The organism is Hymenobacter sp. HD11105 (assembly GCF_054051685.1).
On sequence record NZ_JBSWBR010000001.1, the window covers coordinates 400,773 to 516,115 of the forward strand.

Sequence of the window (115,343 nt, forward strand, 5' to 3'; positions counted from 1 at the left end):
GCTGTTGTTGGGTCGGGCTGGCAGGTTGGTAAGCCACATTTTCAAAGCGTACGATGTAGCTTACTATCGCATCGGCCAGCGCCCGCCGCTGCCGCAGATCGTCATAGGACTGGAGAACCAACTGGTTCTGATTCTCAATAAGAACCTGCTGAATATCGGCGGCAGCGCTATCAAGTCGGGCCAACTCCGCGAAGCTGGTTTTTAGAATAGCCGCGGTCTGCTGAATAGCCGCATCGGCCGGCTGCACCGCTCGCTTCAAGGTGCCCAGAGTACGAATGGTCTGCACATGGCCTTTAACGGCGTCGGCCGCTGCAGCCGCGCCCCGCACAGCCAAGCTAACGCTGGGGCCGAGCGCCGAACTGACCACCGTCAGCGCATCGGCCACCTGCTTCATGGTTTCCTGCCCTTTAGCGTTGGCGTCGGCTACCTCCACTAGCGTAGCGGCGTAGGCATCCAAAGCGGCTAATAGGGTCTGGATAGCCCCTGCGCGCTGTCGCAGCTCCGAATGCTGAGCTTGCAGCTGGGCCTGTTGCTCGGGGGCCATTTCCTGTTTAGCTGCCAGCGCCAGTTGAGTAGTGGCTTGGTCGAGCCCAAGCGTCAGGGCAGCGGTCATCTGGGTAGTTGCTTGGGCAAACGGGTTAACGTCGGGTACTTTGCAACCTTCAAGGGGCAAGAGCAGCAATAGTACTAGCGGGAGAAACAGCCGAATACTTCTCATAGGAAAAGAAATTAGCTGAAAAGCTGCTGGCACCTGTGTATTTGCGCTTTCTCTTCAGCAAGCGAGCAATTAGTTTGTTGATAGATTCCGTTGCCAGAGAGGTGATGCTAATAATAAGACTTCAGCTTTACATTCTGGTTTTATCAGCCGGTGCGGGCTTCACGCCTACATTGCGAATATTGACGAAGCGACACAATGTATCGAACCAGAATGGGGCGCCGAGCATGAGGGCAAACGCGGTGAGCAGCCAGCCCCACACTATGAGGCTTCAGTGTCAGCCGGCGGCACTGAACCTTACGCCACGGCTACCCAGCCCTCGCGCATAGCCTGCACTACTAGTCCCACCAGTGTTTTGGCTCCAGCCTTTTGCAGCAGGGCCCGCCGGTGGCTTTCCACGGTGCGCACGCTCAGAAACAGGCGGTCGGCAATTTCCTGGTTGCAGCAGTCGGCTATGACCAGGCGCAGAACGTCCAGCTCGCGGCGGCTGAAGGGCGTGGGGGGCAAAACGCGGCGGCTGGACGGGGTAGGGTACGGGGTGCTTGCATCTGCTTGGCTAAGTAAGTTGCCAACGCAGGTAACTACCTCGGTAGGCGCGGCGTTGCGTGCAAGTAATGAGTAACCAGTTTGCGCTAAGCAGTGACGCACGGCAGCCGATTGGCGCGGCCCGGTCAGGACAAGCAGTTGCTGGCAGCTGCGGGCGCGTAACCGCAGCAACAACGGCAAGATGTTGGAATCGGCGGAGGTAGCGTCGGCAATAACGAGCGCAAAGCGTTGCTGCGCCAACAGTGGCAGCAACTGCTCAGGATCGGGAAGGACACGAATGGTCAGTGCTGGCCAGGTTTCGTGTAGCACAGCAATCAGGCCCAGGCGATGCAGCGTGGGCGGAGCGGCAACTAGTACCGTCCCGGAGGATGTGGCCATAGGAGTTGCTAAGTCAATTCATGAGTAACAATGAAGTGGTGTAGCAAAAGGTGGATAAGGCAGAGCGTGGATAACGGAGCTAGATGATAAGTAGAATATTAGCTATTTAATCACCCAAAGTCAATAATTTTTATTGGAAAAGGTAAAGTTCATATTAGAGTGATTAAACCATATTGTTGGGTTTATTAGGCCTGAATCAGAGCATTCCACTCTACTTAGTAGCCTACCAAACATTAGCATTAGCTATACCTGGGTGTTCAGACTGCGAAGTCAGTTACTTTTGTCATTGCGTTTCGCAAGCCTTATATTCCCTAGATCTTCCTTCACTGCTTTCCGTCGGGAAATATTTCCTAGATGGCTGTTATATACCCTAGCTGACAGCAATTGTCTGCCGCACCCATTATGCTTGACCCTATTTCGTTTTTTCAGGACTTAGTGGAAGATCTTCACCAAGTTTTTTTTGTGTATGATCCTGCTATTAAGGAAGTAGTGTACGTGAATGCGGCGTACGAACGCCTCTTGGGCGGCCACCGCGAACAGGTAAACCAGGAGCTGTCGGAGCTGCTGGCTCGCCTTCACCCCGACGACCGCCCGTACCTGGCGAACTGCTGGCGACGCTGGCAGCGCGGCCGGCTGGAAGAAAAAGAGGTAGAGTTTCGTCTCCTGAAAGCCGACGGTCCTGAGCAATGGCTTTGCCTATCGCCTCACTATCACCAGAATAACGGCGAGCAGGGGCTGCTGGGGGGCTTTTTGGCTGATGTAACCAACCGTAAGGAGTATGTTGCCAACGCCGACAAGTTCAACGCCAAGAAAAACGCTACGCTCGAAATCCTATCGCATGACCTGGCCGGGCCATTTGTGATGTTGCAGCAGATGGCCGAGTACGTGGGTGAGCAGATTGAAAATCTACATAATGAGCGGCTCAATGAGATGATCCGCATTATGCAAACTACTTGTCAGCAGAGCGTTGATCTGATCCGCGACTTTGTGGATCAGGAGTTCATGGACTCCGCCAACGTGGAGATGAAGATGGAGCGAGTAGACATTGTGGAGCGCTTGCGCCACATGATGGAAAGCTATGAGCGGTCGGAAGATATGGTGGCGAAGCACTTTACAGTAAATGCCCCCCAGACACCCATTTACATCAGCGTAGACGTTAATAAGATGATGCAGGTGTTCAACAACCTGCTATCCAACGCCGTCAAGTTTACCCCCGACGGCGGCCACATTACCCTGAGCGTATCCCAGGAGGCAGGCCGGGTGCGCTTCAGCGTTGCCGATGATGGCATCGGTATTCCAGAGGCGTTTCATGATGTCCTATTTGATCGTTTCACCAAAGCCCGCCGGCCGGGACTGCGGGGCGAGAAAACGACGGGCCTGGGCATGTCGATTATCAAAACCATTGTGGGGCTGCACCGGGGCCGGGTGTGGTTTGAAAGTGCCGAAGGGCAAGGAAGCACCTTCTACGTAGAGCTGCCGCTGGACCTAGACCCCGAGCAAAACGGGCAAGAAGGTTATCAAAGGTAAGAGCCGATACTGGTGGTAGTTGGCCTCAAATCTGATTAGGTTAACAAGCCTGAGTTTGAAATCCGACTCGGTTCTTATAATCTTACCTCACATTGGCCGCTTACGCTGGCTAGGCACTTCTCTATTTCACCACATGCAGACAGACACGCAAAAGCAGGCCCTATTCCAGCAAACTGAGCAGCAGCTTCAGCAGCAGGGCTTCACCATCGACAAGCAGGACCAGGAGCGCCCGTGGGGGGGCTTTTTTGTTATCAACGAGGATCAAGCTCAGCCATTCGCCGACGCTTACTTCGACGGATTGGCCGTGGAGGAGTTGCGCATATCTGGCAAGCTGAGTCCCAAAATCCTGATTGTGGCGCCCGGCAAGCGTTTGTCGTGGCAATACCACCACCGCCGCGCCGAGGTTTGGAAGGTGCTGCAGGGCCCGGTAGGCGTGGTCACCAGCCTCACCGACGAAGAAGGCGAACTGAAAACCTATGCCGTCGGTGAGTTAATTACGCTTAAGCAGGGCGAGCGTCACCGCTTGGTGGGCCTGCAGCAGTGGGGCGTATTAGCCGAAATCTGGCAGCATACCGACGCCACCCAACCCTCCGATGAGGACGACATCGTGCGCGTGCAGGACGACTTTGGCCGCTAGAAAAAGCCCCCTGTAGGCTGCTTCCTATGAGTTTTTTGTGGACTGTTGTGGGGTGCGCTGGGCCGAAAACGTCACGCTAGCAATTCATTATAAAAGCCAGGCCCCCGCTGTATGATACAGCGGGGGCCTGGCTTTTTATCGTAGCTGAGTCGTTACTTCTTCATAGAAATGGTAACCACTTTAGCGCCATTAACTTGAAACTTACACTCTTCGAAATAAGGGGCTCTTACCGTGGGCCGAATATTATTGGAAAAGGCGTAGGGCTCAGTAGGAATACCTAGGAAATTACGGTCTACGAGGTCGTTCTCGTTCAGGTCTTGGGTAAGCGCTACGGCCCACTCGCCGTTGGTTAGGTCGATGGGGAGGGTAATTTGCCGGCTGCCAGCGGGCTTCACATACTTGAGCATAGTGTAGTTGCCCCGCTTCAGGAAGTTCTCCTTTACATTATAGAAGTACAGCTTCAGCGTGGCCTTGGTGGAAGGCAGGTCGGTCACGACTACGCTTACCGACGAGGTGCCGACTGGCGCGTCAGGGCTAGCAGGCGTGGCAGGAGCAGCAATTCCAAAAGCAAGCAGAGCGACTTCGAAAAATAGCATATGGCTGGTAGTAAAATGTTGGAGGAACGCGAATTAGCGTTTCTGTACGAGCGAAAGATTTCCCGGCTTTGGGCAGACAGACCGGAAGGCTAATAAGTTTCCGACGTTGCCGATGGTTTACTCCCCGCCCTCTTCCAACAACGCAAAGCACTGACGGGCAATGGCCAGTTCTTCATTGGTCGGAACCACCAAAATCTTTACCCGCGCCGCCGCCTGATTGATTTCACGTAGCCCCTTCCCAGAAGCCTGATTACGGTCCTCGTCGAGGTGAAGACCGAAGAACTCCAGATTTTGGCAGACGCGAGCCCTAATGCGGGTGTCGTTTTCGCCCACGCCGGCCGTAAACACCACCGCATCGAGGCCATTGAGGGCGGCGGCGTAGGCCCCGATGTATTTTTGAATTCGGTAAGCGTACAGATCGTAGGCCAACTCAGCGGCCGCATCGCCGGCCAGAAGGGCTTTGGTAATGTCGCGCATGTCGCTGAAGCCGGTGAGGCCCAGCATACCACTTTCTTTGTTCAGCAGGGTTTGTACTTGGGTTAGCTCGTAGCCGCGCTCCTGTACGAGGTGAAAAATGATCGAAGGGTCCAAGTCGCCGGAACGCGTGCCCATTACCAGTCCGCTAAGTGGGCCGAAACCCATGCTGGTGTCCACGCATTTGCCCCCCAGCACAGCCGCCATGCTACAGCCATTGCCGAGGTGAATAGTGATGATTTTGGCTGCTGGGTTGCCCAGATACTCTGCCGCCTGAGTAGCTACGTACTGGTGGCTAGTGCCGTGAAACCCATAGGCCCGAATGCCTAGCTCGGTGTAAAAAGTGGCGGGCAACGCGTAGCGAAAGGCCTTGGGGGGCAAAGTTTGGTGAAAAGCCGTGTCGAATACTGCTACCTGCTGTGCTTGGGGAAATAGATTCTCCGCCACCTCAATACCTAGATAGTTGGCGGGGTTATGCAAGGGCGCCAGGGAAAATAGCCGCTTGATTTCAGCCTTTACTTCCGGCGTAATAAGCGTGGTAGCGGCAAAGGCCTCGCCCCCGTGCACCACACGGTGGCCCACAACCTCAATCTCCTGCGGGTCGCGGAGTACGCCTTGGTCTGGGTCGGTTAGCAAGCCGACAACTTCCCGCAGCCCGGCCTCATGGTTGGGCAGTGCTAGGCTGCGCTTCACTATTTGCTCTGGCCCAGCCGTGAATACTTTATGGGTGATGGTGGCATCGGCTAAGCCGATGCGCTCGACTAGGCCGCTACAAATAGGCTGCTCGGCGGGCCAGCGAAACAACTGATACTTGATGGAACTGCTACCGGAGTTGACGACGAATATGTTCATGAAATGCTCTTAGGTACTGGCTGTTATCCGAAAGGCGGCGCTGGTTTTTTACTTGAATTAATGTAAATTGAGATATAGCAATTGTATCAAAGCCACCTAAAGATTTTCGACTGTTTTTGACGACTTAAAAGCCTGATAATAGAGTTTTATAGCGGAGACCACTTAAAAACGGGGTCACGTTGAAAAGTCAGATGAGTAGGACAATTAAAAATTAAACGCCATGCCTAAGTATGTGATCGAGAGAGAAATTCCGGGAGCAGGCGACCTGACTGCCGAACAACTGAAAGGTATTTCACAAACCTCCTGTGGAGTGTTAAACAAAATGGGTCCTCAGATTCAATGGGTTCACAGCTATGTGACCTCTGACAAAATCTATTGCGTTTACAATGCGCCAGATGAGGCAACGATTCGTGAGCATGCGAAACAAGGTGGGTTTCCCGCGAATGCAGTAAATGAGGTTTCAACAATCATTGACCCGGTAACTGCTGAATAATTTATTCGATACAGTCAGGGCGCTTTGTTACGACAAACAGGGCTGTCTTATATCTTCATTTTAAACTCTCGGGACAGGACAGAAACCTGCCCACGGCATGGTATTGCCGAATGCAGAACTAACGTGATTTCGGGGCAGAGAAGTACTTAATAGTCTCTCTGCAAAACCCTAAACTGTTAACCCTGCGCCTGAATAGCGGTAATAATCACCGTATTTACCACGTCTTCCACGGTACATCCCCGGCTCAGATCATTTACCGGTTTATTGAGTCCTTGTAATACTGGCCCAATAGCCAAAGCCCCAGTTTCGCGCTGCACGGCTTTGTAGGTGTTGTTGCCGGTATTCAAATCAGGGAAGATGAGTACGCTGGCTTGGCCGGCTACCGTGGAGTCGGGGAGCTTCTGGCGGCCCACGATGGGGTCAACGGCAGCATCGTACTGAATTGGGCCTTCCACGTTGAGGTCGGGGCGGAGCTGGTGCACGAGCTGGGTGGCACGACGCACTTTTTCGACTTCCGCGCCTTCGCCCGAGGTGCCCGATGAGTAAGAAAGCATAGCAATGCGCGGCTCAATGCCGAAGCTCAGGCTGCTCTCGGCCGAGGAAATGGCAATTTCGGCTAGCTGCTCGGCGGTGGGGTTGGGGTTCACGGCGCAGTCGCCGAACACGGCCACACGGTCGGGCAGACACATGAAAAATACCGACGACACCACCGACACGCCCGGCTTGGTTTTGATAAACTGCAAGGCCGGCCGAATGGTATGCTGGGTGGTGTGCACTGCCCCCGATACCATGCCGTCGGCGTGACCCTGGTACACCATCATGGTGCCGAAGTACGAGACGTCCGTCATCATGTCGCGGGCCATGTCGAGGTTCACGTTTTTCGCTTTGCGCAGCTCATAAAGGGTTTCGGCGTACTCGGCGAAGCGGGGCGCGTGGGCAGGGTCGAGCAGCTGAATGCGGCCGAGGTCGAGGTTCAAGCCCAGGCGGTTGACGGCGGCCGCAATGGCTGTGGGGTCGCCCAGAATGGTAAGGTCAACCACGTCGAGCTGCTGGAGGCGGGCGGCGGCGCGCAGAATCCGGTCGTCGTTGCCCTCGGGCAGCACAATGTGGCGGCGCTGACTTTTGGCCCACTGCATGAGCTGATACTGAAACATGTGCGGCGTCATGCCCTCAGCCTGGAACGTGACCAGCTTTTCTTCCAAAGTAGCCACGTCCATGTATTGGTCGAAGGTGCGAATGGCCAACTCTATCTTCTTGGGATTGTCAGGCGAGATGCGCGACTGAATGGCGCCTATCTGCGTGGTCGTGAGGAAAGTGCCGGTTTGCACTGCCAGAATAGGAATCACCGTTTCCAGACCTTCCAGCAGGCGCACCACGTACTCATCGGGCTCGATGGCGCCGGTGAGCACTATGCCCGCCACCTTAGGAAAGTTGGCCGAAGCATTAGCCTGCAAAGCACCCAGAATGATATCGGCCCGGTCGCCGGGCGTCACGATGAGTACATTCTCCTTGATGCGGCGCAGGAAGTTAGGCACCTGCATAGCCCCAGTGATGAAGTTGTCAACTTGGTTGCTGAGCAGGTGCTCGCCGAGCAATAATTTGCCCCCCAGCTGCTCCTGAATTTCCTTCATGCTAGGGCTGCGTAGGCTTTGGTTTTCGGGAATGACGGCCAGGATAATACTGGCGGGCAATTGTGCCCCGAGGAGAGCGCGGGCGTTGTCGGCTTCACTGGGGGGTATTTTGTTCACGATAACGGCCAGTACGGGCACTTCGCGGGCCTCGAAGTTGCGCAGCACGGTCAGGGCTGCATTTACTACCTGATCGGTAGATTTACCTTCGCCCGAAATCACCAGAATAGCCGGCGCGCCTAGGTTTTTGGCTATGGAAATATTGGCGTCGAATTCGAAGGCGGTGCCCGCACCCAGAAAGTCGCTGCCCTCCACCACCGTGAAGTCGTACTGCTCTTCCAGGGCCTTGAACTTGTGGATAATCGTGTCAATAATCTCGCCTTGCGTATTGGCCTCCACCAAGCGCATTGAGGCCTGACGGGTATAAGCGTAACTGGCTTCGTAGGTTATAGGCAGGCCGAAATAGCTGATAATGGTCTCAATGTGGGAGTCTTTTTTCTCCGCCGGCTCGAAGTTGATGATGGGCTTGAAGTAGCCGACTTTCGGGGTTTTGCGCAGCAGCATATTCACTAAACCCAAGGACACCAAGGACTTGCCGCTATACGGTTCAGCTGAGGCGATAAAAACGGTTTTGGTCATAAGGCAGGAGCAGGAGTGGTCGTGGGTACTTCTGTACGGTTAGGAGAAGAAGAGAGGTAGAATAGAATTGTGGTTACGAGGTAAACGAGGAGACTAACTAGTTACAGGCCGTCATGCAGAGCGCAGCGAAGCATCTCGCGTGCTGATGTGAGGTTACTAACCATGGTAAACACGCGAGATACTTCGCTTTGCGCTGCATGACGGGCTCTACAAATAAACCAGCAACTCAAGACAATGGCTACAGTTGAACTTCCAGCGTATTTAAGCAAGTCTGACGCTTAGCAAGCCTCTTTTACCAAGCCCTTATCCTGATGCCGACCAAAACGCCCCCCAGCACTTACACCAATCCTATCCTTAACGAAGACTTTCCCGACCCTACCATTATTCGGGCCTCCGATGGCTTCTACTACGCCTACGGCACTCAAACCAAGTGGCGTAGTAAGCTCATTATCAATATTCAAGTGGCGCGCTCCACTAACCTGATTGACTGGGAACTGCTGGGCGACGCCCTACCGCAAAAGCCCACCTGGGCCAGCGCCAGCCAGAAGCTGTGGGCGCCCCACGTAAGTGAGCACGACGGCTGCTTTTACCTCTACTTCTCCGCCCTGCCCGATGGCGCGACCGATGGCCTGTGCCTGGCCGTAGCCGTCGCCGACGCGCCCGCCGGGCCGTTTGTGGATATCGGAGAGCCCTTGCTGTGCGGAGAAAGCTTCGTGAATATCGACCCGATGAGCTTCGACGACCCGGCCACCGGCAAACGCCTCTTGTACTGGGGCTCCGGCTTCGGACCGATAAAAGTGCGCGAGCTGGCCCCCGACCGTATCTCTTTTGCCCCCCAGAGCGTCGCCCTCGACGTGGTGCAGCCCGTACCGGATAAGGCGCCCACCAACTACCAGCGTCTGATAGAAGGAGCCTGGGTAATTCTGCGCGATGGCTGGTACTACTTGTTTTATTCTGGCAACAACTGCTGCGGCCCCGATGCGCACTATGGCGTACTGGTAGCCCGGTCGCGCAGTGCTACTGGCCCCTTCGAAACCTTGCCTCAGGCCACTGGTGACCCCAACAGCATGCTGCTGGAAGGCAACGACCACTGGCACGCGCCCGGCCACAACTCCGTGGTCACGGATGCTGCTGGGCAAGACTGGCTAGCCTACCACGCCATCGACCCCCGCCAGCCCACCTTCGACGCCATCGACGCCGAACAGGGCTACTCCCGCCGAATTATGCTCCTCGACCGCCTGGAATACCATGATGGCTGGCCGCGTTTGATGAGCGGTGGTCATCCGTCCTGGCAACCCCAGCCCGCGCCCATTACTCAGTAGCTCGATTGATTCTAAGATTTAGGACTGCAAAGAGCCCCTTAGCATCACTTTTTGACACCTAGCGACTAGCGTTGGTGGGTGTATACTATTCTTAAATCAGGTTCGATGCAGACGGCTAGCTCTTTTTTCCAATGGCTTTATAGAGGTGTGTAAACCGTGCTAAACTCAACACGAAATAAGCTACACTTCCAGCAGAACGTTGTAAGCTTGAGTATAACATAGAATAGTGTAATTTTATAATATACTACACAATCTTGTTAATTCTACATAGTGTCTGGGTATTAGATAAATAGAGGTTGTATGATCATCAAAAATTCATAAAAATCAATCAATTATTGATTCGTGAATCTTTGAATTGTGGAATAAAATTGGAATATCTATAGGTGCCCCTTTGCGGCATAAGCGAGCCTATTGATACCCTTTTTTACTCCCGTATTTGAAAAAGCTTTTTACGCTCCTTTTACTCCTTATGACATTGGGGGCTAGCGCCCAAACGGGAGTTACAGTACCTGAGCTTGCTCATTTTGATACCGCCATTCAACAGTTTCTACAGCGCTGGGGAGTGCTGGGCGCCTCCGTAGCCCTGGGCCGCGACGAAAAGCTGATTTATGCCCGCGCTTTCGGCTACGCCGACCAGGCTCGTACCACGCCCTTGCAGCCCCACCACCTGATGCGGGTGGCCAGCCTCTCGAAGCCCGTTACGTCTATGGCTATCATGAAGCTGGTGGAGGAGGGACGCCTAGACCTTGCGCATAAAGCTTTCGGGCCCGAAGGCTACCTGACAGCAGAATACTATAACAGCGTCATTATCGATAAGCGCATCTATGATATTACGGTGCAGCAACTGCTGGAGCACAGCGCTGGCTGGGACCGGGAGAAAAAGTGTGATGGCTTTGCCAACTGCGACCCTATCGATTTCCCAGAGCACGTGGCTAAGGTGATGAATGTGCCTAACCCAGTGGGCGACTCCACGCTGGTGCGCTTCATGCTGAGTAAAGGCCTGAACTTCAAGCCCGGCGCCCGCTATGCGTATTCCAATACGGGCTACCTGGTGCTAGGCAAAATAATAGAAGCCGTGACAAGGCAGCCTTACGAGGTATGGGTACGCGAGCACCTGCTGCTACCAGGTGGCGTGCGCGAGGCTCACTTGGGCCGCAACTTATTAGTTGACAAGCAAGAGCGCGAAGCGGAATACGATAGCCATTACAAGCAAACGTCCTGCTACGGTACCGGCGAAAAGGTGCCCGGCGCCTACGGCGGCTGCAACTTAGAAGCCATGAACGCCCACGGCGGCTGGATCTTCTCGGCCCGTGACCTAACGCGCCTGCTCATGGCCGTGGATGGCTCGACCACAAAGCCGGGGCTGTTGAGCAAAGCAACTATCGCCACCATGCTGGAGCCCTCCGCAAATCATCCTTGGTACGCGAAAGGCTGGCAGGTAAATGCCGTCGGCAACCGTTGGCACAGCGGCTGCCTCGATGGCACTGCCACATATTGGGTACGCACCGCCACCGGTCTGACGTGGGCCATTCTGCTAAACACGCGCCGCGACGAGCCAGCCTTTTGGGAAGACCTGGACCGCTTGGGCTGGGCCTGCGTGCGGGGCGCTACCACCTGGCCAACGCACAACCTGCTACTACCGGAGCAGAATGCGGCCCAACTCACGGGTACGCCCGTAAGCCTTAAAAGCACCCTGCTGAAGTGGGCTAATGGCACCGGCAACCGCCGTATGGTCATTATGAAAGCTGGCAGCCCTGTGGATGAGTTTCCGCTGGATGGCACGCAGTACACCCCCACGGCACGCTTTGGGCAGGGCTCGGAATTGGGCGGTGGCAACTACGTGGTAGCCGATGGCGAAGCGGATACGGTTTTGGTGAAAAACCTGGACCCCAACCACGCCTACTACGTGCGAGTGATTGAGTACTTCCGCAGTGAAATGACCAGCGACGCGCCCCTGTATGCGCTGGAAGAAAACCCAACCATGATTTTGAACGAGCAAATGGCTGAGCCCTACTTAGCCGCCGCTCGCCCGGTGCTGCAAGTCCCTACTTCAGCCTTTACCGCATTGGCTCTTCAGTTGTCGCCTACGGCTTACACCTACGAAGCTCCCATACTGCATAGTGGCCGCAGACCTGTCTCTACTGGTGCAGCGGGCTCTACTATGGGGCCGGCATCGAATAATCCCCTCCCTCGTTTGCGCGAGTCGGGTCGGGCGGTACTGCGCCGCATAACCAAAGGCTAAGCGAAATTTTGCCCCCCAGCACTGCCACCATGTTAGCGTAAGTAGGCAACGCACCCGAGGAAGTAGTGCTAGACCTACGTGTTGTTGAGGCCAGAATCAACAATTGCAAAAAGCCCCCTAAACCTATTTAGGGGGCTTTTTTTGGTTAAAGCGCTTAGGTGGATTCAGGGCTGACGTGGGAGGGAAGCCTTAGGAGCCATGCCGCCAAAAGGCAGCAACTACGAGCAAGGTCGGCGGGAATGTGACTGTACACGTACTTTCCCTGTACCCCGCACGCTAACCCTGAAACCTATGAAGAGACGGTTGCTTTTTCTGCTGCTACTGCCGCTGTTGATCAGTGCCCAGGCCCAACAGCTTTCCCCCCGGCAACTGTATCCGGGACTGTTTGAAGCGGTGCAGCTAGGCCGGGTGTATGAGGATAACAAAACCTTTGTTGATGCTCAGCCCAAAGAGCGCCCGGAGGTGATTATGCAGGCCTATGAACAGCAAAAAAATCAGCCTGGTTTTCAGCTTCAAACCTTCGTTGATACTTATTTTTTGCCCCCCACGGCCGCTACAACCCTCTACCAAAGCAACGTAGCGGCTGGCCTACGTGCCCACATCGATACGCTCTGGACGGTGCTGGCCCGCCCCGCTGATGTTGGGGGGCAATATTCGTCCCTGGTGCCGCTGCCTCACCCTTATATCGTGCCTGGGGGGCGTTTTCGGGAAGTGTACTACTGGGACTCCTACTTCACCATGCTGGGCTTGCAGGAAAGCGGCCGACTACCGCTTATCCGTCACATTCTGGACAATTTCGCTTACCTGATCGGGCAGTATGGGTTTGTGCCCAACGGAAACCGAACGTACTACCTTACCCGTACGCAGCCGCCGTTTTTCTCCTTGATGGTAAACCTGTTGGCCCAAAGCCAGGGCGATACGGTTCTCACGCGCTACCAAGCGCCGCTGCTGCGTGAGTACGCTTATTGGATGACCGGTGCCGACTCGGTGCCCGCGGGTCAGGCTTACCGCGCCGTAGTGAAGCTGCCCGGCGGCCAGGTGCTCAATCGCTACTGGGACGCCAGCGACCAGCCCCGCGAAGAATCCTATATGGAAGACGTAACGTCGGCCCGTGAAAGCAAGCAGGCGGCGCCCGTGTTTTACCGCAACGTGCGGGCCGCAGCCGCCTCGGGCTGGGATTTTAGCACCCGGTGGTTTGATGAGTCGGGCCAGCTAGCATCCATTCAAACCACCAACCTAGTACCCGTTGACCTGAACTGCTTGCTCTATAATCTGGAAATGACCTTGGCCCGATCATATCAGGTACAGGGCAATGCGGCACTGGCCCGCACGTATCAGCAGAAAGCGGAGCAGCGTAAAAAAGCTATTCTAACGTATTGCTGGGACAAAAAAACGGGCTGGTTCCTGGATTACAACTGGGTTGCGGGCCGCACTTCGCCGGTGCGTACCCTGGCCGGGGTTTTCCCCCTGAATTTTGAATTAGCCACGCCCAAGCAAGCACGCCAAGTGGCTGCCGGCCTGCGCCAGGATTTTCTGAAAGCGGGCGGCTTGCTTACCACGCTCAATACCAGCGGGCAGCAGTGGGACGCCCCCAACGCCTGGGCGCCCCTTCAATACATGGCTATTGAAGGTTTGGAGAAATACCGTCAACAGGAGCTAGCGCGCACCATTGCCAGCCGCTGGGTGAGCCTGAACAGCAATGTGTTTCGGCAGACTGGCAAGCTGCTGGAGAAGTACAATGTGGTGAATACCAGCTTAGAAGCCGGTGGCGGCGAATACCCGCTGCAAGATGGCTTCGGCTGGACGAATGGGGTGTTGCTGAAGCTTATGAACAGGTATAAACTCGGCGAACAGTCAACAAAATAAGGACCTGAACGCGGCCAGAATCGAATCCAACAGAGCTATCCGTAGCGCCTTATTTTGACGGGTGTGTAACCCATAGCGCTTTCTAACAGTCTATTTAGCTATGGTTGTTAAAGAGAAAGTATCGTGGATGCAGATGCTGCTGACGATAAGAGGCAGCAGTTTTGAGGATTCTTGGCCGCGGATTCTAGTCGCTACCTGCATTGCCACCGTCGTGACGGTGATTGAGATGAGTACCGGTCTCAACAAGACGTATACGCTTACGCCTATCCCGTTCACTATCATGGGGGTGGCTATCAGTATTTTCTTAGGTTTTCGGAATAATACGGCCTATACGCGTTTTTGGGAGGGCCGCATTTTGTGGGGTGCGCTGGTGAATAACGCCCGAACCTTTGCTCGCCAGGCCCTTACCCTCGTTACGCCCCAGCCCGGCAGCTTAGATGTAGAAATGGCGGAAGTAGAGCACCATCGGCGCGAGCTCGTGCACATGATGATTGCCTACACTCACGCCCTGCGCCACCTTTTGCGCAATACCGACCCAGTGCCTGATATAGCGCCCTACCTGTCAGCCAGCAGCTTAGCCCGGCTGGCGGGCCAGAGAAACGTGCCGATGAGCATTGTGCAGTTGATGGCCGAACGGATACAAAAATTATGGCAACAGCAATTGATTCACCCCCTGCATCTGCCTATTATCGAGCGCACCATGACCGAACTGCTGAATGTGCAGGGCGGCTGCGAGCGAATTAAGAACACGCCTTTCCCGATACCTTATGTGTATCTAAGTCACCGCATTGTGGCGTTTTTCTGCTTTCTGTTGCCCTTTGGTCTCATCGACACGGTGGGCGTGTTCACGCCCGTGGTGGTGTTTGTCGTCTCGCACGCCTTCTTCGGCCTCGATGTAATAGGAGAAGAGGTGGAGGAGCCTTTTGGGGTTGAAACGCACAACTTGCCTCTGCACTCTATTTCCCGCACCATTGAGATTAACTTACTACAGTTGCTCGGCGAGTCGGAGCTGCCGGCGCCTATTCAGCCAGTAGAAAACGTGCTTCTATAAAGCTTTGTCTGGTAGCCATTTGCATCTGTCACCAGCCTGCGCCTTTCGTCTTAGTGCGAATGCGACACAGATAGTTGCTAGCGGTGAGGTAAAGTGTGCTACCGTCGTCGCCCCAGGCTAGGTTAGCTACGGACACGGGCAGGCTGATGAGGCCTAGATGAGTGCCGTCGGGGGCCAGCACGTGTACGCCGCCGGGGCCCGTGGTGAATATATTGCCCTGCCGATCAACTTTAATACCGTCGGGCAAACCCTTTTGCTCTGCTAGAAGAGGGGTAGCGTCAAAGAAAACACGCCCAGTACCCAAGGTGCCGTTGCTACGCACAGGGTAAGCCATTACGATGGCGCGCTTAGGGTCCGATTGGGTGATGTAGAGGGTTTTCTCATCGGGCGAAAAAGCTAGGCCGTTTGGGCGGGTAAGGTCTTGCAGGAGCAGCGTAACCTGACCTGACTTGGCTACCCGATATACCCCGCTAAAAGCTAGCTCGCGCCGCTTGTCGTTTTCCTGTTCGGGCAGGCCATAGGGCGGATCGGTGAAGTAGATATCTCCATTGGATTTGATAACCAAGTCATTGGGGCTGTTCAAGCGCTTGCCTTCGTAGTTATCGGCCAGGGTACGCTTGCCACCGTCTTTGAGCAAGACGGATATTCGCCGGTCGCCGTGCTCGCAGGCTACTAACTGGCCCTGCTGGTCGAAGGTCAAGCCATTGCTGCCCGGCTCGTTGCCATAAGTGCCCAGCCCAGTGTAGCCGGCCGGCTTCAGGTATTCGCGCAGGGGCTCGCCCTCTTTCCACCGATAAATAACGTTTTGGGGAGCGTGGGAGAACAACAACGCTCCTTCGGCCTTGAACCATACGGGGCCCTCAACCCAGGTAAAGCCGGACGCCAGTACTTCCACGGTAGCATCAGCAGCTACCAGCGCATTGAGCCCTTCTTGGTCGCGAATGATACGGCCAAAGGTTGGATACGAGGCGTTCTTGCCTTGTCCTGTAGCTGGCAAGGCATGAGCCCAAGCCAGCGCAATAGTACCTAGAAAGTAAAAGAATAGGGGCTGATTCATAGACGAGAACGAAGAAGGAACACGCGAGTACAAGGCAGTACTATTGATTACGGCTGACCATGCGTCGTGTTCGGACTCCACTAAATGCCCCCGGCCTACCCGAACTGGCGGCTGGCTAAAAGTTGGCGGCTCACCTCAACTTCCATCTAAGCCGCGGCGTACTCAGCTACGTGTTACAAGCCGCAGTGCCGGCCTGCTTTCTCCCCATTTTACCTTACCCAACCTATGTGCGGCCGCTATACATTTATCTCGCCTGCTCCCGCCGTTGAGGAGCGCTTCGAAGCTCGGTTTACCGAAGAAATGCCCCCCAACTACAACGCTGCACCTTCGCAGCACTTGCCCATCATTACCAACGCGGCCCCCGGCCAAATTCAGTTGGTGCAGTGGGGCCTGGTGCCGGGTTGGGTGAAAGATATTCAATCGGCCCTCAAACCCATTAATGCCCGCGCCGAGACTCTAGCAGAGAAGCCGTCCTTTCGGCAGCTGCTGCAGCGCAAGCGCTGCCTGGTACTAGCGGATAGCTTTTATGAGTGGCAGCAGGTAGCCCCGCCGGCCGGGGCTAAAGGCAAAAAGGCCAAGGTGCCGCACCGTATTCTGCTGCGCAACGAGCAGCCTTTTGCTTTCGCGGGCCTCTGGGACGAGTGGGCTGACCGCCAGACTGGCGAAGTGCTGCCCACGTTCACCATCATCACCACCGAGCCAAACGACCTGATGGCCCGCCTGCACAACCGCATGCCCGTGATGCTGCCCAACCGCGAGGCCGAGCTAGCTTGGCTCGACGACGGCGTGTCGGCCGCCGACCACCAGGCGCTACTACGGCCTTATCCGGCAGAGCAAATGCAGGAATACACGGTTAGCACCCTGGTTAACTCTCCTGCACACAACGCGCCTGATGTATTAGAAGCCGCTTAAGCAGACTGTTCTCAATTGTCTTTAGTTTGATCTTAGCAGGTCTGAATCTAAGCGGACTTTATGACCACAGTTGCAGCGAAAAGGAATAAGGCAACTATAGAAAAGCCCCCCAGAAACTATTCTGGGGGGCTTGTTTTGGGGAGATAGGCAAAGCGCTTAGCGGCTAATAAATGGTATGGTTAAGCGGCCGATGATGGCGACACATTGGTTTTTTGCGCTTGTATTGGGCCTTGATAGGTTTGCGCTTGGCGTAAGGCCCAATGAAAGCGAAAGAAACCCTTGCGGATGTGGGCTTTACAGTAGCAGCCGCGCTGCTAACTGCATCACCCAAGGTCATGAATAGCATAGTGCCAAAAAGTAGTAGGTATTTATGTAGCATAACTTGATGAAAAAAGAGGTGTAGAGGTCAGCGACAGATATATTGAACATATAAAACATGAATGAATTATAAAAATTATTTGCTTATTTATATAAAAAGTTCCTATATAATCATATGCAAGACCCACACTCTAGCATAAAATTGGGAATTAGATTAAACGTAAAAAGCCCTCTACAGCAAGTAGAGGGCTTTTTCAAATGATAATAGCGCAGGGCGCCTTCGTTGTTATGCCTACAGTTTAAGCGTTGTGCTCGTGCTGTGACTGAGCACCTGCTTTTCCGGGCTTATTCTTTTTATTGTCTTCTATAGGCTCCGCAGACGTGTCATGGTCGTCGGCAGCTTCTACTACTTGGTTTACTACTACCACGGCCACTGCGGCAATAGCAGCGATACCCAGAATCAGTTGGGTAGTAGTAAAGCGCTGAGCAGTCTTTTTCAGCAAAGCACCTCCATGACGGAGCAAATCCTCCATCTTATCGTGGTCTCCCTGAAAAATAACATGGTAGGCGCTTTCCAGCGTCCGGGTGATGTCTTCAGGCAGAATCTTTTCTAGTTGAGCTTCTATTTGGGTTTGGTTGTCCATAGCGGAGGTTAGCGAAACGAGTGAAAAATCGGTACAGAATAGTGGCTGGGCCACTGGGAAGCATGTACGCAAAAAGTGGCTCGCAGTTATTAATGGTTTTCCATTAACCGCTAGTAATGGGCCGCAAACGAGGGTACAGCACCAAGAAAGGAAGTTTTGCTAATGAAGTATTAACTGATCAAGGCGCTAGGCTAATGCAATACCGCGATTAGTCTTGAGCTAGTGCGGCTGCCTTCCTGCACATGGCAGTAGTAAGAGCCCGTCGCTAGCTGCCCACCATCCAGACGTAGCTTTTGTGGCCCTTTGGGCAGTGGCCGGTTTACCAAGCGTAATACTTCCCGACCTACTGTATCGAATACCAGCACCTGTACGTGGCCACCGTTGGCCTCAAAGGCAACAGTGGAGTAGTCGCGTACCGGATTAGGATATATGCTGAAGCCAGCCACACTCATGTCGGCTGCCGGGGTAGTGCCGGTCACTACACCTGGGCGCAACACTGGTATGTAAGGAATGCCTGTGCTGGAAGGCAGCAGGACATTGAGCGTCGTCTGTGGCACGAAGAACCAATCTTTCAGAATACTGGCGTAAATACTGCGGAAATCAAACTGCATGGGCACATTATCGCTCACCCCAGCATCAGCGGGTAATAGCGGATTGGTGCCATGAATGATAGGATTGACGCTGGTTCCAAAAACGATAAGCGGAGCCGCCGCGCCGTGGTCAGTTCCCTTACTTGAGTTGGACTTGATGCGCCGCCCAAATTCAGAGAACGTCATGCCCACCACCCGGTCCTGTACCCGCAGGCGTTGCAAATCGTCTTGAAAAGCTTCCAGCGCCTGCGAAATTTTGCCCAGTAGCGTGGCATGCGTACCCGTGGAGGTGCTGCCCGTAGCAGAAACCTGGGAAGCATGCGTATCGAAGCCACCTAGATTACATACATATACCCGCGTTTGCAGGCCGCCAGCTATCAACTGCGCCACAATTTTGAGCTGATCGGCCAGCGTGTTCAGCCCGGCTGTGGGATATAAAGTCGACAGATTTTGGGCCTTACTTGCCGCTTGCTTGATGCTGGAAGTATATACCTGAGTCTGTTGTACCACCTGCCGGATAAAGGTCAACTCATGGCCAGCCGGAGTGTTGGGGGCTGTATCGACACCGCCGGTAAGCAGCTGATAAAAGGATGAGGTACTGGCAATGGCCATACCCATATTCACGGTCGGGCCCTGTACGCAGTTGCTTACTACTGAGCCGATGCTAATCGCCAAAGGATCAGGATTTTCAGCGCTGGGAAAGCCAGTCGGAAAGCCTGGGTACTCGCCATCGAGGTAGCGACCAGCCCAACCGGAGGTGATGGTCACGTTCGAGTCGGAGCCGGAGGTCCAGATATCGGTAGCACGGAAGTGGCTGAAGTTTGGGTTGGGGTACCCCACACTCTGTACTATACCTATCTGGCCATTAGTGTACATATTCCTGACGGCTGCCATGGCCGGATGAATACCAGTGGCCGTAGTCAGGCGCAACACTTCGTTCTCAGCAATGGCCACATCAGGCCGGGCCCTCATCAACGACGAGTATTGATCAAGGGGTATAATCATGTTTAGCCCATCATTACCGCCATTAAGCTGAATGAGCACGAGTACCCGGTCGGTTGGCGTAAGCCCACCGGTCAGTTCAACCAATTCAGGCGAGTACCCATACGCTCCGATTGGAAAGCCCCCCATCAGTGCCGGCAATACCGCCGCGGTGGCCGTAGTTTGAAGGAAGTCTCTGCGTTTCATGGGACTAACTGGTAAAATAGGGGCTTGGTGCTAGCCAAATGACTGAGCAGGTAGTAATTGTGGCAGCGTAATGATCAATCAACGACCTGACCGTAAAGCCGTCATTTAGCTAAGATGGTACTCAGCCAGCCCCATGGCAGCCCGCAACATGGCTTGTAGTTTGGTCATCACCACCGCTTTTCTGCCCGCATTAGTAGGCGCAGCTAAATAGGCGTTCCACTCTACCGTCCACTCAAAGTCGGGCAGGCCAGGCAGCAACGTTTCCTTCAAGAAAGCTAGTTGCGTGCTGGTCAAAGGGATTGGAAGCAGAAGCTTCGCGTATTCGGCTACCAGCCGAGTAGGGTCGGCCGCAACAGCGGCGGGCAAGGTCAGGGTTAGAGCAACGGGGTCGATGAGAAGCTTGAAGCTGTTGCGTGTGAAGCCTGTGCCAATGAGCACATCCGTGAGCTGGTTGCGGCGGGGCAGCGTCACGGCGTTGATCCACATCTTGTAGAATTGAGGCGTTTGATAGTAAGCTGGCCAACCGGCTACGTTAGGTGGGTCGCCCAGAAGCTGCTGCTGCACGTTGGTTTGGGTGTTGAGGTAGTCCCACATGCCGTACTGTGCCACCACGCTCGAGGCGGGAGGAAAGGCCACCTGCATCTGGCGACACACCGTCACGGAGAAGTCCAGGGGGCTTTTGATGACACAGCCCAGATTGGCAGCATCAAAAAAATGTTCGCTCGTCAGCAACGCCCGTAGCACTGGCGCCACTTCGTAATTATTCTGGATAAGGAGCGTCGCCATGGGCTGAATTACCAGCTCCTCGGTGGTATCGTCGATAGCGTAGTACACAAACCACCGATAGAGAGCCCGGCAAAGGCTGCGTGCCGTCTCGGCCTGGCTAAAAATCATGTCAATCAGGGTCCGATACTCCTGGTCGCCACCGTTGGTGATAGCGCGGCTGCCAAAGGCAGTTGAAAATTGTTTGGTGCCCGTATCATGGCGACTGGCGGTGTAATAGCCAGCTAGCGTCGTCGTATTATCGCGCCAGCCAGTGAGCACCCGGGCTGCGGCCTTCACGTCGTCCTCCGTGTAGTTGGTGTAGTTTCCAGGACCAATCAGGGGGCCTTTTCCCACCGTAAATAGCTCCAGCAGCTCGCGGCCGTAGTTTTCATTAGGAGCGGCAGCTGTACTCTGATTACCATTGAGGTAGCGCAGCATCGCCGGCGTGATTGTCACATCCTTAATGAGTTGCTTGCTGTTCCCGAGCGCGTGTTGGCGCAGCAATGCCACGTATAGATAGCCGTAACGCGCATCATTGATGTCACTCAGCTCAACAACCAGGCGGTTGTGCCAGAAGAGCGTCATTTTCTCCGTGAGAGAAAGGCGCTGCTCTACGAGCTGGCCCATCCACCACGACCGCAGCGAAGTGCGGCGTACGCCCTCCACACTCTGGTTGAAAGGTTGCGTCACCCATGTTTGGCCAATGGCCACGCTGGTGTCGGCGGCGGCTACGTTTAGGGGAGGCGCCGGCGTGGGCAGAGGTGTTAGCAAGTCATTAACTACCTGCGTCAGGCTACGGCCGGCAGCCGCCACAATTTCGGCTAGGGTAGGCCCAAATAAGGTGCGCCGCAGCAAATGGGCTGCCTGCACCTCCGTCCAAGGGCCACTGTAGGGACTAAGTCCGGTAGTGGTAGTGATATTAAGAGCAGGCAGTTTTTGATTAGCATACGGACTGATCGTCTCTTCGTCACCGGTAGGGCTATGGAGCGCAGAATATTGCGGCGCCAGCGGCTCAGCAGAAGTGGCCAGGACGCGACTGTTCTTCCGGAGAAAAGATCTTCGATTCATGAATAGAGCGAACTAGATAGGTGAAGGTCGTAACACATTTAAATGTAGAGAGTTACTACCGCTATTCCTATTGTAGATACTGGCTCACTACTCGAAAAAATCCTTTTACTTTAGCATAAATCAGTTGGCGAGCTCAGCCGTTTTGATCATGCAGTTGTGCACAAAAAAGCCCCCCAGAGCGATATCTGGGGGGCTTTTTTAAAGTAAAAATCAGGGCCTATTCGTAAACCTTCACCACGAACACAAAGTCCTGAAGCTTGCGTAGCTGCTGGGGGCGGGTGCTGCCTGTCAGCTGATTGAAGCGCGGCAAGTTGTAGGGCTGGGCAGGCTTGGCCGTAGCCAACGAATCGACAAGGCGCATCAGGTAAGTCGACTTGGTGGCGAAGGCGGCGCTTTGCACGTCGGCCTGCCGACCGCTGATGATGCCGATGAGGTTGCCACGGTCGTCGAGCAACGGACCGCCGCTGTTGCCGGGGTTTACGGGAATAGAAATCTGGTAGAAACCCGTGTCACCTTCAAAGCCTGAGCGGGCGCTCAGCGAACCATCGTTAAAGACCAGATCCTCGCGTGGATAACCCAGCGTGTACACCTTCTCGCCAAGCTCCGCTAGGCCACGCTTGAAGGCGTAAGGCAAGCGGCCAAAGCCGTTAAACTTGGGATCCGTGATGCGCAGGATAGCTAGGTCGTGGGCTACGTCGGAGAAGACAGGCTCGGCACGGAAACGCTGCCGGTCGCGGCTCTCAATCAGCACGGAGTCAGCGCCTTGAATAACGTGGTAGCTCGTTACCAGGTAGCCATCAGTGGTGAGGGCGAAGCCCGTACCGCTGAACTTGCCGGGGTTGGCTTCCTCGCTGGGCCGGGGCTCGTCTATCTTGGTGAGAGCCTTATTCATGGCACGCTGGGTGCGCTTAATGCGCTCTACTTCCCGGCGCAGCACGGTATAGCCATACTGCGAAGGCTTCTGCTGTGCGGTCCGCCACATTTCCAGACCTAGCAGGGTAGCAAACACGGCCAGCACCGCCACCGACGCCGCAACGGCAATAGTGGCGCGGTGGCCGCTCCAAAACTCCCGCAATTGCTGCTCAGTGCGCGAAATGCGCATGACGGGCATATTCGGATTGCCGGTTTCGATGATAGCTTCGGTGGCTGCTTTCTCAGCATCGAGGGCCGACTGCATAGCACGCAGCTTGCGGCGCGTAGTAAGGCGCTGCCCGTAGCCTTGCAGGGTGGCCGTCAGCTCATCAAAGTCAGAGAGCTGCTGGGCCAAGTCGGGCTCGGTGTTCAGGCGCCGCTCTAAAGCAGCTTGCTCCTCCGGCGCCAACAGGCCACTCCGGTAAGCATCGAATAAGGCGTAATAATCAGCTTCAGTTTTCATAGGGCAGGGCGAAAGCAGGCTTTCACTGGACTGGGAACCAAAGGCGACTCTAAAAAGATTCTTCCTCTTTGTAATGAGTGAAAAACAATTTTTTGAGCCGTACCAGGCATTTGTATTTCTGATTCTTGGCGTTGTCGGCATTGGTGTAGCCAAACTCCGCCGTGAGTTGCTGCATAGATTTCTCTTGCAGGTAAAAACCTTCAAGCAGCGACCGGCAAGGCTCCCCGATGTGGTTCAGAGCTTCGGCCATGGTAGCAAAGCGCTGATCGCGCTCCTCTGCCTGGGCCACATCCTCCTCAGCACCGGTTTCGAGGTAAGGCTCATGGTCATCGAGGCGGCCGCTGAAACGGTTTTTCTCGGCTAACCGCTTGAGCCACAGTCGTCGGCACACGGCGTAGAGGTAAGTCTTGATCTGGCAGCTCAGCTCCAAAGAACCTTCACGCACCTTCTCATAAAACACCATCACGCCCTCCTGATACACATCCTTGGCCTCGTCCTCGGTGCCGCTGTTTTGCAGCACCAAGTGCGAAATCATGGGCAGATGCAGGCGGTATAACTGTGCCAATGCCCGGTCGTCGCCGGCCTGAATGGCGGCTACGAACTCTTCATCGGTGTAGGAAGGTTGACCCTTACCCATTCGCTTTGGTGGTTAATACAGAGAGGGCAACATAGTAACCCTCCCAAAAAATATTTTCTGCTCGTGGGTTACCTTCTGGCTCAACAGAGATAAAGGACGTTTTAAGACAACTTTCCAAACCTAACACCAAAATGAAAAACCTTCTGAAAGTATCTGCCCTGGCTTTTGTATTCGCTGCTGCCCTGACTTCTTGCGAGTCGAAGCCCGCTACTACCGAAACCACGACTACCGAAATGAGCACTGAGACTACCACTCCTGCTATGGGTGATTCGACTTCGATGGCAGCTGACTCTTCGGCTATGGCAGCTCCTGCTGACGGCACCTCGACTTCGACTACCACATCGACAACCCAACAGTAAAAGTAAGCAGCTACCGGTTTATACCGGCAAGCTGCCAAACGGCCCGATTTCCTTTTCAGGAAAATCGGGCCGTTTTTTTGTGCTATTGTTACCTAATAAGGGCAGCTCGGCTTAAATAGCTACAGCTTTTCTTCGAGCCATAAAAAGCCTGCCCCGAGCAAAAACAGGCCAAAAAACCAAGCTGCCGGCCAGGGCTGGCGAGTAAGCTCAGGCTCTGTATCATCGGGCGTAGCAGATGAAGCTAGCCACGCTTGAGCAGCTTGTTGGCGCAAGGCGGTTTCGGGCCCCAGCCAATTTTGCCCCCCAAACACGTAAAACCAGCGCGCGGCCTTACCGGCCAATGCCACGCGGTGCCAGCCAGCGGAATCAGGCCAGAACTGGCCGGTGCTCCACTCAGGCAAGCGTGTATCCTGCCGCAAAGCCAGCCGGATAGGACTAGCAGCGGCGCCTTGCACGGTAGGTGCTACACCTGGAAAAGAGGCAGCCGTTAGCTGTACCTCCACAGGCATGTCGGGGCGAGGCCAGGGTGTAATCACGCGCCAAGCGGCGTCTACCGGTTCGGGGCGAGCAGCGGCTGTCAGCAGGCGGCTCCAGTAAGCATTATAGATAAGCGAATCATTTTGTAGCGCCCAGCGAAACGTTTCGGGCAGCACTGATACCACCATTGTGCCCAAGCCTACGCGCTGGGTGGCTACTACCGCTTGGCCTGGCCCAGTGGTCACCAGCGGCCGCAAGCGGGCGGACGGGCGCATAGTGGCAGGCACGGTGGCGGTAGTGCGGCTGGGAGCATCAGGCCACTGAATAGATTGGGGCCGCGCCGCGGCAGCAGTAGCCACTGGCACAATGCTGAAGGAGGCGCGGGCCGGCGTAAGGCGGGGCAACGGAGCCGCATCAGCCAGCAAAATCAGGCCCGGACCGCCGGCACGCAGGGCCGCCGTGAGCTGTTGGACCTCGCCGCCCGAAAGTCCGGCTACCGTACCGGCATCGGCTACTATAGCGTCGTAACGGGCCAGCAGGGCGGGGGTGAGGCGGGAAATATCGTGGGCAGGCTGGTTGAGAAACTCAGTTTGCGTCAGGCCCCGGCTGATGCCCACACGCAGGGCCACGGCATGCTGCCGGGTACCTAGCTGATTTTTGAGAAACTTGAACTCGAAGGAAGGCGTGCTGGCCAGCAGCAACACGCGCAAGGGGCGAGTGGGCGTAATTTCCACCGGCACCGGCTCGGAGGCCAGAATTTGCCCCCCACGCCGCGCCACCAGCTCGTACACCACCAAGCCCGCCGCTTTGGGCACGTAGCGCAGCTGAAAAGCCCCCCGGCCACTGGGCAGCCGCGCCGAGTCGCGCGGGGTGCCGGCGGCGCGTAGGTGCACCCACACGGGTGCTGCCTTATTGGCGCTGGGGGACAAATTGTCGAAAAAGCCTTCGATGCGCAGCGGTTGTCCTAGCTCTACGCGAGGTGTCCACTGAGCCGTACGAAATTCAGCCTGCGCCGCCGATACGTGTGATACCAGCCGCACCGAGCCAAGCATAGACAGATCGGCAGCCGGCAGCCCACGGCCTATTACGTGCAGACGCCGTAAACCAGGCTGTCGCTCTTTTATTTCCAGCAGATTAGTGGCTGTTACAGTGTCAGCGCCGGTAGTGGCAGCGGTGCGCCACAACCGGGTAGCGGGCCCTAGATGGCGTAGTAAGGCATCTACAGTGTCAGGTTGAAATCCTTCGGTGAGCAGAATGGCTTCGGCTTTGGGACCGGGAACTGTACGTTGGGGCGGGTAAGCGGTAAACCAAAGTCCGGCGGCAGCCAGGGCCCCGGCCAGCAGCCGCAATGCCAAGCGCTGGCGGTTGGCCCGCCGCAACGCCGCCCAACTTAAGCCAAGCACCAGCAGCAGACACAGCGCAAGCAAGCCGTAAAAAAGAAACGTGGGGGGCATTTTCACCAAAGCTTACCGACTTAATTCTTGAAAATATCGCTGCGCAAGTGGGCTCGCAGTAGGCGGCCGAACGGGCGTAGCGGCGGGAGGGGGCAGCAAACCCGTAAGGGCGCGCTCCACCGACGGCACTAGCTCGGTGCGTAGGGGCCGGCCGGCTCGCACATCTGCTACCAAGCCACGCAGGTCACGCAGGGCTGTGAGGTAGGCTCCGGGCCGTTGTAGAGCGGCTTGGGCCAATGCCTGCCCCGCCCGCTCTAGTACCAGTGCATCGGAGGGCTTTACCGCCTGACCTCGACGGGCAGTTCCCAGCCAGCGCAGGGCCTCGCGCACAGCCGGCTGATTGTCTTGAGAGGCAATTTTCTGCTCCTTGCGCGGGGCGGCAGCGTTGCCCATCTCGCCGGTCAGGCGCAGGGTAGCCTCCGGTAAAATGGGTGGAGTAAAGCCTGATTTCTTAACGTAGGCGCGGGTTTGCTGCTGCACTTGCTTGAGCAGGCGCAGGGCGCGGTACTCGTAGGGCAGCGCCTCCTTCAACCGACTGGTGCGCAGGCGCAGCTCGGCCTCCCACATTTGGGCCAGCACGCCGCGCAGCTTGGCTTTCACTTCGGGCTCCAAGAAATCGGCCGTTTCGCTGTCGTCGTGCAGGTGCATGTAGGGCTCCATGAGGGCGGCCGTGGCGGCCTCGCCAGGCACATCTCGGGCAGAAGGAGGTAGATTATCGTGGCTGTGGTCGTGGCCGTCGTCGGCCGTATGCTGCTCCTCCTTACTTTCCTCTTGCTCGGCGGTGGCAGGGTTATCTTGTTCGGCTACGGGCGGGCGGGTGGCCGTTTCGCCAATGCCCTGTTCAAACTCTTCGCCCAAAAACTTGCCATAGCGCATGCGCAGAATCTTCTGGTCGTGGCCTAGATTGTTGCCGCGCTCCCCCACAGTAGTGGCCGACAAGCGGGGCTGCTCGGCTATCAGCTTTTCGGTGTCAATAATAATTTGGCGCTGACTGCGGAAGTAAGCCGGCACCACGTTTACGCCCATCGATAAGTCGGAGGTGCCATCGACTACGGCCGTGTCTTCCCACTGTACCAAATAGGTGTCGGAGCGGGTGCTGCCGCGGGCGTTGTCCCAGGCCTGCACGTAGAGGTACACTTCGTCGCCGTAGGTGAGCCCGAGCTTGGGCAGGTTGAGCGTGTGGGTAGCCGTAGCTTGGGTGGGCTGTCCACGCAGAGGGCCGCTGAGGTCAGTAACCGTCTCCGTAAACTTCACGGCCTCACCCTGGCCCTGAGCCACGGTGGCTACCAAGCGGGCCCGACTCAAGCCATAATCATCGCGCAGAGCTATACGCACCGCGATTTGCGGCTTATCGCCAAACTCAACGAGCGTGTAAGGCTTGGGGCTCTGAATCTGAATGACAGGCGCTTGGTCGGGCTGCACGTCGATGGCATAGTCATCAGAAGCTTTGCCTGCGAAGCGCACGCGGTACAATACTGATGCGGTCAGTGTTTGCTCGACTACATAGGTATTTGCTTGTCCGGGCACTGCCCGAAAAGTTACCCGCCGCGCGCCAAGCTCTAGTTGCGGTGGCGCATCAGCGGGCCGGTTTACACGCACCGTCCAACGCACTTTTGAGCCACTAGGGCAACGGAAAGAAGCCATAGCAGCCGACGTAGCGGGCTGGTGCGTATAGGCGGGCGGAGTCACGTTGATGCGGGTATCGGTAACGCGCGGCGCGGCCTGAGCCGCAGGGTTGATTTTTTCTTCAGGAAAATTGAGCGCTACGGCTGGGGCTGCTGTAGCTACTGCGGCTTGAGAAGTTGGCCTCAGCCACCACGCCAAGCCAGCCAGCACCAGCAACAAACCCGCCCAACCCAGCGCCGGCCGAAAATCGACGGGCAGCAAGGGTTTTTTAGTGCTTTGCAGTTCTCCCAGGCGGCAACTTACTCGCTGCTGCTGAAGGCTTTCCAACAGGTTGAGGGACGACGATTCACGCAGCAGCAAACCCGTACTGTCTTCCAGCTCCGCAAACCGCCGGTCGAGGCGACGGGCGATGGGTGTCAGATCGGAGTGCCAATAACGCCGCAGTTGGACGATTACGAAGGCTACTAGAAGCAGAGCGGCTCCGCCTACCACCCAGCTAGGCAGAGGCCAAAAGCGGGCTAGCACCACCAGCAAAATGCCCCCCGCCACCACCGGCAGCAGCAAGGCTCCCGTGCGGCGCAAAGCATAGTAACGCCACTCCGTCCGTAGAGCGGAGAAGGTAGCCACGGCAGGCGCTACAGCAGTTTGGATGGAAGGTGTCATGCGGGAGAAACAGGGGTTGGAATCGGACGGCGTTGCGCCAACAGGCGCTCCAAGCCAAAGAGCAGTCCCGCCATCAGCACAGCCCAAGGCCGCAGATCGGTGAACGTATCCGCTGCCGGCTTGGCTGCTTTCTGGGGGGCATTTTGGTCAGTGGGCGACTTTGGTTGAATAGCTGCCTGCACCTGAGTGAGCGCTACAGCCCGGTAGTCTTTACGAGACATTGCCAATGCGGGCGTGGCGGGCTCTAGCAACTCCAGTAGCAAAGTGGGCAGTTCGGGGCTGTCCGCCAATCCACTCCAGGTCGGGTTAAGGCGCGTGTGCATCCGGTAGATCTGGCCAAGGCCCTCTACTCGTCGTGACAATACGGCCTGGCCTGCTCCGTCGGCCCAAGTTACCGTGCTGGGGGGCAAAATAGCAGCCGTGTCGCGGCGCAAAATTGGGATAAGCGCGTCGGTCCCGGCGGTGCCAAACGAGGCCGCTGTCGGCACGCCTGGCCCAGGCGCTTGTTGCCACCACGCCAAGCCCTTGGACACGCGCGACTTCCACGCGGCCGGCATGGGCGCCTCGCTCAGCCAAAACACCCAATCCAGGGAGTCGGTGGGGGTGGGTGCCGCAGCCGAAACAGTTACAACCGGGGGCACGAGCAGGCCGCTGCCCGCCGCCCGCAATGCTGCACTCAAGTAGCGCGCATCTTCGGCTTGGTTGGCGCTATAGTACACCCATAGCCGAGGCGCCCGCAGCACGGGCGTGGCGGCCGTGTCAGTCGCTAGCCGCACCTCCGGCTGACCGGCGCGACGATTTTCATAGCGAAGCGGGGGCAAGCCAGGCACCGTAATGAGTGCGTCGGCGGCTGACTGCGCTACAGTGGTGGCTTTAAACGTGGTCTTTTCTTCATCACTGCGCCCGATAAGTAGCCGCAGCTTGTCGGTGCCGCTCAGGGCGGCCGCCTGTATCCAGGCGCTGGAATCTGGGGTGGGAATGAGCTGCCAGGTAAGGTTGGGGGGCAAATTGGGGCGGGTTCCCTGCAGATCAGCTAGCCGAGCGGGAGTCAGCAAATGAACTGGCCGCTCGGGAAAGCGCTGTGCCGCCTGTGCCGCCCGGGCCCACAAAAAGCCTGATTCGGTGGCCGCCGCAGAATCAGCAGCAGCCGGATTAGCTAGCAGGGCAGTCCATTCTTCTTCGTTAATCTCTGGAAACCCCGACGTCAAACGGCCTAGTATGTAGCCTTTACGCCGCAATGAATCGATTAGCGGACGTACCGAAGGGAGGTTAGCTGAAGTCAGTAGCTCGGGGCTCACTAGCACCTGCCCGCGCGTAGGCGGAGCGGGTCGCTGCCAAACGGGGCCTGCCAGCGCTACTGCCAGTACTGCCACCACGGCCGCCCGCAACAACAGCAACAGCAACTGCTCCAGCTTCAGGCTGCGCAGGCGCCGATTGGCCGAAGCCGCTAGCCACCGCACGCTGCCCACCTGCACCGTTCGGCCCGGCCGCCGGTTCCAGAGGTGGATGGCTAGGGGCACCAGCAGCCCCAGTAAAGCCAGCAACGCAGATGGAGTGAGAAGAGTGAACAAGTGACTAGTTTAAATTAAGATCATAAAACTCACATCTGCGCCTCGCGGCGGCGCAAAAACTCACGCAACGCCTGATCCAGCGGATCGGCGGTGCTGAGTTGATGATAATCGAAGCCGTGGCGCCGGGCCGACTGAGCCGTGGAGCGCAGCCATTCCTGGTGATTATGCTGGTAGGCCGCCCGCTGCTGGTCGGCGTTAAGCTGGAGAATTTGGCCCGTTTCGAGGTCTTCGAAGGTGATAGAGCCACGGTAAGAAAATGTTAGCTCATTGTTGGCCACCAAGTGCAGCACCAGCACCTCTCCGCCTACAGCCTGCAAGCGGGTAAGTAGGCTCTCCATCTCGGTCCCTTCCTCATACAAATCACTCACAAACACCGTAAGCGCGCGCTGGCGTCGGGCCGTAAGTGGAGCTAGCGTAGCGGTAGATGGAAAAAGCCCCCCAGCCTCCGTTTTCTCTAGCAAATTATACAGCCGTGGCAGCTGCCGCGATTCGGCTCTGGGGGGCAAATGCTGCACTCCCTCGGGCCGCAGCACGCTCAGCGCCACTGCATCACCTTGGTTTGTAGCCAAATACGCCATGCTGGCCAGCACCAGCCGCGCATAGTCCAGCTTAGTGAGGCCGTTGTCGTCGCGGTGGTTCATGCTGGCGCTGGCATCAAGCAGCAGATGAATCATCAGGCTCGTTTCCACCTCCGACTCGCGAATGTAGTAGCGGTCGGAGCGGGCGGCTAGGCGCCAGTCGAGGCGGCGCAAGTCGTCGCCGGGCTGATAGGGTCGATACTGGCTGAACTCCATGCCCACGCCCCGCCGCCGGCTCCGGTGATGACCGGCCAGGAAGCCTTCCGCCGCCTGTTTGGCCGCTAGCGGTAAGTTGCGCAAAGCGTGTAAAGTTTCAGGAGCGAGCATACAGATCTGCGCTAAACGGCTACGGCTTTCAGTAATTCAGCCACCGCATCATCAGCCGTGATATTCTCGGCTTCTGCATTAAAATTTAACAGCACCCGATGCCGGAGAACTGGCGGTGCCAGCGTCCGCAAATCGTCCAGCGTCACGGCGAAGCGGCCTTGTAGCAGAGCCCGAGCTTTGGCACACAGAATGAGCGCTTGCCCGGCCCGCGGACCAGCGCCCCAACGACCATAGTCTTGAATAAACTTTACCTGTGTAGTGGCCGGCCGCGTGGCGCGCACAAGGCGGTTCACAAAATCGAGCAACTCCAGGCTTAGGCTCACTTGGCGCACGAGCTGCTGCAACTGCCGAATATCGGCGCTGCCCAGCACCGGTTTTACCTCCGGGCGGGCTGTGCCAGTGGTGCCTCTAAGTACGGCTAGCTCCTCTTGCTCAGAAGGATAGCCAATGCGCACATACAGCAGAAAGCGGTCGAGCTGGGCTTCGGGCAAAGGGTAGGTACCTGCCTGCTCAATTGGGTTCTGAGTCGCCAGCAGAAAAAAGGGCTTCGGCAAAGCGTGCTCTTGGCCGGCGTAGGTTACGTGGCCTTCCTGCATAGCCTCCAGCAGTGCCGCCTGCGTTTTGGGGGGCGTCCGGTTGATTTCGTCAGCCAATACTAAACTGGCGAAAATCGGCCCTTCATTGAACTTGAATGAGCGGTGCCCCGTGCCGTGGTCTTCCTCCAGCACCTCGGTGCCCAGAATATCAGTGGGCATCAAGTCAGGGGTGAACTGAATGCGCCGAAACGACATATCGGTGGCGGCGGCTAAGGTGCGTACCAGCAGGGTTTTGGCTAGCCCCGGCACGCCTTCCAGCAGGGCGTGACCCCCAGCCAGTAGTGCTACGAGCACCTCATCGAGCACTTCGCTTTGACCGACAATGACTTTGGCAATTTCTTCTTTAAGCGGCGGAAGTTTAGCTAACAGACGATGTACTTCTTGTTCGGTCACAGATACAGGCTTGGAGAGGCAGAAAGTGAAAAAGTCAGGCGAGGTGTAAAGTCAGATATAATCTGGTAAGGATGCGTCAGAAGTGAGTTTTAGCGTCTTTTTCTTCAAAAAATAAAAGTCTGATTAACTGATAGTGTGGTTTGCTAACCCTTGATAAAAGTCTCTGTTTTGATTCATGATACACAACTACTTTTATACTATCCGACTCAGCTACTTAGCTGGAGCTACTCTATTCTTAAGTCTGCTCGCCGTACTGGCTCAGGCTCAAACTACTCCGCAGGAGCCCCAGACTCAGAACAGCGCTAACGTTAGCCGTAATACGATCCGGCTGGACCAAGCCGTGATTCTATTCAGAAACTTAGACTATAATCTACTTAGTAGAAAGTGGCACTTCGTGCTGCCCATTTTGGTGGGATACGAGCGGCAGCTAAGTTCAAAAACAAGTATCAATGCAGAAGCATTAGTAAATGGTGGCACTCCTATGGAGGGAATATTTGGCTTGGGCTTGCAAGGGCGCTACTATTTTTGGCAGGGTAGAAAAACGGGACTGTTAGGTTGCTACGTCGCACCTACGCTAGGTTACCGCGCCGTTCGACAGGAATATTACGTTGCCGGGGGAGAGCGACGTAAGTTAGGTGGCGGTGGTGTATCGATGGGTGCCCAAGTGCCAGTGGCTCTGCGAAAACAGTTAGTGCTCGATATGGCAATGGGCTTTATGAGTTGGAACCACTTGGGAAAGAGCGACATAATCAACATGCCAGGCTATGGAACGTACGATAATAGTATAAAGACCTCATACGAACGGAACAGTGTTATACTCGATGGACGCTTGGGTATCGGCTATCAATTTTAAGATTTAGTGTTTGCACAATCAGGCCGTAAGCGCATACATCAGGATGTTGACGCCAAACTTGGTGTTGTCTTCAGCTAGCCAGCGCTTGTTGCGGTAATCGTAATCCCACTCGCAGCCATAGTCCTTATTGGAGTAGAGCACGCCTATGCGACCATTTATTTCGACCGCCTTCAGGTAATCGTGGACCAAGTCGTCGCCCCAGCCGTTCAGTTCAAAGGACGTAGGCGGCGGGCCGTCTTTGAAGGTAAAGAACGATTTGTAGATGGGGTGCGTTTTAGGAATCTTCTTCAGAGCTCCAGCGCCGAAGCACTGCCGCATCTGCTCCTCAAAGGAGCGAGCAAACAGGCCGTCGATGTCATGGTTGCAGTCGTCCACGAATACGAAGCCGCCGTTGCGTACGTACTGCGTGAAGTTCTGCTTTTCGGCCGCCGAAAACTGCACTAGCCGGTGGCCCGACAAGTAGCAGAAAGGGTAACTAAACAACTCAGGGCTGTCGAGGGCCACTACTTTCTCTTTCTGATTCACGGGCACCGTAGTGTACTGAATCAGAGAGTGAAGCAGATTGGTGGGCATTCGCTCATCCACAGAATCCCAGTCGCCGGAACGGTATTGAAGTCGTACGAAGGTGAAGGGAGCGGGCATACAAGCGAATAGGCGACGAAAAAGAGACGGCGCAAGGTCAACAAAGTTGCCTGGGGGGCAAATTCCGGCTGGAAAATACGGGCTTCTTCCGACCCAAACTGCTACCGCAAACTAAACGTTATGAATGTCCGTTTTCCATTTTGGCCCAATTAATGCAAACTAATCATCTATAAATAATACAGCCTTATTGACAATACACTACTACCCGCTTACGTATTACTCATTTACTTTAACCTGCAACTACCTATGAAACGCACTGTCCTATTGCTGTTTAGCTTCTTTTGCTTAGCGCTCAGCGCGCAAGCCCAGTTTGGTGTAAAAGGCGGAATCAACCGCGCTGTGCTCAGCGGCAACGTCGGCGACGATGCGGAGTACCAAACCTCCTACCATGCCGGTATTTTTTATCAAGCCAAGATTCTTGGCCCCATCTCCTTGCAGCCCGAACTGCTCTATTCTATGCAGGGCGCGCAGGCCCGCAGCCTCATTCGCGACCAGTCATTGGAGGAGTTTGATACCAAGCTGCATTACCTGACGTTGCCCGTGTTGGTGAAAGCCACCATCGGACCGGTTTTCGTGGAGGGCGGCCCGCAGTTTAGCTATCTCGTGTCCTCACAGGATGAAGGTCGCACGCAGGTAGATCTGACTAGCTCCGGCCCCCGAGAATACCTCGATTTCAACCGCAATAATAGCGGCGACTACAAAAAAGGCGACCTAGGCGTAGCCCTCGGCGCCGGCATCAATCTGCCGCTGGGCCTGGCTGTGGGAGCGCGCTTCACCACCAGCCTCAACAACATTGGCGACTACCGTAACATCAGCGGCGTGAACGACCCGGAGCTGAAAAACCGCGTGTTTCAGGCGTATGTGAGCTTTCAGCTGGGTAGAAATAATTAGATATGAATATAAGGATAAGGATTTGGGAGTAGGCAAGTAATTATGTTGCTTGCAAGCTACTTTCCATCTTCTTATCCTTTTATGAAAAAATCTATACTGCTTGTTAGTGCACTACTGGGCTGGTCACTGGCAACTCAGGCCCAATCCACCGTTCAAGTGGGCGTGAAAACTGGTTTGTCACTGGCTGTTCTCGACGGCACCATTAACACAGGGGCCGAATATAAACCCAGCTTTCATGTGGGCGGAGTGTTACGGTGGCGGCCTTCGGCGCGGGTAGCTATCCAGCCCGAATTGATATTTTCCCAACAGGGCTATCAGAATCCGAGCGGACCGTTTACACTGGAAAACAAGACAAATCTTTCGTATCTAAATCTGCCCGTGCTTGTGAAAGTTTATTTGGGTAATGTGTTTAACGTGCATTTAGGACCTCAGTTTGGCTTACTACTCGCCGCTCAGAAGAAAGGGGACCTTTCTATTACATCCAACGGTGGGGTGGTTTCCGGCGAGGAAGAGGTGAAGAAATTCTATAAAAGCGACTTCGGCGTATGCGCGGGCCTGGGTGCCGACCTCAAAAATGGTCTGTTGCTGGCCGCTCGCTTCAACTACGGCCTGTCGGACATCGACAATAATGCTCTTACCCAGCAGGTTCGCGAGCAAGCAGGCTTCGGTGGCCTGCATAACCGAGTGCTTGAAGTTTCAGTAGGCTATGTTTTTGGCTCCAGGTAGTAGCGTTATTTAAGTCCATAAAAAAGCCCCCCAGATCATCTCTAGGGGGCTTTTTTATATAAATTGAGTCCAAGCTATTCCGACGCCTTAGCTGCTAGCAGCAGATTATACTGCGCAATGATGGCGCGCATGTCGCGGTACTGATAGTTGGGCAGATCTTGCTGAATCTTCTGAGCCAGCTCGGGGCAGTCTTTGAAATATTCGGTCATCTGTTGGCGGAATATGCTGCGCTTTACTTCCACCAATTCACCTTCTCGACGCACGTACCAATGGTTGTTGATGTACGGAATGGCGGCCATGACCATCACGGCGCCGGCCAGCGGAGCCACGGGAATAGGAATAGCTTCGGCTTCCGCGTAATTGAACAGCTCCACCGGACCTTCTAATAATCTGGCAGCCAAGACCTTCTTGTTTTTGCCATCGACAATCATAATCTCGGAATAGATGCCCTCCACAAGCATCGACTGTACTTTATCGACGCCAATCATCTTCATTTTCGGTTTGGGTCGAATATCGGGCGACTTGTCGTAAAAGCTTAGCGCCTTACCAAAACCCTCGGTGCTGACGGGCAAATACAAGCGAATCTTGCGGCCCTCCGGCGTGGTAACTTCGCCTAAGGCAAAGCCTCGATATTCTCTGCTTGGCTTAGCGGAGTCTACTTCAAGGGCGTCTTGCTGGGCCAAACTCGCCCTTGATAAGCCCAAGAGAAGACCTATAACGAGTAAAATTTGCCTCATAAGGAGTTCGACGTAGTTGTTTAGATACGAAGCCGCATTACGCAAAAAGTCCGCCTGAAAGCTTTCAGGCGAACTTTTTACAGCGAAGAAGTATGATTTTTTTGCGCCTGCTCTATACGGCGTCGGAGAGGCTAGTGAAGGTAAAGTCGCGAATCTTCAGCGGTGGCACCAAATTGCCCCCCAGACGTTGCGGCTTGCCAATCGCCTCGATATTATTCAGCATAATGATCGGGCTTTCGTTGAAGCGGAAGTTTTTCACCGGGTGCTTGATCTTGCCGTTCTCAATGTAGAAGGTACCGTCCCGTGTCAGGCCCGTGTAAAGCAGCGTTTGCGGATCCACGTCGCGGATGTACCACAGACGCGTGACCAGAATGCCTTTTTCGGTGCTTTTGATCATGTCTTGCACAGTTTGGGTACCGCCTTCCATGATAAAGCCGCTAGGAAAAGCTGTGGGAGCCACGTTGTTTTTCTGAGCCCAGAAACGCGAGTAGTACATGTTCTTCATCACGCCCTTCTCAATCCAGGTCATCCGTTTTACTGGCAAACCGTTACCATCAAATACGCTGCCCGGCGCTTCCGCATTGAGCGGGTCGGAATAGATGGTTACGCGCTCATCAAACAGCTTCTGGCCTAGCTTATTGCCTCCGCCTTTTTTGCTCAAAAAGCTGCGACCTTCGTCGGCCGAACGGGCATCAAGCGAGTACATAAGGTTGTTGAGCAGGCCTTCATCGGATACTAGCGCGGCAGGCTCCAGAATTACGGTGTACTTACCTGGCTCAATGGCTTTCGCATTCACTGAACCCGCCGCTTTGTCGGCCGCGATTTTGGTCAGGGCTTTAGCGTCGAGCTTGTTAGCATCGGTGAAGTCGGCCACAGCGTAGCCCGAGCCGGTGCCGTCGGGCGTGCGCACCGTGATGGAGAAGTCGAGGTTGGTGTCTTGCTGATAAGCTTCCAAGCCCTTGCTATTGCGCATGGCCAGAAAGCTGGCGCCATCCTCTAAGTAGCCAGCCGCCGTAAGCTTGCGCTCCTGGCACAAAGCAATGCTGTCGGCGGCGGCTTTGGCTCGAAAATCAGGCGTGATGCCGGCGGTGCTCTGCGCAAACGCCACGGGCGTGAGATACTGCTGAGGCCCCAGCAGCGGCACATAGTCGGGGTCTTCGGGGGCGAGGCGGGCAATTTCCTCGGCCCGCTGCACGCAGCGGCGCAGGGTCGCCTCGTCGAACTCGTTGCAGGTGGCCACGCCCGAGCGTTTGCCAAACCCGGACTCCACCACCAGTGACACGTTGTCGGTTGCGCCAGCGGTACTTACGTTATTGCGGGCGTAGCGAATATTGCCGCTGCTACGTCCTCGCAGGGTTACGGTGCACTCGTCGGCCTTGCTATAGCTCAGTACTTTTTTGAGAATAGTCTGAGCTTCGTCTTTGGAAAGAATGGGCATTGCGAATTGCTGATGTTGATGTTAAAACTTATCTCCAGCGTTAGTCTGCTTTAACCTGGCACGGGACGAAGCCCCGCGCCAAAGCTTAGCCAATCTTCCGGGCCGTGTTGATGACGTTCACGCCATTGAAGCGCGTCGTTGAGCTGCCGTGGCTTACGGCGCTGCTCTGTGAGGGCTGGCCTTTGCCGTCGTTGAAGAAGCCGGAGAAGCGGTAGTCCGACTCGTCGCAGATGGCGGCGCAGCTGTTCCAGAATTCCAGCGTGTTGGTCTGGTAGGCTACGTCTTCCAGCATACCCGTGATTTTGCCTTTGTCAATCTCATAGAACACTTGGCCTCCGAACTGGGAATTGTAGCGCTGCTGGTCGATGGAGAAGGAGCCGTGGCCAGCAATGTAAATGCCTTTGTCTACGCCTTTTACCATGTCGTCTACGCTCAGCTTGGTTTTACCGGGCTGCAAGCTCACGTTGGGCATGCGCTGAAATTGCACATCGGCCCACGATTGTGCATAGCAGCAACCGTCCGATTCGTTCTGACCCACCATGGCAGCTTGGTCGCGAATCTTCTGGTAATCGATGAGCATGCCTTCTTTAATAAGGTCCCACTTCTTGGTCTTCACGCCCTCGTCGTCGAAACCCACGGCGCCGAGTGAGTTAACTTGCTGCTTGTCAGCCACAATATTCACCAGCTTGGAGCCGTAAGGCTGCTTCTTGGCGCGCCACTCGAGCGTAGCGAACGAGGTGCCCGCATAGTTGGCCTCGTAGCCCAGCACGCGGTCCAGCTCCGTAGGGTGACCCACGCTTTCGTGGATGGTCAAACCCAAGTGGTGAGGGTCTAGCACCAAATCGTATTTGCCGGGTGTTACCGATTTGGCGGTCAGCTTTTGCTTTACCTGCTTGGTAGCGGCGGTGGCATCTTCGAGGATGTCGTAGCTGTTTTTGTAGCCTACCAAATCAGAGCCAGCGGGGCCTGCTACTTTATCGGCTGCTTTTGGCGTCAGGTACTCGTAGCCCATGCCCATTGGGGCGCTCAGGGCTTGGCGGCTGCGGAATTTGCCAGAAGCGCGGTCGATGGCCGTCACGCTGAACGTTGGCCAGATGCGGTGAATATCTTGGTCGATGTAGGAGCCGTCGGTTGAGGCGAAATACTTCTGCTCATTCACCTGGAACAAGGCCGAGTTAACAAAGCTAGCGCCGTTATCCATCGCCTTGGCGTTGGCCGCGAGCAGCAAGTCAACTTTTTGAGCAATAGGAACTTCAAAAGCGTTCTGCTGAATCGGCGTTTTCCACGCTACTTCGCCGTGGCCTTTTACCGGAGCCAATTTCACTTGCTCCTTCTGTACTTTCGAGTTGGCTTTGGCAATCTGCACGGCTAATTGAGCAGCCTTTGCCAAGCCTTCCTCACTCACGGTGTTGGTAGCGGCAAAGCCCCAAGTGCCGTTGGCCAGCACCCGCACGCCCGCGCCATAGCTTTCGGTGCTCTGAATATTCTGCACCTGCTTTTCGCGGGTGAAAATTCCTTGATTTAGGGAGCGACCAATGCGCACGTCGGCGTAGGACGCGCCGGCCGATTTGGCCGCGTTGAGGGCAGAATCAGCTAAGCGCTTTTTCAGGGCCACGTCGGCGGCGGGCACCAGCAATTGCTCGGGCGTTACCAAATTGCCCCCCAGGCCTGGGAAGCTAGGCAAGAACAGGGCGCCGGCCGCTAAGCCCGACAGCCCGACAAAATCGCGTCGTTTCAAGAAAGTAGAAGTTTTGAGTGAGGAGTAGTTTTTAAGTACAAAACCCGCCGGCCGGAGCCGACGGGTTTCATAGCAATCAGCAAAACGCTAAACAGCGTCCGACAAACTAGTGAAGGTAAAGTCCCGAATCTTCAGCGGTGGCACCATATTGCCCCCCACGCGCTGAGGCTTACCGATAGCCTCCAGGTTGTTGAGCATGATAATAGGCGACTCGTTAAAGCGGAAGTTTTTCACCGGATGCTTGATCTTACCGTTCTCAATGTAGAAGGTACCGTCGCGGGTCAGGCCCGTGTACAAGAGCGTTTGGGGGTCAACAGGGCGGATATACCACAGGCGCGTGACCAGGATACCCTTGGCAGTGCTCTTAATCATGTCCTGCACCGACTGCGTGCCACCTTCCATAATCCAGCCGCCGGGGCGGGGAATATCCGGTACACCTGATTTTTGAGCCCAAAAGCGCGTGGTGTAGAGGTTCTTCACTACGCCCTTCTCAATCCAGGTCATTTTCTGCTGGGGGCGGCCATCACCCGAGAAGGTGAGGGTCGGGTTGTCAGCGTTCAGCGGGTCTGAGTAGATGGTCACGCGCTCATCGAACAGCTTCTCACCTTTCTTATTTCCACCACCTTTTTTGCTCAAAAAGCTGCGGCCTTCGTCAGCGTTGCGGGCGTCTAGGGCGTTCATCAAGGCCGCCAGTAACGAGGCGTCGGTGTTGGCTACCAGGGCGGCGGGCTCTAGGATAACGGTGTACTTGCCGGGCTCGATGGCTTTGGCGCCTACCGAGGCAGAGGCCTTATCGGCGGCAATCTGGGTGAGGCGGGCGGCGTCGAACTTGCTGGCGTCGTTGTAGTCGGCGGTGGCGTAGCCCGAGCCTGTACCGTCGGGCGTGCGCACCGTCACAGAGTACTCCAGGTTGGTGATCTGCTGATACGCTTCGAGACCTTTGCTGTTGCGCTTGGCAATGAAGCCAGCCTCGTCATTCAGGAAGCCGGCCGAGCTGAGCTTCTTTTGCTCACACAGCTTCATGCTGGCGGCCGTTTGCTGGGCGCGGTAGTCAGGCGTGATGTTGGCCGTGGCTGCCGCAAACGTGGCGGGTGAAGGAGTTAGGTATTTCTGCGCACCCAGGAAGGGCACGTACTCAGGGCTTTCGGGGGCAAGGCGGGCAATTTCTTCCGCCCGCTGCACGCAGCGACGAAGCGTAGCATCGTCGAACTCATTGCAGGTAGCAACGCCCGAGCGCTTGCCGAAGCGCGACTCGACGGCCAGCGACACATTATCAACGGCACCGGCAGTGGAAATAGCATTGCGCGCCGAGCGCACGTTACCGCCCGTAGTACCGTTGAGCGTGACTTCACACTCGTCGGCTTTGCTGTAGCCCAGCACCTTGGTCAGGATAGCTTGAGCTTCGTCTTTAGAAAGTATGGCCATTAGTTGGTATGGATGTACTGATTTTGATGTGTGAATTTGCCCCCCAGTAGGTGAGGCAAGCGTTACCCAATCTTGCGGGCCGTGTTGATGACGTTCACGCCGTCGAAGCGGGTGGTCGAGCTGCCGTGGCTCACGGCCGACACCTGCGAAGGCTGGCCTTTGCCATCGAAGAAAGAGCCGAACAAGCGGTAATCCGACTCATCGCAGATGGCCGAGCAGCTGTTCCAGAACTCCAAGGTGTTAGTCTGGTAAGCCACGTCTTCGAGCATGCCGTCAATTTTGCCCTTGTTGATGGCATAGAACACGGTGCCCCCAAACTGGGAATTGTAACGCTGCTGGTCGATGGAGAACGAGCCCCGGCCGGCGATATAAATGCCCTTGTCCACATTCTTGATCATCTCATCGACTGAGAGCTTGGTTTTGCCGGGCTGCAGGCTGATGTTGGGCATGCGCTGGAACTGCACTGTGCTCCAAGAGTCGGCGTAACTGCAACCGTCCGATTCGTTCTGACCCACCATCGCGGCTTGGTCGCGGGTTTTCTGATAATCCACCAGCACCCCGTCCTTAATTATATCCCAACGCTTGGTTTTCACGCCTTCGTCGTCGTAGCCGACGGCACCCAGCGAGCCGGGCTGCAACTTATCAGCCACAATATTGACCAGCTTGGAGCCGTAAGGCTGCTTCTTGGCGCGCCACTCCAGGGTAGCGAACGAGGTGCCGGCGTAGTTGGCCTCGTAGCCCAGCACGCGGTCCAGTTCCGTAGGGTGACCCACGCTTTCGTGAATGGTCAAACCCAAGTGGTTCGGGTCGAGCACCAAATCGTATTTGCCCGGCACTACCGACTTCGCGTTGATTTTTTCTTTGGCTTGCTTGGCCGCCAGGGTAGCGTCCTCCAAAATATCGTAGCTGTCTTTGTAGCCAATGAGGCCAGTGCCAGCCGGCCCAGCAATTTTGCCAGCAGCCTTTGGAGTCATATACTCATAGCCCATGCCCATTGGAGCGCTTAGGGCCTGCCGCGTCCGGAACTTGCCGGAGGCGCGGTCAATGGCCGTTACGTCAAATGTGGGCCAAATGCGGTGCACATCCTGATCGATGTAAGAGCCGTCGGTTGAGGCAAAGTACTTCTGCTCATTGATTTGGAAGAGCGCCGAGTTTACAAAGTTGGCGCCGTTGTCGAGGGCTTTTGCGTTGGCCGCGAGCAGCAGATCCACTTTTTGGGCGATAGGCACCTCAAAGGCATTCTGCTGAATAGGGGTCTTCCAGGTGACTTCGCCAACACCTTTTACGGGGGCTAGTTTCACTTGCTCTTTCTGCACTTTTGAGTTGGCTTTAGCAATCTGCACCGCTAGCTGAGCAGCTTTCGCTAAACCAGCTTCGGTCACGGTGTTGGTAGCGGCAAAGCCCCAGGTGCCATTGGCCAATACCCGCACGCCCGCGCCGAAACTCTCGCCGCTTTGAATGTTCTGCACCTGCTTTTCGCGGGTGAAAATGCTTTGGTTTAAGTACCGACCAATGCGCACATCGGCGTACGATGCGCCAGCAGACTTGGCGGTGTTCAATGCCGCATCAGCCAAGCGCTTATTCACAGCGGCATCCATAACTGATTCAAGCAAACGCTCTGGATTGACCAGAGTGCCACCGAAACCGGGGAAATTGGGCAGGAACACAGCCCCCGCCGCCAGGGCTGAGAGTCCTACAAAATCACGTCGTTTCAAGAGTGTAAGGTTTTGGGAGGATGAGAGGAGAGTGAAGTTTAGGGAGAATTCGGGAGAAACTCAATTTTAAGGACAAAGAATGCCCCCCAGGGATGCACGGGTCATGTTGGATTTGTTATGCGGGTATTTTTTGCGTCTAAAGCAGCGATGAAGCAGCTAGCTCGTTGCTGTACCAACAGGCGGTCATGCAGAGCGCAGTGAAGCATCGCGCATGTTGATGAGATTAGTAATCTTGCCAAACACGCGAGATGCTTCGCTGTGCTCTGCATGACGGTCTAGTAGGCGAATTGATTTTCTACTCAATCAACTTCAGCAAATCAGCGGCAATGCCTGGCCAGGGCTGGTTCAAATCCAGGGTTACTACGCGCACTGGATGGCCGCCCAAGGTGTAGCGCAAATCTACTTCGCGGGTGGCGGCGGGGTAGAGCAGAACGCCTTCAAGCTGCTGGCTAGGGGGCGAATTTTGGTTCTGCAAATACGCGTACAACTGATACAGGTGCGGCGAAATGAGGCGCTGCCGGTCGTAGCGCGGGCGCAGGGCGGCGCGGTAGTACTTGGTGTCGAGGATAATTTTGCGGTCGGGTGCCTCCAGGGTGGTGTCGGTAATCATGGCGGGCAGCAGGCTCAGGTCATCGGGCTCCTCGGCCGCGGCTTGCCAGCTAATCGTCTCTGATAGCACCCGAAACCGGCGCTGCTCCAGGCGGTAGAAGTTGCGCACGAAGGCCTCAAATAGCTGAGCCATCAGGCGTTCATCGCGTCGGAAATCCACGAAGCGGGTGCGGCCATCGGCGGCCGGCTCGGGCAGGGCACTGCGGTGTATCAGCTCGCACACATTGAGCAGCAGAGCTTCGTGGCCCGTTGGACGGGTGCGACGCACGGCGCGCAGGGCGTGGCTGTTAAGCGGCGTGGGGGGCAAATCGGTGGGGAAATGACGACGCACGGCGCGCAGCTCTTGGCGCAAAGCCGCCGGTACTTGCTGCGCTTTACTGAGTTGTTCCAATGTTCCGAGTAGAACCCGCAAAAAAGGCGTATCCGGCCCCAACTCATCATAAGCGCACACGGCTCGGCCCCGCCGCAGCAAGTCGCGCGATAGGGAAGCATCCAGCAACACCCGGCCCCGCAGCTCGCCCAACTCCTTCTCGCGCTCAGCATACGCCTGCCGCAGCCCTTGCCGCAACAGCCGTCGCGTGCCCGAAAGCAGCACCTGCCCTAGTAACTCCAGCGGCCGATGAAACGTCGTAGCCTCCGCCGCCAGCCACGGCTCCTGCTCGGGCAAGCGGTTCCAGGCATAGCAAAGCAGGTAGTATAGGTTCTGAATGGGAATCATAGCATGAAGCTACCGCAGTAACCGCTTCTTATGAGCCGCCGCTTTAGCAGGTTGATCCAGCCAATACTCATCTAGCAGAGGCGCTATTTCCTGTTCCAGAATAAGCGTCAGCCAGCTTTCGGCGGTAGCAGGGTCGGCTGGCGGCTGGCAGAAGTAGCTGTGTCCCAACTGAAAATCTTCGCCTAAATCGGTATCGTCGCTGATGGCTTGGTTTAGCTCCGTGAGCCGCGCGACCAGCCGCGTGATAACGGCGGCGGGCACGCCTTTTTGCGTTAGAAAACTTTGCAAGGGCGCGCCAAACTCGGGCTGCATTTTTACGAAGGCAAAACGGCGGCGCAGCGCGTAGTCCAGGGGAGCTAGAGAACGGTCGGCGGTGTTCATGGTGCCGATTACATAGAGGTTGTCGGGCACGAAAAACCGCGACGCCTCTGGGGGCGAGTAAGGGAGACGCACGGCATGTGCTGGGCCGCGCTTATCAGCTTCGAGCAACAGCAATAGCTCGCCAAAAATCCGGCTCAGATTACCCCGGTTGATTTCGTCGATCAGTAAAAAATAGGGCTTGCTAGGATCGGTGGCAGCCCGCTGACACACCTCCAGCAGCACGCCTGCCGTTAGGCGAAAAGTGCCCTGGGCATCGGGCCGAAAGCCTTGTACAAAATCCTCGTAGCTGTAGCTGGGGTGAAACTGCACCAACTCCACACGGGCTGCGTCGGTGGCACCTAGTTCCAGCCAAGCCAAGCGGCGGGCCAGAAAGGTTTTGCCCGTGCCGGGCGGACCATGCAAAATCAAGTTGCGCCGTCGCCGCAACGCCGCCAGCGTATCATCCAGCTTTTGCTCCGATATAAACAACTCCTGCAAAGCCGCGGGGTGGTCGTAGGGAGCTGTGGGGGGCAATTTATAGCTGGCAGTCGGCTCGTGTACTTCGGATTGCTGTGCTTTAGTAGCCTTCTCTGGGTGTTGCACCGCACCGGCTTCGCTCGGGCGGCCAGTGTATAAATCCTGCATGGCCTGTTGGGCGGCTACGTCGCCGTCGAGCGGGGAATTGGCTAAGCTGGGGCGCTTGGTAGCCACCGTGAAATCGAGGTGCTCTAGCAGGCCGTTGGTGGGGCCACCAGCGGGCAGCGGCCACTTAGCATCAGTCTGACCGGTAGCAAGGCGGTAAGCCAACTGGGCCACCGGCCGGGGCGGGTAGCGCCGTCCCCGATACACTAGGTCGTAGACGGTGCTGGGGGGCAAATTTAGCCCTTGCCGGTCGATGTGCCGGAGGGCGCGCAGCACATGGTCGCGGGTGAGTTGGGAAGGGTCGAAAGAAGGGGCAGGCATCCGGTTTTAAAGGTAGGAGCAAAACGGATGCGACACTAGAAAGGGTTCGAGAAGCAAGTAAAACCTACGCTGTGACGGCTGTAAAGAGGAAATACAAACAATGACAAACAACTTTTAGGTAACTAGAGCCTTCTTAATAATTGAAAGCAACGCTATACGCTTTATGTAGTAGACCGTCATGCAGAGCGGAGCAAAGCATCTCGCTCGCTTCGTTGAAGTTACTTTTGCAACATCAGCCCGCGAGATGCTTTGCTCGGCTCTGCATGACGGTCTACTACTTAACTAGCCCCTCACGTATACTGTTCTTTCAGCTCCGACTCTCCTCTTTCCTCATTTCATGAAAAAACGCTACACCACTGCAGCGGCCCTATTATTTGCCGCCGTTGCCCTGGCCCAAACGCCGGCGCCCGCGCCACGCGCAACTGCTCCAATCGAATACCAGGAAACAGACCGCAAGATCAACGCTCTGGTTCATACCAAACTCGACCTGCAATTCGACTACAAAAAGCGCTACGCCTACGGCAAAGCCTGGCTAACCCTGAAACCTTACGCCTACGCCACCGACTCCCTGCGACTTGATGCCAAAGGCATGGATATCAAGACGGTGACTTTGATGAATGGCAGCAATCAGCAGCCGCTCAAATACACCTACGCCGACGGGCAAAATCTGCGCATTAACCTGGGAAAAGCGTATCAGCCCGGCGCCGAGTACACCATATATATCGAGTATACCGCCAAGCCTGATGAGCTAAAAACCAAAGGCAGCGCCGCCATCACCGACGCCAAGGGCCTGTACTTCATCAACCCCGACAGCGCCGTGGCCGGCAAGCCCGTGCAGATTTGGACCCAGGGCGAGACCGAAGCTTCCTCGGTGTGGTTCCCCACCATTGACCGGCCGAATCAAAAAACGACCTCGGAAATCAGTCTGACAGTGCCCAGCAAGTACGTGACGTTGAGCAACGGCGCCCTCACCAGCCAGAAGCCGGCCAGCGCGGGCTTGCGCACCGATACCTGGAAGATGGAGCAGCCCCACGCGCCCTACCTCTTCATGCTGGCCGTTGGCGACTTCAAAATCTATAAGGATAAGTGGCAGGGCAAAGACGTAGATTACTACCTCGAGCCAGCCTACGCGCCCTATGCCAAGCAAATTTTTGGTGACACACCTGAGATGATGGAGTTCTTCTCCCAAAAGCTTGGCGTGGCTTACCCCTGGAATAAGTACGCCCAAATAGTGGTGCGCGACTACGTGAGCGGGGCCATGGAAAACACTACCGCCACCCTCCACGGCGACTTTGTACAGCAGACGCCGCGCCAGATGATTGACCGTGACTACGCTGGGGGGCTTTCTGTCATTGCCCACGAGTTGTTTCACCAGTGGTTTGGCGACTACGTAACGGCCGAAAGTTGGAGCAACCTGACCGTAAATGAGTCGTTTGCCGACTTCAGCGAAGGTCTCTGGGCTGAACACAAATACGGCCAGGATGCCGCCGACGCCCACAACTACCGCTACCTGCGCCGCTACCTCGGCAGCCCCCGCGACGCCGTAAAACCGCTGGTGCGCTTCTATTATGAGGACAAAGAGGAGATGTTCGACCTCGTCTCGTACCAGAAAGGCGGTGCCATTCTGCAAATGCTGCGCACCCACCTCGGCGACCCGGTTTTCTTTGCCGGCCTGAACCAGTATCTAACCCAAAATGCCCTCGGTACCGGCGAAGCCCACCAGCTGCGCCTAGCATTGGAAGCCGCCTCTGGCCAAGATTTGAACTGGTTTTTCAACCAATGGTACTTCCAGCCCGGCCACCCCGTCGTAACCATCGATTATGCTTGGGACCCCGGCCGCAAAGTACAGTCGGTGACGGTGAAGCAAACCCAGCCGGGCGAGCCTTTTACCCTGCCGTTGGCCATCGATTTCTATGTGGGGGGCAAAACCCAGCGCCGCAACGTGGTACTGCGCCAGGCCACCGAAACCCTGGAGTTTCCCCTCGCCGCCCAGCCCGACTTGGTGAACGTAGACGCCACCAAAACCATGGTTTGGCAGAAAACGGATAACAAACAGCTGGCCGCTTACGCCTACCAGTACAAAAATGCCCCCCAATTCGTGGATCGGCATGAAGCTATTGTAGCGGCCCAGGCCAAACCCACCGAAGCCGCCGCCCGCAGCATCCTGCTGGCTGGGCTGAACGATAAGTTTTACGGCCTTCGCGGCTTGGCTATTCAGTCACTGAACCTCGAAAACGCTGCCCTACGCAAAGCCGCCGCGCCCACGCTGCGAAAGCTAGCCAGCTCCGACAAGGAAACTGTAGTGCAGGCCGAAGCACTAATGGCGCTGGGCAAGCTCAAGGAAAAGCGCGATGAGAAGCTGTTCGCTCAAAAGCTCAAAAGTGAATCCTACGCCGTGCAGGGCGCTTCGCTTCGGGCCCTAGCGGAAGTGAGCCCGGAGAAGGCTTTAACGCTAGCCAAGGAGTTTGAAGCCGATAAAGAAGGTGGTCTTACCCAAGCCATTACGGAAGTGTATGCCGAGCACGGCACTGCGGCCCAGTGGCCCTACATCCGCGACAAGTTTGATGCAGGAAGCGCCCGCACCAAAGCCATGCTGTTAGAGCCTATGCTCGGCATGATGACCCGCATCGACGACCCGACGGCCTTTTCCGAGAGCCTCGACCGTATTAAGGCGGTAGCCATTCAATACAAGAGCCAGGGCGCCGATAAAATGATTGTTCCCATTCTGCAAGCTGTAAGAGAGAAGAAAACGGGTGCTAACGCCGCCCAGGCCCAGCAAGCCGTAGACAAAGCCGTGCAAGACATCGAGCAAGCGAAGTAAAGGCTAAGTAGCGCCGGCAGGAATTTTCAACATCCAGTCCGTCATGCTTCGCGCCGCTCTGTTCTTTGCTCAATATCTTTACGGCTTAATCGCCACCCATGTCTTCTTCATTAAAGCTGTTTTTACTAATTCTAATTCTTGGGTTCCTTGCCCAGCTGTTCCTGCCTTGGTGGAGCATTACGCCAGTGGCTTTTGTGTTGGCTCTTTGGCTAGGTCATCGAGGCTGGGGGGCTTTTTTAGCGGGCTTTGCTGGTATTGGGTTGGGCTGGCTGGTAATGGCCGCTTGGCTGGATACCCAAAACGGCGGCCACCTCAGTCACCGCGTCGCGGAGCTGATACCGCTAGGGGGCAATAGCTGGCTGCTGATATTAGTAACGGCCATATTGGGCGGACTGGTTGGAGGAGTAGCTGCCTTAGCTGGGGTGTGGCTGCGGCAGGCGCTGGAAAGTAGCAAAGCGTCGGCGGCGCAGTAGAATTCTGCTTTTATAGAAGCGCACAAAGCATAAAGTCCCCGTGGTTTTTCTCAAATGAGCAAAAAGCCACGGGGACTTTGCTTGCTTAGCTGCAGGGCTTCTACCAGGCTGCTAGCCAAACTCAGCGTGGGGGCATTTTGCGCAATTAATGAATGGAAGTTTGAAAAGTTACGCCGTTAGTTAGCTTTACCTCATGCTGCCAACCGCCATTCGCTCCATCGAAATCTTCAAGCTCTTTCTGCCCCTGCACGAGCCATTTGTTATTTCGCTGGGGCCCATCAATGAGGTGCAGAATGTCGTCGTCCGCATACGGACAGCCGACGGCTGCACGGGCTACGGGGAGTGCAGCCCCTACCTCACCATCAACGGCGAAAGCATCGATACGTGCTTTGCCGTGGCGCAGTATTTGGCGCGCGGCCTGCACAGGCACGACGCCCTGGATATTGCTGGTGGCCTGGCTATCATGAACCGTATCATCTACGCCAACAGCAGCATCAAAAGTGCGTTTGACATAGCCCTGCACGACATTGCGGCCCAGCAGGCTGGCCTGCCTCTGTATGCTTTTCTGGGGGGCAAATCCGACAAAGTTCTTACCACTGACATGACAGTGAGCCTTGGCCCACCGGAAAAGATGCAAGCCGATGCCGTCCGGTTTCAGCAGCTAGGTTTTCCCGCCATTAAAGTAAAGCTGGGCGAAACCTTGGCAGCCGACGTGGCGCGCATTCAAGCCATTAGGGAAGGCATCGGCCCCGATCACCCGCTCAGCATTGACGCCAACCAGGGCTGGCACACGGCTGATGCGGCTAATGCCGTGTTGCAGGCCCTGGCGCCTTACCATATTGCCCACTGCGAAGAACCCATTGCTCGTCATCTATTTATGGACTTGAGCCGGGTATCGGCGGCGTCGCCAATTCCTATTATGGCTGACGAAAGCTGCGGTGACGAGCACGACGCGGCCCGCCTTATTCAACTGGGCGCCTGTCCTCAATTCAACATCAAGCTGGGTAAATCCTCAGGCCTGCATCGGGCCCAAAAAATAGTAAATCTGGGCGCCGCTGCCGGCCTGACGTTGCAAGTAGGCGGCTTCATGGAATCGCGCCTGGGCATGACCGCCGCCGCCCACCTCGCCCTCACCAGCGACGCCATCCGCCACTGCGATTTCGATACGCCCCTCATGTACACTGAGGACCCCGTGACTGGTGGCATCCGCTACTTACCTAAGGGCGTAATTGAAGTGCCCGAAACACCGGGTCTGGGGGCCATTATTGACGAAGCTTATTTGCGAAACGCTGAAAAGCAGGTTGTGGAGTAGAGACTCAAATTAGCTTAGCCAGGGAACTCACCCATAACAACACAACGCCCCGTGGCCGCTCGCATCTGAGCAAGGCTACGGGGCGTTGTATTAATGCTTGTTATCGAAAACCGACTATTTCACTTCCTGATACTCACCAAAAAAGGCTAACGCCTCCAGCGTGTACTGCGGCACGGAGGTAAAGTGGTTGCCACCCTTAATGGGGTGCAGCTCCACCTGCGTAGCACCACGGGCACGCATGGCTTTGTAAGCGTTTTCGGAGTTGAAGAACGGCACATAGTCGTCGGCGGTGCCGTGAAAGAGGGCTAGCGGAGCGCGAGGGCGCCAATCGTAGATGTCGTTGTCGCGGAAGGCCGTAGTCATCGGCTGGTCGGTCTTGTTGAGGATACCCGCCCGAAACGGCTCAGTAAATAGCTGCTTGGCCTGCTCCGGCATTTTGGCAAATGGGTTGGCTTGCAGCTGTGTGGCCCAAGGCTCCTGGAAGTAAGTAGCAAGCGGCCGGTTAATGTTGTACACCCGGTTGTAGGTGTCGAGCACCCACACGTAGGAGCTTAGGAAGTTCAAGGGCTGATCCGACTTCAGAATGTAGTCAGCAAAAGCTGACTTGTTGTACGCCCCTGCGCCGGGTGCGCTGGCCGTGACGGTAAACTCCGTCGCGTGCTTCTCCTCAATTAGCTTGTGCAGAGCCAATGTAGCGAATCCGCCTTCGGAGTAACCCAGCAGGAAGTTCTTGTTGTTCAGCTTAATGTCTTCCTTTTTGCTGAACTCCCGGGCCGCGCGCAGCATATCGAGCGAGGCTGACGCCAGTGAGGCCGCGTGCTCATAGGGATGAGGCAGATTTTTGGAAGCGCCGTAGCCGATGTAGTCAGGCGCCACCACCATATAGCCCGACGAAGCCAGCACTGATATAGCCGTGTACAACTCGCCGCCGGAGCGGTAGTAGGAGGGAGCGCGCCCTTCATCTTTGGGCGAGATAGTGCCATGCTGATAGCTCAGTAGCGGCAGCGGCTCCGTCGTAACTGGTACCAGCACCGCGCCTGAGGCCGTCACTAGCTGTCCATCGGTATTGGGCGTAGTGTACGTCAGCTTATACACCCGGATGGGGTAGCGGGTAAGGGCGCTAACGATGGGCAGATCGGGTACACGCTTGGCTAGCTCGGCGGGTGTGTACTCACCAATGAGGGTACTGTTAAGCAGGCGGTTACTTTCAACCGGAACGACTGGCGCGGCCGGTGCAGTAGGTATCTCGGCAGCTGGTAAAGCCGGCTCTTTGGTGCAGCTCCAGCCGGGCGCTAGTAGCAAGCTCAGCCAGAGTAGGGAAGCAAAATATGGCAAACGACGAGTGTTAATTTTCAAGGGAAGTAGAATAATAATGGGCTAGTCTTTCTTCTTAACACCTTTTAGCTCAAAAGATTTCGTGTTAATGAAGAGAATAGAGTGAAGTCGTCTACAACACGCTAGGAGTTGAAGGGCCGTCATTCTTTATCGTGATAACGCTGTTCGGCGGGGCATAAAAAATAATTAACTAAGTAAATAGTTGTTTAACTAAAATATTAGTTATAACTTCATTTCGATGAAAAGCCCCCCACACATGCAAACCTTTCCTGAACTCACCCGTGCCGAAGAGCAGGTGATGCAAGTGCTCTGGCAGCGCGGTCCGTCCTTCGTAAAAGAAGTGTTGGCGGAAATGCCCACTCCGACGCCCGCCTACAATACTGTTTCGACTATTATCCGCATTCTGGAGCAGAAAGGCTTTGTGGGTCACGAAGCTTTCGGCCGAACCCACCGTTACCAGGCGTTAGTAGCCCAAGACGAGTACCGTCGGTTCTCGCTGCGCAAGCTGCTGGGGGGCTATTTTGGTAATTCCTTCCCCCAGTTGGTTTCGTTTTTTGCCAAGGAAGAAAATCTCGATGCTGCTCAGCTCGACGAGCTTCTTCGCCACGCTTCCCAACCTCCAACCGCCGACTCCGATGAACCCAATCAGCCTGCTTGAGTGGATGAGGCTTAGCACGGTGCTGCTAGGCGTATGGTGGCTCTGCTATCGGCTAGCCTTGCGCGGCGAGCGGAGCTTCGCTTATAATCGCGCCTTTTTAGTGCTTGGGCCTGTACTAGCCGCGAGCCTGCCGTTGCTGCCTGTTGGCTGGCCTACCGTCTGGGGCGCTACTCCGGCCGCTTTAACCGGAATTGCCACGGTGTTGCTGCCAACCGCCCATATTGGAGCCTTGGGTAATAGTTCTACGGAAATCAGCTGGGCGCAATGGCTCCTGATGGGCTACATGGGCGGAGTGCTCATCATGTTAGGGCATCTCGGCTTTGGGCTAGGGAAGCTGTGGCTCAACACGCGCACGCTGCCCCGCGAGAAACACGAGGGCTACACCCTGGTACGAACCCACGGACAGCTGCCAACTAGCTCCTTTGGCCAGCTGGTATTCTGGGATGAAACCTTGCCCCTAACTGTCGCCGAAGCCAAGCAAGTGCTGCGCCACGAGCTAGCCCACGTGCGCCAAGGCCACACCTACGACCGCCTGCTGCTGGAAGTGCTGCGCGCCGTGCTGTGGTTCAACCCTTTTGTGCATCTGTGTGCCCAGGCCCTAACGCTTACCCACGAGTTTTTGGCCGATGCTGCCGCGTTGGGCTCCGAAGCAGAAATTTCGCCCGCTCCTGAGTCTTACACGCGCCTACTTGCCCGCCAAGTAGCTACGCACCTCGGGTTTTCAGTTCCGCTCACGCACTCGTTTTCTCATTCCCAAACCTTACGTCGCATTGCCATGATTCACCGGACTTCCCCCGTACACCGCTGGAAACAGTGGCTCGCCTTGCCACTAGTGGCCTTATTGACTTTCACTGTCGCTTGTGAGCGAAACACGGAGTCAATCGTCCCACCCAAGCGCACTTCATCGCAAAGTGCCGAGATGCCACCGCCTCCGCCTCCAAAGCGCGTTACTGTATCATCCTCGTCCGGTAAGCAAACCCTCGCATCTTCTTCATCTGATGGAGTTTATACCTATGTAGATGAGATGCCGCTTTTTCCCACTGGGAAGAATGAGGATATGGTATTGTTCCTACAAAGCAAGATTAAGTACCCTGCCGAGGCTGTGCGCAACAAGGTGGAAGGCAAAGTTTTCGTTGCTTTCACAGTAGGAAGTGACGGGCAAGTAAGTGATGCGGTTATTACAAAAGGTATTGGCTCAGGTTGCGACGAAGCAGCACTGAATGCCGTCCGCCAACTGCCGCGGTTTAATCCAGGAAAGCAAGACGGTAAGCCTGTATCAGTACGCTTTACGGTGCCAATTCAATTTGCGCCTTACTCTGCCCCAATCAGTAATATATTCGGCGGCTTAACCGGTTTAAAAGGTTGCTAAAGTATAATTCGGAGGCTCCATAGAGCCTACTAAGAGGACAAACCGCTTGAAAAGCTCCGAATTTTGTCGGGGCTTTTCTGCGTTTAGGTCAACGCTAACTGTCCGAAATGGGCTAACTTGCGGGTAGTTTTGGCCTTCTAATCAAGCTTTATTCAGTGTTGTTACCGTTTTCGCCGCGTCACGCCATAGTGGCCGCCACCTTAAGCCTCTTTTCTCTGTCTGCTTTGCCCAGCTGTGGCACCCGCTCCGACGGAGAAACTCCCGCCGCCAAAGCTTCGGTTGAAGCAGCCAAGCCTGCTCCCCTCGATTCGGCAGCGCTGAAAGTAGCGGCCATGCGCCGCGACTCGCTCAAAGCCGACTCTATTGTGAAGGCCAATGGACAGCTGCCAGGAGCCATTTTGCCAGGCAAGCGCATCGTGGCATTCTACGGCAACATTCGGGCGAAAGGCATGGGTATTCTGGGCCGTGAGCCCAAGGAACAGATGTTCCGCAAGTTTGATAAGGTTATCAAGGAGTGGGAAGCGGCTGACCCCAGCATTCCAGTGCAGCGAGCCATTCACAATGTGACCATCACAGCCCAGGCCGCGCCTGGCAAAGACGGCAAATACCGCCTGATGAACTCAAAAGCCACCATTGAGGAAGTTATTCAGTGGGGCAAAGAGCACAATTGCATCGTATTCTTGGACGTGCAGGTGGGCCTAAGCAACCTGGAAAACGAGTTGCACAAGCTGGAGCCATATCTGAAAGACCCGATTGTACACATGGGCATCGACCCAGAGTTTGCTATGGAAACCAAGGGCGTGAAGCCCGGCCGCAAAATCGGCACCTTCGACGCCAAGGATGTGAACTACGCCGTGAAGTTTCTGGCCCGCATCGTGAGCGAGAACAATTTGCCCCCCAAGGTGCTCACCGTGCATCGCTTCACTCAGGGCATGATTACCAACTACAAAAACATTAAGACTGACCCCCGCGTGCAGATTGTGATGCACATGGATGGTTGGGGCGACCCAACCCTGAAGAAGGATTCTTACAAAGCCTACATTCAGAGGGAGCCCGTACAGTACACCGGTTTCAAGCTGTTCTACGAGTACGACAACCGCCCCGCTCCCCATCACATCATGACGCCAACAGAAGTACTGGCCCTCACGCCTAAGCCACTGTACATTCAGTATCAATAGGAGAGGTAGTGAAATTGTGAGGATTTGAAAGGTGTAGATTCATAAGTTCACTTGCATAAAAAGCCTCCCAGACTAGTTTGGGAGGCTTTTTTGTGTCTTACCTATAACTTCCATCACTCACCACTTCACCTCTAATGAGCTGCGTTCAGGTCGACGGCTTCGCCGGATCGGTTGCGCTTGATAATGATGCGCTTGATAATGAATAGTAGGGACACGCAGAGCAGAAAGAAAACAACAATCAGCAGGAAGGCCCTCACAGCGCAAGGGCGGGTGAGCAGGCCCAATGGCGCGGCCGTTTTATGGATATGAACTCCAAAACCCCGGAAGCTCAGATGAAAAAGCTGGGCATCCGGCGAATGGTAGGCGTGGAGGAGGGGCCAGGCTAAAGCGTCCGGGTTTTCATCTTGCGCAGCTCGTCCTTGAGGTTAGTCGTCGGCTGGCCTTGTTTTTTGGCGAGATCAACGGCCTTTTGCTGAGTTGCCTCCGCCTCAGCGTTCAGCCGAAGCGCGTACAGCAAGTGGGCTAGGGTATCATAATAGGCAGGCCGCGGGTCTAGCTCGATCGTGCGCTGGCTCCACCGCATGGCTTGCACTAGGTAGTTGCTGCGCCGCGTGCCGGTCGTGTACACGGCCCAAGCCCCATTATTCAAATCCATAGCGTAGGTGTCTGGCATCTTGGTATTGGAATCTACCCAAACCATTTTTACCGTGGAGTCGGGTTTAGCCAGGTTGGGGTACGGCGGCGGATTTTGAAAAGGTCCCCTCCGCGCACGCTGCGCCGCCTGCTGGCGTCGTACTGTATCCGCCGGCTTAGCCATATAGTGCTGCTCGTAGTAACGAACTAGCAAGGGTAAGTACTGCGTGGTATCGCGAACGGCCTGATAGTAGCGCATCATGTTTTGGTCGTAGACGCGGGCTCCCGTCTGGTAATCACGACTCGCGGCCCAGGAGCCGCGCGCGAAATTAGCGCCGAGCACAGCTAGTCGGGGGTCGCGGCGCGCAATGGCTTCCCGTATAGTATGATCAATGATCGAGGTATTAATAGCCGACCGCTGAGCGAGCGGCAGCGTGGTATACAAACTATCGACCAGGCGCTTGTTAAGACGCGCAAGCTTATGGGCCCGGCTATCTACCACCGGGCCGCATTCATGCACAAACACTACTTCCGAAAAACGGTCGAAGGCCTTTACCGGCAGATCTTGCACGTAGGCGTCCAGCAGGTCAGTGCTGATAGGGGCGCCGATGCTGCGCTGGGCGGTGATATACTGGCGCAGAAACGGTGCGCTGCGCTCGCCTTGGGCATAGCGCTTCTCCAACTGGCTTAGGTTGTCGGGGCTGGCCAGCTTCTGGCGAAACGTTTCGATGTCGCGCAGGTAGCGCTGCGGATCGCGCGTACTGCCGAAGCTGCGGTGCAGCACAGTGCCATCGGGGTGCAGATACAGATAAGTTGGAAACGTATTTACGTGATAGCGCTGCGCCACCCGGCGGCCCTGAGGCGTACCGAAGGAGGCTTGCACCAGCAAAAAATCGCGCTGTAATACACTAGCTACGGCCGCATCATCTAGGCTCGAGCCGTAATGCTTTTCGACGTTTTCCTTCGACGTGCCAGGAGGAATTACGGGCGCGTTCAACAATAAGAAAACAGGCTTTTGCAGCCGCTGAGCTCGCTCAAGCACGTTGTTGAGTGAGTCCTTTTCAAAGCGCAGCTTTTGCGCCGAAGCAGTAATGGCTGTCAGAAGTAAAAGCACGGCCAATACTTGGCGAATACATCTAATTTTCATTGAGTCACGCAGGATAAATGCATAGAAAAGTAAGCTGCCCGAATGTACTGGAAAACGGCTTGCTGTAGGCCAGTTTTGTAGGCTACTTCAGCGGCCTGGTTGTGCTATGCCTTTCTTTCCTGAGTTGGGGGCATTTTCAGAATGTAATGGAGTTGGTTAACTGAAATAGGAGAACCGTAAACAGACGCGTTGAATCTTACAGGTTGGCCCCATAAAAAATGCCCCCCAGGTTCGGCAAGTACCGCCGAAAGCCGAACTTAGGCTGCTCAATATGCTCTATGAAACTTCTTGCACTGTTGCCGCTGCTATGCCTGCTGACCGCCTGCGCCGTTAAGCCATCTACTACTGCTCTGCCCGGGTTGCCTGATTTTGCCAGCTACCCGGTGTATCACGGGCCTGATCTGGGCCTTACGTTCCAGGAGGGGCGCGCCACGTTGCGGGTGTGGGCGCCTACGGCCGAGGCCCTGCACCTCAAGCTCTACACGGCTGGCACGGGCGGCGCGTCCGTAGCCGATTTCGCTATGCAGAAAGCCGAAGCTGGCACCTGGACCTACACGCTGCCTGCTCAGCCCGCCGGCCGCTTTTATGTAGTGCAAGCCACTATTGGGGGGCAAAAAATGGCCGAAGTGCCCGACCCGTACGTGCACGCCGTGGGTCTAAACGGGGAGCGCGGCGCCCTGCTTGATCCGGCCACCGTGAATCCTATGGGCTGGCTGGATGACCGGCGCCCCACATTAGCCAAGCCCACCGACGTAATTATTGGGGAGCTGCACCTGCGCGACCTTTCCATGCACCCGGAGTCGGGCATTGAGCACAAGGGCAAATACCTGGGCTTATCTGAAGGCAGCACCCGCGGCCCCAACGGCGTGAGCACTGGGCTGGACCATCTCACCGAGCTAGGCATCAGTCATGTACACGTACTGCCGACCAATGATTTTGCTTCCATCGACGAAAGCAAGCTCAGCGAAAACCGCTACAACTGGGGCTACGAGCCCCTGCACTTCACCGTGCCCGAAGGCTCTTTCGCCACTGACCCCACCGACCCCGCGGCCCGGATTCGGGAGCTAAAGCAAGTGGTGCAAGCCCTACACCGTCGTGGCCTGCGGCTAGTGTTCGACGTAGTGTATAATCACACCACCGATGCCGGCCGCACCAGTTTCGAGCAGCTCGTGCCCGGCTATTATTATCGTCACAACGCCGATGGTAGCTACTCCAACGCTACGGCCTGCGGCAACGAAATTGCCTCGGAGCGGCCGATGGTGCGCAAGCTCATTGTGGAGTCGGTAGCGTACTGGGCCCGCGAGTACCACGCCGATGGGTTTCGGTTTGACTTGATGGGCGTGCTGGACCTGGAGACTATGCGCGCCGTGCGCGTGGCTTTGGATCAGCAAGATCATAGCATTCTGGTGTATGGCGAAGGCTGGGCAGCGGGCCCCAGCCCCTTGCCCGAAGCGGCGCGGGCTGTGAAGGCCAACGTGCAGCGCCTCGACCGCATTGCTGCCTTCAGCGACGAGCTGCGAGATGGCGTGCGGGGACATGTATCGCGGCGCGAAGAACCGGGCTTTGCCAGTGGGCAGCCGGGGCTGGAGGAAAGCGTCAAGTTCGGTATTGTGGCGGCCACCGAGCACCCCCAGATAGACTATACAAAGGTCAACTACAGCAAAGCACCCTGGGCCAGCACGCCCGCCCAAACTATCAACTATGTAGCCTGCCACGATGATCAGCTGCTCTGGGACAAGCTTAAGTCTTCAAATCCCGGCGCCACAGAAGCGGAGCTGATTCAGCGAGATTTGCTTAGCAATACCATCGTGTTTACCTCCCAAGGCATTCCCTTCCTGCCCATCGGCGACGAGTTTTTGCGGACCAAAGGCGGCTCGCATAATTCCTTCAACCAACCCGACAGCATCAACCAAATTGACTGGAGCCGCAAAGCCCGCTACGCGCCGGTGTACGAGTTTTACCGCCAGCTGCTGGCCTTGCGCCGCGCCCACCCGGCCTTCCGTTTGCCCACCCGCGAGCTGGTCCAGCAACACCTAGAGTTTTTCCCGAATTTGCCCCCCGGCACCATCGCCTACCGCCTGCGCGACCACGCCGGCGGCGACGAGTGGCGCAATATTGTGGTGGCCTTCAACGGCAACCGCACTCCCGCAACGGTAACCGTGCCTGAAGGCAACTACACGCTGGTGCTGCGCGGCGACCAACTTAAGCTCGAAGGAATTGAAAAAATGCCCCCCAGAACCGCCCCGTTTGCCCTGAAAATGTCCCCCAGCACTGCTATGATTCTGGTGGAAAAGTAAACACCACTTAGCAAGCAAGGCCAATTAAGTGACGATTATATCGTACTTGCTTAGCAGGCCAGGCAGGCCTTCTAGGCTGAAGCGAGCTTTTTTCACTGAGTTGCTATCGGGGTCGATGAGGAAGCCCGTGGCGGTGGTGAAATCAGCTGCAGTGAGCTGGGTTTGCTCGAATATTGCCCCCGTCAGGGTACACTCCTGAAAGACGGCTTCCGTGAGGTCGGTGTAGGAGAAATCAACGTCGTTCAGCACACAGTGAGTGAAGCGGGTGCCGCGCATGCGCTTGCCATGAAAAGAAGCGTACGGGAGCTGGCAGTGGGCAAGCTCTACCTCAAAGAGCAAATCCCGACAGGCCGAAAACTGCACGCCTGAGAGCTTACATTCCCGAAACGCCACGTGCTGAAATGCCGCGCCTGCCAGTGTAGCCAGCGACAGATTGCAGCGCTCAAACAGACAGTCGCTAAAGCGCTTATTCGTTAGGTCAGCACCCGAAAAGTCACTGCCTACGAACCGGCACTGCTCAAACTCCTGCTGGGGGGCAATTTCGGCCGCGGTCCAGCGCTCAAACACATTTTCAGGTGGATAAACGGTCGGCTTGCGAGCAGCCGGAGTGGTACGCCGTGCTTTCATAATGCAGGTAAAAATGCGGTGCTGGCCCTGGACTTATTCCAACGAGCGGCCATGAAAAAGCAAGAAGCCAATGTGGCCAAATACGCCAAAGCGCTTCGCTGCGTCGTCGTAATAAATGCCGTGCAAAGCCAGCGGGCCAATCGGCGTTTGATACACGAAACCGGTACTGGCCGTCAGGCGTGGCCGATCGAAGCCGGAAACCAGATCGGCGCGCTGGCCTTCGGTATCGCGCAGCGGACGATACACAAGGTGTGCAAAAGCCTCGGAACGCCATTCCAACTTGCTGGCCAGCAGACTCTGTGAGAAGCGCAATCCGGCCGCAGCATAGCGCGGTGAGCGGTAATTGTCCAGAAATAACGTGCGCGAATCGACCAGCGGCGAGAACACCGGCGAGGTGGTTACGGAGGAGCGATAATTGGCAAACCGAGCCTGCCCACTGATAACTACCTCACCAAAATAGCCCCACACTTGCTTCTTGCTCGGGAGCATGAAGTACTGCTCGGTGGTGGCCGAGAGTTGCAGCCACTGGTGCGGGTCGCGGTACTCGCCGGCGAATACAGACGTGGAACCGGGACTGTATATCTCGGTGCCGCGGACGCCACGTATGCTGGCCAGCGCTCGCCGCCCCGCCGTAGGGTACTGCTTGCGATTCAGGGAGTTGCGGCTGTAGCGAATTGCCGCCGTCAGGCCCCGGAAGCTAGTGCGGTCCAGCACGTCGCTCGACGATATTTCGCGTGTATTAGCGTAGTTATCTTGATTGCCGAAGTAGCCTGCTTCCAACGAAACACGGCTTCGGTACCGCGGGCTAATTCCCACTTGCACGCCTAAAGCCAGGTCACTCTGCTCGATGAGGGTGTTCTGAATATCGCGCCCCAGCAGGCCGCCGGTTTGTTGATAGCTCCAGTTGTTATACGTCACGCTGGGCTCCACGAAGAAGGGAAGCTTTTCCGGGATGCTGACCCGGAAACGGCCCTGCACAGCATTATAAAACCGCCCTAGGTTGGCATTCACGGCGGCCGAATACAGGTATTTAGTCAGCAGGCGATACTCTAGGCCCACGTAAATATTGTCGACGGCCCGCGTAGCCAGCACAAAGCCGGCCTCCGCCGAAAGGTTGTTGTTTTGGCGGGCATCAATGCTGAAAACGTAGCCTTTTTGCTCTTTATCGTAGCGAATGCGGGGGTAGATATTGCGGAAAAAATCGTCGGCGGCCAGGCGGTAGTAGCCTTCCTCAATCTCGTCAACGGAATAGTTGCGGCCTTCGCGGCGGAAAAACCGACTCACGTAGGTGTTCTGTCTTTCGGCTAGGCCCTGCACCGTGACTTGCTTAAATACTGGAGTCGGCGCTGATCTTTGGAAGTCGCCGCGGCGACTGGCCAACGCCAGCGTATCTACGCGGCGCGGAATGCGCCTCAGCAACTGTGGCAGCTTTTCCTGGGTTGCCTTTTCGCCGAGCTCAATCAGCTCCCGTACCTTATCGAAATCGGTGCCGCCGTAGCCCTCCAGCGACGGCTGGATAAACACACCATTTGGCCCCACGGCCAGCGTGTCAGCCACATCAGCCCCCAAAAACACGATGGAACCTAGCAACAGCTGGTCGTCTTTCTCGAAGGGATACTTCTTGTAGGCCACATCGCCTACATTCACCCCAATGATAACATCAGGCTTAAACTCTGCCCGCATTACGTCGGTGGGAAAGTTGTTGTAAATGCCGCCATCGAAGAGGTAGCGGCCGTCGGTGTTGCGAATAGGACGAAATACCAGTGGCACGGCCATGGAGTTGCGCACGGCATCGGCCAGGGAGCCTTTGGCCTGAATAACCTGCTGACGAGTAAATACTTCGGCCGCCAGGCAGCGGAAAGGAATAAACAGGTTATTGAAATCGTAGTTGGCCGCCGCGGCCGCCGGCGCCAGAAACTTGGCCAGCGCAAAGTTCAGGTTGACGTCGTTGATCAGATTAGGTGAAATACGGGTATTCAGCGACGAATCGACGGCCACGCCTACGCGTAGGGCAGCCGGCGCGGCGTCGGCGTTCAGGTAGTTGAAGCTCTTGTCTTGGAGCTGCTCACCGGATACCCAATACTGGAAGTCGGGTCGAGTTACAATCTCTTCAATCTCTTCGGGCGAGTAGCCGGCCGCGTACATGGCGCCCACCACCGAGCCCATACTCGTGCCGATGATGTAATCGATAGGAATCTTGTTCTTCTCCAGCACCTTCAGCACGCCTACGTGCGCCAACCCTTTGGCGCCGCCCCCACTTAGTACCAACCCTACTTTCTGGGCTTGGGCCGTTGAGGCAGGCCAGCCAACTACCCCAACCAGCAGGCCAAGGAAAAGAAACCAAGTAAACTTCATAGAAACAAACACCACAAAAAGCCCCCCAGAAACGGTGGGTTAAACTGGACAGTAGGGCTGGGGGGCAAATTAGCGCTTTCCGACCGCGCCAATCACCACTTCCGGAAAATGACATACACCGCCGCCACCAGCAAGCCGAAGCCCACCGCATGATTCCAGGCTAGTTTATCGGTCTTGAAAACATACACGGCACACAGCGCAAAAACGCTCAGAGAAATAACCTCCTGAATGACTTTGAGCTGAAATAAATTAAACGGCCCGCCATTCCCCGTAAACCCAATTCGGTTGGCTGGAACCTGAAATACGTACTCAAAAAAGGCTAGCCCCCAGCTAATTAGAATAACGCCTACCAGCCCGAGGCCGTGCAACCAGCTTATCTTCTTGAACTGCAAGTGCCCGTACCAGGCAAAGGTCATAAATAGGTTAGAAACGGTGAGCAGCAGAATGGTGTAGATGGCTTTCATAGGTGCAAGGTTGAGGGCCGTATTACTCCTCATGCCCCGGAATACTGCGCAGGGGGGCATTTTTCAGGTCGGCGCTTTCCTTATCCAAGCGGCGCTGCTCGGCGGCCGATATGCTGGGGGGCAAATTGCGCAGGTCGGGCTGCCCAGCATTCACCCAGCAAGTATACCAGAAGGCGCCTACCAGCTGCACCGCCCGGCGCATCTGCCGCTCCACTTGCCCATGCAGGCGCTCGTGGTAGGCCCGGCTAAAGTCGCGCGAGTACACGCGGACGGCTCCCTGAGCGCCGCGCTCCTCAAAGCCGTATTTGCGGTCATCGGGAAAGCGTGCGGTTAGCTCGCGCTCAAAGCGGAGGACCGAGTCCACGGCTGCATTGGACCGCTGTACGGCTTCCCAAATGCTAAATGCTGGCTTGTCGAGGTAGGGCGCTGGGCCGGTAAAAAAGTCGTAGTTGGCGCTCAGCAGCTCGGGCAAGCGGCTTTCCCACAGCCCATGAATACCGCGCTGCCCGGTTAGCTGCCCATTGTAGTTGCGCGTGGTGTGCAAAGGCACGCAGGCATCAGCCACATAGTGACCCAGATCGGCCGAAAGATGCAGAATCCGGTCGGCGTCGCGGGTTCGGAAAGCTTCCGTAAGCTGTAGCTGCATGCGGGCCACGTGCCAGGGCACAATTCCGTGGCGTTGGAGCGTGTCTTCGCCGTAGTGAGCCACTGCGTCGGCCCAGCTGCGGGGCAGGCGCACCAAGGCGCTGTCGCCGTAGGCCTCCACGTCCAGAAAGTGGCGCGCCGCCTCTCCCGGCACCACGGCCCGGCGCTGATCGGGCCGGGTGGCGTGATCGGTGAGGTAATCGATGTGCTTTTTATAAAAGCCCAGCATCTCGGCAGGCAGCGTAAACACGGCCAGCCGATTGATGAGCCGATGCCCGAAGAAGCCCCACGCCTGCGGCTGCAAAGGCAGCAGCAAGAGCAACAGGAGCAGCGGGAGCTTCTTCATAATTAATAAGGGTTGATAACTAATTATTTAACCAGTCTACTACTTGAAAATCAGTTAGCAAACGGCAGGGCTTTCCAGCTTTATCAAAGCCGATGTATGTTGCATAACTACCATCTCCAAATCCAGTAGAAAACGCAGCAATGACATGGTCATTGACTGTATATAATAAACCGGGTAGTGGCTTCGGGTCGTCTAGTTTAAATCCTCGTATAAAAATCTTGTCCCAAGCTGCCCTTTCAGAGCTTAGAAACTGGTTAAAGGGCTTATAAGTATTCTGGTCTAAAAACATGCCGACGCCGGCATCTACACTATATCCGTAAATCTTTTCGCTTTTAACAGGAAGCGTCTGCTGGCCCTTTATAAGAGCTAGTTCCCATCTCGCAACAGCTTCATTCGAGAATAGTACTCGTGCGAATGCTACTCGCTCGTCATGTTCAAAATCCGCCAAGGCTAATTCAACTGGAAAATGCCCCTTTTCAAAAACCTGTGTGAAAGGTTCATCGCGCAGAGCTACAGGATCTGAAGCAATTAAATAGCCCGAAGTTACTGGTAGATTTCCCAAGAAAACTCGTTGAAAATGAATACTCAACGAATCTTGAGATACTTGTGTGTCCGGAAAAAAAGCTGATTCAAAGAGTATAGGTTCAGCTGTTACGGTGTAAAGTGGACATTGTACCGTGGGAATCTCGGGAGCTAGAACGCCATTGCTAGAGGAAACAGGAGCGCAGGAGATAGCTAATACGCTACCCAGCAGAATGAGAAGTTTTTTCATTGAGCCTCTACTCTCCAATTCAGCTTTCTACCGCCGCCCTTGCCCCGCAAAGCGAAGCCGGTAATCGGCTTTCACGTCGCCCTTGCTGATGCGCGTGAGCTTACCCTTCAGCAGCTGTTTCTTGAAGCCCGACAAGTGGTCAGTGAACAGGATGCCTTCTAGGTGGTCGTACTCGTGCTGAATCACGCGGGCCGTCATGCCGGAAAAGGCTTCCTCGCGCACCACACGGTTTTCGTCCTCATAGCGCAGCACAATATTAGCCGGCCGATATACCATTTCGCGCACGCCAGGAATGCTCAGGCAGCCTTCTTCAAAGCCCCATTCCTCACCAGTTTCACTAACCATCACGGGGTTTATAAAAGCCCGCTTCACCGCCTGATCTTGCGGAATGTGCTCCGTGGCCGGTACCGCTTCTACATTTTCTTCCTCGTCCTCATCATCGTCATCATCCAACATAGGAGCTGAGTCAATAACGAACAGGCGCACGCCACGGCCTATTTGGGGCGCGGCCAAGCCTACCCCGCGGGCATGATACATGGTGTCAAACATATCAGCAATAAGCTGGCTGAGCTCCTGGGGGGCAAAATCGGCGGGAATGTCTTTGGCGAGCGTTTTTAGCACTGGGTCGCCAAAGGCAACGATGGGGTAAATCATCGGGAATTGAGGAAAGATTGCAAAATAAGTGTCGCGCTTACGCGGTCGACAGTGGCTTTGTCGCGGCGGTCCTTCTTGGAAAGGCCCCCCGCCAGCATGGCTGCCTGCGCCATACGTGAGGTGTAGCGCTCGTCTAGCTCGTGCACGGGCACGTCGGGCAGCTCACGGCGCAAACGGCGCACCAAACCTACTACGGCGCTGGTAACATCTGTTGGCTCATTGAGCAGCGTACGTGGCATCCCGACCACAATACCGGCCAACGGTTCGCGCTGATGGTAGGCTTGCACATAAGCCAACAGGTCCTGACTATGGATGGTTTCGAGGGGCGTGGCGATGAGCTGCAATGGGTCGGTTACGGCCAGGCCCACACGCTTGTTGCCGTAGTCAATGGCAAGAATTCGGCTCATCGTTGAGATTGTAGATAAACGGGCACCTCGGCACAATACGTAGCACTGCCACCCGCCGCAAAGATACGCTTCACACTTCGATTGCCAGAGGTCGAAGTTGGATTCAGCTGCTAAAAGCCAGTGAGCTGAATAGCGGTATCGGCTGTTACTTTTTATTGAAATTATTATATAATATGTATTCGGTATTTTTATACCGTGTAAGGGCTTTTTAAGTGTTATTTACCTAATTACATTATAAATATGTCTTACAAAATATAAAATTGCATTGTTATTTGAAAATAACTAAAGCCTAATGTCAGGCATGATTTTCCCGTAATAGTTTTAATAGATTTGAAATGTTGCCCTTTCGCTAACTGCTCTCTATCGTTTAAAACTCTACTCTCCCAGGCCTGTATGAACGCTCAGTCGAACACCGCTTCGACGCCTGCCCCGGAGCATACTCCGTCGTCGGCGCCCCGTGCTACCCGCTTCCAGGTGCGGCAGCCGTGGCTATTGGCATTGGTGCTGGCGGGTGGAATGCTGGTAGGAGCCAACCCCTTTAAGCCGTCAGGCCAAAACCCGGACGGCACATCGCGGGGCTACCTCAAGTTCAAGGAGATTCTGAGCTACGTCGACCGTGACTACGTCGATTCCGTTGATGCCGAGGCCTTATCCGACTACGCCATCGGTCGTATGCTGGAGCGCCTGGACCCGCATTCGGTATTTATTCCCGCCAAAGAGCAAACCAAAGCTTCCGCCTTCCTACAAAGCGATTTTGACGGCGTAGGCGTTGAATTTAATATTTTTCGGGATACTGTTACAGTAGTTGCTCCCGTGAGTGGTGGCCCTGCTGCCCAAGCCGGCCTGCGCCCCGGCGACCAGCTTCTGGCGGTTAATGGCGAGGTTGTATCTGGGGTGCATATCACCACAGAGATAATGAACAGCAAGCTGCGCGGGCCGCGAGCCAGCCGTGTGCAGCTACGGCTACAGCGCCGGGGGGCACCAAAGCCTCTGACTGTGATGGTCACCCGCGAGCGGGTGCCTAATCATTCAGTCGACGTAGCTTATATGGTTGATAATCAGACGGGCTATATTAAAGTAAGCCGGTTTGCCAACAACACCTACGATGAGTTTAAGCAGTCGCTAGGTGACTTGCGGCGCCAAGGTATGTCGCGGCTTGTGCTCGACTTGCGGGGCAACCCCGGCGGCTACCTCGACCGCGCCACCAAGATGGCCGATGAGTTCATTGCGGGCACCCGCAAAATCGTTTATACTGACGGTAAAGGTGACCAGTACGATACCCAAGTGTATTCTCGGACGCTCGGTGAGTTTGAAGAAGGCCCGCTGGTGGTACTCGTAGATGAAGGTAGCGCCTCAGCAGCCGAAGTGGTAGCTGGTGCTTTGCAAGATCATGATCGGGCCTTGGTAGTTGGCCGGCGCACGTTCGGTAAAGGCTTGGTGCAGCAGCCCATTGCTTTAAACGACGGCTCGGAGCTGCGCCTAACCATTGCTCGCTACTACACCCCCTCGGGCCGGTCAATTCAAAAGTCTTACAGCGCCGGTCACGCCGCTTATGAGCAGGAGCTGGCTAAGCGCCAGCGCCACGGCGAATACTTTCATGCCGATAGCATTCACTTTGCCGACTCGCTGCGCTACCGTACAATGCACGGGCGCACTGTATATGGCGGTGGCGGCATCATGCCCGACTTATTTGTGCCCCGCGATACAACTGCTTACTCCGGCTATTTCCGCCGTCTCCAAAGCCGCAACCTAATCCGCGAGTTTGCCCTGAAGTTTTACCAGAATCATCAGTCCGAGCTAGAAGGGCTACGGTTCGAGCAATTTAATACCTCTTTTCATGTCACCGATTCCCAGCTACAGGCACTAAGCGCGTTGGCGGCCCGTAGTGGTTTGCCCACCGATGCTGCTGGCTTGCGCCGGGCTGCACCACTATTGCGCACCCAACTCAAGGCGCACATTGCCCGGAGTGCTTACGGCAAAAACGCCTACTACATAGTGCTGGCCGAGCAGGACACCGAGTTTCAACAGGCCCTGCGCGCCATTGATACTAGTACTGCTCAGCTGTCGGCCAATTAAGCACAGTTCTTGTCTATCGCACCTCTTACCCGCGGCGTTGTTGCGTGGCAGTACTGGGGAATGGACAAGATATTATCTACTCAATCATTTGACAAACAAGTAACTGAGTAGCTAAAAGAGAACACACTTAGCCAAGTTTTTGGTGGTTGGCTCCACCAGTACAGTAGACGCAAGCAACTTTATTATTTCGGATAATCGAATGAGCGACGCACACAAGGACTTACAGCAGGCACTGGAGCAATTTTGGAGCTACATGGCGCGGCGGCAGGGCGGAACAGTGGCGGTAGAGGAACTGAAGCTTAACTTCTGGGACGACGACCACGACACCCTGGAGCGGCGGCGCTGCCGTAGCGACTTGCATCGGGCCACCGTAGCCGAGATTGAAAAACAGAATGGCGGCTGGGGCGACGTGAGCGGCATCGACTTGCTGATAGAGGCTATCACGGCCGATTATCTGCACGAGGATGTTCTGTATGAGTGCCTGGAAACGCTGAAGCCCGCCCGCCGCACGCTATTGCTTGAGCGTGGCTTGCTTTCCCCCTTATACCATACGCGCTACTTGGCGGCGGAGCATGTAGCGCACTACATTATTCCGCATCGCACGGAGATGATGGAGTTCTTAATCTGCCACGACGAGCATAAGCTGGTATGCCGGTACGCGCTCAACACCCTGTCGGATCTGCATCCAGCCTTGGCCGTGGAGTACGCCTTACCCCGCCTCACCGATGATGACGATTATATGCGCCTAGCTAGCGTGCTGGCTCTGCAAGCAGCAGGTCATAGCCTGCCAGCCGAACTGGTAGCCACGCTGCGCATGGACCCGAATGAGTATGTGCGGGAAGCCGCTACCGAGCTGGTCGTGGCCAAACAGTAACGGATTACATTAACTACTTTATCAGGTTTATTTGCTAGAAATCTACTTATTCAATTAACAGCAAACCCCGGTTGCCACCTGCATAATGCAGAGCAACCGGGGTTTGGTTTTTATGCTAGGCCGGACCAATAACTGCTCTTCGGCAAGGAGCAAAGGATGGATGTTACTTATGCAAAGCGCTTTTACCGGCGCTGGGGGGCATTTTTGCATCCTGATAGCGAAAGCGCTGCTCTACGCTTGTATAGGGCTGCCCATCCACTTCGGCATAAGGGTATACAAAGTAGTTGAGCGGTGCGCCCTGCTGGCGTGGAACTAGAGTAAGGTCGCGGCCACGGCTGAACTCCACGCGATTCTCGTCGTGGGCACCGAAGAAGTAGGTGCGGCGCTTCGGGTCCTTGGCGGCCTCCGAGGCATCGACGGGCACCCAGCCTGTTTCGGGGGTGTAGAACTCAGCCCAGCAATGGTAGCCTTTCACCTCGCCCGCACCTCGCTCGGCGGGCAGCGGAAAGCCAATGCTGAAACGAGCCGGAATACCCAGCGCCCGGCAATAGCCAATAAACACGGCGTGAAAGTCGCTGCAGTTGCCCCGGCGGGCATCACAGGCGTAGTAAATGTCGCCACGACCCCAGCCCTGCCCCGATTTATCGTACTTCACCGTGGATACGACATGATTATAAATGGCCTCCGCTTTCTCCAGATCGGTTTGTGCATTTGCTTGCGTTACGACTTCCTGAGCCCAGCGCTTAATCTGGTCGTCGAGTGGTACCAGTCGGTCGGGTTGCAGCCAGCGCGGCGTGTTGGGGTCACGGGCTTCAGTCGTACTGAGCTTGCTGGCGTTGGGCTTAGCACTAGGCGTTACTATTGGGTTTAGATGCTCACGCCGAGTAGCTTTGAAGCGCATGGTCACGGCAAAAGGCTGCGTCGGCGGCTTGACCACTTTCAGGTGCAGCATCTTGTTGCCGTATTGCCCTTCTAACACTTCATAAGAATGCGGCGAATCGATTTTTAAGTTGCTAATAGTTTGCGACTTATCTGAGCGCGGTACTGGTAGCCACAGCTCTACAGCCCGGGCGCTGGGGGGCAAATCGCGAACCGTAGTCGTGTACTCAAAGCTAAAGGTGCGCGCCTTTAGCGGCCGGGGGGCATTTTTAGACGCCGGTTCCGTTCGGCGCTCAGGGCTGGGGCTAAACGCGGTGATGAGCAGCAGCAAAGCAAGGTGCCCAATCCGGCGGGCTGGAGGAGCAAGAAAGGTAAAGGTCACAGTGGGGGGCATTTTAGCTGCTAACTCCTGTTTAGTTAGGAATGTTCGGCTCCAGTAGACTATCCGTGAAGAACATACGGGAGGCGGCAGAGGGGCGCAAAGGTAATCCTCTAGCACGTGACAAGCTCGGAGCGTAGTGTTTTTAGGGGAATTTGCCGACCTTCCAGCTTGTAATTGTTAAGCAATCCCACCCTTGCTTCCTCTATCTTATGGCTTATTACCACCGTCTCGGTCAGATTCCGCGCAAGCGCCACACCCAATTCCGTCAACCCGACGGGTCGCTCTACGCGGAGCAGCTCGTAGGTACCCTCGGCTTTCACGGCGTATCCTCTCTGTTGTATCATATTCATCCGCCCACCCAGATAAAAGAAGTGGGTGAGCCCGTGCCGTACAGTGAAAAGCTTTTGAAAGACAGAGCCTTGCAGCCAAGTCACTTGCGTACCTTGGCCCAAACCACCACCGGCGGTGACTACCTGCAAGCCCGCCAGACGCTCATGGGCAACGCCGACGTGATGCTCAGCATTTGCAACCCTTCGGAGCGTCGCATGGAGTATTACTACAAAAACGCCCTGGCCGACGAGGTGATTTTTGTGCACGAAGGCCGCGGGGAACTGTGGAGCCAGCTGGGCAGAGTCAGCTTCGAGCCCGGCGACTACGTGGTGGTGCCGCGCACCATTATCCATCAGTTTCATTTCGAGGAAGGCCCAGTGCGGCTGCTCATTATCGAGTCGTTCAGCCCCATCGAGACGTGCCGACGCTACCGCAACCACTTCGGGCAGCTACTAGAGCACTCGCCGTACTGCGAGCGGGATATGCGCCCGCCCACGGAGCTGATTATGGAAACCGAGCCCGGCGAGTACCGGGTGCAGGTCAAGAAAGAAGGCTATTTGCACCAGCTTACTTACGCCCACTCACCCTTCGACGTGGTCGGCTGGGATGGCTATTTCTTTCCTTACGCCTTTTCTATCCACGATTTCGAGCCCATTACGGGCCGTATTCACCAGCCCCCGCCCGTGCATCAGACCTTCGAGGCGCACAACTTCGTCATCTGCTCCTTCGTGCCGCGCTTATTTGACTATCACCCCCTGAGCATTCCGGCGCCCTACAACCATTCCAACGTGGATTCCGACGAGGTGCTCTACTATGTAGCGGGTAATTTTATGTCGCGCAAAGGCATTGATTTGGCGTCGTTTACGGTGCACCCCAGCGGCCTGCCCCACGGCCCGCACCCCGGTACCGTGGAAGCCAGCATCGGCAAGAAAGAAACCCACGAGCTGGCTGTGATGGTCGATACCTTCCGCCCCATGTATCTCACCGAAACCGCTCTGCAATATGTCGACGACAAGTATCCGATGAGCTGGAATCCGGACTTTAAACACGAAACGCCGCGCTCAGCCGATATGATGGATTAGGGCGCAGGAAGTAACGTAATCGAATCCGATTGGCTGAATTGTTGCGTATTTGCGGCAAAAGCCAATCAAATGAAAAAAATACTGTTTCTCTTCCCCCTCTTTGTCTTGCTGCTGGCCGTTGGCTGCAAGAAAATCGATCAACTTTTAACCTTCTACATCGAAGACACACAGAATATTAAGGTTGCTGGCAATGCTGTTGTGGGGCTAGTTCCGGTTGCGCCAGTAGCCGTGACCACTCGTTCGGAAGAACGCTTCAAGAATGAGGACACGCGCGCCGATTTGGTGAAAGACGTAAGCCTGAACAAGCTTACTCTTACCATCACTGACCCTAACAATGAAAACTTCGATTTTCTGGAAAGCGTCACGCTCTACATCAGCACTGACCAGAACGACCGGGTAGCGCTGGCTACGCTCAGCCCCGTGCCAGCCGGCCAGAAGGTAATCGACCTGAAGCCCAGCGGCGCCAAGCTAGATAAGTACCTGAAGGCCTCCAGCTACACGCTCACGACCGAGGCTCGCGTGAAGCGCGCCGTGGCCCGAGATATCACCATGCGCGCCGATTCGCGCTTCAAGGTGACGGCCGATCCGCTGTAAGCAGCAGCTCACTTCTTGACTATTGAAAAAGCCCCACAGATTAGATCTGGGGGCTTTTTTATGAATTGCAATGTTCGAATTTATATAATTTGTCTTATCGATTGCGGCCGTACTGCTCGTGGCTGCTCACCCAGTCGCTGCTCGAAATGGCAGCGCCCAGACTTAGCTCGCCAGCCAGCACCACGCCCGCCACTATTTCGGCAAACTTATTCACCGTGCCCCGGCCTACGCAGCCCAGCATGCGCAGGCATTCATTCTGGGTAGCCAGGCCCGTGCCGCCGCCGTGCGTGGCCACGATGAGGGACGGAATGGTGATGTTCATGTACAGGTCGCCCTCCTTGGTTACCTCGGTGTAAAGCACCCCCGCCGACGATTCCGACACGTTGGCTACGTCCTGACCGGTGGCAATGAATAGGGCCGTGATGCCGTTGGCCGAGTGAGCACCGTTGTTGTTGGCGCCCGAAATAAAGGCTCCCACGTTGCTTACTTGCCCATGGTAGGCTAACTGCTCGGGCGTTACACGCATGCGCTGCTGGAGAATGTCGCGCTTCACGACAGCCTCGGCTACCACGCGCTTGCCGCGGGTGCGCATCACGTTGATCTGGGAGGCTTTTTTATCGGTCGCGAAGTTAGATTCGAGGTAGAAATGGCGGATTGCGGGGCCTTTATAATGATCCAGAATCCAGGAGCAGGCGGCAAAAGTTGCGCGGCCTACCATATTCTGCCCGGCTGCGTCGCCGGTGCTGTAGTTGAAGCGTAAGTAAGCAAACTTGGTAGCCAAATACGTATCGATATACTGAAGCTTGGCTACGCGCGAGGTGCTTTCTGCCTCCTGACGTATGGAGTCAATTTCGGCCTCTACCCACTTGGAGAAATCGCGGGCGCCGCGGGCGTCGTCGAACACGAACACAGGGGCCCGCTGCATGGCATCGCCGATGACGGTACACTTTACGCCCCCGCAGAGGTTGAGCACTTGAATACCACGGTTGTAGCTGGCTACCAAGGTGCCTTCGGTGGTCGCCATTGGGATGAGGAAGTCGCCCTGGGCGTGCTCGCCATGCACGGTGAGCGGACCGGCCAGGCCCACCGGAATCTGAGCCACGCCCACAAAATGCTCGCAGTTGCCTTGGAGCATATGGGGGTCGAAGGAGTAATTTTTTATATGCTCAAATTCCTGCCCTGTGTATTGTTCAGCAAAACGCTGCCGCTCTTTGATGGCGGCCTCGGCGTAGTCGTCGGAGTCCTGGCGCGGGATGCGCGTGCGGTTCGCTGCCTGATTAACGATGCCATCTTCTACCTCCACGTGCAAGTCGCCGAAGGGCTCGGCCGCGAACTGCACCTGTACCCTGTGAATACCTTCGGATAGAGCAGCTGTAGTTAGGTAAAACGTGATGCTGTGGCCCACCAGAAACTCCAAGCCGCCGGGCGTACGGCTCAGCACATCGGGCGCGGGGCGAATGTCGCCGTCGCCCAGGTCCAGGGCAATATGCTCGGGGGTGATACGCTGCTCATCAATCTGCACATAGTCGAGGCGGGTGAAGCGGACGGTGTCGAGACGGTTCTTGATGCTGAAAGCCACGCCATTAGGCGTGTTGCGCAGGCTGCCACGGGTGTAGAGCAGCTTGAGCAGCATAGGACTGGGCGTAAAGATCATAAGCCGGGAGAGGTGGGGTTAGTACTATCGGCTTATAAGGTGCGAATTTTTTGGGAAAGGTTAGACTACATCACCGGGTAGCTTATTCAATTCTGAAACTAACCGGCACAGTGAATGAAACAGATGCAGGCTTTCCGCCGCATAATGCTGGCTCAAATTGTCGATCAAGTAACTGAATCACGCGCAACGCTTCCGCATCAAACAGAGGGTGTAAGCCTTTTGTAATTTTCGCATTACGTACTCGACCTTCTTCATCCACAAGAAAGTAAACAAACACTCGACCATCCATACAAATACGCTCCGCGCCTGCTGGCCATTGCGTATTGCGCGCTATAAATTTCGTCACATCATCTTTCTTATTCACTCCCTTATAAAGAGGTAATTTCTCACACCTAAAAGGAGAATATGGATCACCTTCTTCCTTCGGGGGAATAGTTATATATGGGGGGTACGCGGTTCCTGGTAATCTGTTTATTTGTGCCCATACCTCACTGTACGTAATCCCCAGCCCACATACCAGCACCAGCGCCACTAGAAACCGCCGCAGCTTAGGCCGCAACCGCACCGCAGGCACCAATTGCTCGGAAGTGAATCGGCCGCACACTCGACCATCTGGGGAGGCGGCCCGCGCCTGCTCCAATTTAGCTTGGGAGCTATGGGTAAAGTCCTGCACGAGCTGGTTGCAGAGGGCGCAGTGGTGACCCTGTGCCTGGGGCGTCAGGTGCTGCTCGCCTACCGAGCAGGGCTGAATTCGGACGTTCAGGATAGGCAGGTTGAGCATAACGAAAAGAGCCTTATTGCTTTGAAGGCTTGCTCAGTAAGATAGCAGGAAATGATAAAAGCCTTACATCTGAGCAATTCGCGAAACTTGCGTTACTCCTCGAAAAACTCCCGCCCCCGCGTATCAATATACCCCGCCTGCCCGCCCTCGGTGAGCACGCGCGCTGTGCCGGCCACGAAGGGCTGGGCCTCGCGATACTGAGGCTTCACCAGCAGCTTGCCAGCGCCATCGAGGTAGCCGAAGCGGCCGGCAAGCTCGATGATGGGAAAGGCGTAGCCGTTGGCGGGCGTGGCCCGGATGGCGTCATACTCCAGAGGCAAGACCAGCTGGCCTTTTTGGTTGATGACGCCCCATTTTGCCCCCCGGCGCACGAACAGCAGGCCGTTGTAGCTGTCAAATATTTCATCGTACTCGGCGGGCACTACGGCGTGGCCCACGCTGAAGCGAAACCCGACTTTGCCGTTGCGGCGCACCAAGTCGCCTTGCTCCATAAAGTCGGTTTCGGCAATGGAATCGGGCGGGGTGGTGAGGCGGGTGCCGGTACGGTCTAGCTGGAAGGTTTCGCCGCCTAGCTCCACGGTGGCGCGGCCTTGGTGGAAGTTATTGGCGCGGGTGAAGTGCAGGGGCGTTAGGGCAGTGCCATCGGGGCCGATGTAGCCAAAATTTGCCCCCCGGCGCACCCAAGCAATGTCGTTCACGAAGGGGCCGGCATCGTCGTAGCGCAGGGGCAGCACGAGGTGGCGGCGCTGGTCGGCGTAGCCCCAGAGGCTGCCGCGGCGGAAGGGCACGAGGCGGCTGGGGGGCATTTGGGCCAGGGCCGGCGCCAGCAGCAATAGGTGTAAGGCTAGTAGCAACAAAGCTCGGCTCACTGCTGGGAAGTGGGTGATATGTAGAAGCCGAGAAAGAAGGAAAGCAGGCATCGGGGTGGCAAAGATACAAGCGTACCGGGTTGGGCGGGCTGCCGGGTGTTGCGTTCGGTTTGTACCTTGTGTATCCATTCTTTCGCCAACACCTACTCTTATGAAATTTGTTTACTCCGCGCTGACGGCAGCAGCTCTGCTAACCAGCGCTGGAATCGTGCCGGTTTCAGCCCAGAACGCCGCTCTCAACGCCCGCATCGCCAAACTAGCTCAGCAACAAGAAGCTCAGGTAATAGCCTGGCGCCGCGACTTCCACGAACACCCCGAGCTGGGCAACCAGGAAACGCGCACGGCCGAAATTGTGGCCGCTCATCTGAAAAAGCTGGGCCTGGAAGTACAAACCGGCGTGGCCCGCACCGGCGTAGTTGGGATTCTGAAAGGCGGAAAGCCCGGCCCCGTGGTAGCCCTGCGCGCCGACATGGACGCGCTGCCCGTTACCGAAAACAACGAGCTTACTTTCCGCTCAAAAGCCACCACCACCTACAACGGCCAGCAAGTAGGCGTAATGCACGCCTGCGGCCACGACTCGCACGTGGCCATGCTACTAGGCGCGGCTGAGGTGCTCACGCAAGTAAAAAAGGACTTGCCCGGCACCGTGAAATTTATCTTCCAGCCCGCTGAGGAAGGCTCCTTGCCCGGTGAGGAAGGCGGCGCGAAGCTGATGGTAGAAGAAGGCGTGCTCGACAACCCGAAAGTAGACGCCATTTTTGGGGTCCACGTGAACGCCCAGACGGAAGTAGGCACGCTTAAATACCGCCCGGCCGGCACTATGGCCAGCTCCGATGTTTTCACCATCAAAGTGAAAGGCAAATCGGCCCACGGCGCCTACCCCTGGCTGAGCGTGGACCCGGTAGTGACCAGCGCCCAGATTATTACGGGCCTGCAAACCATCGTCAGTCGCCAAACGGAGTTGACGGAAGATGCGGCCGTCATTACGGTGGGTATGGTACACGGCGGGGTGCGCAACAACATCATCCCAGAACAAGTGGAGCTGACAGGCACCATCCGGACGCTGAATAAGGAAATGCAGCAGAAAATCTGGGCTGACATTCGCCGCACGGCTACCAACATTGCCGAAAGCGCAGGCGCCACGGCCGAAGTCGACATCGTAAACTACGCCCCCGTAACCTACAACGACCCGCGCCTCACGGAGCGCATGTTGCCAACCTTGCGCACGGCAGCCGGGACTAATAATGTCGTGCTGCAAAAGGCGGTAACCGGCGCCGAAGACTTTGCTTATTTCCAGGAGAAAGTACCCGGCGTGTTCGTCTTCGTAGGCGGTATGACCAAAGGCACCGACCCAGCCACCACCGCGCCCCACCACACGCCCGGCTTCCGCCTAGATGAAAGCGGCTTCACGCTGGGGGTGAAAGCCTTAGCAATGCTAGCCTCCGATTATCTGACCATGAAAAAGTAGATTTTGAACGGGTAAAAAACTTAATTTTCTAGAAGAGTGAATATTGCTTTAGTGACCTACCAACCTGTAGGTAAATATGCTGGGGCGGGCGTTGAACAAGAAGACGCCTTACTCACGGGACATTTAAAAAGCTGCGGCCACCGCGTTACGAGCGAAATCTGGAGCGACCCGGCCGTGGACTGGGGCAGCTACGAGGTAGTGGTGATGAAGTCGCCCTGGGATTATTTCGACCGCATAAATGAGTTCTATGCCTGGCTCGATACTTTGGAGCGCCTGCAAGTGCGAGTGCTGAATCCGGTAGCCACTGTTCGCTGGAATTCGGATAAGAAATACTTACTGGATATGCAGGCGGCGGGCGTGCGCATCGTGCCCACGCACTGGCTGCCCCGCGGCTCGCACTTTCTACCCGACGCACTGTTTGCGGAGCTACAAACCGAGCAGCTTATTTTAAAGCCCGCCATTAGTGGTGGGGCTAAGAATACCTTCTCCTTGCGCCCCGCCGAAGCCGCTACCCGCGTGTCGGAGCTAGATACGCTGCTGGCGGAGGGGGATTTTTTGGCTCAGCCCTTCTTGCCTCAGATCCAAACCGAGGGCGAATGGTCATTGATTTATCTGGGGGGCAAATTCAGCCACTGCGTGCTCAAAACTCCTAAGTCCGGCGACTTCCGGGTGCAGCACCACCTTGGGGGCGGCATTGAGCCTCGCCAAGCACCCGACCGGCTCCGCCGCGCAGCCGACGATATTGTGGCCCGCTTCGCCGAAGGCTGCCTCTATGCCCGTGTGGACGGCGTAGAGGTAGAAGGCGACTTTCTGCTCATGGAACTAGAGCTAATCGAGCCATTCCTCTACCTAACCTCCGACGAAAAAGCCCCCCAGCGCTACGAAGAAGGCCTGAGGGCATTGTTATAACCTGCTATTTCTAAAACCATAAAGCGCCGGTTGGGTAGTCGACTTGCGACTACCCAACCGGCGCTTTATGGTTTTGAACAAGACTGTTTAAAAGCTAAACCCATTTACGGCAAAGCCGCCATCTACACTAATGCACTGCCCGGTAATGTAGCTAGCGGCGGGCAGGCACAGAAATGCTATGGCCGCCCCGGTTTCTTCGGGCTCTCCGATGCGTTTCATCGGCGTGCGGGCCAGTACCTGGTGCAAAAACTCATCGTCGCTGAGTACTCCCGCAACCAGGGGCGTGCGGATATACCAGGGCGCAATGGCATTGACGCGGATGCCCTCGGCGGCCCACTCCACTGCCAGATTGCGCGTGAGCTGAACGATGGCCGCCTTAGTCATGCCATAAATGGAACCGGTGCGCACGTGGGTGAGGCCGGCCACCGACGAAACGTTCACAATGCTGCCCCCGCCGGCAGCTTGCAGCAGCGGAAATGCCCCCTGGCACATCCCAAACACCGATTCAAGGTTGGTGGCCATGATGTGCTGATACTCCTCGGCGGTGTATTCGGCGGTGCGCTTGCGGATATTGGTGCCCACATTATTCACTAGTATGTGCAGCTGCGGCCACTGCTTGCCTACCTCCGCTAACAAGGCAGCTCTTCCAGTGGCGGTGCTTACGTCGGCGGCAATGCCGTGTGCATCGAGCCCACGGGCACGCCACTCTTCTACCTGAGCAGTAAGGTCGGCGGCATTACGAGCCACAGCTACTACGGTAGCTCCAAAACCGAGCAATTCTTCTGCGGCGGCGGCTCCTATGCCTTTCGAGGCGCCCGTAACGAGCGCCACCTGACCCGTGAGATTCCAGCGGCTGCCTAGAGTAGAATGATTTGAAGCCATTGTTTTACTTATAGAAAGAATATGAGAGAAAAGGAAGAATTAGTAGAAGTCACAAATAGCCGATTATTTAGGCTTTAAAGGAGGAAAAAATGCTCCCCAATGCCCCCAAAAACGTACTGGCAAGGCTATTTTTATACAGCGAGTCTGCTATATAGAGTCGGAATTTTTGGTGGGTTTACTAGGTAGTAATCAAGGGTAGGAATTCCTAATTTGAGGCATGAGCCGGTTGCAGCCGGTCCATTTCTGTCCCTTTTCTACCACCAAATCCCTCTTTCATGGTTCACAAGTACTCTATGGCCGCTTTGCTATTGCTGGGCGGCTTCTCTTCAGCTTACGCACAAGGTCAGGATCTGACTCGGGTGCAAAACAAGGTAATAGGCGAAAAAGGTACGCCTACCTTGGTTCAGTTTCGCCTGCAAGGCAAATCGTACCAGTTGAGTGAGGCGCGGACGGCCCTTGCCGAACAGCTCGGCCTTACCACCGACGACCACCTACAGAGCGCCAAAATCGAGGCCGATCAGCTGGGCTTCGTGCACGAAAAATTCACGCAGTATTACAAAGGCATCAAAGTAGAGCACGCCGAATACACGGTACACGCCCGCCAAGGCGTGGTGGAAAGCATGAGCGGCAACTTCGAGCGGGTGCAAAACGTGAAAACGGCGCCTACCTTGAATGAGCAGGCGGCTTTGCAGCGGGCCTTGCGCTTCGTGGGGGGCAAAAAGTACATGTGGGAAGATGTTGGCGAAGAGGCTACACTGAAAGAGCAGGAGAATAACCCGCGCGCCAGCTATAAGCCGACGGGTGAGCTAGTTATTGTGGCCAACACTCAGGTAGACCCTAGCAGCCCCGAGTTTGAGCAGCCGACGCTGGCCTGGAAATTCAACATCTACTCGCAGCAGCCAGTAAGCCGGGCTTATATCTACGTGGACGCCCAAACTGGCGACATCGTGGCCAAGGACGCTATTATCAAACATGCCGCTGCTACCGGCACTTTTGCTACGCGCTACAGTGGCACCCAAACCAGCGCTACGGAAAGCATCAACGGCAGCTTCCGCCTGCGTGAGCTGACTCGCGGCTCGGGCATCGAAACGTATAACTGCCGGAAAGGCAACAGCTACACCAATGCGGTTGACTTCACCGATGCTGACAACAACTGGACCGAGTACGCCAACGCCAACCTCGACAATGCAGCTCTCGACGCCCACTACGGCGCCCAGAGCACCTACGACTACTTCAAGAACGTGCTCGGCCGCAATAGCTACAACAACGCGGGGGCCAAAATCAGAAGCTACGTCCACTTTGACGATACGCCCGGCGACGGCAAAGGCTACGAGAATGCCTACTGGAACGGCTCCGTAATGACCTACGGCGACGGCTACACCCGCTTCGACCCATTGACATCACTCGACGTGGCAGCCCACGAAATCGGCCACGCCGTGTGCTCCAGCACCGCCAACCTCACGTACTCGTATGAGTCGGGCGCGCTGAATGAAGGCTTCTCCGACATTTGGGGCGCGGCTGTGGAGTATTACAAAGACCCTAACAAAGCTACTTGGCTGATCGGCGAGGACATCGACAAGGTGCGGCCCTCCCTGCGCTCCATGAGCAATCCGAATGCAGAAGGTCAGCCTGATACTTACAAAGGCACCAACTGGTACGCCGGTAGCGGCGACAATGGCGGCGTGCACACTAACAGCGGCGTGCTCAATCACTGGTTTTATCGCTTAGCCGTAGGTGGCAGCGGCACCAATGACATTGGCAACAACTTCAGTGTAACGGGTATCGGCATCGACGCGGCGGCCAAGATTGCCTACCGTACGGAGAGTGTATATCTGACAGCGTCAAGCAACTATGCGGCGGCTCGTACTTACTCTATTCAGTCGGCTACTGATCTGTACGGAGCGGGTTCGGCGCAGGTAATTGCTACGACCAATGCCTGGTACGCCGTGGGCGTGGGCGCGGCCTACAGCGGCGGCACCACCCCGCCTCCTACCACGGGCGTTACCTACTGCGCTTCCAAGGGCAATAACAACGCCTACGAGTGGATTGACTTAGTAAATCTTGGCACCATCAACCGGACTTCGACCAAAGAAACGGGCGGCTACTTCAACGGCACCGCCCTCAGCACCAGCTTAGCTGCTGGTTCCTCGCAGACTATTCGCTTCAGCGCAGCCTTCGCTTCTACGGCCTACACGGAGTATTGGAGAGTATTTATCGACTGGAACCAGGATGGCGACTTCGTGGATGCAGGTGAGACGGTAGTAAGTGGTAGCTCATCCAGCTCAGCTACGCTTAGCGCTACGTTTACAGTGCCTACGACTGCCAGAACGGGTAACACCCGCATGCGGGTTTCGTTGAGCGACGCGGCCCAAACCAGCTGCAGCACCTTCAACTATGGCGAGGTAGAAGACTACACCGTCAGCGTAACAGGCGGCGCAGCCCTCACCAGCAACGCCGTAGCTACCAGCAACTCTAGCAGCAGCGCCACTCTCGGCAGCGACGCTTTGGAAGGCAGTCAGGTAGGCGTATTCCCAAACCCAGCCTCCGATGTGCTGCGCGTAACCCTGCCAAACAACGCCTCCGCCGTATCGGTGCAGGTAGCTGATATGCAGGGCCGCACGGTGAATGGCGCGCAGTTTGATGGCAAAGGCGCGCTGAATGTGGCGCGACTGGCCAGCGGTATGTACATGCTGAGTGTAAGCGACGGGCAGAAAACCTTCCGCCAACGCTTTGTGAAGCAGTAAGTATCGAGAAAGGCACGAAAAAGCCCCCCAGAAGGAAAAAGGCCCGTCGTGCGACGGGCCTTTTTCCTTCTGGGGGGCTTTTTGATACTAATTAGCTACTAACGAATAGCATACTCAATTTTCAGCTCCACAATACCGAAGCCATCCCGCTTGCTGGAATTACCTCGTTCACTTACATCGTCGAGCAGGTCAGTAGAGGTGAGGTAGTAGGCTGCTTCTGCGGAAGCGCTAAAGTTGCGCGTGAGGCGAAAGGTGAGGCCAGCGCCCAGAGGAGCTACAATAGCTACGTCGGGATAAGCATTGCTTTCAGGTGCCAAGTATACTTGGTTGACAGCTGGCCGTCCGGTACCTATGTAAGCTTGCGGATCAAACAATAAAAAGCCTACGCCAGCTTTCAGATACGGCTTGATAACGGCCGCCGGCCCACGCGGAGCAGCAAACTGTGATTCGTCGCGCAGCAGCTCATAGCGCAAGAAAGTAGTAGCCATCGCATTGCGCCCGCGGAAAGCGATGCTGCGCTCGGGCAACTGGTCGGTAGCGCCCAATTGAAAGACTGTACCCTCACCGCCAATCAATAGGTGCGGACGCAACAAGTACAGCAGCCCCAAGCTCAGGCTCGGCCCCGGCAAGTTCTGCGACAAGCCACCCAAGTCGCCTTTGTATAAGCCCACGCCGCCACCTAGGGTCACGCTTACGGGGCCACGATAATATGGTCGGGCTTGGCTAAAGTAGCGGCGTTGCTGCCCCGGCCCCTGCGCGGCGGCCGTGTAAGAGAGGGCTAAAGAGCAGAACAGCAGAAAGCTGAGAGAAAGCAAACGAAGTTTCACGGGCAAAGACAAGTTGAAGTAGCCCCGGCATACGCGGGTCGTTGTCAAGTCGTTGCCTAACGCTATCAGCTGTAGGTTTATTTGAACTTGCCCGTAGGGTCGGGCTGCTTGGCCAGCAGCTCACCAATAAAGCTAAAGTCGGTGCTGGCCATGTTCAGGCCCTGACCTTTGTGCACGGCTTCCCAAGCTTTGGTGTAGTCTTCCTGGAAATAATAACCCCGCGCCATTTGCTGCCAGGCCACGGCATTGTTTGGGTCGGCCGTGATGGCTTTTTGCATATGCTCCATGCCGGTAGCCAAGTCCTTTTTCTTTTTAGACTGCTCGTAGCGAATAAGATACAAGGCTCCCAAGTCGCTAAGGATGAGCGCGTCGGTGGGCGCAAGCGCCGCGGCTTGGCTCAATAGCTGAATAGACTCATCGGGGGTAGGGTTGCTGCTCTTTACCACGCCTAGGCCGCGGTAGGCATCCGCATTTTTCTGGTCGAGAAGCCAGGCCAGGTTGAAGCGGTATATGGCCGTATCTGGCTGATTCTCGGTTAGATACTCAAATCCTTTAGTGGAAAAAAACTTGCTGGCCTCGGCACGGGAAGCAAAGTTGCGGTCGATGTCAGCCAAAAAGTTGGGTCCTACCACCTGCTCTGCCTGGGCCGGCCCGATACCACCAAACAGGGGCAGCAGCCGGTTGGCCTTACTAACTGAGGCCGTAGCGGCGTTCTTATCTTTCTTGTTCTTGCGTTGGGCCAAGGTGGGAGTGGCGCCAAAAGCCAGCAGCAAAGCCGCCAGCACCAAAACATTTTTCATGCAGTAGATGGAGGTGAAAAGCCAATAATTGCCCCCCAGCCAGCAAAGGCTGAGTGAGCTACCGACAAATATAACGCCCACAACCCAAGGATAGTCTACCTACGATTATTGGTTTTACCCTGATTACGGCCTGAAGAAGCTAGGCTATGGCACCAGTCTGGGGGGCAATTTCGGGCTGACTAGGGCGTGCGCACAAACCGGTGCGAGCCGGAGAGAGTATATGCGGGCTAATCAGGCCACATTGGCTTCAGCTGTTCGTTCTCATCGTTTTGCTATGCTTTTCTCCCGTTTGCTGGTTTTGCCGGCGGTGCTCATCTTGCTCTTATTAATTGTAGTGGCCAACGAATATGCCGTAGCCCGGCCTAGTCGGCGCACTCAGGATATTGCCTACGTACCTGCCACCGATTCCAGTTTTTCCACCGAGCGACACCGCCTCGACGTGTATGCACCACGCCGCGCCGGAGCTCCGCGGCCCGTAGTGGTTTTTATTCACGGCGGAAATTGGGATAGTGGTAGCAAAAATATCTACACTTTCATTGGGCGACGGCTGGCCAAGCAGGGCGTAGTGGCCGTTATTATCAATTATAGACTTTCGCCGCAGGTGCAGGTGGCTGCTATGGCCGAAGACTGTGCCCGCGCCGTGCGCTGGACCGAGCAGCACATAGCCGAGTACGGCGGCGACCCCCAGCATCTGTTTCTGATGGGCCACTCGGCGGGTGGCGGTCTGGCGGCCCTGTTAGCCACCGACAACCGCTACTTCGCTCGTCTGGGTCAACCGCACAATCCAGTTCGAGGAGTTATCCTTAATGATGCAGCCGGCCTGGATATGTATGATTATCTGCTCAAAAAGCAGTATGCCGGCGACGAGCAGTACCTCACCGCCTTCGGCCGCGACCCCGAAGGTTGGAAGGCAGTATCAGCGCTGTATTACTTAACCCCGGCTAGCCCGCCGTTTCTGACTTTCGTGGGCGGCGAAACGTATCCTTCCATCGCTAACAGCAGCGAAAAGTTTCGGCAGCAGCTGAAGCAACTCGGCTTTGAGCCTCAGTTCTCAGTTTTGCCGGGCAAAAAGCACGTTCCGATGGTATTGCAGCTGTATTGGCAGCACAACGTAATTTATCGGCAGCTACTAACGTTTATAAGTGCTACTGACCGATTAAATAAGCCCAAAGCAGTGGGAAAAGTACCGCCGACCTCGGTACGTGAATAATTTTTTAGGCAGAAAGTAATTAAAAAGTGAAAGAGTAACGTAAAGGGGTATTCTGAGAATTTTTAAACTCCAATTTCACCCTTTATAGTTATAAATCAGGTAGATGAAAGATAAGGAACAGGTGCTCACCTCATCTGGCGAGTTGAATCGGATGCGGATCTTAGGCCGCTACGAACTACTGCGCACCTTACCCGAAAACCTGTTCGATGACTTATTGTGCTTAACGGCTGCCCTGATGGATGTACCCGTTGCGTTGATTTCTCTGATGACAGCCGAGACCAACGCAATGATGAGCGCTTCCGAAGGCTTAGGCGCCGCCTGGACCACTACTGAGGGGGAATTCGGCACGGCCGCTATCCGGCACGATGAAGCTGCGTTGCTCGAAGAAATGGCCCCCAAGCCGCTCGAGCTGGCAAATCCTTTCGTGACGCGGGCCCTCAACTTCCGATTTTATGCCGCCACTTCTCTCAAAGGAAGCAATGGCGAGAACATCGGCAGCCTATGCGTGGTAGGGCGACGGCCGCGTACTTTCTCACCCACCGAGCGCGAGGTGCTGAGCAACCTAGCCGGAGTAGCCATTCGCTTGCTAGACCTACGCCAGGCGCTGGGCCCCGACGCGGCGGCTTCATCAGCTATGTGGAATGCTGTATACAATGCCTGCAACGACGCGCTGCACCGCAGTCTGGCCCTGGCCGAGCGGCTGCATCAGCAGCAAGACCTCGAAACCATTACGGCTATCATTCAGCGCAAGCTTATCTGCAAGGATGCTAATCACATTGCTGCCTGCATCAATCAGCAGATCAACGCAGTGATGCAGAATAAATAGGTGGTCATTAGAGAAGTGTAGAAGTCTTCTGTGCGGATACCAGCGCAACAGCTCTCGTCGCTGCCAGCACTGCTGCAATCTGCCCTTGGGCCTTTAGCAACTCGTCAGCATAAGGCTTATAAAGAATGCGCTGGGGTGGCCCGTCGGGCATTAGCTTAGCATCCCAAAGGCCGGCGTGGTGCCAGTTATCCTGAAAATCCCAGTCGGGCCTATCGATGATGGGATAGAGACACACGCCCCACAGGGGTATGCCCTTACGCAAAGCCTTGGTGCACTCCTTAACAAGGTGCTGTATCCACAGGGGCCGTTCGAGGCCTGGATGGCTGGTCTCCGTAAGCACCACGGGGCGATGGTAACGCTCGTAGGCCATTTGTAACAGCGCACTTAGCGGTTTCCAGCGCGGATGAGGAGGGGTGTCATTCCAGCCTAAGGTTTGGTGCGGATCTATATGCCACTGGTTATCATAATAGAAGTTGAAGCCCAGAATATCCAGAAAATCCGGTGAGCCGCCTAACTCAGGACACATACGGCCAGCCAGCATATCTACCGACTGAAACTGATGGCTAGTATGTGCTGCTGCGCGCTCGCGCTCGGCGCGGCTAGCTCCGCGCCGCGCCGCGACGTTGATAAGTGGTTCTGTGGTGAGAATACGGATGCTGGGGTCGGCCTCGCGCAGAGCGGCGGTGCCTTCTATATAGGCGCGCATCAGCCCGTACTTCACTTCCCAGCCCTGCCCTACGCAGTACGGCGAGGTGCCGCGCACATCGCCCCCCAGCCACGACATAAAACTAACCTCATTGATGGGCGTCACGATGAGCACATCGTCGGGACGCTGGCTGCGGTAAAACTCCACAAAGGCCCGACAGAGCGCGGCGAAGCGCCGCGCGAACATGGGGTGCAGGGGCGTCAGGTCGTCGGGGTAGCCGAAGTGACAGAGGTCCCACACTTGCTGCACGCCGTAGCGCTGCCCGGTAGCGAGCATTGAAGCTACGGTGCTCCAGTCATAGTGGTAAGGCGTGCGCTCTACCTGGCTCCAGCGGATACCTTCCCGCACCGTGCGAATATTGAACGGGCTCAGGGCCTGATAATCTTCATCCAGCTTTTGAAAATGGCCGGTTAGGTGCAGGAAATCAACGCGGTTGCCGAAAGCATTCAGCTGATCAGTACATTCATAGCCACCCATCCAGAACGATTGAAAAGGGTTCTGGGGGGCATTTTTTAGGAATTGGTGCATAGGGGCGTAATAACTAGGACGAAGTATGCAAAGGCTGAGCTTGTTGCTGGCCGCTGCTGTGCGCTAAGCCAAGGCCTTATAAGTGACGCTGGAGCTAGCAATGACTATGTTGGCGCCAAGAGCACCGTAAATGGCATTTTTCGATTCGACGTTGTTGCCCATAGGAAAGTAAAGGACAAAGAAGTTGACAGCTACGCAGACTAAGGGGTTGAGGTTGGTAAGATGAGAAGAGTGGGTGCACCTACATCTGAAGAGTGGTCTGCAAATAAATCATTCGACTATTTAAAAATGCCCCCCAGACGCCCAAAATCGTAGCAAGCTCGGCTACTGGCCGAACATTCCACTTTTCTCCGACTTTTACAGCGTCGGCCAGCACATCTTCCGACCTCGCCTTCTCGCCCTCCTATGCCTCAACTCGACTCCGTAAAGACCCCTACTCTTCGTCGCGACTTAGGGCTGGTGCAAGCCACTGCCCTGAATATGATCGACATGGTGGGCATCGGGCCATTTGTGGTGCTGCCGCTGGTCATGCACCTGATGGGGCCGTACTTTCTGCTAGCCTGGATGGTTGGCGCGGCCCTAGCCGTGGTAGATGGTATGGTGTGGGCCGAGTTGGGCGCTGCTTATCCCGAGGCCGGTGGTAGCTACCGCTTCCTGAAGCTGGCCTACGGCGAGGCCAAGTGGGGCCGACTAATGTCGTTTCTGTACGTGTGGCAAACATTGGTGCAGGCGCCGCTGGTGGTAGCGTCGGGGGCTATTGGCTTCGCTCAATATTTTGGCTACTTGGTGCCGCTTACCGAGTGGTGGCAGCCCAAACTGGTAAGCGGGACGGTGGTTCTGGTGCTTATTGTGCTGCTCTACCGCCGCATCGATGACATTGGGCGGCTGGGAGTGCTGCTGTGGGTAGGCGTGCTAGGCCTCATGGCCTGGCTCATCTTTGGCGGACTCACTCACTCAAATCATACTGTTGCCTGGCTGCCGACGGGGGGCATTTCGGAGCTGCCGGGTCTGCTGTTTTCGGTGGCGCTGGGGCAAGCTGCGGTAAAAACCATCTATAGCTACCTGGGCTACTACAATGTGTGCCACCTGGGGGGCGAAATTCGCAATCCTGAGCGCGTAATTCCGCGCAGCATCTTCCTGAGCATCGTGGGTATTGCGGCGTTGTATCTGCTCATGAATTGGAGCGTGGGTACCGTTATTCCTTGGCAGGAGGCACAGCACTCGGAGTTCATCGTGAGCACCTTTGTCGAGACGATTTATGGCAGCACGGCCGCTAAGCTGGCTACAGCCCTAGTGCTGTGGGTGGCGTTTGCCTCGCTCTTTGCCGTGCTGCTGGGCTACTCCCGGATTCCCTACGCCGCCGCCGCCGATGGAGAGTTTCTGCCAGTATTTGCTAAAGTGCACCCCACCAAACAGTTCCCGCACGTGTCGCTGCTGATGCTGGGCGGCGTGGGTTTCGTCTTTAGTCTGTTGTTCCGGCTGGGTGAGGTCATTACTGCTATTCTGGCCATGCGTATCCTGGTGCAGTTTGTAGGGCAAGGAGTAGGCCTGATGCTACTTCGGCGCCGTCTGGGCACAGCCCACCTGCCTTTCCGAATGCCCCTATATCCGCTGCCTGTTCTTATTGCTATAGCCGTGTGGCTCCTAATCTTTTGGAGCACCGGGCCGGCGTTTATGCTATCAGGCTTGGTGGTAATTGGAGCAGGTGTGGTCGTGTTTTTACTTTGGAGTCGGCGCTTGGGAAGATGGCCATTTGAGCAATAGATGTCTGAGGCCTGTTAGCTAAGATCTAATTACTCGCGTTTGTTTAAGGCCAAACAAGTTAACAAAAAAGCCCCCCAGAATAATTCTGGGGGGCTTTTTACAAGAAAAGATCGTGGTTCTAACCGCGACGCAGTACCTGCGCTGCTTCCTTAGCAAAGTAGGTCAGGATGGCGTCCGCGCCGGCGCGCTTGATGCTAAGTAGCACTTCCATCATGGTACGCTCCCCATCAACCCAGCCATTTTGGGCGGCGGCTTTTACCATGGCGTACTCCCCCGATACGTTGTAGGCCGTAACGGGCAAAGTGGTATGGTTGCGCACTTCTCGAATGATATCGAGGTAACTAAGAGCTGGCTTAATCATCACCATATCAGCGCCTTCTTGTTCGTCGAGGGCCAGCTCGCGCAAGGCTTCGCGCCGGTTAGCGGGATTCATCTGGTACGTTTTCTTGTCGCCTTTCTTCGGGGCCGAACCTAGGGCGTCGCGGAAGGGACCGTAGAATGCCGAGGCATACTTGGCGGTGTAGCTCATAATGCTCACGTGCTGAAACGCGTTGCGGTCGAGCACATCGCGAATGAAAGCCACGCGGCCATCCATCATATCAGAAGGGCCGATGATGTCGGCGCCAGCGCGGGCCTGAGCCAGAGCCATTTGGCCGAGCACTTCCAGGGATGCATCATTCAGAATCTCGCCACTTTCGGCGTCTACTACACCATCGTGACCGTCGGAACTGTAAGGGTCCATGGCCACATCGGTCATGAGCACCACTTCGGGGAAGTGCCGTTTGATATCGGCTACGGTGCGCAGGTAAAGGCCGTCGGGGTTGGCGCTTTCGCGGGCCAGGCGGTCTTTCAGCTCCTCATTGATCTGTGGGAATGGGGCAAATGCTTTGATGCCGAGCTCCACACAAGCGCCAATTTCATCGATGATGCGGTCAGCGGAGTAGCGGAAAATGCCCGGCATGGACTTCACCTCGACCAGCTGGTTCTGACCTTCGGTGAGGAAAAGAGGATAAATAAAATCGTGGGTGGTGAGGTTAGTTTCCTGCACCATATTGCGAATGACTTCAGACTTGCGGTTGCGCCGGGGGCGGTGCGTGGGAATAAGCGCCATAGGTTGTTTTCAGTAATAAGACGGGACAGAACAACTGCCGCAAAGGTAAGGTTGCCGATAAGGTAAAGTGAATTTGTCCCCAGCCACCGCGCGGGAAAGTAAAACCACGCAATCTGACGGCTTCAGCTAAATGATTCGCGCCTGGGTTAGAGGTTAAAAAACTCCTGAAAGATTTCTGTCCACGCGTGCTCGCCTCCTATGCCTAAGCCTAAGAAATAGTATCCCAGCAATACAATCAGTGCCCCGACGCCGAAGCCCAACCAGCCGCCCAGCAGCAAGCCCGCCACAACTCCACCAACTATCAAGCTCAAGCCCAACAGAAAGTGGAATGTTTCCCGGTTTGCTACTTCGTGATACGCCAACGCCGCCGAAGGCTTCTTCTTGAACTGTACAATCAGCAGCGCCGTTTGCGCCAGGCTCTTGGGCTTGACGGGTTTGGGCGTCAAGTGTTTGGTCTGGCGGGATGCAGATGCTACGACTTCCCGCGCATATACCGCTTTGGTTTTGCTGGCTGCCGTTGTCATGATAGCGGAAGCACTGTCTGATAGTACACTGACGTAGGCCGTGGGCGCTGTTTGCGTGGTGGGCGGTTGAAAGGTAAATGCTGCCTTCCCGCTCCGGCAGCCGACAAACGGTAACAACAGAAAAGCCCCCCAGAAGCGCCAAAGTCTCAAACTCATAAATCGAAGATTAAAAAATAAGCGGACTTCTCAGCTTGGAGAAGTCCGCTTACAAAGGGCGAGGAGAAATACCTAGAACGCCAGTAGCACCGACTCGATCAAGTCGCAGGCTTCGTGCAGCTGCTCTTCGGTGATAACCAGCGGGGGGGCAAATCGGATGATGTCGCCGTGGGTGGGCTTAGCTAACAGGCCGCGCTCCATCAGCGTCACGCATACATCCAGGGCGGTACGGCCATCATCGGTGGGCTTGATAATCACGGCGTTGAGCAGGCCTTTGCCGCGCACTAGCTCCACTACATCGGGGCGCTGCTGCTGCACTTTGCGCATCCGCTCGCGGAATACTTCGCCCAGCACGCGGGCGTTTTCAACCAGGTTTTCGTCGCGAATTACGTCCAAAGCGGCCCGCATAACGGCGCAGGCCAGCGGGTTGCCGCCAAAGGTGGAGCCGTGCTGTCCTGGCTGAATAGTAAGCATCACCGCATCTTGGGCTAGCACCGCCGACACCGGCATAGCGCCGCCTGATAAGGCTTTGCCCAAAATTAGAATATCGGCGTGCACACCTTCGTAGTAGCTCGCCAGCCACTCGCCGGTCCGACCCAGACCCGTCTGAATTTCGTCGGTAATGAACAGTACTTTATGCGCCCGGCACAGAGCCTGGGCTTTGGCCAGATAGCCTTCGGACGGCACCACTACGCCAGCCTCACCCTGAATAGGCTCCACCATAAAAGCGCATACTTGGTGATCTTTTAGGGCTTCTTCTAGTGCCTCTAAATCATCGTAGGGGACTACCTCGTAACCAGGGTTATAAGGACCAAATCCGCCGGTGCTGTCGGGGTCGGTGCTGAAGGAGATAATGCCGGTGGTGCGACCGTGAAAGTTGTGCTCGGCCACAATAATCCGCGCCTGATTGGGCGCAATGCCCTTTTCTTGATAGCCCCACTTGCGTGCCAGCTTTAGCGCGGTTTCCACGGCCTCAGCCCCGGAGTTCATTAGCAGGGCTTTGTCATAATTGAACAGCTCACACAACTGCTTTTCAGCGGGCCCAAGCTGGTCGTTGAAGAAAGCCCGTGAGGTGAGCGTAAGGCGCTGGGCCTGCTCCATCATGGCCCCCACAATGCGCGGATGGCAGTGGCCTTGGTTTACAGCCGAGTAAGCCGACAGGAAATCAATGTACTGCTTGCCTTCTACGTCCCAGAGATGCACGCCCTCGCCCCGGCTCAACACCACCGGCAAGGGATGGTAGTTGTGGGCGCCATAGCGGTCTTCGAGGGTCATGAACTCCTGGCTGCGGTGGGCGGTAGCGGGCGTGGTTTCCATATGTGGGGCAGTGGTGGGATAAAATGCCGGAATAATTTCCAGGCTTAAAATTACGCAAAAACGCTGGGAAGGGTGCTGGGGGGCTTTTTGATCAAGCTCCACCGTAACAACAGGTACGCATCCTGCCGTACTGATAGAAGCAGGCCCATAATCAAATGGCTACTGTTGAGCTCGAGCTCGACGCTATTCTACTCTTACTTATCCTACGTGTAATGGCTAACCAATCTTTTTTTCGCCGCCATCCGGTGCTCTCTATTCTGCTCGGGTTACTGTTGCTGGTCGTTTTGGGACTAGGCATTACTTACGTGGCTACCGATGGGGGCAAAAAACTGATGCCTACGCTAGCCAACGCTTCCATGCAAATTGGCAACATCACGCCCGATTCGGTGAAGGCAACTATGGCCGTGGAGCTGCGCAATAATGTGCCCCTCACCATGCGCGTGGATAGCTTCAGCTACGTGACTCGCCTAGACGGAGAACTGCTGGCCCGCGGCGACAAAAGTGAGCCTACGGTAGTAAAATCCAACGGTATGAGTAAGCTGGAAGTGCCCGTAAATGTGGACCTCAGCAAAGTAGCCGACAAGGTAAAAGAAGTGCAACAAGACTGCGTGGACGTGCAAATGACCATGATTCTCTATACGCATCTACCCATCGTCGGTCAAGAGCGTATTCCCGTCACAGTCAGCAAGAAAGTGTACGTGCCCAAGCTGCCCAAAGTGGAAGTAGCCGGCGTCGACATCACGGATATGGGCCTGAATGAAGGCGAAGCCGTTGTGCGCCTGCGCATCATCAACTACAACCCATTTCCGCTGACCGTCAAGCGGATAAGCTATCGCTTCCGCGTCGGCGGCGATGACCTGGACGTGCGCGGCGTGGATGACAAGAGCGTCACCTTTCGCAAGAAAGGCACCGAGATACTACCGATACGGGTGAAGTTTCAGCCCAAAAAAATGCCCAAAGTAGCTTTCAAAACCCTGTTCCGCGCCAAGCAAACGGAGTATAAGCTGGATGGCAAAGCAGTGGTGTCTGCTGGCGAAGAAAATCCTAAGGACCTAGACCTAAACTTCAGTAGTACGGGTACGCTCAAGGAACTGAAGAATATTCCGAAGTAGGACGACGTCGGTACTCGATAAGTAAAAAAGCCTTTTAGCTCTTCCTAATACTGAAATTCAGGATCAGCCAACGGTACCAGCTCCTTGTCTACGACAATGGTTTTGACGTCGAAGTATAAAGCCGTTTCGTAGTTGACGTAGTGATAAATGTCGGTGGTCATTTCTAGGGAAGAGATCAATACGCCGTAGGGCTTTACGCCGATAAGAGGCTTCACAACCACGTGCTCAATGCCCTGCGACCATGCCGACCGTAGCTGCTGCTCGCGGGCCAGCAGTTGCTGGTCGTAGGCGGGCGCGCTGAGTAGTAACTCCTGCCAGGCCCGGCGAGGCTTGCCGACGCAGCAAAAAATGGAAACGTAGGCCACTGCAACCCAAGGAGTCAGCCAAGCGGGTGGCTGCCAATTTATTGGTTGGGCGCGATAAGCCAAATCCGTCCAGATAAGCAGCAAACCCACCGGAAACAAGAACAGTAGCAAGCCGTTTACCACGCGGTCGGGCGGCATTTGGCGCATGACGCCCAAGAATAGCAACATGCTCAAAGCGTAGCTTCCGACTATGAAAAAAGCCCCCCAGTGCCAATGCAAACGTACGTGGCTGCTCAGCCAGCCGCGTCGTTGCCAGTACAGAACGGCGGGCAGCCAGAGCAGCGTTGGTAGCACCAGCTTGACCGCAGTTGCCCGCCACAACAGTAAGTGAATCATGCCCTTAGGCACGCGGGGAATAGCGGCCAGCACCTGCCGCACCACGTTGCCAGGGTTGGGGTCTTTAGCGTACGCTTCATACTGCATCCGCACCATATTGCCGGGCGCTATCACGGTAATTACGGCCACCACCAGAGTCAGGACCAACAAAGCGCTCCACCAGCGTACCTGCGGCCACTGCCGACGGTACCAATTCACACCCAGTAACATAGCCAAACCCAGCAGCAGATGCAGCAAAGTCATCTCATTGGCCGCAGCCGCCACGAAGGCGCTGAAAGCCGCTACGAACTGCCAACCGCGCCGGACCCTGACTCTTGCCGCTTGCCGGGCCCGTGCCGAGGCAATAAATACCAACAGAAGGGTAAGGCCAGCCACATGGTACACCACCGAGCCCGTAAACCAGTAAACGGCCGAGTACGTGTCGGGAATCATGTGCAGGTAAAACAGCAGAAAGAGAACGGCTCCCAGCGCCGCTTGACTCCGAGGTAGCCGCCGCTCGCTGAGTGTACGTAGGCCCAAATAAACGGTGCCTAACGTGGCCGCTAGCGTAAGAGCCGGCGTCAGTCGAAACCCATCGTACCACCCATAAATCATGGGGTTGGCGGCCGTTACTAGAAAGGAGGTAGTAAAACGTCCCGTCCATTTCATGTACAGTTCTACCTGTTGTCCCCACAGCCCGGTAGTGCGCACGTTGGCAGCGTTGAAATAATCATCCATAAACGGATGATTATAGTAGCTCAGCAAGAAGAAAGGAAGCACAGCGGCCATGGCTATCAGCGCCAGCACTACGTAAGGCAGGCGAGAAGAGCGCCGGGAACTGGTAATCATGCGGACGGGTACTTAAATCAATAAGAATACGAACACGGCCGCCAGCCTTCGCCAGCTACCTATGAAGCGGCCAAGATACAACAAGCGAAGCGTCGTACTTTTGCCCACCAGCTTGTTAACAGTTCATGTCCGCAGCTCCGCTACCCCTCCAACCCGGCGACTTCTACTACACCCCCGAAGGCTATATGGTCTTCACCGAGCAGTATCACCGGCGGCGGGGATACTGCTGCAAAAGTGGCTGCCGACACTGTCCGTGGAGCTATGGCCGCGAGAAAAAAATGCCCCCCAGCGACTCCTTGGGCAGCTAACTTGCTATTTTTCAGTAACCCAGTTTGACGTTGTCGGACTTTTACCGATATTTGCGTCCCTTTTTCCAGTACTGAAACCTCTAAGTTCCTGATATCATGGCCCGAGTTTGTGATCTAACCGGCAAGCGTACCCGCGTAGGCAACAACGTGTCGCACGCCAACAACAAGACGAAGCGCAAGTTTTACCCCAACCTACAGAAGAAGCGCTTCTATATTCCCGAGGAAGATGCTTGGGTTACCCTGAAAGTAGCGACCAGCACGATCCGCACCATCAACAAGAATGGCATCATGGCCACCTTGAAGAAGGCGAAGGAAAAAGGCTTCATCGTTTACTAAGGTTTTTTCGGCAGTTTTAGGAGCCGAAAGACGCGCCGGGCGAACTGCCCGGCCCCGACGCAACGTTGGGGCGCTATTCGCAGTCTTTCCGTTACTATGCTCCTAGCTTTGCTGAAAAATGCCCCCCGGCTGGTCTGTGTCGCTTGCGTAGCGACGCTGCTGGCGAGTTTAGCACCAGAGGTGAGCGCCCAGCGCGCCGCTGGCCCCGACCGCCCCGCCGATTTCATGGACCCCGCCTTTCACCGGCAACGGAGAGAGCTGCTGCGACAAAAGCTGCCAGCTCGCTCCGTTGCCGTTTTGTTTGCGGCCCCCGTCCGCAACCGGGCCAACGACGTGGACTTCCAGTATCACCAGAACCCCGACCTTTTCTACCTCACCGGCTACGACGAGCCCGATGCTGTGTTGGTTCTGTTTAAGGAGCCACAGACCATCGGGGGGCAAAGTGGCGTGACCGAAGCCTTCTACGTGCAGCCGCGCGACCCCAAGGCCGAACAATGGACGGGTCGCCGCCTTGGCACCGAGGGTACCAAGCAGCAACTCAAGTTACAGTACGTGGCTAACAACAAGGAATTTGCCAACGCCAAGCTGCCCTGGAGCAGCTTCGAGCAAGTGCTGTTTCTGGATCAGCCCCAGGATGCCCGCGACGATGCCGCTAACCCCGGCGACGTGTATAGCCTTATCCAAACCTTCCGCCAGGGGGCAAATTTTCCCGCCGACTACAGCGCCAGCCGCAACGAAGCCTACACGCTGATTCGGAAGTATGCTGGCACACCCGCCGCGGCTAACCTGGGCCCTTACCTGACTAATTTAGCCCAGGAGCAGCCCCAGCTAGCCTCCGACCGTTACCTGCAAGCTTACCTGAAAGCCACCACCGACGACACGCGCAAACAGGCCGTGGCCGCCCTGCCCGCCTCCCGCCTCGATGGCTCGGCTTTGTCGGCTCTGCTGGATGATATGCGGGAAGTGAAAACGCCAGAAGAGCTAAAGCACTTGCGCCGCGCTATTCAGATTTCGGCTGTAGGACAGCAGGAAGTGATGAAGGCCATGAAGCCGGATATGTCGGAGATGGAAATGCAGGGCCTGCATGAGTACGTGTACAAGAAGTACGGGGCTGAGTTTGAGGGCTACCCCAGCATTGTAGGTGCTGGCAATAATGCCTGCGTGCTGCATTACACCGTCAACGACAAGCCCCGCCTCGGCAACGACCTAGTGCTCATGGACTGCGGCGCCGAGTATCACGGCTACACCGCCGACGTGACCCGCACCATTCCCGCCACCGGTAAGTTCACCACCGAACAGCGCCAGATTTATGAGCTGGTATTAGCTGCTCAGCAGGCCGGTTTCGAGCAGTGCAAGCCCGGCAACGCCTTCGCCGCGCCGGATGAAGCCGCCCGGAAAGTCATCAACGAGGGGCTAATCAAGTTGGGAATTGTCAAGGATGCTAGTGAGGCTCGTCGGTATTTTCCCCACGGCACTTCGCATTATTTAGGCCTTGATGTGCACGACCGGGGGACTTATGGGCCTTTGCGCGCCGGGAATGTCATCACCGTTGAGCCCGGAATTTACATTCCGGCGGATAGTCCTTGCGATAAAAAGTGGTGGAATATTGGCGTCCGCATCGAGGATGATGTGCTGGTGACGGACAAAGGCTGGGAAAATTTATCAAAAGATGCGCCCCGCACAGTAGCCGATATTGAGGCGCTTATGGCCAAACCAAGCGCTTTAGACGACTTCAAACTTCCGGTGCTGAAGTAAAAAGTAAGCAACACATTGCCTTGACCGTTTGGTAATTCCGCAAAGGCTTGTACCTTTGCAGTCCTTAATCCAAAAACCCCCAGTCGAGATGGCTAAGAAAGGAAACCGGGTGCAGGTAATCCTGGAGTGCACCGAGCACAAGAACTCGGGCCAGCCAGGCACCTCGCGCTATATCACTACGAAGAATCGTAAGAACACTCCCGAGCGCATTGAGCTGAAGAAATTCAACTCTGTCCTGCGGAAGATGACCGTTCACAAGGAAATCAAGTAAGCTGAGCAATGGCTAAGAAAGTAGTAGCAACCCTGAAAGTAGCGGGCGGAAAAGACTGGGCTAAAGTCATTCGTGCCGTGAAGTCGCCAAAAACTGGCGCTTACACCTTCCGTGAGGAAATGGTGCTCGTAGACAAAGTACAGGAGTACCTGGCCTCCGGGACCAAGTAGTTCTGCCGCCTTCTGTGGCGTTATTAAAGCAGTGAAGAAGTCCCGCCAGCAGTGGGACTTTTTTGCGTTGTAGCGCGAAGCTCCAGCTTCGCGTGTCGTTGTTTGACTACATTTACCCAGTTCGTCGCAACGATTGGCGTGCAACGATACGCGAAGCTGGAGCTTCGCGCTACTTCCTCATCCATGGGACTTTTCGACTTTTTCAAAAAGGATAAAGAAAGCAAGGAGCAACAGGAGTCGCTGGATAAAGGGCTGGAAAAGTCTAAAACCAGCTTCTTTGATCAGCTCAGCAAAGCGGTTGTCGGTAAAAGCAAGGTAGACGAGGAAGTACTCGACGACTTGGAGGGCGTGTTGGTGCACGCCGACGTGGGCATTGATACCACCGTCAAGGTTATTAAGCGCATTGAGGATCGGGTAGCCCGCGACAAATTTGTGAGCACCGGCGAGCTTGACCGCATTCTGCGCGAAGAAATTGCCGAGCTGCTATCGGAAAATAACTCCGGTAGCGCCATCCTCGACCGGCCCGATACGAGTGCGTACGCCGGGCCCTTCGTGATTATGGTAGTGGGCGTAAACGGCGTGGGCAAAACCACGACTATTGGCAAATTGGCCCACCGCTTCCACTCGGCTGGCAAAAAAGTAGTGCTGGGTGCCGCCGATACATTTCGGGCCGCCGCCGTTGACCAGCTCATCGTGTGGGGGCAGCGCGTAGGCGTCCCCGTTATTTCGCACGGCATGAATACCGATCCGGCTTCCGTAGCCTATGATGCCGTACAAAAAGGCGTGGAAATGCAGGCCGACGTAGTCATTATCGATACGGCCGGGCGCTTGCACAACAAGGTGAACCTGATGAACGAGCTGAGCAAGATTAAGCGGGTGATGCAGAAGGTGATTCCCGACGCTCCCCACGAAGTGCTGCTGGTGCTCGATGGCAGTACGGGTCAGAATGCTTTCCTGCAGGCTAAAGAATTTACTCGCGCCACGGAAGTATCAGCGCTGGCCATTACCAAGCTCGACGGCACGGCCAAGGGCGGCGTAGTTATCGGTATCTCCGATCAGTTTAACATTCCAGTGCGCTATATCGGCGTGGGTGAGAAGATGACAGATTTGCAGCTATTTGACCGACACACGTTCGTCAACTCATTGTTTAAGAAAAAGTAAGCTGAAGTATAAAAAAGCCCCTCGGTCTGCGTAATCAGTGCTGGGGGGCTTTTTTATGCTATAGAAAGAAGGCTAGAGCTGCCTGGCACCTAGCTTAGGAGTCATCTTCTGGCTAAAGCAACAAATGAAGGAAGATAGCTCCGGGACCGAATGAACGTTCAGCCTAGGAAAAGGCGTTGGCTCATGCGTACCTTTGCGCTCCCAATTTCGCGACGCGTGACTTAGGGCCAATTTATTCAGCAGTAGGCGCTTTAGCTTGCTGCTAGCTTACCCCATTGACATGAAAGTAAAAGGCACTCGGGCCAATAAAGTAAACGTAATCACGCTGGGTTGCTCCAAGAATGTAGTAGACTCGGAGGTGCTCATGGGGCAGCTGCGGGCCAACCAGTTTGATGTAACGCACGAGGCGGAAAACAACGACGCCAACATCGTGATTATCAACACGTGTGGCTTCATTGATAACGCCAAGCAGGAAAGCATCGACACCATTCTGCGCTACGCCGACGAAAAGGAAGCGGGCCGCTTGGAAAAGCTGTACGTGACGGGTTGCCTATCCCAGCGCTATAAGTCCGACTTAGAGGTAGAAATTCCGCAAGTGGATGCTTACTTCGGAACGCTGGAGCTGCCGCAGCTGATGAAGACGCTGGAAGCCAACTACATGCACGAGCTAGTAGGCGAGCGGCTTATTACCACGCCTTCGCACTACGCTTACTTTAAGATTGCCGAGGGTTGTAACCGGCCCTGTTCGTTCTGCGCCATTCCGTTGATGCGCGGCAAGCACGTAGACCGGCCTATAGAAGAACTGGTGCGCGAGGCTAAGCGTTTGGCGTCGATGGGGACTAAAGAGTTGATTCTCATTGCCCAAGATCTGACTTACTATGGTTTGCAGGCTTATGGGGAACGTAAGCTGGCTGATTTGCTGCGTAATCTTTCCGACGTGAATGGTATTGACTGGATTCGGTTGCAGTATGCGTATCCGTCGCAGTTTCCGTTGGATGCGTTGGATGTGATGGCCGAGCGCTCCAACATCTGCAAGTACTTGGATATGCCCTTGCAGCATATTTCGGATAATATGCTCAAGACCATGCGCCGGGGTATTAGTAAGCGCCGCACCATTGAGCTGGTAGATACCATGCGCCAGCGGGTGCCGGATATTGCTCTGCGCACGACGCTCATTGCTGGCCACCCCGGCGAAACGGAGCAGGATTTTGAGGAACTCTACGACTTCGTGGAGCGCACCCGCTTCGACCGCTTGGGCATCTTCACGTACTCTCACGAAGAAAATACTCACTCATATTCGCTCCCCGACGATGTGCCGGCCGAGCTGAAACACGAGCGCGCCGACCAGATTATGGAGCTGCAGCAGGGTATTTCGATGGAGCTGAACGAGGAGAAGGTTGGCAAGACATACAAGGTGCTCTTCGACCGTAAGGAAAGCGGCTACTTCGTAGGTCGCACCGAGTTCGACTCGCCGGAAGTAGACAACGAAGTACTGGTAGCCGCCACTCCTGATACGCACGTGCGCCTGGGTGACTTCGCGCCTGTACTTATTCACGACGCATCCGACTTCGATCTTTATGGCACATTGGCTTAATTGAACAAGCTATAAGCCATGTGAAAAAGCCCCTAGAACTATGTCTGGGGGCTTTTTTATTGTCAATTGAAAAGTAGCGGCAGCCTTGCATTACAGCCAAGTACTCTTAGCAACATATAAATCTCTTGACTACTTTTCACTTGCCACTGAAGCTGGTGCCAGAATAGGCTCGGCGGCGGATGGGATGGGCGTGGCGGTGCGGGAGCGGCCTTTCAGGCGCAGGAAAGGCGTTTCGAAGAAACGGTAGCTTACCCAAGCCATAGCGGCACTAACCAGCAAGGCTATCGTGGAATAGATAAGTACAAAGCTTAAATCCTCGGGGCCGGGCCAGAAGCGGCGCACCCCTATTAGCGCTATTTGCAGGCCGATAGGGTGGAGGCAATAGAAGCCGTACGTAAAGGTGCCCCAATACGTGAGGAAACGGTTGTGGCTCATCTTATAAAAAGACTCTGTGGCATAATTCTGCTCCAAAATCACGAACACGAAGAATAAGCCCAACACTACCCGGCGACCGGTCAGGAGTACGGGACCAACAAGCACATGCTCCTGGGCCAGAATCAAGCTAATGCCTACTACGTAGCCTGCCACGATAGCCAGCCGCGACCAGTTGCTCACCCAGGCTCGGAAATTGGGGCGATAGAAAGCCAGCCACGCGGCGCCTCCACCCATCACTAGGTCGGAGAGCACGGAAAACGTGTGTTGATAGAGCCGGTCGCCATCGAAGCGGTAGAGGTAGCGGAAGGCTAGGCTAAAGACGATGAGCAAAATAAATAGCACGGGCCGGGCGCGCCGAAATAACAGGAGCAGAAGCGGCCAAAACAAATAGAACTGCTCCTCAATGGCAACCGACCACAGCACGTTCAGATTAAATGCTGCCGCTTCAGAGCCATCAAAAAACACCGCTACATTGGCCAGAAAAGTAACATACCACCAAGGATTTGCTAGCTCATTCCATTCCTGCCCCATCTTCGCCTTCAGCACCGGCATTACCAAAAATCCAAAGGCTACGCAGGCGTAATACAAGGGCCAGATGCGCACAATACGGCGACGGTAAAACGCGGGGATATTGTAGCGTCCCCAGTTTTTCTCCTCATCCAGAAGCAGATACGTGATGAGAAAGCCGGACAGGACAAAGAAGAAGTTGACCCCCACATGACCCACACTGAACGCATTCAGACCGTAGCGGTATGCCGCCGTCGATTGCACCTCCGGGCTGGGCAGGTTGATAAAGCTATGAATAAGAAAAACGGCGAGGCACGCCACCGTCCGTAAGCCGTCGAGGTTGGGAAAGTAAGGACGTGGGGCCATACCGAGATAATAGGGAAAAACTGAATGAGGCTAATTTACGGAAGGCTGCATATAGCGTTGATATACTTTTGGGAATAAAACGGTCACGATTTAAGGAGTTTCGCAGCCCACTTCGAGCGCTCCGCGCAGACAACTCCGGAAATAGCCCGTTACTTTGTCGGGCTTTGCTGGTTAACACAGCTTATCCGTATTTCTATCATGCACGTGACCACCCTTCCGTACGCCGCCACCGGTGCCTTCTCAGCCTTAGTTACTGATTATCTGGCCCGGCACGCGGCGCTGGAACCCTTTTACCACCGCTTTCCGACGCTTGACGCCTTTGGGGGGCAAATAGAGGAAAAGCAAGGCGCTTATTCGACCGAGAGCAGGGCCCAACTGGTAGCCAGCCTACAGGAGCAGTACCGCGGAGCAAAATTGCCCCCCAGCGTGGCCGCTAATCTTGAATTGCTGGCCCAGCCCACCACATTCACCGTCACCACGGGCCATCAACTGAACTTGTTTACGGGGCCGCTGTATTTCGTTTACAAGGTTATAACCACCATCAAGCTGAGCCAGCAGCTAAAGGAAGCGTACCCGCAGCACGACTTTGTGCCCGTGTACTGGATGGCTACCGAAGACCACGACTTTGCCGAAATCAACCACTTCAACCTGTTTGGGAAGCGCTACGAATGGCAGGCTGAAAAACTAGGTGGCCCCGTAGGTCGCATGCCGCTGACTGGCTTGGACGAGCAGGTGCTCAGTCAGTTATCGACTGATGTGCCGGCGGCTTTTGCCGATGCCTACCGCACGGCACCCACGCTGGCCGCTGCTACGCGCCAGCTCGTAACGGCTCTGTTTGGCGACTTCGGCTTGGTGTGTCTGGATGCCGATACGGCTGCGCTAAAGCATGCTTTAGTGCCAGTGATTAAGCAGGAAATCAGCGCCCAGGCTTCTTATAAGGCTGTGCAAAAGACCGACGAGCAGCTCACGGCCGCCGGCTACAAGCCCCAGGTGTACGCGCGCCCGCTCAACCTGTTTTTCCTGACCGACGAAGGTCAGCGCGAACGGATAGAGCCCGACGGCGACGCGTTTGTGGTGCGCAACACCGACCGGCGCTACACGGCGGATGAGCTGCTGAACCTGGGCCGCCAGCAGCCCGAGTGCTTTAGCCCCAACGTGGTGCTGCGCCCGCTGTATCAGGAGTTGCTGCTGCCCAACCTGGCCTATATTGGTGGCGGGGCCGAGGTGGCGTACTGGTTTCAGCTCAAGCAGATATTCGCCGATAATAAAGTGCCGTTTCCGGTGCTCTTGCTGCGCAATTCGGGCCTGTATGTGAGCAAGGCTAACGCCGGCAAGCTGCGCAAGCTCGGCCTCACGGTCACCGATTTGTTCCAGCCCCTGCCCGAGCTAAAAAAGCAAGTGGGGGGAAAATTGGGGCAAGAAGAAGTAAGCCTGAAAGCCCAGCAAGAAGCGCTGGGGGGCATTTTTAAAGAAATAACCGACCTTGCCCAACGCCTCGACCCCACGCTGGTAAAAACCGTAGCCGCCGAAGCCCAAAAAGCTGCCGCTGGCCTCGGTAATCTGGAAAAGCGCCTCAGCAAAGCCGCCGAGAACAAGCACGAAATCGTGTACACTCAGCTTACGGCCCTCAAAGACAAGCTCTTCCCCGACGGTGACTTGCAGGAGCGCGTCGACAATGTGCTGAGCATCTACATCAACAACCCCGAGTTTCTTCAACAACTTCTAGATGCCTTTGAGCCGCTGGCGCTGGAGTTTACGGTGCTGGAGGAAGAGTAAGGCAAGTCACCTCTGGTTTATGGGGGCTTATGTTGAAAAAAATATGCTGAAAGCAGACATCCGTCGCGCATTTCTAGCTCGCCGCCGCGCCCTGTCGGAAGCGGAGGTGCAGCGCCGGAGCGCTTTGCTTACGCAGCAGTTTTTGAGCAGCTTCCCCGTGGCGGAGTGGCGCTGGCTGCACGTGTTTCTGCCCATTCCGCAGCAGCATGAGCCAGATACCTGGCGCCTTATTCACCATATCTGGGCTGAAGTACCGGGCTTACAGGTAGCTGTGCCCGTCGTGCGGGCCGATGGCCAGACGTTGCGCCACTACCATCTTACACCCCAAACGAAGCTCGTGGCCAATAAATGGGGCATACCCGAACCTCTTGGTGCTACCGAAATGTCCCCCACAGCCTTCGATGCCGTGTTAGTGCCCCTATTAGCCTGCGACCAAAACGGTCACCGAGTAGGCTACGGCAAAGGTTTCTACGACCGTTTTCTGGCTCAATGTAGGCCTGATGCTCAGCGCATTGGCTTCTCTTTCGAGGCCCCGATAACTACCATCACGGATGTAGCGCCCACCGATCAGGCGCTGACTGCCTGCGTTACGCCAGAGCAATTGTGGCGGTTTAGCTAACGCTGGGGGGCGTTTATACTATCCTCTTGCACTATTTCTACCCCCGTAATACGGGCCTGACCCCAGGGGGCAATACTGATGTCGACGAGCAGTGGCTTGCGGGCGCCGCGGCGCTCTAGCTCCCGGCCGGTGCCTTCGGGCACGTAATAGCGCTCGAGGTTGTAGCGAATGCGCAGGTTGCGGCGCCAACGGTCGGCTACCCAGCCGCGCAGCACTACTTGGTCGGCGGGCACGTCGGGTTTTTTGGCGTATACTCGCACAGCCTCGTAAGTCTGACCAGCGGGGCGGAGCACTACATATACAGGCTCGCCACGGCGCGGATAAGAACCGGGCTCGCGCCAGAGGCTAGTGGGGAGCTGGCTGATTGTATAATTCAGAATAACATAGTCACCGTAGAGTAGGTCGCGCGGGTCGATGGGAGTGGTGCGCAGCCGAATGGTGCGCCCGTAGGCTGTGGTAGCGTAGCCCGCCGCCGCTACGGCCACAATAAATAGCACCTGCGCCAGGATAGTCAGCAGCAACAGCCTCCGCCGACGGGGTAGGGGCACTTGATCAGATAGAAGCGAGAACATAGGTGGGGTTTAGTAAAACCAACTAATGGCTGCTGGCCCGGGCGTTGCGCCGCCGCAGGTACCAGCTTAGCCCCAATAAAAGCACGCCCCCACAGAGGAAGAATACTGACTTATCCATGAACTCCCAGGTTAGCTTGAAATAGGCCACCATGGTCGTGAGGATAAATAAAATGGTCCCCAGGGTTACACGTTCGGTGTTTCGCTCGGCGTGAGCCCGCCACAATACAGAGCCAGAGTAAGCATACAGTACCACCAATGAAGCCACAGCCAATGGCAGGCCGCCTGGCAAGTAAAAGCCGGGCAGGAGCAGCAGCCAATCGGTGGCGCTGCCCAGGCGGTTGCGCGTACGCTTACCTGCTAATGAAATAGCCAGCACCACGAGCAAAGCCGCCAGATAAGCCAGCAGGGGCGGCCGCAGCATGCCGGCGTAGGTGCCCACCTCCCCGTACAGCGCCAAACCTAGCATAAACAGATAAGCCGTAATCAGGGGAGGGCCTTGCAGGGCGCGGCCAGCGGGGCGGTCGGTTTGCCAGTCACCGGCGGCGTAGATGAGCATGGCCGGCACAAAAAACCAGGTGATTTTGGCGTGTAGGTGCCCGATGAGCAAGCCCGTTTGCCAGAGCAGTCCGGTAGCTAAAACGCCCCCCAGCAGCACATCGGGGCGGCGCCACCAGTAGTAGCCCAAGCCACCCGCCGTAAGCACTGCCGCCGCGTAGCTGAAGGCACCTAGCTGCCCAGTGGTGTAGCCTTGCACCACGCCTCCAATCACGACCGTGAGCACAAACAGAAACCGGCTGCGGTACAAGTACGTGAGCAAAGTACCTGCTACGGCCCAGGCAACCAGCCCCGTCACGTCGTAGCCAATGAGCTGGTACATCTGCCCGGTCAGGATGATGGCCGCCCCGAAGAGAATTAGCCCAAGGCCCACCAGTCCAATACCCACCGAGCCATTGCCTCGGCGCAGGAAAAATTCACCGCTGGCGTAAGCGCCTAAAAAGGCCCCCAGCAGCAGCCCGATGCGCAGCCACTCCGGCAGGCCCTGCCAGTTAGCGGCTACCAAGCTCAAGGCGCTCAGCCCAACCAGCAAGCTTCCCAGCAGCGGCAGCAATCCAACTGCCTGGGCCTCATCCGGGTACAGCTCCAGCAACTGCCGATGCTGCTCGGGACTAATGATACCGCGCTCTACCCACTGTTGGCCGTCGGTTTCAATAAGTTTTCGACTCATGTGGGCAAGTTATAAAATGCCGGAATAGACAAGTATAGGGGCCGCAAACGAAAGTGGAGTTAGTGGGAACGATGTAGAGGCGCGTAATCGCGTCTAATCTCTAAATGATTAGAGCCCCGCAATTTGGTCAGATAAGCTTAACAACTAACACTATCAGCAACGATTGAAGCACGTATTCGCGTCTCCACATTGTTCAAACTAACTTCCTCGCTCGCGTCATCTCGCGCTTGCCGGGCGGGCCCGGAACTTTTTCCACTACCCAACCGGCCGCTTTCAAGCTGCGGCGGAAACTGCCTTTGGCACAGTAACTCGTCAAAATGCCCCCCGGCGCGGTGGCCGCGTATAACTGGCTGAATACCGCGTCGGTCCACATATCGGGTTGCTTCTCGGGGGCGAAGGCGTCGAAGTAGATAACGTTGTAGTGGATGGCGGGAAGCTGAAAATCCTGCAAGGCCGCGTGGAGTTTGCGCAAAGTAAATTGGGGCGTGATGCGGACTGCCTCGTCCCAGGGTGCGGCGTGCAGTTGGTAGTGAAACTCCTGTAACTCAGGGTTCAGAATGTAGCGCTCCACGCCCAGACTGGTAATAACCTCGGCCGGCAGCGGATATTTCTCCAGCGTATCATAGTGAATCGGCTGGGGGGTAAGTAAGCTGCGTTGAAGGGTAAGCAAGGCATTCAGGCCGGTCCCAAAGCCAATTTCCAGCACCCGAATTTGCCCCCCAGACGCCGCCAAAGCTGGCTCTAGGCCCGCGCCCAGGTACACGTGCTGCGCCTCCTGCACGGCGCCGTGGGTAGAATGGTAATGCTCATCCAGCGCCGGCACGTACAGCGTGCTGGAGCCATCTTGCGTTACTCGAACTTCTACCTTTGGCTCTGCGTGCAATTCTTCATTATTCATTCCTACTTCCTTATTCTAACATGGCCCGTGTAAAAGTAGCTCTACCCGACGCATTCCCGCTTACTATTCAAATTCCGGTGCGCATCACCGACTTGAACTACGGTGCCCATCTCGGCAACGATGCGCTACTCAGTATCATGCATGAGGCCCGGGTGCAATTCTTACAACATTGCCAGCTACCCGAATTCGACCCGACTACCAAAATCGGCCTCATCATGGCCGATGTGGCCATAGAGTACAAAGGCGAAGGCTTCCACGGCGACGTGCTGCACATTCAACTAGCCGCCACCGACCTGCACCGCTACGGCTTTGACGTAGTGTATTGGGTTAAAAACCAAGATGGTAAGGAAGTAGCGCGAGCGAAAACGGGCATGCTGTGCTTTGATTACAACACCCGCAAACTTAAGCACTTGGTCGATGAAGTTGCGGCGCGACTGGGGGGCAATTTTGCTTTATAAAGTTTATTGCAACTGATATTTGGAATCTCAGAAGAGTCTAGATTTTATTGTAATTCTTTAACAAACTATATGATAACAAACAAAACCGAGAGAGTTGATATAAGGCAGTTTTTAATGTTATTTATATCAGTCGTGATGTTGATTGTTTTTTGGTTGTTTGCCCTCTTCAGTAGAGGATTAAATCTATGGATTGTTTTTTGGATCGCAGTTATATTTTTCGGAGTAATTAATTATTTTAGCTCAAAACTATATATGATAGAGTTTAAAGAAAGCCATATAAATATAACCAATTTGTATAAAAAGATATCTATTGATAAATCTCAATACCTAAAGATTGACACTGTAGTTCAAGATTTAAATTTTTTTCTACCTATACCGTTTTTAGCTCCGCCATGTTTTGCTTTAATAACTAAAGAGAAAGCGAAATACATGTTCCTGTATTCGCCATTCAGATCTATGATAAATAGTTTATTATTTTCTCCTGGGAAACAGGCTAAAGAATTAGATAAGTTTATAAGATCAAATTACTTGTAAAATTTGTGCCAAAACCCTCTATAAAATTGCATAAATCATCCATTGGCTATGAAGTAAAATATAAATGTTGATTTATTTTGAGATGCTTTAATTTTACAATCCCCTGCTTTGTCAGTAATCACTAGCTGACACTTGAGAAGATCGTGGCCGCCCAATAACAGGCACAGAACTCCATATTCTGGAACCCAAGCGCCTGCTACATTGTATCTTTGCCCTATGATATCCTTGCCCGTACTTACCAAGCGCGACATCCGCAAACTCACCCCCGACGAGCTCAAAGCCTTTATGGTGGAGCACGGCGAGAAGCCTTTCCGTGCCAAGCAGGTGCTGGAGTGGCTCTGGAAAAATACGGCCTCCTCGTTTGAGGAAATGAACAATATCAGCCTGGCCACGCGTGAGTTGCTGGCACAGCACTTTGTTATCAACGGAGTGACGGTGCAAAACCACCAGCTCAGTAACGACGGCACCATCAAGTCGGCTTTCCGTCTGCACGATGGCAATATTGTGGAGGGTGTGCTCATCCCGCACGATACGCGCATGACGGCTTGCATCAGCTCGCAGGTGGGCTGCTCGCTTACTTGTAAGTTCTGCGCCACCGGCTACATGGAGCGCAAGCGCAACCTAGATGCGGCCGAAATCTACGACCAGGTGGTGCGGATTCGGGAGCAGTGTGAAAGCCAGTACGGCACGCCGCTCACCAACATCGTGTATATGGGCATGGGCGAGCCGCTGCTCAACTACGCCAACGTGGTAAAAAGCGTGGAGCGCATCACCGCTCCCGATGGCCTGAACATGGCCCCCCGCCGCATCACCATCAGCACGGCCGGCATTGCTAAGATGATCAAGAAGTTGGCCGACGATGACGTGAAAGCCAATCTGGCCCTGAGTCTGCACGCGCCTAACGATACCAAGCGCAACGAGATTATGCCCATCAATGAGGCCAACTCTTTGGCGGCATTGAAGGAGGCCTTGCAGTATTATCACCAGAAAACCGGCCGCAAAGTCACCTACGAGTACATCGTATTCGAGAACTTCAACGACACATTGGAAGATGCCGCCGAGCTGTACGCCATCAGCAAGTGGTTGCCCTGCAAGGTGAATCTGATTGAGTATAACCCCATCGACAACGCCAGCTACCAGAACGCCGAGGCCGACAAAATCACTGCCTTTCACAAGTTCCTGGCCGACCGCGGCGTACAAACCAACATTCGTCGCTCCCGCGGTAAAGACATCGACGCAGCCTGCGGACAGCTAGCCGTGAAAGAGAAGCCGGTAGCAGCGTAAGATTTATTAAACAGATCAAAAAAGCCCCCCAGATATCTGGGGGGCTTTTTTGCTTTACTGGACACATCCTATTACTTCACTTTCCCAAATCGGTACGTGACTTCCAGGTAGGCAGGTACAAATATTCTCTTTTCGCCGTTAGTACCGTACAAAATGCCGAGGCTGCCACTCAGTCGTGCCGCAGCCATTCGTAAGCCTACTAGCCCACCGAAGCCGCCATCAACAATGTAAGTCTCATTTAGGACCGATAGGCGCCGCGAAACGCGCGAAGCACCACCGATTACTACTACTGGGCTACTTTCTACTTCACCGTCGGCAAATAGATAGCCTAGACCGAGCGTAACATTATTATCAGCAGTGCCATAGGTGCCGAGGCCGTAGCCAATACCACCTACATCGCCAAATACACTGGCAAGCAAGACGCCCGCCCCCACGCTAAACTTCTCCGTCACGGCAACGCCGACTTTGGGCGTCACGGATAGGATGTTCAGACCCGCGCCTGGAAGTAACCCCACAAGCCCACCAATGGCTATATTATTGGTAACGCCATAGTTGGCCCCCACAAAGAAAATATTAATGTCCTGCACATAGCCCTCGCCTTGCCGAAGTGCGCGGGCAGTAGGTGCGAAAAAGATGCGAGTGCCATTGCCCACAGGGTCCCAACCTCTGCCAGCTTGGTTGGACGTCAGAAGCTGCATGTTTTTGATGTTGGCCTGCTGCACTGTGATGCGCCCTACGTCCGTGGTCTGAAACTCATACTCTCCGGCTCGTCTGGCTACAAGTCGGCCTATAAAGGAAGTGCCTGTGCGTAGTTCCACGGAGTACATCTGACCCAGCGAATCAGGTGTGCCGATTCCCGCCGTGGTAAAGCCAGGATTAGCACTTAGCACCTTCTGTCGTTCTTCGATGCTGGCGCGTACTGCCCGGAATTCTTCAACAGTGAAGGGCCGCTGCTTGGTGCTGCCATCAAGGAAAGAGGCTTGGAGGGTAATGGCGCTATCAGGGCTGAGGCTCTGTACAAAGCGAGCATCCCGGAAGTTGCTGGCGGGGTAGTACGGAAAGAGGCCGTAGGTGGCTTTCTCCTGCTGATCAATGACCTCGCCCACGATGGGGCTAACGTCCAGCACCCGTGTGTCTTGAGATGCAACAGGCTGCTGAGCTACAGCACTTAAAGCTATGAAAATGCCCCCCAGACTTGGCAGGAGCGCAAGAAGTCGGTACAGCTGTTTCATACAAACGAGTAGGGCTAGGCGATGCCGTAAACCTACTCGTTTATTTAACTTTTCCTATGCTTTCACCACTGGCTGTAGGCCTTATTTTAATTTCGAAAGCGGCCCTCAGCTCGTGGTCGCCCAGTGCTAATTTCCTCTGCGGTTTCGCCGGGCGGTATCTCCCGCACTTCAATGCGCACGGCATGCGATTTGGGCTGCACCCTTTGGCCAAAAGCGTCGGCGAACTCTTGGGTGAACTCAGCCCCGAAGAAGAGAATAAGAGAAGAGTAGTTAACCCACAAAAGCAGAATAATGGCCGAGCCGGCTGCCCCAAATGCTGATCCCGGATCGGCATAGCTGATATAAGCGGCAATTAGGTATTTGCCCAGCAAGAACAGCAGCGCTGTAATAAAGGCCCCAATACCAACGTCGCGCCAACGAATGATGGCGTCGGGTAGAAAGCGGTAAATGAGCGCAAACAGTAGCGTGGTAATAAATAGCGACAAGCCAAAATCGATGAAGCGGATTACTACTACCGTAATTTCGGGTAGTAGCTGGCGCAGATAATCGGTGAAAAAGCTTAGCAACGCACTGATTACCGATGAAATAAGCAGCAACAGGGCTACGCTCAGAATGAGGCCAAAGGAGAGCAACCGGTCGCGTATAAACTGCCATATGCCGCTACGGGGGATTACCTTCAGATTCCAGATATCATTGATGCTGGCCTGAAGCGTAACGAAGAAAGTGGTGGCCGCGAAGATTAGGGTGCCGGCACCGATGATAGCGGCCAGCCCACCTTTTTGCTGCTTATTAAATTCGGCAATAGAATCTTGCAGGAACTTAGCCGAATCGGCTCCCAGAATGCCGCGCAGCTGCCCATATACCTGGCCTGTCACGGCCTCGGTGCCATAGATGGCGCTGGCCGTAGTGATAACGATCAGCAGCAGTGGCGGCAAGGAGAAGATTGTGTAGTAGGAAAGAGCCGCTGCGTGCCGGAAAGAGTTATTTTCAACGAACTCGAGAGCCGAGGACTTGAAGATCTTTAAAACGTCGGAAAAGCTATAGTGCGCCATAGATAAAAAGAAAACGAAGGACAGGCCCGCATAAAGCCAGTGAGTAGTACGGGCTAGCGTAAGCATGTGTTCGGTTGAGGTGGGATTATGAACACCCGAGCGGGCGTCGCGTATAGAAGCGCCCGCTACCCAATCGGAAAGCAGTACTTTCGTTTGGGCTCGAGCTCAATCCTTTTTCCTACCTCCTCAAAATGAAGGCGTTCTACCTTTTCTTACGCACCGGCGGCTACGCTCTCGTAGTTGGTTTGTTGTTTTACTCCATGGGTTGTCAGCGCATTCGCGAGGTGGCTACCATTAGTGCCACGCCGGCGTACCCGGCCGGGCAAGGCTTCGATCTGCTGGGCTCCGACCCGCGCGCTATTGCCATTGCCGACACCGTAATGGCTCGCATGGGGGGCTATCAGAACTGGCAGAATACGCGCTATCTGGCTTGGAGCTTTTTTCGGGGCCAATACCAGATCTGGGACAAATACACCGGCGATTTTCACTGGGAGCAGGACAGCTTGGTGGCTAATTATAACCTATTAACCCGCACCGGCAAGGCATATAAAGGCGGAAAGGAAATAACCGATACGCCTGGTGGTCAAGAGCTAATGGAGAAAATGTATCCGCTTTGGGTGAATAACTCGTGGTGGCTCATCATGCCCTTCAAGCTCAAAGACTCAGGCGTGACGCTCACTTACCGTGGTCTCGGCACTACGTTTGAAAACGAGCCTGCTGATATCCTGCAAATGACGTTTAAAGACGTAGGTGTGACGCCCGAAAACCGCTACGAGATTCGAGTGCTACGCAGCAGCGGCCTCGTGCAGGAGTGGTCTTATTTTGCTAAGGCTGATGACCCTCAGCCCGCTTTCCGGCGCCGTTGGGCCGATTACAGTCAGCACGGCAACATCCTACTGGCCGCAGACCGCAGCGACCTCACCAAGCCCGCCCGCATCACGGATATAGCAGCTCGCCAAACCGTGCCGGAGGGCCTAATGGAAAGCCCCGTCCCGGTCACGAAGCTGAAGAGTCAACCCTGACATTTATTACTTAGCAATCGACAATGAGCCAATTCGGTTATGCTGGCGCTTACTGTTAATTGCTAATTGTCTTCGCTAGCTCCCAACGTAGCGTTTCAATAGGTGCTTGTTTAAGGTGAGCAGCCAGCTCGGCATCGTCTTTAAATTGTAATTGGGCCAAGATACTAGCTTCTACGCCCACCGTGAAGCGGTCCGCTACGAAGGGCCAAGGCGTTATGACTACTGGGCCATCGGAGTTGGGGCGGGTTACATCGTAGCGCTGCCCGTCGGGGCCTTGACTGATTTCGAGGGCGCGGCCCATTTCGGGAAGTTCGTGACGACACAGAATCAGGGAGAGCCGGTCGCACCACTGCATCAGGTCGTACGCTTGTTGGGTTTCGGCTTTGCTAATATTCAAGGCTTTGCGCCAACGCTGCTGATTCGCTTTCTGCTCATCCAGAAATGCATCCAGCTCCTTTTTTTGCCCCCTAAGCGACTCATACAGAAAGCTAAGGTGCATGCTAGTAAGCAGGCTGCGCCACTGACCCTGAAACCGGGCCGCCCGCAGTACGCCGGTGGCTTGTTCCAAGGAGAAGTCCTTCATCGTAAAATCGGCGGGCGCACCGGTAGGCGTGAGGCCGTAGTGCCCATCCCAGGGGCGCTGTTCATCGTCGTGCTGGGTTATGGCGGCCAGCAGGCCCACCCAGCGATCAGTGGGGCCAAACGGCGGCCAGTGCCAAGCCAGCTGCGCCGCCAGTAACGCGTGCGATTGTTGATAGATAATCTGCCAGCCGGCGGTAGTGTAATTGACAATCATAGCTTTAAATAGTGTTTTCGCCGACTTGCGCGGCGGCTAGCAGAAAACGCCCATTGCGCAAAACAGTTTTCAGCCTATTAAAAAAGCCCCCCAGAAAGCCTCTGGGGGGCTTTTTGATGGGTTGAAAATGAACCGCTTAACGACTCATGGTCACTTGGGCTTCCGCCTCGTGCAGATGCAGAAGCATATCGGCCGTCATCTTATCCAAGTCAAACTCGGGCTGCCAGCCCCAGTCCTGGCGGGCGCGAGAGTCGTCGATACTAGCAGGCCAGGAGTCGGCAATCTGCTGGCGCGAATCGGGCTTGTAGGTTACTTCGAAATCCGGCTCGTGGCGCTGAATTGACGCTGTAATCTCGGCGGGCGAAAAGCTCATCGCACCCAGATTATAGGAAGAGCGAATTTTGATTTTCTCGGCCGGCGCGTGCATCAAATCCAGAGTGGCTTTGAGGGCGTCGGGCATGTACATCATGGGTAGGTAGGTGTCCTCTTGCAGGAAACATTCGTAAGCCTGGCCGGCTACGGCTTTGTGGTAGATGTCCACGGCGTAGTCGGTGGTGCCGCCGCCGGGTAGCGTTTTGTAGCTGATCAGGCCGGGGTAGCGCAGGGAGCGCACGTCGAGGCCGTGGTTTTTGTGATACCACTCGCACCATTGCTCCCCAGCCAGCTTGCTGATTCCGTACACCGTGCTGGGGTTCATAATGGTCAGCTGGGGGGTGTTTTGGCGGGGCGTGTCCGGCCCAAATACGGCAATAGAGCTCGGCCAATACACCTGCGCTACTTTGTACTTCACTGATAGGTCCAGCACGTTTAGCAAGCCATCCATGTTCAGGCGCCAGCCAAACTCCGGATTTTTCTCAGCGGTAGCCGACAGCAAAGCCGCTAGGTGATAAATCTGCCGGGGGCGGTACTGCTCAATGATGGCTTCGAGGCGGGGACGGTCAAGCACGTCGAGCAGCTCGAAGGGGCCTGCTTCCTGCAACTCCGTTTGTTGGGGCAGGCGCACATCGGCGGCAATTACGTGTTCGGCGGCGTAGCGTTGGCGCAGGGCGTGGGTGAGCTCAAAACCGAGCTGCCCGCAGGCACCAATAACGAGTATGGTATCACTGGGGGTGTTTTCCATGCTAATAAAAGGGAAAATGGGTGGGTGGGGCTACAAAGATACCGGGTCGAGCGGTTATGCCAGTCAAAGGCTTGCAGGGAAGCTCGGCTGCACTCGCTCCGCAACTCCCGTGCCCAGCAGTTGCCCTGCTAATAGAAGCAGTCGGTTTTGCCTACTTTTGGGTAATCTCAACTGTCACTGTATGCGGCGATTTGTCCTGCTATTGGCTTTTTACTGTAGTAGTACGTATGTGGCCCATTGCCAGGCTACAGCGCCGGTTATCTATCGCAATTTGGTGATGGAAGGCGGCGGCATCCGGGGCATTGCCTACGGTGGGGCCTTGGCGGAACTGGAAAAGCAAGGCGTGCTGGCCGGTATTCAGCGGGTAGGCGGCACGTCGGCGGGCGCTATTCAGGCGGCGTTGCTGGCCGTGGGGTACTCGCCCCAGGAAATTATTGAGGTAGTGAACAACACGCCCGTGCAACGGCTCAACGATGGCCGGCTTATCTTTTTCGGCGGCAGCACGCGCCTGATCAAGCAATACGGCTGGTACCGCGGCGACCAGTTCACTAAGTATCTCAGCGACTTAGTGGCCCACAAAACCCAAAAGCCCGCCCTCACCCTGGGCCAGCTTCACGAACTCGCCCAGCAAGGAAAAGGCCGCGACCTGTACGTAACGGGCACTAACCTCACTACCCAGCGCACTGAGGTGTTCAGCTACGAAACTCACCCCAATCTGCGCGTGGCCGATGCCGTGCGCATCAGCATGAGCATACCGCTGTACTTCCGGGCCGTGTTGCTTGATGAGCAGGGACAGGTAGTGCGCAAACCCGCGAAAGATCAGAAAGTGAACGTGTTGGTAGATGGCGGTCTGCTGGCCAACTATCCGCTCGACTTATTCGACCACGCCCGATATTTGCCCTCCAGCACTTCGGCGCCAGCTTCCGGGGGGCAATTTGTCAACCCCGAAACCCTGGGCTTGCGCCTCGACCGCGCCGAGCAGATTGCCTACGACACGCTGCCCGACGGCCGCCGCCAACTCGCGCCCTACGACATCCACGACTTCGGCAGTTACATGGGCGCCTTCTACACGCTAGCCATCGAAAACTTGAATGCTACCACTGCCACCGACTGGCCACGCACTATTAGCATCAATACCTTAGGGTTTAATCCCAAAATCAAGCAGGTATCGGCGGCGCAAAAGCAGTCGCTGATGGACAGCGGCCGGCAGGGCGTGCAGGATTTCTTCATTCGCACCCAAGCCAAAAAATAACGAAAATTGCCCCCCGCAGTTCTCGTTACGTATTCGACACTCATTCTTCCCAACCCATATGTATACCACCCTTCAACCCGACCTCGAAACCCAGCTGGCCGATATTAAAGCCAACGGTCTGTTCAAAAAAGAACGCGTGATTACCTCGCCCCAGGGCGCCACCATTGAAACCAACGAGGCCGGCGAAGTGCTGAACTTCTGCGCCAATAACTACCTGGGCTTGTCGTCGCACCCCGAGGTGATTGAGGCGGCCAAGGCGGCCATTGATACTCACGGCTACGGCATGTCGTCGGTGCGCTTTATCTGTGGCACTCAAGATATTCACAAAGAACTGGAGCGTAAGCTCGCCGAGTTTCTGGGCACCGAGGACACGATTCTGTACGCGGCGGCCTTCGACGCCAATGGCGGCGTATTCGAGCCTCTATTCAATGAGCAGGACGCTATTATTTCGGATGCCCTGAACCACGCCTCTATCATTGATGGCGTGCGGTTGTGCAAAGCCCAGCGCTACCGCTACACCCACAATGACATGCAGGACCTGGAAAAGCAGCTCCAGGACGCCACCGCCAAAGGCAGTCGCCACCGCATCATCGTTACCGACGGCTCCTTCAGCATGGACGGCACCATCGCCCGCCTCGACCAGATCTGTGACCTCGCCGACAAGTACCAGGCCCTGGTAATGGTAGATGAATGTCACTCCACGGGCTTTTTGGGCAAAACTGGCCGCGGCACCCACGAACTGCGCGGCGTGATGGGCCGCGTGGATATCATCACTGGCACGCTGGGCAAAGCCCTAGGCGGCGCTATGGGTGGCTTCACCACGGGCCGTAAGGAAATCATTGAAATGTTGCGGCAGCGCAGCCGGCCTTATCTGTTTTCTAACACGTTGGCCCCGGCTATTGTAGGAGCTTCCCTGCGCGTGCTGGAGTTGCTGAACGAAAGCACCCAACTGCGCGACCAGTTGGAAGAAAACACCAAGTATTTCCGCGCCAAAATGACCGAGGCGGGCTTTGATATTAAGCCCGGTGAGCACCCCATTGTGCCGGTTATGCTTTACGACGCTAAGCTGGCTCAGGAATTTGCAGGCAAAATGCTCGACAAAGGCATTTATGTAATCGGCTTCTATTACCCCGTAGTTCCCCAGGGCCAGGCCCGTATTCGGGTGCAGCTTTCCGCCGCCCACACGCGTGAACACCTCGACAAAGCTATTCAGGCCTTTATAGAAGTAGGGCAGGAGCTAGGCACACTCAAGGACCGCAGCGCCGCCCAGCCCGAGGCCGGCCAGGTAGTGACAAACACGCCATAATCGGTAGTTGCTACACGGAAAAAGCCCCCCAGATAATGTCTGGGGGGCTTTTTTATTAATTCGATACGCGAAAACTGGGCAAAAAAGGGAAGTAGTACGAAAATCCGTGTTGCGCTACTCTCCCTTTTGCTTTTACCATTTCATATCGAAAGCATTAGCCTTTCAGAGCAAAAGAACGTAGTAGCTTTTGTGCTGAAGTAAGGGGGCAATTCTTGGCGTAGCGATTTACGTAGGCCGCCTCCCCACTTTCTTATCTATCTCTATGTCATTCTATAACATCAGCCTCGTTCTGGTTGGCATTGCCATTCTGGGTGTGGCATGGCTACCTTCCTTGCTGGAGAAGTATCCGCTCTCGTATCCGATTCTGTACATCGCGCTGGGTATGGGTGTATATGCGCTGCCTCTCGATTTGCCCTCCGCCGACCCGATGGAGCACAAAAAGCTGGTAACTCACTTGTCGGAGCTGTGCGTAATCGTGGCTTTGACCGGCACTGGTCTCAAAATAGATCGGTCATTCTCGTTTGCTACCTGGCGCGTGCCCATCAAACTGGTGCTGATACTGATGGTTCTGACTATCGCTGGCGTGGCGCTGGCCGGTATGACCCTGGCTGGGCTGGCCCTGCCCTCGGCTATGCTCCTCGCCGCCGCGCTGGCTCCCACCGACCCCGTACTGGCCGGCGATGTGCAGGTAGGCGACCCCGGTGAGGGCCGCGAGGACAACGTGCGCTTTTCCCTAACGGGTGAGGCTGGCCTCAATGATGGCCTGGCTTTTCCCTTCGTGTATCTGTCTATAGCCCTGTTGCCAGCCGCCCTGCCGCTCATGGACCGCCTGATTCATTGGACCTGGCTGGACTTGCTTTACCGCGTAGGGGCCGGCGCACTTTTTGGGTGGCTGTCGGGGCTATTGTTGGCTTATCTGATCTTTAATTTGCCGAAGAAGCTAAGCATAAGGCCCAGTGCCTATGGCTTTGTGGCTCTGGCCGTAACGCTTACCAGCTACGGCGTGACGGAGCTGTTGCACGGCTACGGCTTCCTGGCCGTGTTCGTGGCGGCTATCACCTTGCGCGGTCGGGAGCGGAAGCATGAGTTTCATAAGGAGATGCACGCCTTCACTGATCAGATGGAGCGCCTGCTGATCGTGATTATTCTTATCCTCTTCGGAGGAGCTATTATGACTGGCTTGCTGGCTCCGCTTACGTGGTCAGGGGCGCTGGTAGGGTTGCTGCTGGTGTTTGTTTTGCGCCCTTTGGGAGGGCTTTTGACGCTTATAGGTTCGAAAAAGGTGAATGTAGCTGAACGGAGCGTGATTTCCTTTTTTGGTATTCGCGGCATCGGATCCATTTTTTACCTGGCCTTTGCCCTGGAGAAAGCCGAATTCCCGCAGGCTCGCTTGCTTTGGGCAATATTGGGCTTTACGATACTGGTGTCTATCGTTATGCACGGTGTACTGGCCACCCCCGTCATGAACTGGCTAGATCGCCGACACGG

The 115,343-nt window shown here is 55.6% G+C and carries 99 protein-coding genes (2 of these 99 cut by a window edge); 45 read left to right on the plus strand and 54 right to left on the minus strand.

Going from position 1 to position 115,343, the window contains the following annotated elements:
* Together ACW9KT_RS01835 and ACW9KT_RS01840 are read right to left on the minus strand one after the other, a co-directional pair.
* Positions 1–718: the 5' portion of a hypothetical protein gene (locus ACW9KT_RS01835; protein ID WP_457077677.1), read on the minus strand. The gene continues 389 nt to the left of window position 1, outside the view; 718 of the gene's 1,107 nt are visible here — the first part of the coding sequence; it begins with the start codon at positions 716–718; the stop codon falls past the left edge of the window.
* Positions 719–1,012: 294 nt separating this feature from the next.
* Positions 1,013–1,639 (minus strand): response regulator transcription factor, encoded by a 627-nt coding sequence (locus tag ACW9KT_RS01840; RefSeq protein WP_457077679.1) that lies wholly within the window; start codon positions 1,637–1,639, stop codon positions 1,013–1,015.
* 402 nt (positions 1,640–2,041) lie between these two features.
* On the opposite strand from ACW9KT_RS01840, the gene ACW9KT_RS01845 reads away from it, so the two are divergent.
* On the plus strand, positions 2,042–3,166 hold the full coding sequence (locus ACW9KT_RS01845; protein ID WP_457077681.1) for an ATP-binding protein: 1,125 nt from the start codon (positions 2,042–2,044) through the stop codon (positions 3,164–3,166).
* A gap of 133 nt (positions 3,167–3,299) precedes the next feature.
* Positions 3,300–3,803: a phosphoheptose isomerase gene (locus ACW9KT_RS01850; RefSeq protein ID WP_457077682.1), complete on the plus strand. Its 504-nt coding sequence runs from the start codon at positions 3,300–3,302 to the stop codon at positions 3,801–3,803.
* Positions 3,804–3,955: 152 nt separating this feature from the next.
* On the opposite strand, the gene ACW9KT_RS01855 is transcribed toward ACW9KT_RS01850, so the two are convergent.
* Positions 3,956–4,399 (minus strand): DUF2141 domain-containing protein, encoded by a 444-nt coding sequence (locus tag ACW9KT_RS01855; RefSeq protein ID WP_457077683.1) that lies wholly within the window; start codon positions 4,397–4,399, stop codon positions 3,956–3,958.
* Positions 4,400–4,516: 117 nt separating this feature from the next.
* Entirely contained in the window at positions 4,517–5,725 is a 1,209-nt protein-coding gene (locus ACW9KT_RS01860; protein ID WP_457077684.1) for an acetate/propionate family kinase, read from the minus strand.
* Positions 5,726–5,945: 220 nt separating this feature from the next.
* Between ACW9KT_RS01860 and ACW9KT_RS01865 the strand changes: the two genes are divergently transcribed.
* Entirely contained in the window at positions 5,946–6,218 is a 273-nt protein-coding gene (locus tag ACW9KT_RS01865; RefSeq protein WP_457077685.1) for a DUF4242 domain-containing protein, read from the plus strand.
* Positions 6,219–6,394: 176 nt separating this feature from the next.
* On the opposite strand, the gene pta is transcribed toward ACW9KT_RS01865, so the two are convergent.
* A complete protein-coding gene (gene pta / locus ACW9KT_RS01870) occupies positions 6,395–8,485 on the minus strand; it encodes a phosphate acetyltransferase (protein WP_457077687.1) in 2,091 nt (696 codons plus the stop codon).
* 311 nt (positions 8,486–8,796) lie between these two features.
* Between pta and ACW9KT_RS01875 the strand changes: the two genes are divergently transcribed.
* From ACW9KT_RS01875 to ACW9KT_RS01890, 4 genes are all read left to right on the plus strand, one after another.
* Positions 8,797–9,807 carry a glycoside hydrolase family 43 protein gene (locus ACW9KT_RS01875; protein WP_457077688.1) on the plus strand — a complete coding sequence of 337 codons (1,011 nt, stop codon included), beginning with the start codon at positions 8,797–8,799 and terminating at the stop codon, positions 9,805–9,807.
* Positions 9,808–10,243: 436 nt separating this feature from the next.
* Positions 10,244–12,049 (plus strand): serine hydrolase domain-containing protein, encoded by a 1,806-nt coding sequence (locus ACW9KT_RS01880; RefSeq protein ID WP_457077689.1) that lies wholly within the window; start codon positions 10,244–10,246, stop codon positions 12,047–12,049.
* Positions 12,050–12,340: 291 nt separating this feature from the next.
* Complete coding sequence (gene treF, locus ACW9KT_RS01885; protein WP_457077691.1) at positions 12,341–13,915, plus strand: alpha,alpha-trehalase TreF; 1,575 nt, start codon at positions 12,341–12,343, stop codon at positions 13,913–13,915.
* 100 nt (positions 13,916–14,015) lie between these two features.
* The gene (locus ACW9KT_RS01890) at positions 14,016–14,966 is read left to right on the plus strand and encodes a bestrophin family protein (RefSeq protein ID WP_457077692.1); all 951 of its coding nucleotides are present in this window, start codon (positions 14,016–14,018) and stop codon (positions 14,964–14,966) included.
* 28 nt (positions 14,967–14,994) lie between these two features.
* On the opposite strand, the gene ACW9KT_RS01895 is transcribed toward ACW9KT_RS01890, so the two are convergent.
* Positions 14,995–16,023 (minus strand): SMP-30/gluconolactonase/LRE family protein, encoded by a 1,029-nt coding sequence (locus ACW9KT_RS01895; protein ID WP_457077694.1) that lies wholly within the window; start codon positions 16,021–16,023, stop codon positions 14,995–14,997.
* 225 nt (positions 16,024–16,248) lie between these two features.
* Here ACW9KT_RS01895 and ACW9KT_RS01900 point away from each other — a divergent pair, with 225 nt between their 5' ends.
* On the plus strand, positions 16,249–16,935 hold the full coding sequence (locus tag ACW9KT_RS01900) for an SOS response-associated peptidase (RefSeq protein WP_457077695.1): 687 nt from the start codon (positions 16,249–16,251) through the stop codon (positions 16,933–16,935).
* A 617-nt stretch (positions 16,936–17,552) separates the two neighbouring features.
* Here ACW9KT_RS01900 and ACW9KT_RS01905 read toward each other — a convergent pair.
* The 5 genes from ACW9KT_RS01905 to ACW9KT_RS01925 form a co-directional block, all read right to left on the minus strand.
* The gene (locus ACW9KT_RS01905; protein WP_457077696.1) at positions 17,553–17,897 is read right to left on the minus strand and encodes a hypothetical protein; all 345 of its coding nucleotides are present in this window, start codon (positions 17,895–17,897) and stop codon (positions 17,553–17,555) included.
* Between the two features lie 191 nt (positions 17,898–18,088).
* Positions 18,089–19,675, minus strand: coding sequence for a DUF1501 domain-containing protein (locus ACW9KT_RS01910; RefSeq protein WP_457077697.1), 1,587 nt, complete (start codon positions 19,673–19,675; stop codon positions 18,089–18,091).
* A 105-nt stretch (positions 19,676–19,780) separates the two neighbouring features.
* Positions 19,781–21,508, minus strand: coding sequence for a DUF1800 domain-containing protein (locus ACW9KT_RS01915; protein ID WP_457077698.1), 1,728 nt, complete (start codon positions 21,506–21,508; stop codon positions 19,781–19,783).
* A gap of 217 nt (positions 21,509–21,725) precedes the next feature.
* The gene (locus tag ACW9KT_RS01920) at positions 21,726–22,883 is read right to left on the minus strand and encodes a S1C family serine protease (RefSeq protein WP_457077699.1); all 1,158 of its coding nucleotides are present in this window, start codon (positions 22,881–22,883) and stop codon (positions 21,726–21,728) included.
* 49 nt (positions 22,884–22,932) lie between these two features.
* Positions 22,933–23,520, minus strand: a complete 588-nt coding sequence (locus ACW9KT_RS01925; RefSeq protein WP_457077700.1) for an RNA polymerase sigma factor — start codon at positions 23,518–23,520, stop codon at positions 22,933–22,935.
* 131 nt (positions 23,521–23,651) lie between these two features.
* On the opposite strand from ACW9KT_RS01925, the gene ACW9KT_RS01930 reads away from it, so the two are divergent.
* Positions 23,652–23,879, plus strand: a complete 228-nt coding sequence (locus ACW9KT_RS01930) for a hypothetical protein (protein ID WP_457077701.1) — start codon at positions 23,652–23,654, stop codon at positions 23,877–23,879.
* 119 nt (positions 23,880–23,998) lie between these two features.
* On the opposite strand, the gene ACW9KT_RS01935 is transcribed toward ACW9KT_RS01930, so the two are convergent.
* Genes ACW9KT_RS01935 through ACW9KT_RS01955 form a run of 5 tightly spaced genes read right to left on the minus strand, consistent with a single transcriptional unit; the run spans position 23,999 to position 31,564 of the window.
* Positions 23,999–25,810 (minus strand): hypothetical protein, encoded by a 1,812-nt coding sequence (locus ACW9KT_RS01935; protein ID WP_457077702.1) that lies wholly within the window; start codon positions 25,808–25,810, stop codon positions 23,999–24,001.
* Positions 25,811–25,822: 12 nt separating this feature from the next.
* Positions 25,823–28,099 (minus strand): DUF4175 family protein, encoded by a 2,277-nt coding sequence (locus ACW9KT_RS01940; protein WP_457077703.1) that lies wholly within the window; start codon positions 28,097–28,099, stop codon positions 25,823–25,825.
* The gene (locus ACW9KT_RS01945) at positions 28,096–29,670 is read right to left on the minus strand and encodes a BatA domain-containing protein (RefSeq protein WP_457077704.1); all 1,575 of its coding nucleotides are present in this window, start codon (positions 29,668–29,670) and stop codon (positions 28,096–28,098) included. Before ACW9KT_RS01945 ends, ACW9KT_RS01940 begins: the two co-directional genes overlap by 4 nt.
* A 29-nt stretch (positions 29,671–29,699) precedes the next feature.
* Positions 29,700–30,575 (minus strand): DUF58 domain-containing protein, encoded by an 876-nt coding sequence (locus tag ACW9KT_RS01950; RefSeq protein WP_457077705.1) that lies wholly within the window; start codon positions 30,573–30,575, stop codon positions 29,700–29,702.
* 11 nt (positions 30,576–30,586) lie between these two features.
* Complete coding sequence (locus ACW9KT_RS01955; RefSeq protein ID WP_457077706.1) at positions 30,587–31,564, minus strand: AAA family ATPase; 978 nt, start codon at positions 31,562–31,564, stop codon at positions 30,587–30,589.
* Positions 31,565–31,739: 175 nt separating this feature from the next.
* Between ACW9KT_RS01955 and ACW9KT_RS01960 the strand changes: the two genes are divergently transcribed.
* The gene (locus ACW9KT_RS01960) at positions 31,740–32,417 is read left to right on the plus strand and encodes a hypothetical protein (protein ID WP_457077707.1); all 678 of its coding nucleotides are present in this window, start codon (positions 31,740–31,742) and stop codon (positions 32,415–32,417) included.
* A gap of 18 nt (positions 32,418–32,435) precedes the next feature.
* Here ACW9KT_RS01960 and ACW9KT_RS01965 read toward each other — a convergent pair whose 3' ends face one another.
* Entirely contained in the window at positions 32,436–33,059 is a 624-nt protein-coding gene (locus ACW9KT_RS01965) for a DUF4159 domain-containing protein (RefSeq protein ID WP_457077708.1), read from the minus strand.
* 246 nt (positions 33,060–33,305) lie between these two features.
* Here ACW9KT_RS01965 and ACW9KT_RS01970 point away from each other — a divergent pair, with 246 nt between their 5' ends.
* Both ACW9KT_RS01970 and ACW9KT_RS01975 read left to right on the plus strand, forming a co-directional pair.
* On the plus strand, positions 33,306–33,950 hold the full coding sequence (locus ACW9KT_RS01970) for a porin family protein (RefSeq protein ID WP_457077709.1): 645 nt from the start codon (positions 33,306–33,308) through the stop codon (positions 33,948–33,950).
* Between the two features lie 81 nt (positions 33,951–34,031).
* The gene (locus ACW9KT_RS01975) at positions 34,032–34,676 is read left to right on the plus strand and encodes a porin family protein (protein ID WP_457077710.1); all 645 of its coding nucleotides are present in this window, start codon (positions 34,032–34,034) and stop codon (positions 34,674–34,676) included.
* Between the two features lie 74 nt (positions 34,677–34,750).
* On the opposite strand, the gene ACW9KT_RS01980 is transcribed toward ACW9KT_RS01975, so the two are convergent.
* From ACW9KT_RS01980 to ACW9KT_RS02010, 7 genes are all read right to left on the minus strand, one after another.
* Complete coding sequence (locus tag ACW9KT_RS01980; protein ID WP_457077711.1) at positions 34,751–35,359, minus strand: hypothetical protein; 609 nt, start codon at positions 35,357–35,359, stop codon at positions 34,751–34,753.
* Positions 35,360–35,525: 166 nt separating this feature from the next.
* On the minus strand, positions 35,526–36,851 hold the full coding sequence (locus tag ACW9KT_RS01985; RefSeq protein ID WP_457077712.1) for a TldD/PmbA family protein: 1,326 nt from the start codon (positions 36,849–36,851) through the stop codon (positions 35,526–35,528).
* 85 nt (positions 36,852–36,936) lie between these two features.
* The gene (locus tag ACW9KT_RS01990) at positions 36,937–38,589 is read right to left on the minus strand and encodes a TldD/PmbA family protein (RefSeq protein WP_457077713.1); all 1,653 of its coding nucleotides are present in this window, start codon (positions 38,587–38,589) and stop codon (positions 36,937–36,939) included.
* 87 nt (positions 38,590–38,676) lie between these two features.
* Entirely contained in the window at positions 38,677–40,014 is a 1,338-nt protein-coding gene (locus ACW9KT_RS01995) for a TldD/PmbA family protein (RefSeq protein WP_457077714.1), read from the minus strand.
* 62 nt (positions 40,015–40,076) lie between these two features.
* Positions 40,077–41,729 (minus strand): TldD/PmbA family protein, encoded by a 1,653-nt coding sequence (locus ACW9KT_RS02000; protein ID WP_457077715.1) that lies wholly within the window; start codon positions 41,727–41,729, stop codon positions 40,077–40,079.
* A 295-nt stretch (positions 41,730–42,024) separates the two neighbouring features.
* Positions 42,025–43,056, minus strand: a complete 1,032-nt coding sequence (locus tag ACW9KT_RS02005; protein WP_457077716.1) for a 5-methylcytosine restriction system specificity protein McrC — start codon at positions 43,054–43,056, stop codon at positions 42,025–42,027.
* A 9-nt stretch (positions 43,057–43,065) separates the two neighbouring features.
* Positions 43,066–44,379 carry an AAA family ATPase gene (locus ACW9KT_RS02010; protein ID WP_457077717.1) on the minus strand — a complete coding sequence of 438 codons (1,314 nt, stop codon included), beginning with the start codon at positions 44,377–44,379 and terminating at the stop codon, positions 43,066–43,068.
* A 337-nt stretch (positions 44,380–44,716) separates the two neighbouring features.
* Between ACW9KT_RS02010 and ACW9KT_RS02015 the strand changes: the two genes are divergently transcribed.
* From ACW9KT_RS02015 to ACW9KT_RS02025, 3 genes are all read left to right on the plus strand, one after another.
* Complete coding sequence (locus ACW9KT_RS02015; RefSeq protein WP_457077718.1) at positions 44,717–47,200, plus strand: M1 family aminopeptidase; 2,484 nt, start codon at positions 44,717–44,719, stop codon at positions 47,198–47,200.
* A gap of 98 nt (positions 47,201–47,298) precedes the next feature.
* Positions 47,299–47,673: a hypothetical protein gene (locus ACW9KT_RS02020; protein WP_457077719.1), complete on the plus strand. Its 375-nt coding sequence runs from the start codon at positions 47,299–47,301 to the stop codon at positions 47,671–47,673.
* A 193-nt stretch (positions 47,674–47,866) separates the two neighbouring features.
* Positions 47,867–48,985, plus strand: coding sequence for a mandelate racemase/muconate lactonizing enzyme family protein (locus ACW9KT_RS02025; RefSeq protein WP_457077720.1), 1,119 nt, complete (start codon positions 47,867–47,869; stop codon positions 48,983–48,985).
* 114 nt (positions 48,986–49,099) lie between these two features.
* Here the strand turns inward: ACW9KT_RS02025 and ACW9KT_RS02030 are convergent, their stop codons facing one another.
* A complete protein-coding gene (locus ACW9KT_RS02030) occupies positions 49,100–50,341 on the minus strand; it encodes an alpha/beta hydrolase family protein (RefSeq protein ID WP_457077721.1) in 1,242 nt (413 codons plus the stop codon).
* A gap of 235 nt (positions 50,342–50,576) precedes the next feature.
* On the opposite strand from ACW9KT_RS02030, the gene ACW9KT_RS02035 reads away from it, so the two are divergent.
* From ACW9KT_RS02035 to ACW9KT_RS02045, 3 genes are all read left to right on the plus strand, one after another.
* Positions 50,577–50,978 carry a BlaI/MecI/CopY family transcriptional regulator gene (locus ACW9KT_RS02035; RefSeq protein ID WP_457077722.1) on the plus strand — a complete coding sequence of 134 codons (402 nt, stop codon included), beginning with the start codon at positions 50,577–50,579 and terminating at the stop codon, positions 50,976–50,978.
* Positions 50,956–52,347, plus strand: coding sequence for a TonB family protein (locus tag ACW9KT_RS02040; RefSeq protein ID WP_457077723.1), 1,392 nt, complete (start codon positions 50,956–50,958; stop codon positions 52,345–52,347). The genes ACW9KT_RS02035 and ACW9KT_RS02040 overlap by 23 nt, the downstream gene beginning before the upstream one ends.
* Before the next feature lie 155 nt (positions 52,348–52,502).
* Positions 52,503–53,525, plus strand: a complete 1,023-nt coding sequence (locus tag ACW9KT_RS02045) for a hypothetical protein (RefSeq protein WP_457077724.1) — start codon at positions 52,503–52,505, stop codon at positions 53,523–53,525.
* A gap of 131 nt (positions 53,526–53,656) precedes the next feature.
* Here ACW9KT_RS02045 and ACW9KT_RS02050 read toward each other — a convergent pair whose 3' ends face one another.
* Positions 53,657–53,782 (minus strand): hypothetical protein, encoded by a 126-nt coding sequence (locus ACW9KT_RS02050; RefSeq protein WP_457077725.1) that lies wholly within the window; start codon positions 53,780–53,782, stop codon positions 53,657–53,659.
* A gap of 125 nt (positions 53,783–53,907) precedes the next feature.
* Complete coding sequence (locus ACW9KT_RS02055; protein WP_457077726.1) at positions 53,908–55,305, minus strand: hypothetical protein; 1,398 nt, start codon at positions 55,303–55,305, stop codon at positions 53,908–53,910.
* 278 nt (positions 55,306–55,583) lie between these two features.
* Here ACW9KT_RS02055 and pulA point away from each other — a divergent pair, with 278 nt between their 5' ends.
* On the plus strand, positions 55,584–57,602 hold the full coding sequence (pulA, locus tag ACW9KT_RS02060) for a type I pullulanase (RefSeq protein WP_457077727.1): 2,019 nt from the start codon (positions 55,584–55,586) through the stop codon (positions 57,600–57,602).
* Between the two features lie 24 nt (positions 57,603–57,626).
* Here the strand turns inward: pulA and ACW9KT_RS02065 are convergent, their stop codons facing one another.
* The 7 genes from ACW9KT_RS02065 to ruvX all read right to left on the minus strand — a co-directional run bounded on the left by ACW9KT_RS02065 (position 57,627) and on the right by ruvX (position 63,872).
* Positions 57,627–58,229: a pentapeptide repeat-containing protein gene (locus ACW9KT_RS02065; RefSeq protein ID WP_457077728.1), complete on the minus strand. Its 603-nt coding sequence runs from the start codon at positions 58,227–58,229 to the stop codon at positions 57,627–57,629.
* Between the two features lie 33 nt (positions 58,230–58,262).
* Positions 58,263–60,584: a patatin-like phospholipase family protein gene (locus ACW9KT_RS02070; protein WP_457077729.1), complete on the minus strand. Its 2,322-nt coding sequence runs from the start codon at positions 60,582–60,584 to the stop codon at positions 58,263–58,265.
* Positions 60,585–60,676: 92 nt separating this feature from the next.
* Positions 60,677–61,048, minus strand: a complete 372-nt coding sequence (locus ACW9KT_RS02075) for a DMT family protein (protein WP_457077730.1) — start codon at positions 61,046–61,048, stop codon at positions 60,677–60,679.
* A gap of 22 nt (positions 61,049–61,070) precedes the next feature.
* Entirely contained in the window at positions 61,071–62,039 is a 969-nt protein-coding gene (locus ACW9KT_RS02080; RefSeq protein ID WP_457077731.1) for a zinc dependent phospholipase C family protein, read from the minus strand.
* Between the two features lie 19 nt (positions 62,040–62,058).
* Complete coding sequence (locus ACW9KT_RS02085) at positions 62,059–62,811, minus strand: DUF4241 domain-containing protein (RefSeq protein WP_457077732.1); 753 nt, start codon at positions 62,809–62,811, stop codon at positions 62,059–62,061.
* Between the two features lie 27 nt (positions 62,812–62,838).
* Positions 62,839–63,465, minus strand: a complete 627-nt coding sequence (locus ACW9KT_RS02090; protein WP_457077733.1) for a peptide deformylase — start codon at positions 63,463–63,465, stop codon at positions 62,839–62,841.
* Positions 63,462–63,872 carry a Holliday junction resolvase RuvX gene (gene ruvX / locus ACW9KT_RS02095; protein WP_457077734.1) on the minus strand — a complete coding sequence of 137 codons (411 nt, stop codon included), beginning with the start codon at positions 63,870–63,872 and terminating at the stop codon, positions 63,462–63,464. The genes ACW9KT_RS02090 and ruvX overlap by 4 nt, the downstream gene beginning before the upstream one ends.
* A 393-nt stretch (positions 63,873–64,265) precedes the next feature.
* Here ruvX and ACW9KT_RS02100 point away from each other — a divergent pair, with 393 nt between their 5' ends.
* Complete coding sequence (locus ACW9KT_RS02100) at positions 64,266–65,948, plus strand: S41 family peptidase (RefSeq protein WP_457077735.1); 1,683 nt, start codon at positions 64,266–64,268, stop codon at positions 65,946–65,948.
* 199 nt (positions 65,949–66,147) lie between these two features.
* Positions 66,148–66,822 (plus strand): HEAT repeat domain-containing protein, encoded by a 675-nt coding sequence (locus tag ACW9KT_RS02105; protein ID WP_457077736.1) that lies wholly within the window; start codon positions 66,148–66,150, stop codon positions 66,820–66,822.
* A gap of 163 nt (positions 66,823–66,985) precedes the next feature.
* Here ACW9KT_RS02105 and ACW9KT_RS02110 read toward each other — a convergent pair whose 3' ends face one another.
* Positions 66,986–68,095 carry a transglutaminase-like domain-containing protein gene (locus tag ACW9KT_RS02110; RefSeq protein WP_457077737.1) on the minus strand — a complete coding sequence of 370 codons (1,110 nt, stop codon included), beginning with the start codon at positions 68,093–68,095 and terminating at the stop codon, positions 66,986–66,988.
* 197 nt (positions 68,096–68,292) lie between these two features.
* Between ACW9KT_RS02110 and ACW9KT_RS02115 the strand changes: the two genes are divergently transcribed.
* Both ACW9KT_RS02115 and ACW9KT_RS02120 read left to right on the plus strand, forming a co-directional pair.
* The gene (locus tag ACW9KT_RS02115) at positions 68,293–69,495 is read left to right on the plus strand and encodes a homogentisate 1,2-dioxygenase (protein ID WP_457077738.1); all 1,203 of its coding nucleotides are present in this window, start codon (positions 68,293–68,295) and stop codon (positions 69,493–69,495) included.
* Between the two features lie 69 nt (positions 69,496–69,564).
* A complete protein-coding gene (locus tag ACW9KT_RS02120) occupies positions 69,565–70,089 on the plus strand; it encodes a hypothetical protein (RefSeq protein ID WP_457077739.1) in 525 nt (174 codons plus the stop codon).
* 94 nt (positions 70,090–70,183) lie between these two features.
* On the opposite strand, the gene ACW9KT_RS02125 is transcribed toward ACW9KT_RS02120, so the two are convergent.
* From ACW9KT_RS02125 to ACW9KT_RS02135, 3 genes are all read right to left on the minus strand, one after another.
* Positions 70,184–71,743 (minus strand): hydroxymethylglutaryl-CoA reductase, encoded by a 1,560-nt coding sequence (locus ACW9KT_RS02125; RefSeq protein ID WP_457077740.1) that lies wholly within the window; start codon positions 71,741–71,743, stop codon positions 70,184–70,186.
* An 82-nt stretch (positions 71,744–71,825) separates the two neighbouring features.
* On the minus strand, positions 71,826–72,524 hold the full coding sequence (locus ACW9KT_RS02130; RefSeq protein ID WP_457077741.1) for an energy transducer TonB: 699 nt from the start codon (positions 72,522–72,524) through the stop codon (positions 71,826–71,828).
* A gap of 92 nt (positions 72,525–72,616) precedes the next feature.
* On the minus strand, positions 72,617–73,444 hold the full coding sequence (locus ACW9KT_RS02135) for a WG repeat-containing protein (RefSeq protein ID WP_457077742.1): 828 nt from the start codon (positions 73,442–73,444) through the stop codon (positions 72,617–72,619).
* 100 nt (positions 73,445–73,544) lie between these two features.
* On the opposite strand from ACW9KT_RS02135, the gene ACW9KT_RS02140 reads away from it, so the two are divergent.
* A complete protein-coding gene (locus ACW9KT_RS02140) occupies positions 73,545–74,861 on the plus strand; it encodes an amidohydrolase (RefSeq protein ID WP_457077743.1) in 1,317 nt (438 codons plus the stop codon).
* A 36-nt stretch (positions 74,862–74,897) separates the two neighbouring features.
* Positions 74,898–75,770, plus strand: coding sequence for an ATP-grasp domain-containing protein (locus ACW9KT_RS02145; protein WP_457077744.1), 873 nt, complete (start codon positions 74,898–74,900; stop codon positions 75,768–75,770).
* An 87-nt stretch (positions 75,771–75,857) separates the two neighbouring features.
* Here ACW9KT_RS02145 and ACW9KT_RS02150 read toward each other — a convergent pair whose 3' ends face one another.
* Positions 75,858–76,652 carry an SDR family oxidoreductase gene (locus ACW9KT_RS02150; protein ID WP_457077745.1) on the minus strand — a complete coding sequence of 265 codons (795 nt, stop codon included), beginning with the start codon at positions 76,650–76,652 and terminating at the stop codon, positions 75,858–75,860.
* Between the two features lie 275 nt (positions 76,653–76,927).
* Here ACW9KT_RS02150 and ACW9KT_RS02155 point away from each other — a divergent pair, with 275 nt between their 5' ends.
* Positions 76,928–79,396 (plus strand): M4 family metallopeptidase, encoded by a 2,469-nt coding sequence (locus ACW9KT_RS02155; protein ID WP_457077746.1) that lies wholly within the window; start codon positions 76,928–76,930, stop codon positions 79,394–79,396.
* Positions 79,397–79,494: 98 nt separating this feature from the next.
* On the opposite strand, the gene ACW9KT_RS02160 is transcribed toward ACW9KT_RS02155, so the two are convergent.
* Together ACW9KT_RS02160 and ACW9KT_RS02165 are read right to left on the minus strand one after the other, a co-directional pair.
* Positions 79,495–80,223 (minus strand): hypothetical protein, encoded by a 729-nt coding sequence (locus ACW9KT_RS02160; protein WP_457077747.1) that lies wholly within the window; start codon positions 80,221–80,223, stop codon positions 79,495–79,497.
* 77 nt (positions 80,224–80,300) lie between these two features.
* Positions 80,301–81,023 carry a tetratricopeptide repeat protein gene (locus ACW9KT_RS02165; protein ID WP_457077748.1) on the minus strand — a complete coding sequence of 241 codons (723 nt, stop codon included), beginning with the start codon at positions 81,021–81,023 and terminating at the stop codon, positions 80,301–80,303.
* A gap of 274 nt (positions 81,024–81,297) precedes the next feature.
* Here ACW9KT_RS02165 and ACW9KT_RS02170 point away from each other — a divergent pair, with 274 nt between their 5' ends.
* Together ACW9KT_RS02170 and ACW9KT_RS02175 are read left to right on the plus strand one after the other, a co-directional pair.
* Positions 81,298–82,233: an alpha/beta hydrolase gene (locus tag ACW9KT_RS02170; RefSeq protein ID WP_457077749.1), complete on the plus strand. Its 936-nt coding sequence runs from the start codon at positions 81,298–81,300 to the stop codon at positions 82,231–82,233.
* A 103-nt stretch (positions 82,234–82,336) separates the two neighbouring features.
* Positions 82,337–83,059, plus strand: coding sequence for a GAF domain-containing protein (locus ACW9KT_RS02175; RefSeq protein WP_457077750.1), 723 nt, complete (start codon positions 82,337–82,339; stop codon positions 83,057–83,059).
* A gap of 7 nt (positions 83,060–83,066) precedes the next feature.
* Here the strand turns inward: ACW9KT_RS02175 and ACW9KT_RS02180 are convergent, their stop codons facing one another.
* Positions 83,067–84,293, minus strand: coding sequence for an amine oxidase (locus ACW9KT_RS02180; RefSeq protein WP_457077751.1), 1,227 nt, complete (start codon positions 84,291–84,293; stop codon positions 83,067–83,069).
* Between the two features lie 405 nt (positions 84,294–84,698).
* Between ACW9KT_RS02180 and ACW9KT_RS02185 the strand changes: the two genes are divergently transcribed.
* Positions 84,699–86,057: an APC family permease gene (locus ACW9KT_RS02185; protein WP_457077752.1), complete on the plus strand. Its 1,359-nt coding sequence runs from the start codon at positions 84,699–84,701 to the stop codon at positions 86,055–86,057.
* A 118-nt stretch (positions 86,058–86,175) separates the two neighbouring features.
* On the opposite strand, the gene hemB is transcribed toward ACW9KT_RS02185, so the two are convergent.
* From hemB to rocD, 3 genes are all read right to left on the minus strand, one after another.
* Positions 86,176–87,168 carry a porphobilinogen synthase gene (gene hemB / locus ACW9KT_RS02190; protein ID WP_457077753.1) on the minus strand — a complete coding sequence of 331 codons (993 nt, stop codon included), beginning with the start codon at positions 87,166–87,168 and terminating at the stop codon, positions 86,176–86,178.
* A gap of 146 nt (positions 87,169–87,314) precedes the next feature.
* The gene (locus ACW9KT_RS02195; RefSeq protein WP_457077754.1) at positions 87,315–87,848 is read right to left on the minus strand and encodes a hypothetical protein; all 534 of its coding nucleotides are present in this window, start codon (positions 87,846–87,848) and stop codon (positions 87,315–87,317) included.
* A 72-nt stretch (positions 87,849–87,920) separates the two neighbouring features.
* Positions 87,921–89,165 (minus strand): ornithine--oxo-acid transaminase, encoded by a 1,245-nt coding sequence (rocD, locus tag ACW9KT_RS02200; RefSeq protein WP_457077755.1) that lies wholly within the window; start codon positions 89,163–89,165, stop codon positions 87,921–87,923.
* Between the two features lie 212 nt (positions 89,166–89,377).
* On the opposite strand from rocD, the gene ACW9KT_RS02205 reads away from it, so the two are divergent.
* Positions 89,378–90,277: an LEA type 2 family protein gene (locus tag ACW9KT_RS02205; protein ID WP_457077756.1), complete on the plus strand. Its 900-nt coding sequence runs from the start codon at positions 89,378–89,380 to the stop codon at positions 90,275–90,277.
* Positions 90,278–90,321: 44 nt separating this feature from the next.
* On the opposite strand, the gene ACW9KT_RS02210 is transcribed toward ACW9KT_RS02205, so the two are convergent.
* Positions 90,322–91,806 carry a DUF6056 family protein gene (locus ACW9KT_RS02210; RefSeq protein ID WP_457077757.1) on the minus strand — a complete coding sequence of 495 codons (1,485 nt, stop codon included), beginning with the start codon at positions 91,804–91,806 and terminating at the stop codon, positions 90,322–90,324.
* A gap of 125 nt (positions 91,807–91,931) precedes the next feature.
* On the opposite strand from ACW9KT_RS02210, the gene ACW9KT_RS02215 reads away from it, so the two are divergent.
* The 7 genes from ACW9KT_RS02215 to rimO all read left to right on the plus strand — a co-directional run bounded on the left by ACW9KT_RS02215 (position 91,932) and on the right by rimO (position 97,401).
* Entirely contained in the window at positions 91,932–92,114 is a 183-nt protein-coding gene (locus ACW9KT_RS02215; RefSeq protein WP_457077758.1) for a DUF5522 domain-containing protein, read from the plus strand.
* A gap of 96 nt (positions 92,115–92,210) precedes the next feature.
* Positions 92,211–92,450 (plus strand): 50S ribosomal protein L28, encoded by a 240-nt coding sequence (gene rpmB, locus ACW9KT_RS02220; RefSeq protein ID WP_133271380.1) that lies wholly within the window; start codon positions 92,211–92,213, stop codon positions 92,448–92,450.
* Between the two features lie 96 nt (positions 92,451–92,546).
* Positions 92,547–94,205, plus strand: a complete 1,659-nt coding sequence (locus ACW9KT_RS02225; RefSeq protein ID WP_457077759.1) for an aminopeptidase P N-terminal domain-containing protein — start codon at positions 92,547–92,549, stop codon at positions 94,203–94,205.
* A gap of 88 nt (positions 94,206–94,293) precedes the next feature.
* Positions 94,294–94,476: a 50S ribosomal protein L33 gene (rpmG, locus tag ACW9KT_RS02230; RefSeq protein ID WP_084445215.1), complete on the plus strand. Its 183-nt coding sequence runs from the start codon at positions 94,294–94,296 to the stop codon at positions 94,474–94,476.
* A gap of 8 nt (positions 94,477–94,484) precedes the next feature.
* Positions 94,485–94,646, plus strand: a complete 162-nt coding sequence (locus ACW9KT_RS02235; protein WP_133271382.1) for a DUF4295 domain-containing protein — start codon at positions 94,485–94,487, stop codon at positions 94,644–94,646.
* A gap of 183 nt (positions 94,647–94,829) precedes the next feature.
* Positions 94,830–95,807 carry a signal recognition particle-docking protein FtsY gene (gene ftsY / locus ACW9KT_RS02240; RefSeq protein ID WP_457078563.1) on the plus strand — a complete coding sequence of 326 codons (978 nt, stop codon included), beginning with the start codon at positions 94,830–94,832 and terminating at the stop codon, positions 95,805–95,807.
* Between the two features lie 280 nt (positions 95,808–96,087).
* Positions 96,088–97,401 (plus strand): 30S ribosomal protein S12 methylthiotransferase RimO, encoded by a 1,314-nt coding sequence (gene rimO, locus ACW9KT_RS02245; RefSeq protein ID WP_457077760.1) that lies wholly within the window; start codon positions 96,088–96,090, stop codon positions 97,399–97,401.
* 129 nt (positions 97,402–97,530) lie between these two features.
* Here rimO and ACW9KT_RS02250 read toward each other — a convergent pair whose 3' ends face one another.
* Positions 97,531–98,709, minus strand: a complete 1,179-nt coding sequence (locus ACW9KT_RS02250) for an acyltransferase family protein (protein WP_457077761.1) — start codon at positions 98,707–98,709, stop codon at positions 97,531–97,533.
* Positions 98,710–98,907: 198 nt separating this feature from the next.
* Here ACW9KT_RS02250 and bshC point away from each other — a divergent pair, with 198 nt between their 5' ends.
* Together bshC and ACW9KT_RS02260 are read left to right on the plus strand one after the other, a co-directional pair.
* Positions 98,908–100,485 (plus strand): bacillithiol biosynthesis cysteine-adding enzyme BshC, encoded by a 1,578-nt coding sequence (gene bshC / locus ACW9KT_RS02255; protein WP_457077762.1) that lies wholly within the window; start codon positions 98,908–98,910, stop codon positions 100,483–100,485.
* A gap of 43 nt (positions 100,486–100,528) precedes the next feature.
* Positions 100,529–101,104 (plus strand): 5-formyltetrahydrofolate cyclo-ligase, encoded by a 576-nt coding sequence (locus ACW9KT_RS02260; protein ID WP_457077763.1) that lies wholly within the window; start codon positions 100,529–100,531, stop codon positions 101,102–101,104.
* Here the strand turns inward: ACW9KT_RS02260 and ACW9KT_RS02265 are convergent.
* The 3 genes from ACW9KT_RS02265 to mnmD all read right to left on the minus strand — a co-directional run bounded on the left by ACW9KT_RS02265 (position 101,101) and on the right by mnmD (position 103,799).
* Positions 101,101–101,676 carry a GDYXXLXY domain-containing protein gene (locus tag ACW9KT_RS02265; RefSeq protein WP_457077764.1) on the minus strand — a complete coding sequence of 192 codons (576 nt, stop codon included), beginning with the start codon at positions 101,674–101,676 and terminating at the stop codon, positions 101,101–101,103. The genes ACW9KT_RS02260 and ACW9KT_RS02265 overlap by 4 nt on opposite strands.
* A 22-nt stretch (positions 101,677–101,698) precedes the next feature.
* Complete coding sequence (locus ACW9KT_RS02270; RefSeq protein ID WP_457077765.1) at positions 101,699–102,901, minus strand: DUF2157 domain-containing protein; 1,203 nt, start codon at positions 102,899–102,901, stop codon at positions 101,699–101,701.
* 193 nt (positions 102,902–103,094) lie between these two features.
* Positions 103,095–103,799: a tRNA (5-methylaminomethyl-2-thiouridine)(34)-methyltransferase MnmD gene (gene mnmD, locus ACW9KT_RS02275; RefSeq protein WP_457077766.1), complete on the minus strand. Its 705-nt coding sequence runs from the start codon at positions 103,797–103,799 to the stop codon at positions 103,095–103,097.
* Positions 103,800–103,819: 20 nt separating this feature from the next.
* Between mnmD and ACW9KT_RS02280 the strand changes: the two genes are divergently transcribed.
* Positions 103,820–104,257, plus strand: coding sequence for a thioesterase family protein (locus ACW9KT_RS02280; RefSeq protein WP_457077767.1), 438 nt, complete (start codon positions 103,820–103,822; stop codon positions 104,255–104,257).
* A 750-nt stretch (positions 104,258–105,007) separates the two neighbouring features.
* The gene (gene rlmN / locus ACW9KT_RS02285; protein WP_457077768.1) at positions 105,008–106,075 is read left to right on the plus strand and encodes a 23S rRNA (adenine(2503)-C(2))-methyltransferase RlmN; all 1,068 of its coding nucleotides are present in this window, start codon (positions 105,008–105,010) and stop codon (positions 106,073–106,075) included.
* Between the two features lie 71 nt (positions 106,076–106,146).
* Here the strand turns inward: rlmN and ACW9KT_RS02290 are convergent, their stop codons facing one another.
* Positions 106,147–107,307: a hypothetical protein gene (locus ACW9KT_RS02290; protein ID WP_457077769.1), complete on the minus strand. Its 1,161-nt coding sequence runs from the start codon at positions 107,305–107,307 to the stop codon at positions 106,147–106,149.
* A gap of 86 nt (positions 107,308–107,393) precedes the next feature.
* Positions 107,394–108,425: a YihY/virulence factor BrkB family protein gene (locus tag ACW9KT_RS02295; RefSeq protein WP_457077770.1), complete on the minus strand. Its 1,032-nt coding sequence runs from the start codon at positions 108,423–108,425 to the stop codon at positions 107,394–107,396.
* A gap of 125 nt (positions 108,426–108,550) precedes the next feature.
* On the opposite strand from ACW9KT_RS02295, the gene ACW9KT_RS02300 reads away from it, so the two are divergent.
* Positions 108,551–109,381, plus strand: a complete 831-nt coding sequence (locus ACW9KT_RS02300; protein WP_457077771.1) for a hypothetical protein — start codon at positions 108,551–108,553, stop codon at positions 109,379–109,381.
* A 55-nt stretch (positions 109,382–109,436) separates the two neighbouring features.
* Here the strand turns inward: ACW9KT_RS02300 and ACW9KT_RS02305 are convergent, their stop codons facing one another.
* Together ACW9KT_RS02305 and ACW9KT_RS02310 are read right to left on the minus strand one after the other, a co-directional pair.
* Positions 109,437–110,177, minus strand: coding sequence for a DUF3891 family protein (locus ACW9KT_RS02305; protein WP_457077772.1), 741 nt, complete (start codon positions 110,175–110,177; stop codon positions 109,437–109,439).
* Between the two features lie 136 nt (positions 110,178–110,313).
* Positions 110,314–111,297, minus strand: coding sequence for an NAD-dependent epimerase/dehydratase family protein (locus ACW9KT_RS02310; RefSeq protein WP_457077773.1), 984 nt, complete (start codon positions 111,295–111,297; stop codon positions 110,314–110,316).
* 181 nt (positions 111,298–111,478) lie between these two features.
* Between ACW9KT_RS02310 and ACW9KT_RS02315 the strand changes: the two genes are divergently transcribed.
* The 3 genes from ACW9KT_RS02315 to ACW9KT_RS02325 form a co-directional block, all read left to right on the plus strand.
* The gene (locus ACW9KT_RS02315; RefSeq protein ID WP_457077774.1) at positions 111,479–112,549 is read left to right on the plus strand and encodes a patatin-like phospholipase family protein; all 1,071 of its coding nucleotides are present in this window, start codon (positions 111,479–111,481) and stop codon (positions 112,547–112,549) included.
* 58 nt (positions 112,550–112,607) lie between these two features.
* Positions 112,608–113,855, plus strand: a complete 1,248-nt coding sequence (gene kbl, locus ACW9KT_RS02320; RefSeq protein WP_457077775.1) for a glycine C-acetyltransferase — start codon at positions 112,608–112,610, stop codon at positions 113,853–113,855.
* A gap of 262 nt (positions 113,856–114,117) precedes the next feature.
* Positions 114,118–115,343, plus strand: partial view of a cation:proton antiporter gene (locus ACW9KT_RS02325; protein WP_457077776.1) — the 5' portion only. Its footprint extends 76 nt past the window's final position; the window shows 1,226 of its 1,302 coding nt (coding positions 1–1,226); it begins with the start codon at positions 114,118–114,120; its stop codon lies off the right edge, out of view.

Bases quoted from the DNA above. Each gene is read 5' to 3' on its own strand.
- ACW9KT_RS01840 (WP_457077679.1), bottom strand. From the start codon at position 1,639: ATGGCCACATCCTCCGGGACGGTACTAGTTGCCGCTCCGCCCACGCTG.
- ACW9KT_RS01845 (WP_457077681.1), top strand. From the start codon at position 2,042: ATGCTTGACCCTATTTCGTTTTTTCAGGACTTAGTGGAAGATCTTCAC.
- ACW9KT_RS01850 (WP_457077682.1), top strand. From the start codon at position 3,300: ATGCAGACAGACACGCAAAAGCAGGCCCTATTCCAGCAAACTGAGCAG.
- ACW9KT_RS01855 (WP_457077683.1), bottom strand. From the start codon at position 4,399: ATGCTATTTTTCGAAGTCGCTCTGCTTGCTTTTGGAATTGCTGCTCCT.
- ACW9KT_RS01860 (WP_457077684.1), bottom strand. From the start codon at position 5,725: ATGAACATATTCGTCGTCAACTCCGGTAGCAGTTCCATCAAGTATCAG.
- ACW9KT_RS01865 (WP_457077685.1), top strand. From the start codon at position 5,946: ATGCCTAAGTATGTGATCGAGAGAGAAATTCCGGGAGCAGGCGACCTG.
- pta (WP_457077687.1), bottom strand. From the start codon at position 8,485: ATGACCAAAACCGTTTTTATCGCCTCAGCTGAACCGTATAGCGGCAAG.
- ACW9KT_RS01875 (WP_457077688.1), top strand. From the start codon at position 8,797: ATGCCGACCAAAACGCCCCCCAGCACTTACACCAATCCTATCCTTAAC.
- treF (WP_457077691.1), top strand. From the start codon at position 12,341: ATGAAGAGACGGTTGCTTTTTCTGCTGCTACTGCCGCTGTTGATCAGT.
- ACW9KT_RS01890 (WP_457077692.1), top strand. From the start codon at position 14,016: ATGGTTGTTAAAGAGAAAGTATCGTGGATGCAGATGCTGCTGACGATA.
- ACW9KT_RS01895 (WP_457077694.1), bottom strand. From the start codon at position 16,023: ATGAATCAGCCCCTATTCTTTTACTTTCTAGGTACTATTGCGCTGGCT.
- ACW9KT_RS01900 (WP_457077695.1), top strand. From the start codon at position 16,249: ATGTGCGGCCGCTATACATTTATCTCGCCTGCTCCCGCCGTTGAGGAG.
- ACW9KT_RS01905 (WP_457077696.1), bottom strand. From the start codon at position 17,897: ATGGACAACCAAACCCAAATAGAAGCTCAACTAGAAAAGATTCTGCCT.
- ACW9KT_RS01910 (WP_457077697.1), bottom strand. From the start codon at position 19,675: ATGAAACGCAGAGACTTCCTTCAAACTACGGCCACCGCGGCGGTATTG.
- ACW9KT_RS01915 (WP_457077698.1), bottom strand. From the start codon at position 21,508: ATGAATCGAAGATCTTTTCTCCGGAAGAACAGTCGCGTCCTGGCCACT.
- ACW9KT_RS01920 (WP_457077699.1), bottom strand. From the start codon at position 22,883: ATGAAAACTGAAGCTGATTATTACGCCTTATTCGATGCTTACCGGAGT.
- ACW9KT_RS01925 (WP_457077700.1), bottom strand. From the start codon at position 23,520: ATGGGTAAGGGTCAACCTTCCTACACCGATGAAGAGTTCGTAGCCGCC.
- ACW9KT_RS01930 (WP_457077701.1), top strand. From the start codon at position 23,652: ATGAAAAACCTTCTGAAAGTATCTGCCCTGGCTTTTGTATTCGCTGCT.
- ACW9KT_RS01935 (WP_457077702.1), bottom strand. From the start codon at position 25,810: ATGCCCCCCACGTTTCTTTTTTACGGCTTGCTTGCGCTGTGTCTGCTG.
- ACW9KT_RS01940 (WP_457077703.1), bottom strand. From the start codon at position 28,099: ATGACACCTTCCATCCAAACTGCTGTAGCGCCTGCCGTGGCTACCTTC.
- ACW9KT_RS01950 (WP_457077705.1), bottom strand. From the start codon at position 30,575: ATGCTCGCTCCTGAAACTTTACACGCTTTGCGCAACTTACCGCTAGCG.
- ACW9KT_RS01960 (WP_457077707.1), top strand. From the start codon at position 31,740: ATGATACACAACTACTTTTATACTATCCGACTCAGCTACTTAGCTGGA.
- ACW9KT_RS01965 (WP_457077708.1), bottom strand. From the start codon at position 33,059: ATGCCCGCTCCCTTCACCTTCGTACGACTTCAATACCGTTCCGGCGAC.
- ACW9KT_RS01970 (WP_457077709.1), top strand. From the start codon at position 33,306: ATGAAACGCACTGTCCTATTGCTGTTTAGCTTCTTTTGCTTAGCGCTC.
- ACW9KT_RS01975 (WP_457077710.1), top strand. From the start codon at position 34,032: ATGAAAAAATCTATACTGCTTGTTAGTGCACTACTGGGCTGGTCACTG.
- ACW9KT_RS01985 (WP_457077712.1), bottom strand. From the start codon at position 36,851: ATGCCCATTCTTTCCAAAGACGAAGCTCAGACTATTCTCAAAAAAGTA.
- ACW9KT_RS01995 (WP_457077714.1), bottom strand. From the start codon at position 40,014: ATGGCCATACTTTCTAAAGACGAAGCTCAAGCTATCCTGACCAAGGTG.
- ACW9KT_RS02005 (WP_457077716.1), bottom strand. From the start codon at position 43,056: ATGATTCCCATTCAGAACCTATACTACCTGCTTTGCTATGCCTGGAAC.
- ACW9KT_RS02010 (WP_457077717.1), bottom strand. From the start codon at position 44,379: ATGCCTGCCCCTTCTTTCGACCCTTCCCAACTCACCCGCGACCATGTG.
- ACW9KT_RS02015 (WP_457077718.1), top strand. From the start codon at position 44,717: ATGAAAAAACGCTACACCACTGCAGCGGCCCTATTATTTGCCGCCGTT.
- ACW9KT_RS02020 (WP_457077719.1), top strand. From the start codon at position 47,299: ATGTCTTCTTCATTAAAGCTGTTTTTACTAATTCTAATTCTTGGGTTC.
- ACW9KT_RS02025 (WP_457077720.1), top strand. From the start codon at position 47,867: ATGCTGCCAACCGCCATTCGCTCCATCGAAATCTTCAAGCTCTTTCTG.
- ACW9KT_RS02035 (WP_457077722.1), top strand. From the start codon at position 50,577: ATGCAAACCTTTCCTGAACTCACCCGTGCCGAAGAGCAGGTGATGCAA.
- ACW9KT_RS02040 (WP_457077723.1), top strand. From the start codon at position 50,956: ATGAACCCAATCAGCCTGCTTGAGTGGATGAGGCTTAGCACGGTGCTG.
- ACW9KT_RS02055 (WP_457077726.1), bottom strand. From the start codon at position 55,305: ATGAAAATTAGATGTATTCGCCAAGTATTGGCCGTGCTTTTACTTCTG.
- pulA (WP_457077727.1), top strand. From the start codon at position 55,584: ATGAAACTTCTTGCACTGTTGCCGCTGCTATGCCTGCTGACCGCCTGC.
- ACW9KT_RS02065 (WP_457077728.1), bottom strand. From the start codon at position 58,229: ATGAAAGCACGGCGTACCACTCCGGCTGCTCGCAAGCCGACCGTTTAT.
- ACW9KT_RS02070 (WP_457077729.1), bottom strand. From the start codon at position 60,584: ATGAAGTTTACTTGGTTTCTTTTCCTTGGCCTGCTGGTTGGGGTAGTT.
- ACW9KT_RS02075 (WP_457077730.1), bottom strand. From the start codon at position 61,048: ATGAAAGCCATCTACACCATTCTGCTGCTCACCGTTTCTAACCTATTT.
- ACW9KT_RS02080 (WP_457077731.1), bottom strand. From the start codon at position 62,039: ATGAAGAAGCTCCCGCTGCTCCTGTTGCTCTTGCTGCTGCCTTTGCAG.
- ACW9KT_RS02085 (WP_457077732.1), bottom strand. From the start codon at position 62,811: ATGAAAAAACTTCTCATTCTGCTGGGTAGCGTATTAGCTATCTCCTGC.
- ACW9KT_RS02090 (WP_457077733.1), bottom strand. From the start codon at position 63,465: ATGATTTACCCCATCGTTGCCTTTGGCGACCCAGTGCTAAAAACGCTC.
- ruvX (WP_457077734.1), bottom strand. From the start codon at position 63,872: ATGAGCCGAATTCTTGCCATTGACTACGGCAACAAGCGTGTGGGCCTG.
- ACW9KT_RS02100 (WP_457077735.1), top strand. From the start codon at position 64,266: ATGAACGCTCAGTCGAACACCGCTTCGACGCCTGCCCCGGAGCATACT.
- ACW9KT_RS02105 (WP_457077736.1), top strand. From the start codon at position 66,148: ATGAGCGACGCACACAAGGACTTACAGCAGGCACTGGAGCAATTTTGG.
- ACW9KT_RS02110 (WP_457077737.1), bottom strand. From the start codon at position 68,095: ATGCCCCCCACTGTGACCTTTACCTTTCTTGCTCCTCCAGCCCGCCGG.
- ACW9KT_RS02115 (WP_457077738.1), top strand. From the start codon at position 68,293: ATGGCTTATTACCACCGTCTCGGTCAGATTCCGCGCAAGCGCCACACC.
- ACW9KT_RS02120 (WP_457077739.1), top strand. From the start codon at position 69,565: ATGAAAAAAATACTGTTTCTCTTCCCCCTCTTTGTCTTGCTGCTGGCC.
- ACW9KT_RS02125 (WP_457077740.1), bottom strand. From the start codon at position 71,743: ATGATCTTTACGCCCAGTCCTATGCTGCTCAAGCTGCTCTACACCCGT.
- ACW9KT_RS02130 (WP_457077741.1), bottom strand. From the start codon at position 72,524: ATGCTCAACCTGCCTATCCTGAACGTCCGAATTCAGCCCTGCTCGGTA.
- ACW9KT_RS02135 (WP_457077742.1), bottom strand. From the start codon at position 73,444: ATGCCTGCTTTCCTTCTTTCTCGGCTTCTACATATCACCCACTTCCCA.
- ACW9KT_RS02140 (WP_457077743.1), top strand. From the start codon at position 73,545: ATGAAATTTGTTTACTCCGCGCTGACGGCAGCAGCTCTGCTAACCAGC.
- ACW9KT_RS02150 (WP_457077745.1), bottom strand. From the start codon at position 76,652: ATGGCTTCAAATCATTCTACTCTAGGCAGCCGCTGGAATCTCACGGGT.
- ACW9KT_RS02155 (WP_457077746.1), top strand. From the start codon at position 76,928: ATGGTTCACAAGTACTCTATGGCCGCTTTGCTATTGCTGGGCGGCTTC.
- ACW9KT_RS02165 (WP_457077748.1), bottom strand. From the start codon at position 81,023: ATGAAAAATGTTTTGGTGCTGGCGGCTTTGCTGCTGGCTTTTGGCGCC.
- ACW9KT_RS02170 (WP_457077749.1), top strand. From the start codon at position 81,298: ATGCTTTTCTCCCGTTTGCTGGTTTTGCCGGCGGTGCTCATCTTGCTC.
- ACW9KT_RS02175 (WP_457077750.1), top strand. From the start codon at position 82,337: ATGAAAGATAAGGAACAGGTGCTCACCTCATCTGGCGAGTTGAATCGG.
- ACW9KT_RS02180 (WP_457077751.1), bottom strand. From the start codon at position 84,293: ATGCACCAATTCCTAAAAAATGCCCCCCAGAACCCTTTTCAATCGTTC.
- ACW9KT_RS02185 (WP_457077752.1), top strand. From the start codon at position 84,699: ATGCCTCAACTCGACTCCGTAAAGACCCCTACTCTTCGTCGCGACTTA.
- hemB (WP_457077753.1), bottom strand. From the start codon at position 87,168: ATGGCGCTTATTCCCACGCACCGCCCCCGGCGCAACCGCAAGTCTGAA.
- ACW9KT_RS02195 (WP_457077754.1), bottom strand. From the start codon at position 87,848: ATGAGTTTGAGACTTTGGCGCTTCTGGGGGGCTTTTCTGTTGTTACCG.
- rocD (WP_457077755.1), bottom strand. From the start codon at position 89,165: ATGGAAACCACGCCCGCTACCGCCCACCGCAGCCAGGAGTTCATGACC.
- ACW9KT_RS02205 (WP_457077756.1), top strand. From the start codon at position 89,378: ATGGCTAACCAATCTTTTTTTCGCCGCCATCCGGTGCTCTCTATTCTG.
- ACW9KT_RS02210 (WP_457077757.1), bottom strand. From the start codon at position 91,806: ATGATTACCAGTTCCCGGCGCTCTTCTCGCCTGCCTTACGTAGTGCTG.
- ACW9KT_RS02215 (WP_457077758.1), top strand. From the start codon at position 91,932: ATGTCCGCAGCTCCGCTACCCCTCCAACCCGGCGACTTCTACTACACC.
- rpmB (WP_133271380.1), top strand. From the start codon at position 92,211: ATGGCCCGAGTTTGTGATCTAACCGGCAAGCGTACCCGCGTAGGCAAC.
- ACW9KT_RS02225 (WP_457077759.1), top strand. From the start codon at position 92,547: ATGCTCCTAGCTTTGCTGAAAAATGCCCCCCGGCTGGTCTGTGTCGCT.
- rpmG (WP_084445215.1), top strand. From the start codon at position 94,294: ATGGCTAAGAAAGGAAACCGGGTGCAGGTAATCCTGGAGTGCACCGAG.
- ACW9KT_RS02235 (WP_133271382.1), top strand. From the start codon at position 94,485: ATGGCTAAGAAAGTAGTAGCAACCCTGAAAGTAGCGGGCGGAAAAGAC.
- ftsY (WP_457078563.1), top strand. From the start codon at position 94,830: ATGGGACTTTTCGACTTTTTCAAAAAGGATAAAGAAAGCAAGGAGCAA.
- rimO (WP_457077760.1), top strand. From the start codon at position 96,088: ATGAAAGTAAAAGGCACTCGGGCCAATAAAGTAAACGTAATCACGCTG.
- ACW9KT_RS02250 (WP_457077761.1), bottom strand. From the start codon at position 98,709: ATGGCCCCACGTCCTTACTTTCCCAACCTCGACGGCTTACGGACGGTG.
- bshC (WP_457077762.1), top strand. From the start codon at position 98,908: ATGCACGTGACCACCCTTCCGTACGCCGCCACCGGTGCCTTCTCAGCC.
- ACW9KT_RS02260 (WP_457077763.1), top strand. From the start codon at position 100,529: ATGCTGAAAGCAGACATCCGTCGCGCATTTCTAGCTCGCCGCCGCGCC.
- ACW9KT_RS02265 (WP_457077764.1), bottom strand. From the start codon at position 101,676: ATGTTCTCGCTTCTATCTGATCAAGTGCCCCTACCCCGTCGGCGGAGG.
- ACW9KT_RS02270 (WP_457077765.1), bottom strand. From the start codon at position 102,901: ATGAGTCGAAAACTTATTGAAACCGACGGCCAACAGTGGGTAGAGCGC.
- mnmD (WP_457077766.1), bottom strand. From the start codon at position 103,799: ATGAATAATGAAGAATTGCACGCAGAGCCAAAGGTAGAAGTTCGAGTA.
- ACW9KT_RS02280 (WP_457077767.1), top strand. From the start codon at position 103,820: ATGGCCCGTGTAAAAGTAGCTCTACCCGACGCATTCCCGCTTACTATT.
- rlmN (WP_457077768.1), top strand. From the start codon at position 105,008: ATGATATCCTTGCCCGTACTTACCAAGCGCGACATCCGCAAACTCACC.
- ACW9KT_RS02290 (WP_457077769.1), bottom strand. From the start codon at position 107,307: ATGAAACAGCTGTACCGACTTCTTGCGCTCCTGCCAAGTCTGGGGGGC.
- ACW9KT_RS02295 (WP_457077770.1), bottom strand. From the start codon at position 108,425: ATGCTTACGCTAGCCCGTACTACTCACTGGCTTTATGCGGGCCTGTCC.
- ACW9KT_RS02300 (WP_457077771.1), top strand. From the start codon at position 108,551: ATGAAGGCGTTCTACCTTTTCTTACGCACCGGCGGCTACGCTCTCGTA.
- ACW9KT_RS02305 (WP_457077772.1), bottom strand. From the start codon at position 110,177: ATGATTGTCAATTACACTACCGCCGGCTGGCAGATTATCTATCAACAA.
- ACW9KT_RS02310 (WP_457077773.1), bottom strand. From the start codon at position 111,297: ATGGAAAACACCCCCAGTGATACCATACTCGTTATTGGTGCCTGCGGG.
- ACW9KT_RS02315 (WP_457077774.1), top strand. From the start codon at position 111,479: ATGCGGCGATTTGTCCTGCTATTGGCTTTTTACTGTAGTAGTACGTAT.
- kbl (WP_457077775.1), top strand. From the start codon at position 112,608: ATGTATACCACCCTTCAACCCGACCTCGAAACCCAGCTGGCCGATATT.